Origin of the sequence: Mycobacterium florentinum (genome assembly GCF_010730355.1) — a bacterium.
Lineage (GTDB): Bacteria > Actinomycetota > Actinomycetes > Mycobacteriales > Mycobacteriaceae > Mycobacterium > Mycobacterium florentinum.
Genome location: NZ_AP022576.1, coordinates 3,937,439 through 4,049,867 on the forward strand (window position 1 = coordinate 3,937,439; position 112,429 = coordinate 4,049,867).

Below are 112,429 nucleotides of genomic sequence, written 5' to 3' on the forward strand. Positions count from 1 at the left end.
AGCACGGAATCCTTGAGGTCAGGGTGCACACCGGGGACAAGAGCCTGGTGTGGACCGCAGCGGCACACGACGAACTGGCGTACTGCTTCAACGACATCGCTTGCGACCGAGACAATTCCGTGATGATCCTCACGGGCACCGGCGAATCGTTTTGCAATGAGATCGACTTCAGCAGCTTCAAGCTGCGTACACCCCGCCAGTGGGATCAGATCATCTTCGAGGGCCAGCGACTTCTCACCAATTTGTTGGACATCCCGATACCGGTGATCGCCGCGGTCAACGGGCCGGTCACCAACCATCCCGAAATCCCGGTGATGTGTGACGTCGTGTTGGCCGCCGACACCGCGTTCTTCCAGGACGGCCCCCACTTCCCGTCGGGCATTGTCCCTGGCGACGGCGCTCATGTGGTCTGGCCCCAGGTGCTCGGTCTCAACCGTGCTCGCTACTTTCTGCTCACCGGCCAACACCTCGACGCCACCACCGCCCAGCAGTACGGCGTCGTCAACGAAGTGCTGCCCGGTGCCGACCTGATAGCCCGCGCCCGGGAATTGGCAAGAGACATCGTTGCCAAACCTCTGCTGGCCCGTCGCTACGCGCGCACCGTGCTGACCCGCGAGTTCAAACGCCGCTTAGAGGCCGATCTGGGCTTCGGCTTGGCCTATGAAGCTCTCGCCGCAATCGATTTGGGAATTGAAGACGATCAATGACCGCACTCACCCCGGCTCACACCGATTCCGCGACACGCCCGCAGCACCCACTTTTTGAGGACTTCCCAGTGGGCACAGTGTGCGTCACCGGTGGGCGCACCATCGACATCGGCGACATCTCACTGTTCGCCGGGTTGACCGGCGACCACTACCCGTTGCACACCGACGAACAGTACGCAGCGGCAACACAATTCGGGGGTCGCATCGCCCACGGCCCGTTAACCTTTTCTATCGCCGTGGGACTCGTCGCGCTTTCTGGGTTCCTCGGCGAGGCCATCGTGGCACTGCGCGAGGTTGCCTCAATTCGGGCCCTCAAGCCCGTCCGGCCGGGCGACACCGTGCACGTGCGCGCCGAGGTCGCTGCCGCCGAGCCGGCACGCCGTTCGGACCAGGGCATCCTGTCGTTCGACTACCAAGTGATCAACCAGCATGACGAGACCGTGATGACCGTTCGCATGGTGATGCTCGCCAAGCGGCGTACAGAGGTGAAAGGCCCGCAATGACAAATCCAATGGACGGTGACGAGCGCGAAGCCGCGTTCGTCGGCATCGCCGAAATCCCTTCCGGTCGTTACCCAGACCGTCCATTTATGGGATCACTCGTCGAAGTTGCCGTAGCTGCGGTCCGTGATGCCGCCTTGGAAGTCAGCGATATCGACACGGTGCTACTGATCCCATGCTTGCACTCCGCCGACGACCAGGCCGACCTGATCTTTTCCAGGGTGATCGAAGAGCTCGGGTTGCACGGGCGCGCCAAGGCCAGCGCGATGCTGCACTCCGGCGGATCCTCCAGCGACAACATCACGCGTGCAGCGGCCGGCCTCATCGCCAGCGGGCAGGCGCGCAACGTCCTTGTCGTGCAGGCAGAAAAGTGGGGTTCCGCGCCGGTCGCGGAGATGGTCGACATGCTCAGCGGCTACGGCATTCCCCGCGAATGGGAGCGGCCCACCGGGCTCACGTTTAACGCAGTCGGTGGCCTCATCACGAGACGCTACATGGCGGCATCGGGTTCCACTGCCGAGGAAATGGCGGCGGTATGCGTGGCGCTTCGCCAATGGGCGCAGCTGAATCCCAACGCGATGTACAAGGACAAGGAGTTGACCGTCGAGAAGGTGCTCGGCTCCAAGGTGGTCTCAGATCCGTTGCACGCCATGGAATGCCCCATGCTCGCTGATGGCGCAACCGCCTACGTAATGACAAGTGCGGACAACGCGCGCACCAAACACGACCGCTGGGTGCGTATCGCGGGGTCGGGGGGCTGCGTGTCGCACTACAGCATCGGCCAGGAACAGGATCTTGCCGTGCTGGGCTGGAAAGTGGCGGGCGAACGCGCTTATGACCAAGCCGGTTGGGGGCCCGAAGACGCCGACATCGCCGAAGTGTATGACTCTTACGCCGCGGTGTTGACGATCGGGCTTGAGGGGCTGGGACTGTGCAAACCTCACGAGGGTGCACGGCTTTTCGCCGCGGGAGAGTTCTCACCCGGGGGCCGGCTCCCAGTCTGTACCAACGGCGGGCTGCTGTCGGCGGGCCACACCGGCGTCGGCGGCGGGACGGCTCTGCTGGTCGAAGGTGTGCGCCAGCTGCTGGGCCGGGCTGGCAAGGAACGCCAAGTGCCCGACTGTCGGCGCGCGGTGTGTGGTGGAACCGGGGGAACTTACATGGATAGCCAAGTGCTGCTGCTCGAGCGCGTCGAGCGCGGCTGACAGAAAGACGACGTCATGACCCAATCGTTGACCGATGAGTACTACGCGGGCCTCGGCCGCGGCGAGCTGTTGATCCAGCATTGCAACGCGTGCGGCACCAACATCATGTACCCCAAATACGTGTGCCCGCCTTGCGGCAGCCGCGATCTGGGATGGGCCCGCTCGTCCGGGCACGGCACCTTGCACAGCTTTACCGTCCAACGTGTCGGTGCGCCAGGCGGTTTCGAAGACGAGTTGCCGTATGCGCTGGGGGTGGTCAAGCTCGACGACGGCGTGCAGTTGCTGGGCCGACTGCGCCCCGACAGCAGTGGTGGCTGGGACAGCTACTCCTGCGACGTGCCGGTGCGTTTTGATCCCACACCGGACCAGGGGCGTCACATCGCCTGGTTCACAGCGGCGTGACGCCTGCTATGACGGCCACACCGGAGATGAATGCCGCGCGCTTTTTGCAGAAATCGGCGACCCGTTTCCCGGAGCGTCCAGCCATCAGCTACGGCACCGCCAGCTATAACTACCGCGAGTTTTACCGACGCGCCCGCAGTCTGGGCGGCGAGTTGCGTGCCCGCGGTCTCCGCCACGGTGACCGGGTCGCGTTCGCGTTGTACAACAGCCCCGCAGTGCTGGAAACCATATTCGGCTGCTTTGCAGCCGGATTGGTAGTCGTCCCGATGAACGCGCGCCTGCATGCCAAGGAGATGGGTTACATCGTCCGGACATCCGGGGCGCGGGTGCTCATCCACGGTGCAGAGTTCAGCGCCGAGATCGACCGCAACATCGACGACTTCGGATCACTGGATGGACGTTTCGAAGTTGGCGAGGCGGCCGCGGTGGAGCAGTCTGATGGCGCGATGGTGGAACCCTATGGCGCACTGCTGGATTCCCGGCATCCCTTAGATGAGCCTGTCGAGATCACCGGTGATGACGCCGCCTGGCTGTTCTACACCTCGGGCACCACCGGCCGGCCCAAGGGCGCGATATGGACCCACCGCACCATCCGGGTCGTCGTGATGAACTACCTCGCTGATGTGTACAACACCACCGAAGACGACGTGGTATTGCATGCCGCGCCGTTGTCGCACGGTAGCGGGATCGTCGCCTTGCCTGCGGTGGCGCGCGGGGCAACCAATGTCATCCTCGAAGCCACCAGCTTCTCACCCGAGAATCTCTTCGAAACCGTAGAACGGCAGCGTGTTTCGCAGATTGCGTTCTTGGCGCCGACCCAAATCGTGGCCCTCCTCGACAAGTACGAACCAGACCGCTTCGACCTGACCAGCCTACGTATGGTGTGCTACGGCGGCGCACCGATCTATGTGGAGCAGCTCAAGGCTGCGATATCGGCCTTCGGGCCGGTGTTTGCGCAAATCTACGGCCAAGGCGAAGCGCCGATCACCATCTCCGGCATGACCCGTGAGATGCATGCCCATTTCGCCGACACCGATGATCCGCGGCTGGGTTCGGCGGGGCCGGTCCGCACCGACGTCGAGGTTCGTATCGTCGACGCCGACGGAAACGCGCTGGCACCAGGCCAACTCGGCGAAATCGCGGCACGCGGTGATGTGGTGATGCGCGGATATTGGGCGGATCACGAGGCGACCGAGGCGACAATCCGCGACGGCTGGCTGCACACCGGCGACATCGGCACGTTGGACGAGCGCGGCTATCTCTACCTGCTGGACCGCACCAAGGACACCATCATCACGGGAGGCAACAACGTCTACCCGCGGGAGGTCGAAGAGATCTTGATCGCCCACCCCGGCGTCGCCCAGGTTGTGGTGTTCGGGATACCCGACGCCTATTGGGGTGAGGCGGTCCACGCCGTGGTGGTTCGTCACCCCGACAGCGAGGTGTCCGAACGCGAACTCATCGATTACTGTGCCAAGAGCTTGGCGGGCTACAAAAAGCCCAAAGCCGTTGAATTCGTTCACGCATTGCCGGTCAGCGGCTATGGCAAGGTGCTACGCCGACAGGTGCGGGAACGGTACTGGTCGGACCGCGACCGCAAAATCGGCGGAGGTTCCCGCCCCGAGCACGTATCGGTGACCTGACAATGAGCCGTGTCTACATCGCGGGCGCCGGCATGACGCCGTTTGTCAGCCGCGCGGAAACCGCAGTGCGGCAGCTGGCCCAGTCGGCGGCCTCGGCGGCGCTCGCTGACGCCGGTGTCACGGCGGCCGAGGTGCAGCGTGTCTATTTTGGCAACGCGGCCGACGGCCTGCTCACCGGCCAGGAGATGATCAGGGGACAGGTCGCGCTGCGCACGTCCACGCTGGCCGGCACCGCAGTGATCAATGTCGAAAACGCCTGTGCCTCGGGCAGCAGCGCTGTGCTTGCGGCCTTCGATGCCGTCAAGGCCGGTCGCTGCGATGTGGCGTTGGCGCTGGGTGTCGAGAAGCTGTCGAATGAGAACCGCCACCGCACTTTCGCAGCGATCCGTGGGGCCACCGACATCGGCGCACTGGATCCCGCCGATTCCCAGGCGGTGCTGACCAGCTCGGCGTTGCTCGATGTCTACGCTGAAGAGGCCCGCGATTACCTGCAGAACCACGACGCCACGGTGGCGGACTTCGCAGCCGTGGCAGTGAAGAACCGACAACACGCCGCTCTTAACCCGTTGGCCCAGTACCAAAAGCCGCAAAGTGTTGAGGACGTGCTCAACTCACGCATGATTGCGGACCCGTTGACGCTGCCGATGTGCTCACCCACCACCGACGGGGCTGCTGCGGTGGTGGTGGTGTCCGAGTCATTCCGCCACCGCGCGGGAGGACCGGCCTGTGAGATCAAGGCCATCGAGCTGACCGCGGGAACCGGCGCCGGCTCAGCACCGGTGGCCCGTGCCGCCCATGCCGCGTATAACTCGGCGGGACTCGGGCCCACCGATCTGGACGTCATTGAACTCCACGAGGCCGCAGCGCCCTCAGAGGTGCTGCAGTACGCCGAAATCGGGCTCTGCGCCGAAGGCGACGGTCACTATCTGATCCGTTGCGGCGCAACAGCACTCGGGGGAACTATCCCTGTCAATGTCAGCGGGGGACTACTTTCGCGCGGACACCCGTTGGCCGCTACCGGGTGCGCGCAGCTCGTCGAACTGTTCGACCAGCTCACCGGGCGTGCCGGTGACCGTCAGGTCAGCGGCGCCGCGATCGGTCTCGCGATCAATGCCGGCGGCTGGCTGGGCGGTACCTACGCGACCGCTGTCGCCACGATCTTGGCCACTGCCTGAAGGAGTTGATGGGGGACCCCATGGTCGAGCACTTGGAAACACTGTTCTACGAGCGCCTCGAAGGTGCGGTGGTAGTTGTCACCCTCAACCGGCCCGATCGAGGCAACGGTGTGGTTCCCGAGTTGGCGCGCGACCTGCTCGCCGTCTTGACTTTGCTTGAGGGCGACACGAGTGTCCGCGCAGTCGTCCTGACGGGGGCAGGTCGGCAGTTTTCAGCCGGCGCCGATCTGAAAGCGATGAAGGGCTATCTGGAGCAGCATCACAAGGTTGAGCACGAGCCCTACAACGCGCGTGTGTTGTTTCCCGTGACTCAACGTGTGGTGGCATCGCGGTTGCCGATCATCGCAGCGATCAACGGCGGGGCCACTGCGGGCGGTTTGGACCTGGCGCTGGCCTGCGACTTGAGAGTCTGTTCGACAGTGGCCAAGCTCGGTGAGACCTACATCAACCTCGGGCTTCCACCCGGCAACGGCGGCTCCTATTTTCTGCCGCGGCTGATCGGCTCGGGAATGGCCGCCGAACTTGCGCTGACCGGTGAAGTGATCGGGGCTACGAAAGCGTTGCAGATCGGGCTGGTGAACAAAGTCGTCGAGCCCGACGAGCTACTGCCCACCGCGGTCGGTCTGGCACGCACAATCGCCGCAAAATCCCGGCGCGCCGTCGAAGCGACAAAGCAAGCTTTGCGGTCATCGTGGCAAGTCGACCTGGCCACCTCGATGGTCCAATCCTTTTGGGCGGTAGCGGCGTTGCACTATGGACCAGACCTGGCCGAGGGGGTCGATGCATTCCTGGAAAAGCGTGATGCGCGGTTCAACGGGGATGCGCCGCCCACCGGTATGCCATGATGACGAGTGGTCGCCATGAATAAGCTCGAACTGACACCGGAAGTCGCCGCCACCCGGCAGGCAATCCTTGAGGCAGCCACCACATTGCTGGGGGAGCGCGACTACCCGGCGACCTCGATCCGCGATATTGCCCGCGCGGTTGACCTGCTGCCGGGCCGGATGTACGACTTCATTGAGAACAAAGAAGCCATCCTCTATGAGATAGTCGCGACCGGGATCAACCGCTTCGTCTCGATGGTCGACGCCATCGCCGATGATCGTCAGCCTCCGGACGCACAGTTGCGCCGCGCAATCATCGACCACGTGAAATTGGTATCTGAGAACCCGCGGGCGGTGCTCGTGGTCTTTCACCAATGGCGATATTTGGGTACCGAGAACCGGCGCCGCGTCATCGCGCTGCGCCACCGCTACGAACAGTTCTTTCGTGACACGGTGGAAGCCGGCATCGCAGACGGGTTGTTGCGCCAGGATCTCGATGTGCAGTACGCGGTCTTTTCCATCCTCGGTGCGCTCAACTGGGTCCCTGAATGGCTGACGCAACACGATCCACAGACGCAGAACTATGCTGAAAAACTTGCTGACGTGCTGCTGTCCGGCGTGCTAGTGCGTTAGGTATCGCAGATCAGACCGCGGTGTAGCCGCCATCAACCGCAATGGCCTGCCCGGTGATGAACGATGATTCGTCGGATGCCAAAAACAATGCCACTGTTGCGATCTCGTCAGCACCGGCGATCCGGCCCTGCGGGGTCGCACTTTTCACGCCCTGAATAAGGGCCTCCGGAAGGCTTTTCGACATACCGGTGTCGATCACGCCGGGCAGGATCACGTTGGCCCGAATACCTTGGGTGGCGTACTCCACTGCGGCGTTCTTGGTCAACATCACTACCCCGCCCTTGCTGGCACAGTACGCAGACATTTTTGGGAACGCGACATTGGCCGCGATGGAGGCGGTGCTGATGATCGATCCGCCACCACCTTTCAGCATGACCGGGATGCCGTACCGCATGCCCAGAAACGGCCCGGTAAGGTTCACCGCGAGGACTTGGTCCCAGTCCTCGAGCGCGTAATCTCCGGTTAGCGCCAGCTTGCCGTCGATGCCGGCATTGTTGAACAGGACGTCAAGCTTGCCGAACGTTGTCACGGCCGTCTCGACCATCGTCTCTACATCGGCAGCTTTCGAAACGTCGGTCTGTACGCTGATAGCGTTGTCGCCCAGGTATTTCGCGAGTCTGTCCTGTTCGCCGGAGATGTCCGCGAGCACGACCTTGGCGCCCTCGCGGTAGAACAGCTCCGCAGTGGCGGCACCCATTCCCGACCCAGCGCCGGTGATGATCGCGACCTTGCCATCCAATCTTCCAGGCATTCCCGCACTCCCTTGTCCAAGAACAATCGTTTGTTATATAGGACGCTAGTCGGACCCGGAAAGCATGTCAACGAGTCGCGCAACTGCAATCGTGGCCCCGCGTCCAGCCCACTCAGACGCACGGCATGTTCAGGTGAGGTGTGGCACTGGGGCAGGCGCGCAAGCGATTTCATCGAACTTCGGCGAATGTCTTACTCATCATGGGCGCGGTACGGTACGATTCCAAAAACAGATGATTGTTTTTCAAGCGAGTGAATCGCGAAGCTCAGAGAGGAGCGCCGGATGACCCAGCCGGATATCCAACCCAATGACCACGTCGCCGCGGGTGAGGCACTCAAGGGCCGGTACGGGCGCGACATGTTCAACGATTTCGACATCGACGACCCGATGTTCAATGAGCACTTCTTCGACATTCTCGATGAGATGGTGACCAAATGCCCGGTCGTGCGTAGCAACGTCGGGGCGGGATATTGGATGGTCACCCGACAGGAGGATGTCCGCCGCGTCGGTCAGGATTGGCGCACGTTCTCCAGTGCGAAGGGCTACCAGCCGAACAGGCCGGAGGGCTTGCCGTACCTGATGCCCGAGGAGTCTGACCCGCCCAAGCACACTCGTTGGCGCACCACACTGAACCCGTATATGAGCCCCAAGGCCGTGGCCAAGTATGAGGACCAAATCCGTAGTGACGCCAACATTTTGATCGACCGCTTCATCGACAACGGCGAATGTGAATTCGTCGGTGACTTCGGGTCGAAGCTGCCCGGTTGGGCCTTCTTCAAAAACGTGTTGGGTGTGCCCATCGACGACCTCGATATGCTGGTGACCGGCGTGGAAAACGGGACATTCGCCCCACCGGAGGAGCGCGCGGGCCATTTCGCGGAGGTCTTTGACTACCTCGGAAAGTATCTGGCGTTGCGCAAGGATGAGCCGCCGCGCGGCGATCTGGTCGATGTCATCGCCGCGGGGGTCGAATACGAAGACGGCCAACTTGCGCCCTGGGACGACCGCGTCAGCATCTTGGTTGACCTGACCTTTGGTGGCATCGCGACCACCACCTATGTGATGGCTGGTGCAATCCTCCACCTTGCAACCCATCAGTCCGATCGCGAGGCGCTCGTTGACAATCCGGAGCTGATCGCCGGCGCCGTCGAGGAGTTCGTCCGGGTGTTTCCGCCGGTGGTCGCGCTCGGGCGCACCTGCACCAAGGATGTCGAGGTAGCCGGAACCCAGATGAAAGAGGGCGACTTCGTTCTGCTCGGTTACGGTTCGGCCTCACGCGATCCACGTGTGGTTGACGACCCCACCACAATCAATATCATGCGGGATACTGTGCTGCACAGCGCTTTTGGGGTGGGCCAGCACCGGTGCATCGGCTCTAACCTGGCCCGGCTTGAACTACGGGCCACATTTGAAGAATGGCTGCGACGAATCCCTGACTTCGGCGTCAAGCCCGGCACCGCGCCAACCTACGAAACCGGCATTTTGCGCACGATGAAAGACCTACACCTGGTTTTCTGAAGCGCCTCAGAGAGATTGGTGAATCGGCATGAAGGTAGAGGTCAACGAACAGTGCTCGGGACATGGGCGCTGCTACATCCTGGCCCCCGAGGTCTATCGATTAGACGACGACGGCTACAACGCCGACCGCGGTCAGATCATCGACGTCACCCCCGGTCACGAGGATGCAGCTGAGCTCGGCATCCACAATTGCCCCGAGGCGGCAATCAAAGCCGTTGATTGATGCGCGCATGTCGCCGGTTCGCACTCAGAACGGCTGCAACGCATTCCAAGGGGATCTGGTCAGCAAACAAAAAGCCGTGCGGGTGACGTCATTTCACGCCCGTCGGGTCGGGGCCGTCGTGCATCCGGACCACAAACATCGTCCAGTTCGACTTCAAGACGAAGATCGCGCTGAACTCCCAGCGGCCCTTTGAAGACACTTTCACGGCAACGCTGAACTAGGGCGCACCTCGGACGTTAGCGAGCGGTGCGTCGTCGCGGCTGCGTCGACAGGGGTATCACCACACGCCACCAACCCCTCTCGGGGCATGGCCACACTGCCTGATATGGCGTCCCGGCGCGTCGGATGCGAATTGAGCAGAGCAACGACGCATGCCGTACGGGAATCGGCGATGGCCAGCGAAGCCTGGCGGACGGGCGCCGCAAAACGCCTCGCGTGACCTGAACCACAGCCGCCCCTTGACGGGCCCTCAGTCACACGTTAATGTCGTGGAAACAAGTGATTGTTTTTCGAGAGGCAGCGCTCCCGGGCGTACTCAACGCGTCGTCCAAGTAGTCAGCGCACGTCCGATCGGATTGTCATCCGTCGACAGACGGGCTGTTTTCGAACAAAAGGAGCACAGCGTGAATGCCGTTGCGGCCACCGCGCCTGTTAGGTCTGATGCCGACTACGCCGAAGAGACCAGTATGAGCCGAATTGCTCAACTGGCTGTCGCATGGTCGGGACCTACGATGATCGTTCTATTCATTATCGGCAGCACGATTCTGGCGGGATATCTTCCACCGCAATGGCATCCAGGCGATGGAGCGGCCAAGGTGGCCGAGATCTACAGCACTCACTTGACCCGGATCCGGATCGGACTGGTGTTCACCGTGATCGCTTACTCACTAATGATGGTGTGGGGGGTAAGCAACGCAGCGCAGACCCGCAGGCTCGAGGGTAAGTTCCCTGCGCTGACCTACCTGCAGCTCGTGTGCATGGCCGCCGGTACCGCACAAATCGTCGTAAACACCGGCATGTGGGCGACTGCGGCCTTCCGGCCCGGTGAGGTCTCTCCAGAGATTACTCAGCTCGCCAACGACATGGGATTTATCATCCTGCTGGGCACCTGGCCACCCTTCACCATCTGGTCAATCGCGTTGGGAGCACAGATCCTACTGAACAAGAGTTCTCTCGAGGTCTACCCGCGCTGGGCCGGCTATGTCAGCATCTGGTGTGGCCTGCTCTACATCCCCGGCGGGACAGTCTGGTTCTTCAAAAGCGGCCCGTTCGGCTGGACCGGCGCGATTTGCATGTATGTGCCGTTCGTCTTCTTCGGCATCTGGATCCTTACCTTCACGGTATTGACGATCAAAAACGTCCGGCGCGGGGACGTGGACCGGCAAGAGCTGGCACCTGCGGCGTGACCGCCACACGTCCTGCGAACGCATCAAGTCCTTCGGTGGCCCCGGGCGCGTCATTGCCGCACGCCCGGGGCCGCGTTCCAGGCGAAGTCGGTGTCTGGATCCTCATCCTGGGCGACATGCTCGTGTTCGCCTGGTTCTTCATCGTTTTCATGCACCAACGTGCACGACACGCCGAGGCGTTCAACGCGGCCCACAAGAGCCTGAACCTGACCTTCGGCGTGCTCAACACAATGCTGCTATTGACCGGATCGTGGTTTGTCGTGATGGCCGTCCATGCGTTGCGGGTGAACAATCAGCGACTTGGTAAGGGGCTCATAAAGATTGCGATTGCCTGCGGCTTGGGCTTTGTAGTCAACAAGGTCTTGGAGTACCACGATAGGATCGCCGCCGGGCACCCCCACGAGCAGGCTGACTTCTTCATGTACTACTTCGTGCTGACCGGAATTCACCTGGTGCATCTGTTGATCGGCTTGGCGGTTTTGACTCTCATGCTGCGAGTGGCCGGCAAGCCGGTGTTGGGCCCACGGCAATTCAGAACATTGGAGTCCGGCGCAAGCTTCTGGCATCTGGTCGACCTGCTGTGGCTTGTGCTGTTCGCGTTGTTCTACCTGGTATCCGGTTGAGGGGATTAAGGTGACGGCTAACAACACTGGTGCGTTGACCCGCCTTGTCCGCTTGCCGGCGTTCCTGCCGTGGGCGCTGTTGGTAGTGCTGACGGGGGTTTCCTGGTGGCTGGGGGACGGACACGGCCCCGCTCGATTCGCCACCGTTGCAGTGCTTCTCGTCGCGTTCTTCAAAGTCGGCACCGTAGGTGCCCACTTCATGGAGCTACGCAAAGCGCCGCTGGCACTCGAGTTGATCTTCAACGCCTGGTGTGTACTTGTATGCGCCGTGCTGATCGTCTTATATCTCGGTTCGTAACCCGAGCGAGGTGAGAGATAGTCCGCACCATAAGCGAGCAGCGAATCTGGAGTGTTGGTCCACGGTTTGACAGTCGAGTACACAGTGACCGAAAGGATCACGATGACGCACGAAGAGATCGAAGCTGCGGTCCAACAGCTGCTAGACCGCCAGGCCATCCACGACTGCCTGATGAACTACTCGCGTGGCGTTGACCGCCTCGACCGCGAGTTGCTGCTCTCGACCTATCACGAGGACGCCATCGACGACCACGGAATGTTTGTGGGCACCCGGGAGGAGTTCGCCGACTGGGTGATCACGATGCACAGGGACACCCACCTCATGCACCAGCACGCGCTGTTCAACCACAGCTGTGACCTCGACGGCGACGTGGCTCACACCGAGACGTATTACATGTTCGCCGCGATGAATCGGGTTGGCCCGCCATTCGTTATGAGCGGAGGCCGATATCTGGATCGCTTCGAGAAGCGATCGGGTCACTGGGCCATCGCGGCCCGATTATGTGTGCGGGACTGGGCACCCCTAGCCGATCGACCCGACATCAACGATCCGTCAACGATGACCGCGATCCGTGACACGCTGCCGACGGCCGTGCGCCAGTTTATGGCCAGCCAGCTGCCGACCGCCCGCGACCGCAACGACCCGTCCTATATCCGTCCACTCATGATCGATTCAAAGCGGATCGCCCAAGGCAAGGAGCTGCGACTAAACGCAGATCGTCGTTGACCCCCGTCCGCCACGCTCGGGAGGAGTTGTCGAGCCTTCCCCGCCCCGGCGCCAGCGAAACGCCACGGCAGGCTGGCGACACGGTGTCCCGACGAGCGACGTAGCCAGAAGCTGGTCGCAACTTCGCTGCCATCGCGGCTCGCCGACGTCCTGAACAGTCAAGAGTTCTAGCAGGTCAAGGCCGGTCTTCGCCCTCGCCAGGAAGCTTCGCCCGCTGCCGCGGCCATTTGCCGCGCTGTCGACGGCCATTCGCCCCGACTTTCTTGGCGATTCGGGATTTTTGCGACTCGCGATCCTATTTACTGTGACCCAACTCACTTGGAGGGCCGCCGGCAACGCGGTTGGTGGGCCCAGACCGGTGGACGGGGGTGGGGTATGAAGTGGCTGGCGGCATGGTGGCGGCAGGCCGACCATTTCGACTGGCTGACAGGGTACTTGCAAGCACACGGGTTGGGGGTAAACACCCGCAGGCTCATGGCCGGCGTGGCTGCTTCGTTGGTCCTGGTGCCGGCCAACGTGTGGTTCGGTCCGGAATTTGTGTATCGGCCTGTGGCGCTGACGTATTCCGTGTTGGCCGCCGTGATCGGCGTGTGCATGGCGATGCTCTGGTTGCGCAGGTGGCCGACACGGCGCCAGTCCCTTTTCTTCATCCTGACGGGCAGCGTGATTATCGCCATCGGGTGCTTGTGGCAACCCGAGCCGCTGGTCGCGCTGATGGCATGCTCGGCCCTGGCGGTTCCCGGCGGCTACATCGCTTTTTTCCACACCGCCAATTACATGACCCTCAACTTTTGGCTGGCCAGCACAATTGCGGTCTGGCAAGCAGCTCGTCTGGCCGCTGCGGGGCAAGTAGTCCTAGCGCTTTCCGGGTCCTTCCTGGTCCTCGAACTCAACCTTGTAGTCCCGTTGGCCATCCAGATCGTCGTGCGCGCACTGGGGCTGGATTTGCTGCGCGCCAACTGCGACCCGTTGACCGGCCTGCTGAATCGGCGCGCTTGCGATCGGGCCATCGTCGGCCGGATGCTCGTCGGCTCCAACAGGATGTTCTTGGTGGTGGCCATCCTCGATCTGGACAGCTTTAAAAAGCTCAACGACACCCACGGACATGCCGCCGGCGATCAAGCGCTCGTCGCGGTAGCGGGTGCCTTGAACGTTGCCTGCGGCGACACCGCTGTCGTCGGTCGCGTCGGCGGCGAGGAATTCTTGGTCGCAGACATCGTGACCGCCGAACAGAAGTCCGGGTGGGGTCGGCACCTCTGCGATGCGGTAGCCGCGACGAGCGCGCCGGTCACCGCGAGCGTCGGAATCGCCACCCTGGCGTTGCGCAATGTCGGCTCCGAACATGCCCACCCCGCGTATCGCCGGTTGGTCGCCGACGCGGACAAAGCGATGTATGAAGCTAAACGGTGCGGGGGCAACCAGACTCGCCACCGCGAGGTCGCGGTCTGAGCAGAGGGTTTCCCGCTCAGTTTTCGGGGGACGGTTGGAAATCCCAACCCGGCGAGGCATTCCAGCCGGGATCCGATTGCGAGCTCCACCCCGGATTCGTTGGGGGCTGTACACCCGGATCAGGTACGGGATTCCAGCCCGGATCCGAGGGGTCGTCCGCGGCGAATTGACCGGCGCCGAATTGGGCAGCGGCCGGCTCCGACGGGCCAGCGTTGAGAAGCGCGAGCGTGGCAACGGTTGCGGCGCCGGCGAATAGCACTTGCATCGCGAGGATTTGTCGACGATGACGGACGGTCGATGATTGCATTCATTAATTTGGCGCTGCGCCGCTAGTCGCAGGCTGGGCCATTGCTATCGATCAGGTGTGAGTGCGCAACCCGGATCAACGACGAAATCGCCGGGCGACCAGCTTGGTGAATTCGACCGTCGACCGGCGCACGGATTCGAACTCCAGTGACACCAACAACGTGTCCACCATCGCGAACGGCAGTGTGGTCGCCACGGCCCCGCGGCCGTACTCGATGTGCCATGAGCCGGGGTGAATGGTCAGGCCCCGGGCGCGGCCCCGCTCGAGGCAGGTGTGTTCACCGGGCATCAGCGTCATGGCTGTCGTATCGTCGCTCTCGAGATCGTAGGAGTCGATGCGCCCGGCCAACAGGAACTTGTGGATGTCCACATGCTTGTAGCGGCCCGAAAAGCCTTGAGTGCCAGTGGGAGAACCGAAGATCACGATGTACTCGCGGGGGCTGAAGTAGAGAAAGCGGACCTTGCCGAGGATCCCGCCGGCCTTACTGCCCACCCATCGGCCCGGCGTCGGATCGACCAGGCCGGGGTATTCGTCGGCGAGCAATTCGACGGCCCGCGTGATCAATTCGCCATCCTCGAGCGGCAGGCCGACGACTTGTTTGGCGATGTTGTGCAGCGCATCCGGATCGATTTTGTACGGCATCAGCACGTCCCTTCACACACCGAGCACCCGCCGCGAAACTAGCAGCGCTCGGCCGCCACGACCAGAGCTGACTGGGTATGGTTCGACGATGACGCCGGGCCGCGCAGCACAAGAGCGCCCGGACGCGTCCGACGCGAAAGCCGATGACGCCGCCCGGGGCCGTCCGCGCGACATGCAGCGTCGCGCGGCCGTCATCGCCGCCACCCGGGAACTGTTGATCGCCAGCGGCTACGAGGAGATCACGCTGGCCGGCGTCGCCCGCCATGCCGGGGTGTCGCGCCCCTTCGTCTACGAACACTGGGGCAGCAAGTTCGCGCTGGTCGAGGACGCCATCTTTTCCGTCCCCGGTGAATACCCCGCGATCGACGAACTTCCCTTCGCCGACGCGCTGACCAGCCTGATCACCGGCATGGTCCGAGTCCAATCGGATCCCGCCTACCTGGCCGGCATGCCGGGAGTCGCGACCGTGCTCTACAGCCGGCCCGACCTGGTCGAACAGGTCGAAGCGCGGTACATGGCCCCGATCCGGGCGCTGTGGGTCCGACTGATCGAACGCGGAAAAACCGAGGGCCTGGTGCGGTCCGAGGTCGACGGGAGCGCGCTGATGGACACCGTGCGTGGCGCGGTCACGCTGCACACCTCGGTGAACAAGGCGCTCGGCGAGGCCGAACTGATCGCGCATCTGAGGTCGTTGATCATCCACGGGATCACGGTCGGAACGACCATCGAGGATTTTCCTTACATTGTGTAAGGTGATGGCGCCAATGACTTCGCTGCACGCGCAATTCGACCTCACCGGGCGCACCGCCGTCGTCACCGGCGGCACGCGCGGCATCGGGCTGGCCATTGCCGAGGGGTTGGTCGAGTGCGGGGCCAATGTGGTTGTCGCCAGCCGAAAGGCCGATGCGTGTGCCGCGGCGGCCGACAAGCTGCAGGCGCTGGGCGGCGGTCGGGCCGTCGGCGTCCCCACGCACCTGGGGGACCTGGAGGCCATCGATCGTCTCGTCGACGCGACCGTCGCGGAGTTCGGCGGGATCGACATGGTGGTCAACAACGCCGCCAATGCCTTGTCGCTGCCGCTGGGCGAGTTCACCGCCGAAGCGTGGTCGAAGTCGTTCTCGGTCAACCTCCAAGGTCCCGTCTTCCTGATCCAGTCGGCGTTGCCGCACCTGCGCAAGAGTGAGCACGCGTCGATCCTCAACGTCGTCTCCGCCGGCGCCTTCATTTATTCACCGGCGGTGTCGATGTACTCCGCGGCCAAGGCCGCGATGGTCTCGTTCACCCGCTCCATGGCCGCGGCGTTCGCAGCGCAAGGCATTCGCGTCAATGCCCTGGCGCCCGGCTCGGTCGACACCGACATGGCGCGGGCCAACCCGCCGGAGTTCATCGAGGTGATGAAGGCAGCCGCGCTGCTCAAGCGGATCGCCGACCCTGCCGAAATGGTGCCTCCCGCGCTGTTGTTGCTTTCTGACGCAGGCAGTTTCATCACGGGGCAGACCATCATCGCCGACGGTGGAATGGTCGCCAGGTAGGAATGGCAATCATGACCGGCGCAGACGGCGCAACGCGCGAAGCCAACAAGCAAACACTCCGGCGGGCGATGGACGGCATCGGCGCGCTCGACCTCGACGCCGTCGTCGCCGAGCTCCATGACGGTGTTCGGTTCGAATTACCTTACGAGGAAGCGGTTCCCGACTCCGGCATGGACGGCATCCGCACCCTGCTCGGTTCGATGTTCGGCATGTTCGGAAAATTCACGATCACACTCACCGACATCTACGACCTGCTCGACCCGAACATGTTGGTGGCGCGCTACCGCGGCGACGCGCTGGGTCGTGACAAGCCCGTCGTGTACCGAAACGACTACATCGGCGTGTTCGAGTTCCGCGACGGCAAGATCACGCTGTGGCGGGAGTTCGACAACCCCATGGTGTCGGCCGCAATGGTCGCCGGGTTCGCCGCGGACGGGGCAAGCGCGTGAGCACCGATACGGCGATCACCGTCGAGCGGTTAGACGACGGTGCGATCGCGATCCTGACGATCAATCGTCCGCAGCGCCGAAATGCCTTGGACTCACAGACTCTCGTCGAACTGCATCGCCTGCTGGACACGTTGAACGGTGATCCCGCGCTGCGCGCGATCGTGGTGACGGGCCAAGGCGTCTCGTTCTGCGCGGGCGCCGACCTGAGGTCGCAGCCGGACGATCTCTGCGACAGCGCGGGTGTCCCGTACGCCGAGCTGCGCTCCGCGGCCACCTCGACCGTCGCTGTCACGATGGCCGCGCAGGAGCTCATGGCGTCGGCCTTCGAGAAGATCCACCGGCTGCGGGTCCCGGTGATCGCCGCGGTCAACGGATTCGCGTTGGGCGGTGGCTTCGCGCTGGCGTTGGCCTGTGACATCCGGTACGCGGTCGAATCGGCAACGTTCGGTGCGGTTTTCATCCGGCACGGGGTGTCGGCGTGCGACATGGGCACCAGCTACTTTCTGCCGCGTCTGGTCGGAGCGTCGCGGGCCGCCGAGCTGATGCTCACCGGACGGGTTTTCGGCGCGGCCGAAGCGGTCGCCATCGGATTGGTCCTCGAGGTCCTCGACGCGGCGAGCCTGCTCGACACCGCGGTCGCGAAAGCCCGTGAGATAGCCCAGAACTCGCCCTTGGCGGTCTGGATGACCAAGGAAACGATGTGGCAGACCGTCGACTCGCCGAGTCTGCGTCACGCGCTCGACATCGAAAACCGGACACAGGTGATGTGTACGGGCACGGGGGATCTGGCCAACTCGTTCGCCGCCTTTCGCGACGAAGGGTCCGCTCGATGGAACCCACTGTGACTCGGAAAGGTAACTGAGTATGGCGAATGCCCTGTGTGAGCGCCTCGGTATCGAGTTCCCGCTGTTCGCGTTCTCGCACTGTCGCGACGTCGTCGCCGAGGTCAGCAAGGCCGGGGGATACGGCGTGCTGGGGGCGCTGGCCTACAACGCCGAGCGCCTCGAGGTCGAGCTGTCCTGGATCGACGAGCACGTCGGTGGCAAGCCCTACGGCGTGGATTTCGCAATGCCGGAGAAGTTCGTCGGCAAGGGTGAGCCCTACAGCCTCGATGCGCTGCGTGAGCTCATCCCGGCCAGTCACACCGAACACATGGAGGAAGTGCTCGCTAACCACGGTGTGCCGCCGCTGCCGGAGGACGCCGAGCGGCGGGTGATCGCGGCCGGTCTCGGCGTCGAGGCGGAAGGGCCCGGCCAGGTGGAGGTCGCGCTTCGTCACCCGGTGTCGATGGTCGTCAACGCGCTGGGCCCGCCACCGGCGTACGCCGTCGAGGCCGCACACGAAAAGGGCGTCCTGGTAGGTGCATTGAGTGGCTCGCCGCGCCATGCCCGGCGCAACGTCGACGCCGGCGTGGACGTGATCATCGCCCAGGGCGGCGAGGCCGGCGGACACACCGGCGAGATCTCCACGATGGTGCTGGTGCCCGCGGTCGTCGACGAGGTCGGACCCGACATCCCCGTGCTGGCTGCGGGGGGCATCGGGAACGGTCGACAGATGGCGGCCGCGATGGCTCTGGGGGCGCAGGGCGCTTGGACTGGATCGCTGTGGCTGACGGTCGCCGAGGCGTCGACCGAACCGTGGGTCGTCGAGAACCTCTTGAAGGCCGGGTACTCCGACACGGTGCGGTCGCGCGCGATGACCGGCAAGCCGGCCAGGCAGATCCGCACCGAATGGACCGAGGCCTGGGACGGCCCCGACAACCCGGAACCTTTGCCAATGCCGTTGCAAGGCATCATCTATGCCGATGCTTCCGCACGGTTCATGCGGGCGCGGTCGAGCGCGTTGTCGGGCTCTCCGGCGGGGCAGATCGTCGGGTCGATCAACAAGGTGCGGCGCTCGCGGGAGGTCGTTCTCGACATCGTCGAGGAATGGCTGACCACCGTGCGGCGACTGGCGGAAGACGACTGAGGAGGAAACGCTGTGGTCACCACCAACAACGACGTACGGGACATCGACACCGGCGTACCCATGACGCGCTTTGCCCGCGGCTGGCACTGCATCGGCCTGGCCGAAGACTTCCGCGACGGAAAGCCGCACGCCATCAACGCATTCGGCACGCGCCTGGTGGCTTTCGCCGACTCGGAGGGCGAGGTGCACGTCCTCGACGCGTACTGCCGGCACATGGGGGGTGACCTGTCCCAGGGGACTGTCAAGGGTGATTCGGTGGCATGCCCGTTTCACGACTGGCGCTGGCAGGGGTCGACCGGGCGCTGCTCGCTGGTGCCCTATGCCAAGCGCACTCCCCGACTGGCGCGGACGCGGCGCTGGCCCACCGGAGAGGTCAACGGCCAACTGCTCGTCTGGCACGATCCCGAGGGATCGACGCCCGCCCCCGAGCTCTTCCCGCCGACGATCGACGGTTACGCCGAAGGACAGTGGTCGCCGTGGTCGTGGAACTCCATCCTGATCGAGGGGTCACACTGCCGCGAGATCGTCGACAACAACGTCGATATGGCGCACTTCTTCTACATCCACCACGCGTACCCGACGTTCTTCAAGAACATCATCGAAGGCCACACCGCGACGCAGATCATGGAGTCAAAGGCCCGCCCCGATACCACGAAGAATTACGACAAGCTCTGGGAAGGAACGAAGCTTCGTTCCGAGGCAACGTATTTCGGCCCCGCCTACATGATCAACTGGCTGCATAACGACGTGGCACCGGACTTCACGATCGAAGTGGCGCTGATCAACTGCCACTATCCGGTCACCCACGACTCGTTCGTGCTGCAGTGGGGCGTGGCGGTCCAGGAACTGGCCGGCCTGCCGGCGGACAAGGCGGCCAAGCTCGCCGCCGCGATGAGCCGATCGTTCGGCGAGGGCTTCCTCGAAGACGTCGAGATCTGGAAGCACAAGACACGCATCGAAAACCCGTTGCTCACCGAGGAGGACGGCGCGGTGTATCAGCACCGGCGCTGGTACGAACAGTTCTACGTCGACGCCGCCGACGTCACCGCGGAGATGACCGACCGCTTCGAAATCGAGATAGACACCAACCACGCCAACAGGTTTTGGCAACACGAGGTCGCCGAGAACCTCGCCGCGGCCGCCCAGTAGTAGCCCTGCGCTCCGATGCGGGAGGAAAGTTCTCCTGGCCATGTGCCGCGGTTCGCCGCATGCTGGATGGGGTGCATTCGAAGGGTGTCGCGGGGGTCGCAATCACGGGAGGAACTCGCGGCATCGGTCTCGCCGACGGCACTCAAAGTGCAGCGGTGGCATACCAATTAGGCGATCTCGAGGTATGGGACGCCGGACGGTTCGACGCGTTCCTGGTGCGCCCCGCCTGACGTCCGGAACGTTGAGGTCAAGCCATGCGGATACTGTTCAGCTGCGTACCCGGACACGGGCACCTCATACCGCTGTTACCTCTAGCCCGGGCCTTCAGGACGCGGGGACACCGCGTCGCAGTCATGGTTCCCCCTGCCTACGTTCCGGTTGTGTCGGCCGAAGATCTGGAAGTGTTGGTCGCGGGCGCGGACAATCCGTCCGTGATCGCGGAGGTCATCCGGCGCACCGGTGAAGATGTCAGGGGTGAGTGCACTCGTGAAGCGATACTCGAAGCGTTTACCACCGCCCGAATCGATATGTCGATCGACGACGCGCTGCCCGCGGCGCAAGCCTGGCGCCCGGACCTGGTAGTCCATGACCTGACGGACTACGTTGGGCCGTTTCTTGCCGCGGCCTGCGACGTTGAAAGGGTCTCCCACACCTTCGGCGCCGACGTATCCGCGGATATGGTCCAGGACGCCGAGGTACGCGCTGCCGCCGATTACCTGGCGCGCGGTGTGCGATGGCGACCGTCCCGGTGGGTCGTCGATATCTGCCCGGCTGATCTGCAGGTGCATGGATGGCGGGCGCCGCCGGGATGGCTACCCATGCGGCCCGAGGCGCATCGGTCGCCCAGCACCTCGCAACCCGGGAATCCAAAGCCCTTGGCGCGCAGGCCCGGGGTCCTGGTGACGTTCGGCACCGTGTACAGCGATCCCGGCGTGCTCAGTCCCATTATCCGGGCATTGTCACAGCACGACCTTTCGTTGCGAGTCACGCTCGGCCTGAACGCATCACCGTGCGAATTCGCGGTCGACAGTGAATTCGTCAGCTTCGAAGAGTTCCTCCCATACCGTGAACTCCTTGAGGGCGTGGACGTCGTGGTGTCGCATGGCGGCGCCGGCACTAATCTTGGTGCGCTTACCCGCGGTCTTCCGCTGGTGCTCGCGCCCCGGGGCGCCGATCAGGCTGGTCAAGCCGAGCGAGTCGCGGCGGCGGGCGCCGGGATCTGCATTCCGCACGACGCGTTCAGTCCAGATCGAATTGTCCTGGCGGTCAACGAAATTATGCGAAATTCGAGCTATCGGGCGGCTGCCCGCAGGATTGCCAGGCAAATCGGCGACATGCCCTCAGCAGACGATGTCGCAGCATTGCTGGTCAACTAAAGGCTAAAGCCGCCAACGATATTGACCAGCTGCCGATCGTGGCTTATCGGGCTAGCCGAGCCCGGCGATCAGTCCCCGAGCCGCCTGCAATTCGGTGGGCCGATAGGGCCGACCATCGGGCAAAAGCAGGTCGTGGAACCACAGTTTCGGCGGCGCCGAGTACGGGTGATTCCAGGAGTCCCACGGATAGTAAGTCTGGGTCTTCCCGGCGACCAGACCCCAGTTGAACGCACCCACGTTGTGCCGCTTGGCAATCGGCAGGATCGTTTCGATGGTGCTGCCTTGAGACCGGGCCATGTACTCGGTGCACAGGATCGGCCGCCCCATCGGCGCCAGTTCGTTGATCTTCGATTCGAACTCGGCCGGTTTGCCGTAGTTGTGGAAGGTGATCACGTCGGCGTTGTCGAGTTGGATGGCGTTGATGGCGCTGCGGCTTCCCGGATCTCCCCAGGATCCTTGCCACACACCGCTTGTCAATGGCTGCGCGGGATCGACCGCACGTGCCCATCGGAACACCTGGGGAAGCAGGTCGGCGACTCGCTGCAGCTTGTCTGCGCGCTCGACTTTGCGGTACTCCTTGGCGGGATTGTCGGGTTCGTTCCATAGGTCCCAACCCAAAACCCGGTCGTCATTGCGGAATTGACTCAACACGCCGGTGACGTAGTCCTGCATGACCGGGACGTAGCGGGGGTCGCCGAGGCGTTCGGCACCCGGACTCTGCACCCAGCCGGAGTTGTGCACCCCCGGTACCGGCGCGTGCTGCGGGCCGGCCTTGGGGAGGGGGTCCCAGCAGGAGTCGAACAACACGAACAGCGGCTTAATGCCATGGCGCGAGGCGATTCCGACGAACTGGCCCAAACGGCTTTGGAAGCCCTGGCGGTCGGTGGCCCACAACTGATCGTGGAGGAAGACCCGCATTGTGTTGAACCCCAGTGTGCGGGCCAAGCCCAACTCGCCGTCGATGCGTTGGGCGTCAAACGTTCCCGGCTGAAACATCTCCAGCTGATTGATGGCGGTCGACGGGATGTAGTTCGCGCCGACAAGCCAGCCCTGCGCGCGATACCAGGCGTTGGCGCGTTCGATCGACCACCGGGTCGCTTCAGCAGAAGCCCGCGGCATATGGGTCAATGCCGCGCCAGCTGCCAGCACGAGTGGCAACTTCATGGCCGTTCGGCGGTTCACGAAGTGACACTAGATTTCCCTTGTCGCGCAGGAGGTTCGACGCGCCGATCGCAATGATTTGTGGTTAGGAATTGTGACCTGATCGTGATCTGGTGCTAGCGAAGCTTGCGGCCGTGGTCGTCCTTCACGCTGCCGGTGAACATCATGATCGCGTCGACGATGGCCCAGATGGCGCTGCCGATCAAGAGCGGCGATGCGATGAAGCAGAAGAGGGTCAAGACGAGTCCCACGAGGCCGAGTATCAGCTGCGCGACCGCGATCTGCGTCGAGTCGATGTAGAAGCGGCCGACGCCGAACACGCCAAAGAAAAGCTGCAACAGCCCCGCGGTGGTGCCGGACTTGTCCGACAGCGGAACACCCGTGGCGGGATCGCGCCCGAACGGTGCTTGGGGATCAACCGGCGTCCCCGGATACCCGGCATAGCCGGGATATGGCTGCGCGGGCGAATAGCCGGGAGGCGGGTAGCCGGATTGCGGTGGGGGATAGCCGGGGGGCGGGTAGCCGGGCAGCGGAGGGGGGTAGCCGGGTTGCGGAGGGTATGCCGGATACCCCGACGGCGGCGGCATCGGCGGCCCCGGGGGCGGCACGTAGCCGGGTGGCTGCCAACCCTCGGGCGGCGGCCCGGCGGGGAATCCGGGTGGGTTCGGCGTCGACATTGCCCCGAGTTAACCCTGCCGGGGGGCGGTGCGTCCATTCGCCGTGGACATTGCGCGGCCGCACGCGGGCGACCACCTCGGATCACCCTACTCGTGTAGACACAAACAATTGCCTATTGCTACTATCGCATCCGATATTGTTTTGCTGACCCGGGAGTGCGCCGATGCGCTGGTCGACATCGCCCGCATCTACGCCGAAACCGACGGAGCCGCGGCCCGCCGCTTGAATGAGTTCCGCCCTCCGGGCGGTTACCGGCTCGCCGGATAGGCGCATCAGCGCGGCAAATTCGCTGGGCATAGTCGGTGATGTCTCTTCTAACTTTGGCCCCGACGGCGCGATACTTACCAGATGTCCGATCGCAACGTGCTCGGCGGCCCACTGCAGCCGTGCGGCAACGAGCCCCTCACCGGTTACTACCGCGACGGCTGTTGCTCGAGCGGACCCGAGGACACCGGCCGCCACACGATCTGCGCGGTGATGACCGCGGATTTTCTCGAGCATCAACGATCCATTGGCAATGACTTGCTGACGCCGGTGCCCGAGTACCGATTTCCAGGCCTGCTCCCCGGTGACCGCTGGTGTGTGACTGCCCTGAATTGGCTTCGGGCTCATCGCGATGGCTGCGCCGCGCCGGTGGTGTTGGCCTGCACCCACGAACGCACGCTCGAGGTCGTGCCTCTCGAGGCGCTCAGGGAACACCAAGTCGACGTTCCCGACGATCTGGCTAACTTGTAGGGATCTCGATCCGTCGCGCCGCGGCGCAGACCTGCTCACCCAGGCGCGTCACATCGGCCGCGGTCAGGTCGGTGAACGGCGCGGCGCTGATGGACATCGCGACCACGCCGTCGTCGTCGAAGATCGGGGCGGAAATGGTGGCGATGCTGTGCGTGTCGCTGTCGGTGAGTTCGGCGTCCAGCACGTCGATCACCGTGAGGTCGGCGAACGCCCGCGCGAGGCGCGCGGTGATCGCGTCGGGTTCGCCGTCTCCGCGCAGCGCCCGCAGTGCGGTATACACCTGCAGGTATTCGCGGCCGAGTCGTTCGACGGTGTATCCACGTTCCCGAATCTCGCTGAGCACCGCGGTGATTCGCCGTGACAGCGCGCCGGACGGCTTGCCGATGCCTCCCAGCCAGGCGCGCTGCGCGCCGGCCGGACTCCAGGCGATGTAGTCGCGGCCGAACGGTGCGACCAGGGGCATGCGTAGTCCGCGATCGATGCGCATGCCGGAGGCGGATTCACCGGCGCTGTCCAGCACGACGATCGCATTACCCTCGCGGCGCGCCAGAAACGCTTGTGCCGCTGTCGATTCCGCGAGCTGCTGCAAAATTCCATGAAAGACCCGGTCACCCGCCGGGTTCGCCAGCGACGCAATGCCCGGTCCCCAGGAGTAGGCGGCCGTCGTGATGTCACGCACCACCCAGTGGTGGGCGGCCAGCGTCGTCAGGATCGCGTGCCCGGTGGCGCGGCTGATCCCCAGTTCGCGGTTGATCTCCGCGAGGGAGAACGCTCGGGTGGGTTGGGACCCGAGCAGCCGCATGACCGCGACCACGCGTTCGGTCGGCGGGGAAGTGGGTTGACGACGCGTCTGTCGCGCGTCTACCGTCCGTATCATATTTCGAATCATACGTCGAATATTCGACACTCGGTCAGGGAGGCGGTCGCATGGGCTCTGCGGGCCCCGACATCACCGACATCGATTTCGACGACCTGACCTCGCCGCAGCTGACCGATGTTCAGCGCCAGATTCTGGAATTCACCGAGGCCAAACAGATCGCCTTCGACATCGACGGGATGCTCGCGGAGGCCGTCGAGCAAGCGGGCGCCGATGATCTGGACGACACCGACGGATTCGGTGACCGGCTCACCGCGCACGTCGCCGCGATCGAAGCCGACGACGGTCTGCGCCAGCTCAGCCGCTCGACCTTGCGGCAGCGAGTGGTTCGCCTGCTGCGAAACCGGTTGTCGCTCACCGAACTCGTCAAGCGCTATCCCGAGATCGAGTCGATTCCAATCGAGAAGCCGTTCATCGTTGTCGGCATGCCGCGATCCGGCACCACCCATCTGGTCAATCTCATCGCCGCGGACACCCGCCGGCGCGCATTGCCGTATTGGGAGAGCCAGGAGCCGATCCCCGCGCGTGGCGAGGGCCCCGACATCTTCGGGGTCGACCCGCGTTACGCGCGCGCCAAGGCCGAACACGACGCCCTGATGGTCAGTGCTCCCGTGGTGGCGGCCATGCATGACCGGTTCCCCGAGGCGATCGAGGAGGAGGTCGAACTCCTCGACCTCGACCTCGCCGGCTATGTGCTGGAATGGCATGCCCGCGTGCCGGATTGGCGCGACTATTACCTCGCGCTCGACCAGACGCGGCACTATGGCTATCTGAAGAAGGTCTTGCAGGCGCTGACCTTCCTGCGCGGGCCGCGGACCTGGATCCTGAAGAGTCCCCAGCATTGCGAGCAGCTCGGCCCGCTGATGGCGACCTTCCCCGACGCGACCGTCGCGTTCACGCACCGCGACCCCGTCGCGGTGGTGCAGTCGGCGATCACGATGATGGCCTACTCCGACCGGCTGCGCCGCACGAGTATCGACCCGGCCTGGCTGCTGGACTACTGGACCGATCGGGTGCACCGACTACTCAGCGCATGTGTCCGCGATCGCGACCTGGTGCCCTCCGAGCGCAGCATCGACGTCAACTTCCACCAGCTCAACGGCAACGAGTTGCCGGTGCTCGACGAGCTGTACCGGCGCGGTGGAGTCGAACTGACGCCGAAGGTGCGTAACCGATTCCAGCACTACCTCGACGGCAACCCGCGCGGCAAGCACGGCCGCATCCGCTACGACCTGCAACGCCACTTCGGCGTCACGGCCGAGGAACTGCGTGGGCGGTTCGACTTCTACTTCGACCGGTTCGACGTCCGCCCCGAATGAGGAGCCTCGATGAGCGCCCACGACTTTGAGCCGGTTTACCGCAGCAGGCCGGGCGCCGATGACCTTCGGCCGGCGGCCGCCGAACGCGCCGAACAGATCGCGCCGGGGCTGTGGTGCTCGCCGGGCCTGTCCAACGCGTACCTGCTCACCACGGGCGACGGCCGGGTGATCGTGAACACCGGCATGGGTTTCGAGGGGCCGGTGCATCGGGCCAACTTCGATGCCGTCGACTCCTCGCCGGTGCGCTACATCATCTTCACCCAAGGCCACGTCGACCATGTCGGCGGCCTGGACAGCGTTCGCGATCCCGACACAACCGTTGTCGCCCAGTCGAACTGGACCCAGTGGCGAGACGACAACGAACGCCTCATCCCGTACCGCGCCAGCCGCAGCGCCTTCGCCTTCTCCGACACCTTGGCGACCGGGATTCAGGCCATTCAACGCCGGCTAGGAACGAAGCGACTGCCCGCCCAGAGCGTCCCCACCGTCGACCTGGACTTCGACGACACGCTCACCCTCGAGGTCGGCGGGCGGCGACTGGAGCTGATCTCGGTCCCCGGCGGCGAAACCACGGACTCGTTGGTGATCTGGCTGCCCGAGGAGCGGATATGCCTGTGCGGAAACACCTTTGGCCCGATCTTCGGGCACATTCCCAACCTGGTGACGATGCGCGGCGACCGCTACCGCGACGCCCTGACCACGATCGCCTCGGTCGAGCGGGTACGCGAGCTGCAGCCCGAGCTGCTGGTGACCGGACACTTCGAACCCATCGCGGGCGCCGAGCGGATCCACCACGAACTCACCCGGCTGCGTGACGCCATCGAGTACATCCACGATCAGACGGTGGCCGGGATGAACGCCGGAAAAGATGTCCAGACCCTGATGCGCGAGATCACCCTGCCGCCGGAATACGAAGTGGGCCAGGGATATGGAAAGGTCTCCTGGGATGTGCGGGCGGTCTGGGAGAACTACTCGGGCTGGTTCCACCACCGGTCGACCACCGAGCTGTATCCCGTCGGGTTCGACACCGTCGGTACCGATGTGGTGGAACTGGCCGGAGCCGATGCGCTTGTGGGCCGAGCGAGGGCACACCTCGCCGAGAGTCGTCCCTTGCACGCCATTCATTTGGCCGAACTCGTCGCCACCGTGCGGCCCGATCACCCGGGGGCGCGCGAAGTGCTGCGGGAAGCGCATGAAAGTCTGCTGGACGGCACTACGAACTTCTGGGAAAGAGCGTGGCTCTCGCGGCAGATAGCGAGTTACTCGTGACGGAAGGGACATCACCATGACGTTTGTGTTGCAGCCCGAGGACTTCTATCACACCGGGATCGTGGTGCCAGACCTCGACGCCGCGATGGCCCGCCTCACCGCCCTGGCCGGCTACCGGTGGATCACTCCGCTGCGCTATACGTTGCCGTTCCGGACCACGGCCGGAGTTCGCGACCTGACCTCGACGATCGTCTACTCGGTGCAAAGCCCGCACCTCGAACTGGTGCAGGAGGTTCCGGGCACGCCGTGGACCGCCGCACCGGGTAACTCCGTGCACCACGTCGGCTATTTCACCGATAACCTCGCCGAGACCGCGCGTGCGTTGGAGGCCAATGGCTTCACCTTCGAAATGACCGGGGAAATACCGGATTCGGAGTTTGGGATGTTCGCCTACTACGTCGACCCGTTCGGCACCCGCGTCGAAATCGTCGACCGCGCACTGTTCCCCGATTTCGCCGCGTTCGTGGAGTCCATCGCCGCCCCGGACCCCGACGGAGCCTGACATGGTATTGACGGTGCTGCGCTTCAACTTCGCGTCGCCGCACGGGGAACCGCGCACCCAGAGCAAGCTCTTGTCCGCCGCGCTCGAATTGGCGCAATGGGGTGAGTCCCATGGCATCATGACGGTCAGCGTCGATGAGCACCACGCCACCGGCCACGGCTGGAGCTGCAACCCGATCATGGCCGCGGCGATGTTCCTGGCCCGCACCTCGACGATGATTGCCAGCGTGGACTGCGCGCTGGGGCCGTTGTGGAATCCGGTCCGGCTCGCCGAAGACATTGCGCTCGTGGACAACATGAGCCGCGGCCGGCTGCACACGACGGTGGGCCTGGGCTACCGCTCCGTCGAGTATGACTCGCTCGGAATGGATTTCAGCCAGCGGGGCGCATTGATGGACGATCTGGTTGCGCAGCTGCTGGCGGTCTGGTCCGGCGCCGGGGCGGGAATCTGTACCGGTACCTGGACCCGGCCGCATCCGCCGCTGTACGTCGGTGGCGGTGCACGCGCCACGGCGCGGCGCGCGGCGCGATTCGGCCTGCCGCTGAGCCTGGCCGACCATCTGCCCGACATCGCCGCCTACTACCGCGAGCTTTGCGCGCAGGAGGGCATCAAGCCGTTCATCCTGATGCCCGGGCCGATCAATCGCGGAATGATCTACTTGCACGAGGATCCCGAGCGGGCCTGGGCCGAACTCGGCGAGCATATCCTTTGGGAGGCGGTCACTTACGGCGAGTGGTCGACCGACCAACGATCCCTGATGCACCTGCCCGGCATCCGGACGCTGGACGAGGTCAGAGCGTCCGGACGATACCGGTTCCTGACCCCCGACGAGCTGATCGCCGAGATCTCAGACAGCGACGACTACGGACCGCTGGTGCTACACCCGCTGGTCGGCGGCATGCCCGTCGACGAGGCGTGGAAATCGGTCCAGCTGCTGACCGACACCGTGCTGCCCGTGCTCAGCTGACCGGCACCGCCGTCGAGTACAGCCACGCTTCCCACAGCGGGCGCAGCGACTCGTCCGAGTAGTTGGCCGCCAGGCCGGTGAAGTCGGCGGTCACAGCGGTGCCGTGGCGATGGCGCGACGTCCAATCCTTCAGCAGTGCAAAGAAATTGTCGCTGCCCACCCGTCCGCGCAGCGCGTGCAGGGTCAACGCGCCGCGCTTGTATACGCGGTCGTCGAACATGTCGCGTGCTCCGGGATCGGTCAGTAACAGGTCTTGCGGCTTGGCCCGCAGCTGCGTGTGGTGCAACCGCGCGAGGTCGTCGGCGCTGGGACCGCCGCTGCTCTCCGACCACAACCATTCCGCGTAACACGCGAATCCTTCGTGCAGCCAGATATCGCGCCACTGGCCCGCGGTCACCGAGTTACCGAACCACTGATGTGCCAGTTCGTGGGCGATCAGCCGTTCACTGGACCGGGTGCCGTCGCAATGGTTGGCGCCGAAGATCGAAATACCCTGGGCCTCAAGGGGTATCTCCAACTGATCGTCGGTGACGACGACGGTGTACCCGGTGGCCAGCGGGTAGGGTCCGAACAGTTCGACGAACAACTTCATCATCTCGGGTTGGCGGGCGAAGTCGTGATCGAAGTCGCTGCGCAACCGCGCGGGCAGCGCGGCCTGTATCGGCACCGGAGTACGGGCCAGCCGCCGCATCTCGTAGCTGCCGATCTGCAGCGTGATCAGGTATGTCGACGTCGGCTCGCGCTGTTCATAGGTCCACACGGTGCGTGAGGCGCGGGCCCGGCGCGAGAGCAGCTGCCCGTTGGCGATCACCCGGTACCGGCTTTCGGTGCTGACCTGTAGGTGAAACGCCGCCTTGGCACTGGGATGGTCGTTGCAGGGGAACCACGACGCGGCGCCGTTGGGTTGCCCCGCGACCAGCACGCCGTCGGTCAGTTCTTCGAAACCGACATCGCCCCACAGCGTACGAAGCGGGCGCGGCGAGCCGCCGTATCGCACGACGATCGACAACGCGGCCCCGGTCGGGAGCTTGGTGCCCAATCGGATGCGCAATTTGCCGCCACGACAAGAGAACTGGTCAACCCGCTTTCCGTTGACCGAGACCTTCGACACCGTCAACGCCGCCGCCAGGTCGAGGGTGAATTGCTGCAATTCGGTCAGCGTGACGGCGGTGATCGTGGCCGAGCCGGACAGCCGGTTCAACGAGACCTTATAGTCCAGATCCAACTCATACCGGGAGACTTGGTAACCGGCGTTGCCGTTTTTCGGCAGGTACTCGTCGATCACATCCGCCGGCGGCGCCTTCTTGGCGGAATCCTTCACGCCGCGGTGTCCTCGACGCCACGCCCGGACGCATCCTTGCGCGATTTCTTGCGCCGGGGATTCCACGGCTTGATCGGATTGCCTTGCCAACGTGTCGATCCCGGCACCTCGTCGCCGCGCACCACCAGCGACGCGGGTCCAACAGTCGCGCCGGCGCCGAGCCGGGCGGCGGGCAGCGCGACGCAATGCGGACCCAGCGTCGCACCGGGTTCCAGCACGACACTGTCCATGCGCATGATCCGGTCGTGGAAGAGGTGAGTCTGCACCACACAGCCGCGGTTGACGGTTGCCCCGTCGCCCAGCGTGACGAGATCTGCCTCAGGGAGCCAATAGGTTTCGCACCAGACGCCGCGCCCGATCCGGGCGCCCAGCATACGCAGCCACATGTTCAGGGCCGGTGTGCCGCTGGCCGCTCGGGCGAACCACGGTGCGGCCAGGGTCTCGACGAACGTATCGGCGACTTCGTTGCGCCAGACGAACGACGACCAGAGCGGAAATTCGCCGGCCCGGATCCGGCCGACCAGAAGCCATTTCGCGATGATCGTGATTACAGCGGCGATCGCACCCGCCGCCAGCAGCACCAGACCGCCGCCCAACGCCGCCCACCAGATGCCGAATATCTGTGCCAGCGCCTGCAATCCGCCCAGCACGGCCAGCCCGATCGCGACCGATACGATCACCGGCAGCAACCGGAACGTCTCGACCAACGCTCGCATCACCTTCAGTCGTTGCGGCGGGTCGTAGGTGGTTGCCGCGTCGGCCTCGGCCGGGCGACGTCGCAGCCGCATCGGCGGGCTGCCCAGCCAGGACGAGCCGCGCTTGGCCTTGGGCGGCGCGGCCGACAGCACCGCCACCAGTCCGTCGTCGGGCACCCGGCGGCCGGGCTGGGTGATGCCGGAATTGCCGAGGAACGCGCGCCTGCCGACGGTCGTCGTCGCCGCGTAGATCCACCCACCGCCCAGCTCGTAGGACGCGACCATCGTGTCGTCGGCCAGGAACGCGCCGTCCTCGATCACGGCGAACTTCGGCGTCAGCAACACCGTCGAGATCTCGGTGCCCTGGCCGACTTTCGCGCCCAGCAGCCGCAGCCACGTCGGCGTCAGCAGGCCGGCATAGAGCGGGAACAGATAGTTACGCGCGGCGTCCATCAGGCGCTCGGTGGCCCACAGCTGCCACCCGGCGCGACTGCGCACCGGGTGATAGCCCTCGCGCAACCCGAGCGACAACACCCGCACCGCGAGCACCGTCAGCAGGGCGTACATCGCGAGCGCGGCCAGCGTCGCCACCGGGGTCCACAGCAGCGCCGGGACCACGGCCTGCGACAGCCGGTGGGTGTGCCGCACGGCAAGCCCGATGACCGCGAGGCCGCTCGCCACCGCGATCAGCGGCAGCGCCCCCAGCAGTGCCGACGTCAGCCCGTACATGGCGACCCAATGCGTTCGGCGCGGTGGCCGCTCGTCCGGCCACGGGTGGTTGACCCGGCCGGACTTCACCGCCGGCGAGCCCTTCCAGTACTGGCCGTTCTTGATCTTGTCGAGCACACCCGCGCCCGGTGCCACGTCGGCGTTCTTGCCGACGACCGCGCCGGGCAGCAACGTGCTGCGGGCACCGACCGTCGCATCGTTGCCGATCGTGATCTCGCCGACGTGGAACGCGTCCCCGTCGACCCAGTGACCACACAGGTCGACTTCGGGTTCGACCGCGCAGCGGTGGCCGAGGGTGAGCAATCCGGTGACCGGCGGCAGCGAATGCAGGTCGACACCCTTGCCGATGTTGGATCCGAGCGCGCGGGCGTAGTACACCAGCCACGGCGCCCCGGACAGGTTGTGCGCGCCGCTGGCCTCGGCGAGCCGCTCGGTGAACCAGATCCGCAGGTGTACCGACCCGCCGCGGCGATAGGTTCCCGGTCGCACGTTCCACAGCAGAATCCGCGCGCACAGCACCGCGATTCCCATCCGGCCCAACGGCGTGACAAACAGAAGGAATGCCACCGCGATCAGCCACCAGTTCACCGCCACGGTCCACGGCACCACGTGCAGGGCGCGGGCGACCTTGTTGCCCAGCGCCAGCCACGTCAACCACGGCAGCGCCGCCAGCGACGCCAACGGCACGGCCAGCAGGGTCTGCGCGAACCGCGTCAGCCACGGCGTCGGGGAGACCGTCCGCTCGGCGACCTCCGGCGGCGCCTCGAGTTCGTCGAGGAATCCGGCGAGCGAGCCTAGCCGGGGGTGGTCGTACAGATCGGCGACCGTGACTTGGGGGTACTGCCGGCGCAGCGCGGCGACAAGTTGCGCGGCGGCCAGCGAGCCGCCGCCGAGGGCGAAGAAGTCCGCCTCGACGGTATCGACCGCCGCGCCGAGCAAATCCCGCCACAACCCGGCCAGCCAGCCGGTCGTGCCGCCCAGGTCGACGGCTTGGTCCGACTCGCCACCCGGCGGCGGCCAGGGCAGCGCGTCGCGGTCCACCTTGCCCGACGTGCGGGTGGGCAGCTCCTCGACCCGGACCAGCCGCGGCACCAGCGAGGCCGGCAGCTGCGCGGCGAGCCGGGTGCGCGCCTCGCCGAGATCGAACTCCGGATCCGCGCTGACGAGGTAGCCGACCAATACCGGTGTGCCGGTGGCGGTGTGGCGCACCGCGGCCGCTCCGCCGCTGACCCCGGGCAGGTGCACCAGCGCCGAGTCGACCTCGCCCAGCTCGATCCGCCGGCCCCCGACCTTGACCTGGTCGTCGCTGCGTCCGCAGAAATACAGCCCGTCCTGTTCGAGCCGGACCAGATCGCCGCTGCGATACGCGCGCGCCCAGCCCAGCGACGGCATCGCGGCGTACTTCTCGGCGTCCTTTTCCTTGTCCAGATAGCGGGCCAGCCCGACGCCGCCGATCACCAGTTCACCGACATCGCCGTAGGCGACCGGCAGACAGTCGCCGTCGACGACGGCCAGGTCCCAACCGGGCAGCGGCAGCCCGATGCTGATCGGCCCGCTGCCGCCGAGTCTCGCCGCGCACGCGACCACCGTGGCCTCGGTCGGGCCGTAGGTGTTCCAGACTTCCCGGCCGTCGACGGCGAGCCGCTCGACCAGCTCCGGCGGGCAGGCCTCGCCGCCAAAGATCAACAGCCGCACCGCTTCCAGCGCCTCGCTGGGCCACAGCGCGGCCAGTGCCGGCACCGTCGAAACCACGGTGACGTCGCGGGTGACCAGCCAGGGACCCAGGTCCATGCCGCTGCGCACCAGCGAGCGCGGTGCGGGAACCAGACAGGCACCGTGGCGCCAGGCCAGCCACATTTCCTCGCACGACGCGTCGAAAGCCACTGACAGCCCGGCCAGTACCCGATCACCGGGCCCAATCGGGTTGTCCTGCAAGAACATCTGCGCCTCGGCGTCGACGAACGCGGCGGCGCTGCGGTGAGTCACCGCGACACCCTTTGGCGTGCCGGTCGATCCGGACGTGAAGATGATCCAGGCGTCGTCGCGGCCCAACGGCGCCGTGGCCCGCCAGCCCCGCGACAAGCCGACGCCCCGGAGCAGGCCCGCCTCGGTGATGACGCCCACGACGCCGGCCTCACCGAACACCAACTCGGCGCGTTCGTCGGGATCGTCGGCGTCCACGGGCACGTACGCCGCGCCGGTGGCCAGCGTCGACAGGATCGCGACGTACAGCGCGTAGCTGCCCGACGGCATCCGGATCCCGATCCGGTCGCCGCGCCCGATGCCCCGGGCGGCCAGCCACTCCACGCTGGCCTCGATGTCGCCGATCAGTTCGTTGTAGGTGAGCTGCACGGTGCCGTCGTCGATGGCCGTCGCGTCCGGGTAGCGCGCGGCGGTCTCATAGAGGATGTCGATCAGCGTGCGCGGGCTTGGTGCGGCGGGCGACAGCGTGTACTGCGCAGGGACTCGTGCTGGGACAGGGGCTATCGCCACCCCACGAAAATACTGGAGTCTCGGCGCCGCGCCGGCAAGCGCTTGCGGCGTGTGGGGACTGGGTGCGTCTCAGGCGGTGCGGCGTTGCTCGAGCCAGTCGGCCAGCGAGCGCCCCGCGTCCAGGACATGGCGTTCGGCAATCGTGCGGGACCGCTCGACGTCCTTGTCGCCCAGCGCGTCGAGCAGCTCCCGGTGCTCGTCGAGCGAATGTTTCTCGTGGTCGGGAAACAGCGTGAGGAAGTTGCTCGGCACCACCCGCGCGGCCTGCTTGATCTGCGTCATCAGCCGCGGGGAGTGGGCGGCGCGGTGGATCTTCTGGTGAAAGTGCCAGTTGGCCTCACCGATGCTGTCGTCACCGGAGCGCGCCGCCACGTCCGCGGCGAGCTCGCGCAGCATGTCGAGCTCGCCCGGTTCGATGCGTTGGGCCGCCCAGGCCGCGGCTTGTCCGGTGAGAACGCCGAGGATCGTGAAGCTGTCCATCACATCGGTGGGGCTGATGCCGATCACGGTGACGCCGCTACGGGGCGCGACCTGCACCAAACCTTCGTAGGAGAGTTCCAGCAGCGCCTCGCGGACCGGCGTCCGGCTGGTGGCGAACTCGGCGGTGATGGCGTCGAGGTCGACCCGCGCGCCGGCGGGCAGGGTGCCGGTCAGGATCCGGTCCCGCAGCTCGCGGGCGGCCCGTTCGCGCACGGTGCCGGAGATGTCGATCCCAGGGGTCGAAGCCATCCGGGAATGCTATCAAACGGCACACCTCACATTTGATATCTGAAATATCAGATGTTAGGTTTCGAACATGGCTGATCCACGACACGACAAGATGGCCCTCGTTGCTTTCATGCAGGCGGGCAGCACCTCGGTGTACGCGGGCTCATGGCGGCACCCCGCGACCGAACACGGCTACCTGGACGCCTCCTACTACGCCAAGATCGGCCGCCAGCTCGAAGAAGGCCGCTTCGACCTGATGTTCTTCGACGATCGCCTGGCAATGCCGGGCGTCTACGGCGGGTCGGTGGACGACGCGGTGTCCTACGGCGCACGGCCGGTCAAGCTGGACCTCGGCGTCGTGCTCGGCGTGCTGGCCGAGGCCACGTCGCGCATCGGACTCGGGGCCACCTACTCGACCACGTATTACCAACCGTTCCACGTCGCCCGGACCTTCGCGACACTCGATCACCTGTCGGCCGGGCGGGCCGCCTGGAACGTGGTCACGTCGGTCAACGACAGCGAGGCACAGAACTTCGGGGTCAACGCGCACCTGGGCCACGACGAGCGATACGACCGCGCTGACGAATTCATGGACGTGGTGACGGGCCTCTGGGACACCTGGGAGGACGACGCGATCCTGCACGACCGGGCGAGCGGACACTATGCGGACCCGGGCAAGGTGCACGAGCTGGGCCATGTGGGGCAGTACTTCTCCGTTCGTGGACCGCTGACCGTGCCCCGCACCCCGCAGGGCCGGCCGGTCATCATCCAGGCCGGCTCTTCGGGCCGTGGTCGTGAATTCGCCTCGCGCTGGGCGGAATTGATCTTCACCGGGGATCCGGGCATCGAGGTGGCGCGCAGTCACTATGCGGATCAGAAAGAACGCATTGCCGAGGCCGGGCGTGATCCTGCCTCGGTACGGATCTGCCCGATGGCCTACGCTGTGGTAGGCGAGTCCGAGGCCCACGCCAAGGAGCGCGAAGCCCTGTTCCTCAACGATCTGGTTCACCCCATGGCATCGCTGACATTGTTGTCGGAGTTGATGAATTACGACTTCGCGCAACACGATCTGGACGATCCCGTCACCGACGAGCTGATCGCTTCGTCCTCCGGGATCCGGGGACTGGTGCACAACCTCCGCAACCACATATCTTCTGGGGGCGGCGGACGCCCTGTGACCGTCCGTGATCTGGCGGGTCATCGCGCGACGCTGCTGCAGGGTCCCCGCTTCGTCGGCACCGGCGAGCAGGTCGCCGATCAGATGGCGGAGTGGTTCGAAAGCCGCGCCTGCGACGGTTTTGTCCTGGCGGCAACGCATCTGCCCGGCGCATTCGAAGACGTCGTGCGGATGGTGGTTCCGCAGCTACAACGACGGGGGCTGTTCCGCACCGAGTACGAGTCCTCGACATTGCGGGGACACCTTGGGCTGCAACGGCCCTCGAACGCACACGTGGTTGCCGATGCAAATGCTTGACGGTGTGCGAGTCCTCGACCTCGCGACCTTGGCCGCCGCCCCGCTGGTCGCGACCTACCTGGGTGAGTTCGGCGCCGACGTGATCAAGGTCGAAGACCCACGGCATGGCGATCCGATCCGAGGGTGGGGCAATCAGCGCGAAGACGTCGGGCTGATGTGGAAGTCCTTGTCGCGCAACAAGCGAGCGATCACGCTGGACCTGCGCTGCGCCGAAGGACAGGCGATGGTGCGTCGGCTGGTCGAGCATGCCGATGTCGCCATTTTCAACACCCGGCCGCAGACGTTGCGCAAATGGGGCCTGGACTACGAGAACCTGCGCGCGGTCAACGACCGGATCGTGATGCTGCACATCACGGGATACGGGTTGACCGGGCCGAAGAGCGAACGCCCGGGCTTCGGCACGCTCGGCGAGGCGATGAGCGGGTTCGCGCACATCACCGGCCAGGCCGGCGGCCCGCCCACGCTGCCGCCCTTCATGCTGGCCGACGGCGTCGCCTCACTGAACGCCACCTACGCGGTGATGATGGCGCTGTACCACCGCGACGTGCATGGTGCGCCGGGCCAGCTGATCGACGTCAACCTGATCGACCCGCTGGCCCGCCTGCTCGAGCAGACGCTGCTGGGCTATGACCAATTGGGCTTGGTCCCCGAGCGGGCCGGAAACCGTTGGGACATTTCGGCGCCGCGCAACACCTACCGCACCGCGGACGGGCGGTGGCTCGCCATGTCCGGCAGCTCACCCGCGCTGGCGTTGCGGGTGTTTCGCGCGATCGGCCGAGACGACCTGCTGTCGGACCCCGACTTCTCCGACCCGCAGCGGCGGCTGGCCCGGGCCCGTGAGGTCGACTCCGTGGTCGCGGATTGGGTTGCCACCAAGACTCTTTCGGAGGCGATGCAGACGTTCGAAGCCCACGAGGTCGCCGCGGCCCCCGTCTACGACATCCGCGATCTGGTCGCCGACGAACAACTGGCCCATCGGGAGGTGTTCATCTCGGTCTCCGATGACCAGCTCGGGGCGATGACGGTGCAGGCCCCGGTCCCGCGTTTCTCGTCGGCGTCCGGGACGGTCGGCCATCTCGGCCCCGGCCTCGGTGAACACAACGCCGAAGTCTACAGCGAGCTACTCGGATTGACCCCCAACGAGATTGACGACCTGCACGCCCGTGGCGTGTTGTGACAGAAGGAAACTTGTGACTGGTCTGCTCCGTCGTTCCGAACTCGCGGTGCCCGCGTGCAACGACAACATGTTCGAGAAAGGCGCCAAGTGCGGCGCGGATTTGGTGTTCCTCGACCTCGAGGATGCGACCCCGGCCGGCGCTAAAGTGGAATCACGCGCCAAGGTCATCGCTGCACTCAACGACATCGACTGGGGCCGAACCGCACGCGCCATCCGAATCAACGGCCTGGACACCCAGTGGTGTCACGACGACGTCATCGACGTCGTCAGCAAGGCCGGTGAGAACCTCGACACCATCATCGTCCCGAAGGCGCGCAAGGCGCGTGATGTCTGGTGGGTAGACGTGCTACTGACTCAGCTCGAGTCGAAACTTGGTCTTAGTAACCAGATTCGGCTCGAGGTTCTGATCGAGGAAGTGGAAGGCCTCGCCAATGCGGAGGAGATCGCTGCGGCCAGCCCTCGCCTGGATGCGTTGATCTTCGGGGTCGGCGACTTCTCGTTGTCGCAGGGCGCGCGGGTGGACACCAACTTCGTCCCGCTCGGCGAATACCCTGGCGAGTTCTGGGCTTACGCGCGCAACAAGGTGATCGTCGCGGCGCGCATCGCCGGCATCGACGCGATCGACGCGCCCTATCCCGACTACCGCGACCTGTCGGGTTACGAGCGTGACGCGCGGCGCGCGTCGCTGCTCGGCTACACCGGCAAGTGGGCCATCCATCCCGACCAGGTGCCCGTCGCCAACGGTGTCTTCGCCCCGACCGCCGACGAGATCGCCCGGGCTGAAGCCAATATCGCCGCCTACCGGGAGGCCGAGGCCAAGGGCCGCGGCGCGGTCGGAGTCAACGGTGTGCTGGTCGACGCCGCCCACGTGAAACAGGCCGAGCAGACGCTGGCACGCGCCGCTCTGATCAAGGGAAACTAGCGTTACCTGATTGGGGGCGTTCAGAAGGGGTAACCCGATGATTACCAATTCTACTGACGCCCAATAGAAGGGGGCTCGACGTGATTGTCTTAGGCATCATCCTGGTGGTCATCGGTTATTTCGCCGTCATCCCGATTCTGGAAACGATAGGTGGCATCCTGGTGCTTATCGGCGTGGTCTTGTGGATCCTCGGGGCCGTCGGGCGTCCGGTGGGTGGCCGCAAGGTGTGGTTTTAGCGCTTAGCGCACAAGCTGTTTCGATGCGTTGCCGGTGTTGCGGTGCCGACTCCGGCCGGCTGCTTGTCGCGGCCCTGGCGTCGGGTAAACCCGTTCGCGGGCTACCGCGTCACCGCCTTCACCAACGACGAAGAGGACGGCGTCGGACTCCGCGAGAAGGCGCCCTGGACGGTCGAGGACGAACTGGTCAAGTTGGGCATCGACTTCGTTCGCGGCGACATGTGAAACCGTTCACGGTCGTGGACCGCAATCTCTACACGGGACAGAACCCCGCCTCGGCCGGACCGCTGGCGGAGAAGGTACTCGGAGTACTGCCGCGCTGATCGACCGCCGCCTCGACCAATAGGGGACTTCGAATCCGATATCACCGGCGATATCCCGTTCGAAAACGACGTGGCGATTGGGACTGTAGGTCGAGTGCGGCCGGTCAGTATCAACTACTTGCGATTAGCGGTTCGAGGATATACCGTCGGCCCGACGGAGTCCTACGGACAGGAGTGCGGTCATGCCTCGATTTCCCAAGCCGTCGGAGGGAAGCTGGACGCAGCATTACCCCGAATTGGGCACCGCTCCGGTGTCCTACGAAGACTCCATCAGCCCGCGGATCCATGAACTGGAACGGGCTGCGATCTTCAAACGCGCCTGGTTGAATGTTGGCCGCGTCGAACAGATTCCACGCAAGGGTAGCTACTTCACCAAGGAGCTCAAGGTCGTCAACACCTCAATCATTGTGGTGCGCACGGGATCCGGCGAGGTCAAGGCGTATCACAACATCTGCCGCCATCGCGGCAACAAGTTGGTGTGGAACGACATGCCGCTCGAGGAGACCAGCGGGGTGTGCCGGCAGTTCACCTGCAAGTACCACGCCTGGCGGTACGACCTGGACGGCAACCTGACGTTCGTCCAGCAGGAGGAGGAGTTCTTCGACCTGGACAAGAGCCGCTATGGTCTGGTGGCGGTGCATTGTGAGATGTGGGAAGGCTTTATCTTCGTCAACTTTGCCAAGCAGCCCGAGCAATCGCTGCGCGAATTCCTGGGGCCGATGGTGACGGCGCTCGAGGGCTACCCGTTCGACAAGCTGACGTCGCGTTTCTATTACCGCTCGGAGGTCAAGGCGAACTGGAAGCTGTATATGGACGCGTTCCAGGAGTTCTATCACGCGCCGGTGCTACACGCGAACCAGTCGCCGACCGCATATTCAAAGGCCGCTGCCGAGGCGGGTTTTGAGGCGCCGCACTACCGCCTGGACGGTCCGCACCGGTTGGTCAGTACCTCCGGGGTGCGGGCCTGGGAGATGCCAGACGAGATGCGCAAGCCGATCGATGACATCTGCCGGAGCGGACTGTTCGGGCCTTGGGATAAGCCGGATCTGGGCGAGATGCCGGCGGGCCTGAATCCGGCGAAATGCGATCCGTGGGGCCTGGATTCGTTCCAGCTCTTCCCCAACTTCGTGATCCTGTTTTGGGGCCAGGGGTGGTATCTGACCTATCACTACTGGCCGACCTCGTACAACAGCCACCTCTTCGAGGGGACGCTGTATTTCCCGCAGCCGCGCACGCCGCGCGACCGCGTTGCCCAGGAACTGGCGGCGGTGACGTTCAAGGAATTCGGCCTGCAGGATGCCAATACGCTCGAGGCCACCCAGTCGATGATCGAATCCCAAGTGCTCGACGGGTTCCTGCTCTGCGACCAGGAGATCCTGATCCGCCATCTCCACAAAGAGACCGCGGCCTGGATCGATGAGTACCAGCGCGGCAGCGCGGCTAGCGTGTGACGACGATGTCCCCAATGCTGCCAACCGAATTCGCTGACCTGGAGCCCTTCGCGCAGTGGTGCCTGCCCACCGAACCGGAGCGCTATGCCAAGCGGCTGTCGAGTTCGATGACCGAGATGAAGGCCTTCTACGACGCGATCACGCCGCGCGCCGAGGAAGCCCTGACCTATTGCGACAAGTTCCCCCTCGACGAATTGCCGGACGACGTCCTCAATCTCATGCATCTGCTGTATTCGATGATCATGGTGTCGTTTCCGGTGGAGTGTTGGAAGCAGCCCCGCGTGCCCGACTCCGGTGCGTCCACGCTGGACTGCGTGTCCGAGCCGGTTCCGTGACCACCGTCCTGCGCGCCGCCCGCTGGGCTGACGTGGACACCGGACAAATTCACTCGCCGGCGGTCGTGCTGATCGACGGCAACCGCATCACCACGATCAATCCCGAAGGGCCGGAACCGGATTCGGCGACGGTGATCGACCTCGGGGACGTCACGCTGTTGCCGGGCCTGATGGACATGGAACTCAACCTGCTCATCGGCGGCCCCGGTGGACCCGAGGGCCTGCCCTCCCCGATGCACGGCGTTCAAGATGATCCCGCCTACCGGACTTTGCGTGGCGCCGTGAACGCGCGCACCACGCTGGAGGCCGGGTTCACCACGGTGCGCAACCTCGGGCTGATGGTCAAGACCGGCGGCTATCTGCTCGACGTCGCGCTGCAGCGTGCCATCGACCAGGGCTGGCACGCCGGTCCTCGCATCTATCCCGCCGGGCACGCCGTGACACCCTACGGCGGGCATCTCGATCCCACGGTGTTCCAGCGGCTGGCGCCGGGCGTCATGCCGCTGTCGGTCGCCGAGGGCATCGCCAACGGGGTGCCCGACGTAATCGCGTGTGTTCGCTACCAGATTCGCCACGGCGCCAAGCTGATCAAGGTGTCGGCGTCGGGCGGTGTCATGTCGCACAGCACCGCCCCGGGCGCCCAGCAGTATTCCGATGCGGAATTCGCCGCCATCGCCGACGAAGCCCATCGCGCCGGGGTGCGAGTGGCCGCACACGCCGTCGGCGACTCGGCGATCCGAGCGTGTATCCGCGCCGGGATCGACTGCATCGAACACGGATTTCTGGCCACCGACGAGACGATTCAGATGATGGTCGACCACGGCACCTTCCTCGTCTCCACGACCTATCTGACCGAAGCGATGGCAATCGACCGCATTGCACCGGAGCTGCGCAAAAAGGCCGAGGAGGTATTCCCGCGAGCAAAAGCGATGCTGCCCAAGGCGATTGCCGCCGGCGTCCGCATCGCCTGCGGCTCCGACGCACCGGCGATTCCACACGGCCAGAACGCCAAGGAGATCCGCGCCCTGGTGGACCGCGGCATGACGCCCATGCAAGCCATCAGGGCCGCCACGGTCGTCGCGGCCGAACTCATCGAGGCCGACCACGAGCTGGGCCGCCTCGCCCCCGGGTACCTCGCCGACATCATCGCGGTGCCCGGTGATCCGTCGCGCGACATCGCCAGCACACTTGAGGTCTCCTTTGTGATGAAGGACGGCCAGATCCACAAGACGCCGACGACCTGACAGCGAGCGGAGACCGGTATGGAACTCACCGAAAACATCCTGTGGCTACTCAAGCAGGCCTTCTACTTCTCGCTGACCACCGTGAACGACGCGATCAGTACGCACGGGGTGAGCACGGCGCAGATCGGTGTGCTGCGTCAGCTCTCCAACGAACCCGGACTGTCCGGTGCCGACCTGGCCCGGCGCCTGCTGATCAGTCCGCAAGGCGTGCAGTTGGCTCTGACGGCGCTCGAGCGGCGCGGTCTGGTCGAACGCAAGCAGGACCCGCAGCACAAACGCGTTTTGAAGGCATACCTGACCGATCAGGGACGACAGGTGGTGGCCGAGGTGCTCAGTGACGCCGTGGCCGCGCACGACAGGGTGTTCGGCGTGCTCAGCACCGAGGAGCAGGAGACGCTGCGCGAATTGCTGGGCCGGGTGGTGGAAAAGGGCACCGGGCACGAGCTCACCGAGCGCAATATATCCAGTACTTGAGATGAATAGCAAGTACTTGATACTCTGCCTTCATGCAGGTCTCCCGCGCGCCCTCGTATGCCGGACCTGCCGACGCCGGTGTCGCCACCGAGAAAGTGACCATCGAGCTGGATCGGTCGACCACCACGGTGGCCTACTCGGCGGGGGACACCTTGCTGCAGACCGCGCGGATGGCGGGCTTGTCTCCGCCGTCGTCCTGCGAAGTCGGTTCGTGCGGAACATGTATGGCCCGGTTGACCGAGGGATGCGCCCGGATGCTCAACAACGATGCGCTTGAAGACGACGAGGTGGCGCAGGGCTGGGTGCTGACCTGTCAGGCCATGCCGACGAGCCCGACGGTGCGGGTGGTTTACGAATGAGCAGGGTTGCGGTGGTGACCGGCGGCGCCTCGGGTATGGGTGAGGCGACCTGTCACGAGCTGGGCCGGCGCGGCCTGAGCGTCGCCGTCCTCGATATCAATGAGCAAGCGGCGCAACGTGTTACCGAAGATCTGCGCGCGGACGGGACCGCGGCAATCGGTGTCGGCGCCGACGTCACCGACCGGGCGGCCGTCGAGCAGGCGTTCGCCAAGGTCCGCAGTGAGTTGGGTCCGGTGTCGGTCCTGGTGACCAGCGCGGGCATGTTCGGGTTCTCCCCGTTCGCCGAGATCACGCCGGAGTCGTGGTCGAAGATCATCGACGTCAACCTGACCGGTACTTTTCACTGCTGCCAGGTCGCGCTGCCGGACATGGTCGCCGCGAAATGGGGCAGGATCGTGATGATTTCGTCGTCCAGCGCCCAGCGGGGCTCGCCGTTTGCCGCGCACTACGCGGCGTCCAAGGGCGCGGTCATCACCCTGACCAAGTCGTTGGCCCGCGAGTACGCACCACACGGGATCACCGTGAACAACATTCCGCCCTCGGGCATCGAAACCCCGATGCAGCACCAGGCGCAGGCCGCGGGATACCTGAAATCCAACGAGGAGATCGCCGGCAACATCCCGCTGGGGCATTTGGGTACCGGAGCCGACATCGCCGCGGCGGTCGGGTTCCTGGTCTCCGAGGAGGCCGGTTTCATCACCGGCCAGGTGTTGGGTGTGAACGGCGGAGCGGTGATGTGACTGCCACACGAGGAGGTTCGGATGACGCGCGAGGGTAGGCCCCCGGAAGGCTCCTGGACCGAGCATTACCCCGAATTGGGCACCGGCGACATCTCTTTCGCCGACTCCACCTCGAAGGAGTTCTTCGAGGCCGAACGCGAAGCGGTATTCAAACGGGCTTGGCTCAACGTGGCCCGGGTCGAAGAGCTACCGCGTATCGGCAGCTACGTCACCAAGGAGATCGAGGTTGCCCGGGTTTCGGTCATCCTGGTCAAGGGGCGCGACGAACGAATTCGCGCCTTCTACAACGTCTGCCGGCACCGCGGAAACAAGTTGGTGTGGAACGACTTTCCCAACGAGCCGACTCACGGTACGTGTCGCCAGTTCACCTGCAAGTACCACGGCTGGCGCTACGATCTGGACGGCACGCTGAAATTCGTGCAGCAGGAATCGGAGTTCTTCGACCTCGACACCGCCGACTACGGCCTGAGTCCGGTGCACTGTGACATCTGGAACGGCTTCATTTTCATCAACTTTGATGCCGAGCCCCGGCAGAGCCTGCGCGAGTTCCTGGGCCCGATGGTCACCGGCCTGGACGGCTACCCCTTCGACAAATTGACCGAGCGATACGAGTGGGTCGCGCATAACAACAGCAACTGGAAGATTTTCGCCGACGCGTTTCAGGAGTACTACCACGTGCCGTCGCTGCACCCACAACAGGTGCCGCCGGAGGTGCGTGACCCCAAAGCCGGATTCACTTGCGGCCATTTCCAACTCGACGGTCCGCACCGGTTGGTGTCGACGGCGGGGCGACGGCGCTGGCTGCTGCCGCAGGAGTACATGTATCCGATCGAGCGGGCCACCCAGAGTGGGCTCGTCGGCCCGTGGCGCACCCCGGACATCGGCGAACTGCCCGCCGGGCTCAACCCGGGCGGCATCGAGCCCTGGGGGATCAGTAATTTCCAGATCTTCCCCAACACCGAAATATTGATCTACGGCGGCTGGTATCTGCTGTACCGGTACTGGCCCACCTCCCACAACACCCACCGGTTCGAGGCCTACACGTACTTCCACCCGGCGCGCAGCGTGCGGGAGCGCATCGAACACGAAGTCGCCGCGGTGGTGCTCAAGGAGTTCGCGCTGCAAGACGCGGGCATGCTCGGCGGCACGCAGGCCGCGCTCGAATACGGCATCGTCGACGAGTTTCCGCTCAACGACCAGGAGATCCTGGTCCGCCATCTGCACAAGACGGTGGTGGACTGGGTCGAGGCCTACCGCCGCGAAAATAGCCCAGCGCGGGCGGGAGTGTGACCATGTCGGATCCTTTGCTGCCCAACGGATTCGCCGAGCTGGAAAGCTACGCGCCAACCTGGTGCCTGGCCACCGAAACCGACCGCTGGAACGCGCGGATGGCCAGCACCATGGCCCAAATGCACGACTTCTATGACGCGTTCTTCCCGCGGCTCGAAGAGGCCATCGACTACTGCGACAAGTTCACGCTCGAGGACCTGCCCGACGACGCACTCAACCTTCTTCACATGATCTATTCACTGATCATGGTCGCGATGGCCGTCGAGGTCATGCACCAGCCCGTCCCGACGGATGCGGCCGACGCGGTCATGATCCGCACCGTCGAGCCCATGCCCTGATCCCCACCAAGGCCACCCAAGAAAGGACTCTCGATGAGTCTGCTCACCATCACCAAGCTCAGCGACTCCGTCGGCGCCGAAGTCACCGGCCTGGATCCCGCCCACCTGGCCGCCGACGACCCGGTCGGTGAAACCATCCTGGATGCGTTGGAGGACAACGGTGTTCTGGTCTTCCGTGGGCTGCATCTCGACCCCGAGGCCCAGGTCGCGTTCTGTCACCGCCTCGGCGCCATCGATTACTCCTCGGACGGTCATCATCCCGTCGCCGGCATCTACCCGGTCACGCTGGACAAATCGAAGAACTCCTCGGCGGCCTATCTGAAGGCGACGTTCGACTGGCATATCGACGGCTGCACGCCCACCGGCGACGACTACCCGCAAAAGGCCACCGTCCTGTCCGCCAAACAGGTGGCCGAGCGGGGCGGCGAAACCGAATTCGCGTCTTCCTACGCCGCCTACGACGCGCTGACCGGCGACGAAAAAGACCGGTACGGCGCGTTGCGTGTGGTGCACTCGCTGGAGGCCTCCCAGCGGCGGATCACCCCCAACCCCACTCCGAAGCAGTTGGCACAGTGGCGGTCCCGTCGCACCCACGAACACCCCCTGGTGTGGACGCACCGCAGCGGCCGTAAGTCGTTGGTGCTGGGGGCATCTGCCGACTACGTGGTGGGCATGGACCTCGACGAAGGCCGCGCATTGCTCACCGACCTGCTCGATCGGGCCACGGTGCCCGACAGGGTCTATAGCCACAACTGGTCGGTCGGTGACACCGTCATCTGGGATAACCGCGGTGTGCTGCACCGCGCGGCTCCCTACGACCCGGACTCACAGCGTGAAATGCTGCGCACGACCGTGCTGGGTGATGAGCCGATCCAGTAGATGGCCGACAGACACCCGGTGCGGCTGACGCCACTGCCGGCCGGCGAATGGGACGATCGCAGCCGCCGCGCAATTGCCTCCCTGATCCCCGCCGAGCGGGCCAACCCCACGGGAGCCGGCAATATCCTGTCCACCCTGGTGCGCCATCCCGATCTGACGCGGGCGTATCTGCCGTTCAATACCTACCTGCTCAACGGCTCCACGCTGTCGCCGCGGGTACGTGAGGTGGCCCTCTTGCGGGTGGTGCACCGGCGCAACTGCGACTACCTGTGGTCGCATCACCTCCCGATCGCCCACCGGGCGGGCTTGAGCGCCGAGGAGACCGACGGCATTCGCGACGGGCATCTTGCCGCCCACGCCGACCAGTCGGTGCTGGCCGCGGTGGACGACCTGGTGGACACCGGCACCGTCTCGACACCGGTGTGGGACGAGTTGGGCTGCCACTTCACCGACCCCCAACGGATGGACCTGGTGTTCACCATCGGGGGCTATTGCCTGCTGGCCATGGCGGTCAACGCCTTTGGCGTAGAAGATGAGGAACTGTGACACCGTCGTCGTCAGAGACCGAGCTGTTCCTTGCCACCGCCCGTGCGTTTCTGGATCAGCACGCGACGCTCGCCCAGCAGCGAGCGCTGCACGCCGAAGACCGGCCCGTCGACCCCAAGTGGTGGAAGCAGGCAGCAGAATTGGGCTGGGCCGGCTTGCTGGTGCCCGAGGATCTCGGCGGCGGAAACGTATCCGGCAGTGGGCTGCACGACCTGGCGGCCATCGCCGAACTGACCGGGCACACAGTCGCGCCGGGACCGCTGCATCCGGTGAGCACCGTGCTGGCCGGGCTCGTCGATGCCGACAACCACGCCGATCACGCCGAAACCATCCAGGCACTGGCCTCGGGCGAGTCGGTGGCGACCTGGGCGGTCGACGAACCCGGCCGCTCGTTCGACCCGTCGACGCCCACGCTCACCGCGACCGCCACCGCGCGGGGCTGTCGCCTCGACGGCGTCAAGGACCGGGTTGAGGCGGGCGCGCAAGCCGACCTGCTCCTGGTCACCGCCCGAGCCGAAGACGGCGTGCGCCAGTTCCTGATCCCCACCGGCGCTACCGGTGTGACGGTGCGCCCCCAGCGCTGCGTCGATCTGGTAAAGCGGTATGCCCGAATCGAATTCGACGGTGTTGTCGTCGACGACTCGGCCCGGGTGGGCTCGGTCGCCCAGACCCAAGCCCTGATCGACCGGCAGAGCCAGGTGGCCATGCTGCTGCAGTGCGCCGAGACCGTCGGAATCCTCGACACCGTGCTCGCGCTGACGATCGACTGGTCTCGCGACCGTTACAGCTTCGGCCGGCCCTTGGGGTCCTATCAGGCGATCAAGCATCGGCTGGCGGACATGACGATGTGGCTGCACGCGAGCCGCGGCATCACCGCCCGCGCGGTCGACCGGGCGGCCGCTCGCGCCGGTGATGCCGCGCTCTGGGTCAGCGCGGCCAAGTCCTACCTCGGCGAGCATGCCGGGCCGCTGGTGCAGGATTGCGTGCAGCTGCACGGGGGCATCGGCGTCACCTGGGAACACGATCTGCACTTGTTCCTGCGGCGAATCACGCTGTACCGCTGTCTATTCGGCACACCGAGCGAGCATCATCAGGCCATCTACCGGCACGTCAGGAACGAGGGGCCGGCCGCATGACCGAGACGGTAGCCGAATTCGCCGCCCGGGCGCGGGACTGGTTGGCCGACAGCATGCCCCGGCTGGACCCGGACAACCCGCCCCCGGGTGCCCGTGATGATGAACATGCGTGGCAGCGCGCCCGCGAACTGCAACAGCTGCTCTATGCCGGTGGATTCGCCGGGATCTGCTTTCCCCGCGAATACGGCGGACTCGGCCTCGACGTCGCCTACCAGACGGCCTTCGATGCCGAAACCGACGGCTACGAGATGCCACTGATTCTCAACGTTCCCACCTTCACGATCTGCTGTGCGACCCTGCTGGACGTCGGCACCGAAGACCAGAAGCGCCAACACATTTCCGCGGCGCTGCGAGGTGAGGAGGTGTTGGTGCAGCTGCTTTCCGAGCCGGGTGGTGGCTCGGATCTGGCCGGACTGATCACCCGCGCCGATCACGACGGTCAGTGCTGGATCATCAACGGCGCCAAGACCTGGAGCACCAGCGCCTTCGCCGCGGACTACGGGCTGCTGCTGGCCCGCACCGACCCGACGGTACCCAAGCACGACGGGCTGACCATGTTCCTGATGCCGATTCACGCGCCCGGCGTGACGCTGCGGCGCATCGAGCAGATCGACGGCTCCAACGAGTTCTGCGAGGAGTTCTTCGACGGGCTGCGCCTGGACGATTCCGCGGTCGTCGGTGAGGTCAACAAGGGCTGGGAAGCTGCGGGGCGCTTACTGTTTCACGAACGCCGCGCCGTCGGGCAGGGCTCGGAATTCGCCAGCGGCCGCGGCCGCGAGCGGTCGGAAGATTCCTACTCCGACTACTTCGCCCTGGCCGAGGCGGCCGGCAAGGCCGACGATCCGTTGACACAGGACAAGATTGGCCGGGTGCTGGCCCGCCGGATGGTGCGCGACGGCCTCGTCGAACACGTGGCCGCTGCGATGCGCGACGGCACGCTACCGCCCGCGGCGGGCTCGATCATCCGGCTCTTCCACTCCGATGTGACCTTCCTGCAGGTCGACACCGCGGTGGACATCGTCGGTGCCCTCGGCGTCGTCGACGACGAGCACGCGCTGCTGAAGGTCGGGGAGCGCTACCTGTCCCGCCAAACCGTCGCGCTGGGCGGCGGCAGTGATGAGATGGCCCGCAACGTGATTGGGGAACGCGTGCTCGGCCTGCCCCGCGAATACGCCGCGGACCGTGGCGTGCCGTTCAATCAAGTGCGGCACAACAAGGCCCGCTAGAAGGCGTTTAGGCCGTGCAACAGGCTTGGTCGGGTTCGTCGGTGCCGGGCCCAAAGGTGTCCGAGTCGGCCAGCACGGTGTAGACCTCCCAGCGTTCACCACTGGCTCCGGTGACCCAAACTTTGTCCTGTGCCGCAAAGCAGCAGGTGGTGTTGAGTTCTTCCTCGGTGAAGAGACCTTCGTCGGTGAGCCGGTTGATCTCGGCGTGCACTGTGTCGCTGTCCGGCACTTCGACGCCGAGGTGGTTGAGAGTGCCGCCGTGGCCGGGGTTCTCGATCAGCACGAGCTTGAGCGGGGGTTGGGTGATCGCGAAATTGGCGTAGCCCGGTTTGACCTTGCCGGGCTCGGCGTCGAAAAGCTTGGAGTAGAAGGCAATTGCCTCGTCCAGATCGTCGACGTTAAGGGCTAGCTGCACACGCGACATGGTGGTTCCTTTCTTCGGGGGCAGTTATGCGGTTGTGAAGGTTGGCAAGAGTTCGGTGATCAGCGCCTCGACACGGCGGGCTACGTCGTCGCGGACGGCCCGCACGGTTTCCAGGGATTGGCCGGCGGGATCAGGCAGCTTCCAGTCGCGGTAGGACACTCCACGAAAGTACGGGCAGGTGTCACCGCAGCCCATGGTGATCACGACGTCGCTGGACTGCACTGCGTCGCCGGTCAGGAGCTTGGGAGTCTCGGCGGTGATGTCGATGCCGAGTTCGGACATCGCCGTGATGACCGCGGGGTTCAGGCGATCGGCGGGTTCGGTTCCCGCGGAACGCACTTCGATCCGGTCCCCGGCCAGTTGCAGCAGCAGCGCCGCGGCCATTTGGGAGCGGCCGGCATTGTGCACACACACGAATAGGACACTGGGGCGCTCAGCCATCGCCGGTGCTCCCGCTCGAATCTGCGGTGTCCCGAAAGCCGAAGAGCCGGTGCCGAAATGCCAGCGAGAGGTAGACAAGTCCAACGAGAACGGGGACCTCGATCAAAGGGCCGACCACGCCGGCCAGCGCCTGCCCGGACGCGACGCCGTAGGTGCCGATCGCCACCGCGATGGCCAGCTCGAAGTTGTTACCGGCCGCAGTGAGCGCCAACGTGGTGGTGCGCGCATAGCCCAGCCGCAGTGCCACTCCGAGGGCATACCCGCCGGCCCACATGATCGCGAAGTACGCCAACAGTGGGATCGCAATCCGGGCGACATCCCATGGGCGGGAGGTGATCTGGTGACCCTGCAGGGCGAACAGGATAACGATGGTGAACAACAACCCGTACAGGGCCCACGGTCCGATGCGCGGAAGGAATCGGGTCTCGTACCACGGGCGGCCCTTGACGCGTTCGCCCACTCGGCGGGACAGGTACCCGGCCAGTAGCGGAATCCCGAGAAAGATCAGCACGGATTTGGCGATTTCCCAGGGGGAGACGGCGATGCCGGTTCGCGGCAGCCCCAGCCAGCCGGGCAGTACGGACAGATAGAACCAGCCCAGCGCGGCGAACATCAGCACTTGGAAGATCGAGTTCAGCGCGACCAGGACAGCCGCGGCTCCGCGGTCCCCGCACGCCAAGTCGTTCCAGATGATGACCATGGCGATGCAGCGGGCCAGTCCGACGATGATCAGACCGGTGCGGTATTCGGGGAGGTCGGCGAGTAGCAGCCATGCCAGGGTGAACATCACTGCCGGGCCGATCAGCCAATTGAGCAGCAGCGAGGACGCCATGAGTTTGCGGTCGCCGGTGATCTCGCCGAGCTGGTCGTAGCGCACCTTCGCCAGCACCGGGTACATCATCACCAACAGGCCCAGCGCGATCGGCAGTGAAATGCCCTCGACCTCAACGGCGCTCAGCGCCGATCCCAAGCCGGGCACCATCCGGCCGAGCAGCAGACCGGCGCCCATGGCCACCCCGATCCATAGCGGAAGCATCCGGTCCAGGGTCGAAAGCCGGGCGACAGGCTGTGCGGCCGGCTCTGATCGAGTCTGGGTCACGGTCAGCGCCCCGGTGTCGCCATGGCCATGTCATCGACCTTCAATGCTGACGAAAGTTGCTGCAATGCAGAGGGAATCACCCAGTAGTACACCCAGGTGCCCCGCCGCTCGCAGTCGATCAAGCCGGCCGCACGCAACAGCTTCAGGTGGTGGGAAATCGTCGGCTGGGAAACATCGAACGTCGACGAGATTTCACAGACACAAGCCTCACCGCCGGGATGGCTCGCGATCAGGCTCAACAACCGCAGCCGCACCGGGTCGCCGAGTGCTTTGAACATCGTCGCCAAGGTTGCCGCCTGCGCATCGTCCAGCGCGGTCGCACCCAGACTTGGGCAACACCCCGGCCGAGATTGATTCGACATTCTTCTATATAAACACATATCGAATCAGCCCGCCAGTCGTGAGCGGCGATCGAAACCGGCTGACTATTCCGTCGAGCGCTTCTTTCGCCAATAAGGGCTCTTGACCCCCTCCAGCGCTTCGATCACATAGCGATCCAGCGGCTGTCGGTTGGTCGACCGCAGTACCCACTGCTGGAAGGCGAAATCGGCTGCGGCAAAAGCAAGTTGGATCAGCAATCCGGGCCGCATATCGGTTTCCGGGTTGGCACCCATGCGTTGAGCGACGAGCTTGACCGCCCGGTCCTTGTCGGCGGGCGTGTGGATCGTCGCCTTGTCCAACAAGCCCGGCGCAACCAGCAGGGCTGCCCGCCACTCCTCGCAGTCGGCGCGGTCGAACGACTGGGTCCGCGTGACGATGGCATTGATCAGCGCGATATCGGGGGCCTCGGTGGCGGGCCGCTCTTCCAGGTGATTGACGATCGCCGCACCACCGTAGCGCACCGGCGCCAGCAGCAGCTCCTCCTTGGTCGGCACGTGGCGGAAGAAGGTGCGCGGTGACACGCCCGCGGCAGTGGCGATCTCCTCGGTGGTCACCGCGTCATAGCCGCGTTCGACAAACAACCGGAACGCCGCTCGGCGAATATCGGCGCGGATCTGTGCGCGCTGGCGATCACGGAGCGACTCGCCGGTCATCGGAAGCAGCCGATCCCACCGTCGACGTGAATGGTCTGACCGGTGATGAACGTGGCGTCACTGCCGAGCAGGAACGCCACCAGCGCGCCCACATCGGTGCGGACGTCGCCGATGCGCTTCATCGGAACCCGCCCCACCGCCTTGTCGTACTCCTTGGGCGCGAACGACTTCCAGAACTTCACGCCGTCGGATTCGGCGAACGGGCAGATGACATTGACGCGGATGTTGTCGCGTCCCCATTCCAGGGCGGCGACCTTGGAGAGGCCACGGATGCCTTCCTTGGCGGTCGCATAACCGCCCCACTTTGGTTCGCCCCCGGTGCCCGTCCCCGAGCCGAGGTTGACGATCGAGCCGCCGCCGGCCTTGACCATCAAGGGGTACACCGCCTGCATGAGCAGAAACGTCGCACGAGGGCCGACGTCGTGGCCGAGCGCAAAGTCCTCGAGGGTGATGTCGACGAACTTCTTGGGCTCGTTGGTGGCGATGGCATTGTTGACCAGTCCGTGCACCGTGCCGAAGGCCTCGACCGCGACGGCGGCGATCCGCTGCGCGCTGTCCGGGTCGCGCAGATCGGCGACCAGGCTTTCGACCGGGCCCAGCTCCTTGAGCTCGGTGGTGGTCGTTTGCAGGACGTCGGCCTGGATGTCGACCAGCAATACCGAAGCGCCGCGTTCGAGCAGCGCCGTCGCGGTGCCCTTGCCGACACCTTGAGCGGCGCCGGTGATGATTGCGACGTGGCCGCGCATCGAATCGGGATGGCTGTAACTCATGCGACGGGCCCCATCTGCAGCCGCACGCCGCGGTGCATTTCGTAGGTGCTACGTACCCCGTCGGGCAGTTCGATGAACTCCACCGGCGTCCCGTCCGGGTCCTTCACGAAAAACATTCGGACACCGCCGATCTCGAACGGCTCCTGGTCGGGCGTGTACCCGGCGTCGATGACGCGGCGATGCGTGTCGTCGAGATCGGTCACCGACAACGACACATTGTGGATACCGGTGATGCCCCGGCGTGCGGGTTTGCGCTCCGGCGGGTTCGTGCCGAGCGACAGCAGCTCGATCATCAGCCCGCCCAGCAAGCCACCGACCACCCGGCCCTCCTGTTTGCGGGTAGCGTGCAGCACCGCGTCGAAAGGTTCGCCGGAGATCAGGGATTCGAAGACGACGTCCATACCGAGCACGTCCCGGTAGAACGCCAGCGCGCGGTCCATGTCGGTGACGCCCACCACGAGGTGGCAGAACGACACATCGGCGACGACGCTCTCGCCGGTCACGACGGCCGCGCGAGATTGGGCGCCGGGCGCCCGGCGAACAGGGGCAGATCAAGGTAGGTCTTGATCCCCGGGTCCGCCGCGCACACATCGGGAATCGCGTTGATGCAGTGGTTGGCGGTGACCACGACGCCCGGGTTCTTGATCAGACCTTCGGCGATCGTCTCCGGCTGTAGCCCCTTGAAGGTCAGCTTCACCGGCGGGTCGCCGGTGATCTCCACCTCGAATCGTTCGCCGATCCCACCGAAATTCCAGGCCGGGTCCAGGTTTTCCTCACCCATCAGCCAGTTGACCGCCGCCTCGATCACCGGCTCGCCGTCGACAAGTGCCTGCCAGCGGAACCGGCGCGCGGCCACCTGTCCGGCCGTGATCGGGAACGGGTCGTAGTCGATGGTGGCGGTCGCGACCGCGATCTCCTGAATGGTCCTGATGTTCGGTTCGATGCGAAATCCCATGTGGTCGGCGATCATTCGCACCGACTGCTTGAAGCCCGCCTCCAGCAGGCTGGCCATGGGCCCGTTCACGGCTTCCTCCGGCGCGCCGCCGAAGCCCATGATGTGGCGGACCACGTCCGGGGCGTTGTAGGTGCGGATGTCGGAGAATTCCTCGGCACGCACATGCGTGACCGCCGCCGACAGCGAGGAGATCATCAGCGGGAATCGCTCAGTGATGCCTCCGGGGTGGATCCCCGAACCGTGAAGCGTCACACCGCTTTCCACTGCAGCATCGGCGACGGCTTGGTGCCGCTTGTTGCCCGGATCGGGGTAGACCCAGCCGACCGGAGTCACCACGTTCTTGCCGGACCGCAGGATCGCGATGACCTCGTCGTCGCTGGGCACCAACGGGCTGTACATGACGCAGTCGGCGTCGAGCGCGAGGATCTCGTCGATGCTCGACGTGGCCGTGACGCCCAGGTCCTCGGTCCCGATGATCCGGCCGACATCGACGCCGTTCTTGTTGGCGCTGTGCACCCAGCAGCCGGCCAGTTCGAGCTGCGGGTGGTTGAGCACGCAGGAGATGGCGGCCTTGCCGACGCCCCCGGTCGCCCACTGAATGACACGAAGCTTGGCCGAACTGCTCATCGGTGTCCTTTCGATTGCACGTCTTTACATGCCAACGACCGAAATGGCACAGTATGACCCGCTGGCAGTCACTGTCAACAACGGAAGGTCTGTTCATGAGCGTGCTCGAGGGCAAGGTCGCGATCGTCACCGGAACCAGCCGCGGCGTGGGGGTCGGTATCGCCCATGAACTGCTGCGCGCCGGCGCCACCGTCATCGGCTGTTCGCGCGGGCCGCTGGACACCATCCCCGGTGTCGACGCCGAATCCGAGTGGGCGCCCCGCGCCTCGCAACGGGTCTGCGATCAGGGCGACTGCGGCTCGATCGACGCCTTCGTCGCCGACGTGGTCGCCACGCACGGCCGGATCGACATCCTTGTCAACAACGCCGGCGGCACCGTCCCGGCGCCGCACGTGGAGAGCATTCCCGAACTCGTGCAACGCATTCAGGGCGCCCCGCCCAGCGACGACGACTACCAACGCACCGCGCTGTTCCACGCGTTCGCGGTGCAGATGAACCTGATCAGCCCGCTCTGGTTCGCGATCCGCGCCTATCGGCAGATGGCGACCCAGGACGGCGTCGGCTGCATCATCAATATCTCGAGCGGCGCCGGGCATCCGGCGGGTTCGCCGACCTTGGTCTCCTACGGTGCGGCCAAGAGCGGCCTCAACCACCTCACCCGGTCACTGGCCGAGGAGTGGGGACCGAAGGTGCGCGTCAACTGTGTGGCCCTGGGCCCGACGATGACCGAAAACTTCCGGTCGTTCGTGTTGCCCAAGGACGATCCGACCGGCGAGAAGTACTTCGCCGCCGTTCCGATGCGCCGCGCCGGCGAGCCCGCCGAGGTCGGACGCGTCTGCGTCTTCCTGGCCGGCGGGGAAGCCGACTTCGTCAACGGCACCACCATCGAATGCGACGGCGGCATGATGCCCGGCGTGCTCTACGACGCGGGCCTGAAGACGATCACCGATCTGCTGTAAGCCCTGTGCACCAACGGCTTTCACTGTGCGTCCAGGGCGGCGACACGCCGACTGAGGGCGCCCCTACCGCACACTCAAAGCCCTCAGCGCACAGTCAAGCAGAGGCCTGGATGCCGGTGAGCAGCATGTCGAGGGCGCGGTCGAAGTCGTCGGCCATCGTCGAACGTCGGCTGGTCTCGGACAGTGCTGCCAAGTGCGGGTGCTCGGCGCCGGCAAGGTCGCCGATCCGCTTGGCGGCGGCCGCATTGGATTGTTCTCGGTCGTCCCCCGCAAGCGGGTGGGCCAATTCGACTTGGGCGGCACCCATTACGAGACTGAGCACTCCGCGGAACGCGGCGAGCACGTCGAGGTCGCTCAGTCCCGCGCGCCGCAGCGCCTCGATGAGGCGTTCGGCCGGCAGGTAGCCGACCGACGACACCGTGCGGCGCGTCAACACCAACGGCGCGGCGTTGGGGTGTTGTCGCATGCCAAGCCACCAGGCGGTCGCGATGGCCTTGACGTCGGCTCGCCAATCGTCGGACCGCCGTGGCAGACGGATATCGGCGAGCACCGCTTCTGCGACGAGACCTTCGAGTTCCTCGCGGTCTTTGACGTAGTTGTACAGCGTCATCGGTCCGGTACCCAAAGCGGCCGCCAGGGATCGCATGCTCAGGCTCGCCAGCCCGTCCTTGTCGACGATCCGGATCGCCTGCGCCCGTACTTCGGCGAGAGTGAATCTTGCCCGCATGGAACGGCCGTCCTCCTCATTGTCCGCATCCCATTGACACGTACGATGTACGTAAGTTAAAACGTACGGTGTACGTATCTAGGGAAGGATCTCACATGACCGCTACCTACGACACCGTCAGGGTGTCCTTCATGTCGCGCGGTACCCGCTGCGCGGGTTGGCTGACTCTTCCCGGCGGGCCAGGCCCGCATCCGGGCCTGGTGCTGGCTCATGGATTGGGCGCCACGCATGGCATGTCGCTGTCCCAGTACGAACAGCATTTCGCCAAATCCGGGATCGCGACGCTGGCGTTCGACTATCGATACACCGGCGAATCCGACGGGGAGCCGCGCCAGCAGTTCAGCATGCGTGCGCACCGCCACGACGTCGAGGCGGCGCTGGACTACCTGCGCCAGCACGGCAGTATCGACGCCGCCCGGCTGGGCCTATGGGGGACCAGTCTGGGCGCGCTGCATGTGCTGCAAGCGGCGGCACACGGGGTCGACGTCGCGGCGGTGGCGGTGCAATGCCCGATCGTGCACGGGCCGACAACGATGCTGCGAGGCGGCATTTCGCCCGCCCTGCGGCTCACGCCGGCGATCGTCGCCGACGCCATCGGCCGGCTGCGTCGGGCAGGCCGAACCTACATCCCCATCGTCGGTCGGCCCGGCGAATTGGCCGCGGTCACCGGCGTGGGCGCGTTGGACGGCTGGTATTCCACCGTTTCGCCGGGGTGCACCTTCGACAACCGCATGGCGGCGATGGACATACTCGGTATCGTTGCGAGCAGTGCGAAGCGTGGCGCCGCGAAAATCGAAGCACCGCTGCTCGTTTGCGTATCGGAAAAGGAAAACTTGATGGACCCGCGGCATGCCGAAGACGTCGCTGCCGCCGCGCCGCGCGGTCTGGCGAGGCACTACGACGGGGATCACTTCCAGATCTATCACCCGCCGCTGCTGAGCACGCTGCTCGACGATCAAACCGCCTTCCTGCAGGAGCATCTCGGTGTCCGGGTCGGCTAATGCATTGCGCGACAACGACACCAGGCTGATCGCGTTGGGCCGGGATATCAGCGCCGCACAGTGGGCCCAACCGAGCCTGTGCACGGAGTGGACCAATCACGAGGTACTGGCCCATCTCGTCATCGGCTATGGGGTCGCGTTCTCCGCGGTTGCCACCAGCATGCTGCGACACCGCGGCCGGTTCGATGCCGCAAACACCGAACTGGCCCGGGACCTTGCGGTCCGGCGCGGTCCGGGGCAGTTGCTCGACGAACTGGTGGCGCTGGCTCGTCGCCCCCGAGGCATCGGGCGCCTCTTCCCGAAGCGGCTGCTGCTGGGCGACCACGTCATCCACGAACTCGACATCACGTATGCGCTGGGCAACGAGTCGGCGGTGCCGGTGTCGACCGTCGTCGCCGTGCTGAACACCCAGGTGCGGGTGCCCAACCCGTTCGTCCCCGCGGCCGCGCGCGCCCGTGGCCTCAATCTGCTTGCCACCGATACGAACTGGGCTCGTAAGGCCGACGGACCCGCGGTTGCCGGGCAGGCCGCTCACCTGGCATCCGTGCTCGCGGGAAGACCCTGGGCGCTGCGACACTTGAGCGGCGACGGCGTGGCGGTACTTTCTACCCGGATGTGATCGCACAACGGCAGGAAGACTCACATGAGCGGACTGGAACCCACTCCCGAGCAATTCGCGGCGCTGGCCGCGCGCCCCGCGGACGCACCGGTGGTGATGGTCAACCTGCTGAAGTTCAAATCCGAGGGCGGCGTGGAGCGCTACCTGCAGTACGGCGCGGGAGTTGTTCGGCATCTCGAACGCGCCGGTGCCACCGTCCGCTATACGGGAGGAGCGCCGTCGGTGGTGATCGGCGACGGTGAAAAGCCTTGGTGGGACGCGATTATCATCGTCGAGTACCCGTCGCCGCAGGCCTTTGTCGACATGGTGACCGACTCGGAGTACCTCAAGGTGCACGAGCATCGCGCCGCCGCGCTGGAGCGCGGAGATCTGATCGCGACGTCGATGTGGTCGATCGCGGCAGATTGATACAGCTCAATTCGAGCTGATGGGCTCGGGGATGTCCCGCAGGTACCACGGTCCTTCGCCGAGCAGCGTCAATTCCTGATGGTGATGCTGCTCGATGGTGCTGCGGTGGCTGACGCTGACCACGATGCAGTCCGGCAACTCGGTCCGTAGCAGGTTGTACAGCAAGAACTCCAGAGCTTCGTCGACCGCGGAGGTGGCCTCGTCGAGGAAGACGGCCTTGGGTTTGATCGCCAACAGCCGGGCGAACGCGATGCGTTGCTGCTCTCCGGGCGAGAGGACCTTGGCCCAGTCCCGTTCCTCGTCGAGTCGGGTGGTCAGGTTGGGCAGCGCGGCCCTGATCAGCGCCTGCTGCAATGTGGCGTCGTCGATCTCGCCGGCCACGGCGGGGTAGGACACCACGGCGCGCAGGTTGCCGAGCGGGACGTAGGGCAGCTGGGACAGGAACATCACCTGGTTGGGGCCGTCCGGGCGGCGCAGCGTTCCCGAGGCATACGGCCACAACTGCGCCAGGGTGCGCAACAGGGTGGTTTTCCCGCTGCCCGACCTCCCGGTGACGACCAGCGCGTCGCCGGGCCTCAACCGCAGATCGAGCGGTTCGATCAGTCGCGTCCCGGACGGGGTACGGACCTCGACATCGGCCAGCTCGACCGAGCCGTCCGAGCTGGCCACGGCCGACAGCTCCGGGAGCGTCCGTGCCGCGGCGTTGGCCTCGACCAGTCCATTGAGGCGCAGTATCGCGGCCCGGTAGCTGGCGAAGCGGTCGTACGCGTTGCGGAAGAACGACAGCGAATCCTCGATATGGCTGAAGGCGCTGGCCGACTGCGTCACCCCGCCGAACTTGACGCTGCCGGCGAACAGCCGCGGCGCCTGCACGATGAAGGGCAACGGGGTGATCGCCTGACTCACCGTGAGGTTCCAGCCGATGAACCCGATCGTGCGCCGCACATAGCTTCGGTAGTTGGCGATCGTCGTATCGAACCGGCTGGCCAGCTGTGCGTGCTCGGCCCGCTCACCGCGATAGAGGCCGACCGCCTCGGCGGCGTCGCGCAGCCGCACCAGCGCATACCGGAATGCGGCGTTGAACTGTTCGTTGCGAAAGCTGAGGCGGATCAACGGGCGGCCTATCCAGAACGCGACCACCGTGGCGACCAGAACGTGGACGAATACGACCCAGAACAGCGCCCTTGGGATGGCCAGCCCGAGGACGTGCAGCGTGCCGGAAAGCCGCCACAGAATCACGCTGAATGACACGACCGAGACGATCGAATGAACCGCGCCGAAAAGCAAATTGCTCGACGTGCCGGCGTTTGGGTGGTTGGCCGAACCGCCCATTCCGGCGGTGAAAATGTCGATGTCGAGCTGGATGCGTTGGTCGGGGTTGTCGATCGTGGCGTCGCTAAAACGGGCGCGGTAGTACGCGCGTCGATCGAGCCAGTCCATCGTCAAACGATCGGTGAGCCACACCCGCCAGCGGATGAGGAACTGCTGCGTCAAGTACAAATCCGCCATCGCCCGCAACACGTGCAACGTCGCGAGGACGCAGAACGTGCGGATGGCCACCCAAAAGCCGTGGATGCCGGAGTCGCGCACGGCATCGTTGCCCGCGCCGGCTCCCTGAAATGCGGTCTGCAGAGACGAGTACAGGTCGTTGCTGTAGTAGCTGAGCAAGATGTTGATCCGCACCGCCAGCATGACCGACAGCAGCAGCACAGCAAACTGGCCCCACACCGCGACGCTCTGCCGCCCGGTGAAGTAACCGCCTGTGATCCGCCAGAACTCGCTGCCCCACCCGGTGTACCGGACCGCCGCGATGCCGAAGACAAGCAAACAGACCGCGCTGATCGCCCAGGCCTCGAGAATCCAGCGCGACGATGCGACCAGTTCGTGGTTCCAGTCGATCGACGGTGTGAATTTGTCCATCGCAGGCTCGTCTCTTTCGGGGGCTTCTCGGTCAATCCGATAGTGAAGTAATCACGATCATTCCCGGTCTGTCCGTCGGCGGTCCGGGGAAGGCCGATCTTGTTGCCGCACAACCCTTCCTAGAAATTGCTGGCGGGTGCTTGCCAGTAGGCGTCTAATTGGCAAATGGAACTGATGAGCCCCACCGACTCGGTCTTTCTGCTGGGTGAATCCCGTGAGCATCCCATGCACGTCGGGGGCCTGTCGTTGTACGAGCCTCCAGAGGGTGCCGGTCTGGGGTTCGTGCGGGAGTTCTACGACAGCCTGGTCGTCCAGCAGGATTTCCAGCCGACCTTTCTCAAGCGCCCGGCGACCTTCTTGGGCGGGATCGCCAACCTCGGCTGGTCCTACGACAAGGACCTGGACATCGACTATCACGTCCGGCGCTCCGCACTGCCCTCGCCGGGGCGGGTCCGCGATCTGCTCGAGCTGACCTCGCTGCTGCACAGCGCCCTGCTCGATCGCCACCGTCCGCTGTGGGAGGCGTACGTGATCGAGGGACTCAAGGACGGCCGCTTCGCGATCTACACCAAGATGCACCACTCGCTGATCGACGGCGTCTCGGCCCTGAAGCTGATGCAGCGCGCCCTGTCGAACGACCCTGAGGACACCGAGATCCGGGCACCCTGGAACCTGCGCAAACCGAAACGTAAGCCGGCGCCGTCGTCGCGGCTGAGCTCGCTGATGCATACGGCGGGATCCCTTGCGGCACTTGCCCCGTCGACGGTCATGCTGGCTCGCGCCGCGCTGTTCGAACAGCAACTTACGCTGCCGTTCGGCGCCCCGCGCACCATGCTCAACGTCAAGATCGGCGGGGCCCGGCGCTGCGCCGCGCAGTCATGGTCGGTGGACCGGATCAAGAACGTCAAGAACGCGGCGGGGGCCACGCTCAACGATGTCGTGCTGGCGATGTGTTCGGGTGCCCTGCGTTATTACCTGCTGGAGCAGGACGCCCTGCCGGAGGCGCCGCTGCTGGCGATGGTCCCGGTCAGCCTGCGCCGGGAGGACGAGGCCGACGCCGGCGGAAACCTGGTCGGGGCGATCCTGTGCAACCTGGCCACCGACATCGAGGACCCGGCGAAGCGGCTGGAGACCGTGAGCGAGTCCATGCACAAGAACAAGACGGTGTTCTCCCAGTTGCCGCGAGCTCAAGCGTTGGCGTTGTCCGCGGTGAACATGAGTGCGCTGGCGATGTCGGCGGTTCCCGGATGGGTGACGTCGACGGCGCCGCCCTTCAACATCATCATCTCCAACGTTCCGGGACCCCGCGAGCAGATGTACTACGGCGGCGCACGACTGGACGGAAGCTATCCGCTGTCCGCCATCCTCGACGGCCAGGCACTGAACATCACGCTGGTCAGTAATGCCGACAAGCTCGATTTCGGTCTGGTCGGATGCCGGCGCAGCGTGCCGCACCTACAGCGCCTGCTCGCGCATTTGGAGTCGTCGCTCAAAGACCTGGAACGCGCCGTCGGGGTCTGAGCCGGGTGGCCAAACTCAGCGCGGGGGTGCTGTTGTATCGCATCCGCGACGGTGTCGTCGAAGTCTTGCTCGCGCATCCGGGCGGCCCGTTCTGGGCTCGCAAGGATGACGGCGCGTGGTCGATTCCCAAGGGGGAGTACGCCGACGATGAGGATCCCTGGGCTGCGGCGCGGCGTGAGTTTTCCGAGGAGCTGGGGCTACCGGTCCCGGCCGGACCGCGCCTCGACCTCGGTGCCTTGAAACAACCCGGCGGCAAAGTGGTCACCGCCTTCGCCGTCCGGGGCGACCTCGACGTTGGCGACGCGCGCAGCAACACCTTCGAATTGGAGTGGCCGAAAGGCTCGGGCAAGGTGCGCGAGTTTCCCGAAGTCGATCGGGTGGAATGGTTCCCGGTGGCACAGGCACACGCCAAATTGCTTAAGGGACAACGACCTTACCTCGATTTGTTGATGGCGCACCCGGAGCTGACGGGCCTCACCGAAGGGTGTTAGCACGCTGCCCGCGCCTGCGCATCGCGAAGATGACGACCGGCACCGCCACCGCGATCACGACGAACAGGAATCCGGCGAACACGATCAGCTCGATCGGGATGACGGCGTTGTGGTCGACGTATAGCACCTGCCGGTACGCGTCATCGTTGGCCGCGTTGGCGAAGCTGAAATCCGACGAGATCTGCGCCGGCTTGGGGATATTCACCTGGAGCTTGGTCAGGTAGCCGCCGTGGTCGGCGGACAATTCGCGCAGCAGCGTGTCCCGCACGTCGGCGGAGACGTTGCCGGCGAACTGGACTTGGACGGACTGGCCGGCCTGCGCCGCGGCGTCGGCGTCGGTGCGCTGCTGTCGATGATCGGACAGGGTAAAGATCGTGACTTGCTGCGGACTCGCGGCCGCGACCGAGAGTCGCATGGGATAGATCAGTTGCTTCGACGGGAAGGCCATCCGCACCGGGTTGAGGCCGCCCACGATGGGGTCGGAACTCGTCAGCCGGATCGCGACGAACGACCACCCGTCGCGCACGTACGGGCCCAGCGCGTCCGACACCGCCGGGCGGATGGCATAACCGTTGTCGTCCAACCACTTCTGCAATCCGCTCAGGTCACCGCCGGCCAACGTGGTGGCCTCCAGCGGCCCGAGGTGGACCTGGTTGACCACCGTGGGGCCCCGGGGAGCCGCGGCCTCGAGAGGCGCGGAGGCGCTGGAGCCCACCTGCCCCAGCACCCAGTGCCGGCGCTGCTGGACCCTGGGGGCGGTGAGGGTCTCCAGCTCGGCGAATGTCGCCTTGTCACCCTCGGTGACGGTCGCCGGGGTCGGGGTGGGCACCACCAGGGCGACGTTGTTCGTGTCGGCATTCAGGGCGAGTTGCATGACGATGGTTTCGCTGGATCCATCCCAATGCAGCAGCGCCACTTCGTGGTTCATGGCGGCCTGGCCGCCGACGGGAGGGACGATCGCACCGCACGCGCATGCGTAGCCCGGAGCGGCCATGGCCACATTGGCCAGGGTAGCCAGAACGACGGCGACCAGACCCAACCCGCATGTGCGGGGTATCTTCATGGCGCAATGCTAGTTGCTGAAGAGCGCCTGGTCACCCTGTTCTCGCTGCGGCTTAAGGTGCGACATGCACAATGTGTCCATGACGACTGCGCCGATTCAGCCCGCCGGGCCCGCCGACCAAGCCGAATCGCAAAAGTTGCTATTCGGATTTCTCGACCCGGCGAATCGCGCCGATCCGTATCGGCTGTGCGCACAGATTCGCGACGGTGGACCGATCCTGCTGCCCGAGGCGCATCTCGCAGTCTTCTCGACCTACCGGGACTGCGACGACGCCCTGCGGCACCCGGCGTCGAGCAGCGACCGGATGAAATCGGCGCGCGCTCAGGAGCAGGTTGAAGCACAGATCCGGGAACTCATCGAATCCGGTGCGCCGCCACCCGCGCAACCGCCGCCGGGTTTTCTGTTCCTCGATCCCCCCGATCACACACGGTTGCGCAAGCTGGTCAGCAAGGCGTTCGCGCCGAAGGTGGTCAATGCGCTGCGGCCCGACATCAGTGTCCTGGTGGGCGGATTGCTCGACGCGATCGCCGAGAAGGGCAGCTTCGACGTCATCGAAGATTTCGCGTACCCGCTGCCGGTGGCCGTCATCTGCCGGCTGCTCGGTGTGCCACTGGAAGACGAGCCGCAATTCAGCCATGCCTCGGGATTGCTTGCGCAAGCACTGGATCCGTTCGTCACGTTCACCGGCTCGGCCTCGGATGGTCTGCAGGAGCGCCTCGACGCCGGAACGTGGCTGCGGGAGTATCTGCACGGCCTGATCGACCGCCGTCGCTCGCGGCCCGGCGAGGATTTGATGTCGGGTCTGATCGCGGTGGAGGAGTCCGGTGACCAGCTGACCGAAGAGGAGATCGTCTCGACCTGCCTGCTGTTGCTGGTTGCCGGTCATGAGACCACGGTCAACCTGATCGGCAACGCGGTCCTGGCGATGCTGCGCGAGCCGTCGCAATGGGCGGCGTTGCGCGCGGACGGGACCCGTGTCTCGGCGGTCATCGAGGAGACCCTGCGATACGACCCGCCGGTTCAGATGGTGGGCCGAATTGCCCTCGAAGACATGAAGATTGGACAAGTCGAGGTGCCCGAGGGCGACGTGATGATGTTATTGCTCGCCGCAGCACACCGGGACCCGGCCGAGTTCGACCGGCCGGATACCTTCGATCCCGATCGGGGAACATTGCGGCACTTGGGTTTTGGACGTGGCCTGCATTACTGTCTGGGCGCGCCGCTGGCACGGATGGAAGCCAGCATTGCCCTGTCGGAGGCGGCGGCGCGCTTTCCGGACGCCCGGCTGGGCAGCGAACCGCAATACAAGGCGAACGTCACCCTGCGGGGGCTATCGGAGCTGACCGTCGCTGTCTAGCTCCGTCCCGCAACCGAGGTGTCAGCTGCTCGGCAAGCCCATTCGGGGCGCGTACTGCGGGCAGAAGTTTGTGACCGATGCGGTGATGAACAGCGCGGATTGATTCCTGTCGAGACCGGAATGCTGATTGAGGTATTGGTACGCCGCCTCTTGGTAGTCGAGCATCGCGCACACTTCATTGGCGTCCTCGATCAGGGCGCCATCCGGTGCGCCGACCCCGATCCCGGCAGCCCGTACCTGGTTGAGGAAGTCGGCCGTCGTTGCATGTGCCTCCGGCATCGCACCCCCGAAAAGCGCGATAGCCGCCAGGATTCCTATGGCCAGGGGCTTCTTCACGGCCGCCGCAGCGTTCATCGTTGACTTCCTTCCGACCAATTCATTTAAGGATCTGCTTCCGCCCGTCGCTCAGTACGGAGGGAGACCATAACTGGCTTCGGTGCACGTGGACCAAACAAGCGGTAATGAATTATGACCCACCGTGACGGCGTTTGCCTGTATGTCGACAGGCAAGGCTCGGCCGGGCTATCGGCTTTTCCGATCTGGCCGTTTCTCCAAGGTTCGGCCCGATATCGCTCGGGGCGAAGGTGACTGGTAGCCCGTTGCTTATCCGGGGGTCAGCTGCGGGCAGAAGTACTTGACCGAGACGTCAACGAACATAGCGGCCTTCTGTGCATTTAGACCGGAGTTCTGGACAAGGTATTGGTAGGGCGACTCCTGATAGTCGAGCATGGCGCACACTTCCTGCGCGTCCTCAATCAGGGCCGCATCCGATTTATGCAGTCCGACCCCATTTGCGCGCACCAGGCTAAGGAAGTCATCGGGTTTGGTCGCATGTGCGACCGGCGTTCCCGACGAAAGTGCGATGGCCGCCAAGATCGCCATGGCAGAAGGCGTCAAGAATGCCGTCGAGTTCATCTGTTGACTTCTCTCCGTTAACCATCTAGACACCTACGATCCGCGCAGGTAGCCGGCGCCGCAACGGGTTTTCGCTTCTAGATCGCTGTGCAGATGCTGTACGCACCACGGCGAGCAGCCGCTCGCGCAGCTGCCGAGCGCGTACTAAATCGGGTATTGGACGCCGTCCGAGCCGCGCTTTCAGCCGAGACCGGGGACGATATCGCTCAGGCTGAAAGTAACTGGCTGTTCGAGTTGTTCGTAGGTGCACGAGCGTGGATCGCGGTCGGCGCGCCAGCGGCTGAACTGCGCGGTGTGGCGGAACCGTCGGCCTTCCATGTGGTCGTAGCGGACCTCGACCACCTGCTCGGGGCGCAGCGGGACGAACGAGAGGTCCTTGCCGGCGTTCCACCGCGACGTCTCGTTCTTGCGCGGGGTGCGCTCGCCGGCTTCGTGGGCGGCCCAGTTCCACGGATGATCATCGAAAGTGGTTACCAGCGATTGCAATTCGGTAAAGAGTCGCCGCCGCTCGGCCATCGGAAACGCGCCGATCACGCCGACCGACGCCAGCTGGCCATCATCTTGATAGAGCCCCAGCAACAGCGACCCGATCGCGTCGCCGCCGGACTTGTGCACTCGATACCCGGCGACCACGCAGTCGGCAGTGCGCTCGTGCTTGATCTTGAACATGACGCGCTTGTCCGGCTGGTAGGTGATGGTCAGTGGCTTCGCGATGACGCCGTCGAGACCGGCCCCCTCGAACTCGTCGAACCAGAGATGCGCCGTCTCGACATCCGTGGTTGCCGGTGTGACATGAAACGCCCCGGCCGATCCGGCCGCGGAAACAGGCACAGCGTCGACGAGGGCGACACGCCGCTCGCTGAACGGACGCGAGGTGAAATCCTCGTCGCCGAGCGCCAGCAGGTCGAAGGCGATGAACGACGCGGGGGTGTGCTCGGCGAGCATCCGCACCCGCGAATCGGCCGGGTGAATGCGCTGTTGCAGTGCCTCGAAGTCCAAACCGTGGTCGGTGGCGATCACGATCTCGCCGTCGATCACGCACCGCGGCGGCAGCTCGGCCTGGGCCGCGGCGATCAGCTCGGGGAAATACCGGGTCATCGGGCGCTCGTTGCGGCTACCCAGTTCCACCTGATCGCCGTCCCGGAAGCAGATGGAGCGGAAGCCGTCCCATTTGGGCTCATACGAGGCGTCCGGGGGGATCGCTTTGACCGACTTGGCCAGCATCGGCGAAACCGGCGGCATCACGGGCAAGTCCATTGGTTCATTCTGACCCGCGGCGTGCTGGAATCGAGACATGGCTGCGGCACCCGAAGAGCTCGACGTCGACGGCGTCTCGGTGCGACTCTCCAACCCGGACAAGGTGTACTTCCCGAAGCTCGGGTTTAAGGGCACCAAGCGGCGGCTTGTCGAGTACTACCTCGCCGTGGCGGGCGGCCCGATGCTGGATGCCCTGCGTAACCGGCCCACCCACCTGCAGCGTTTTCCGGACGGCATTGACGGCGAGGAGATCTACCAGAAGCGGATTCCTGCGCATCATCCCGATTATCTGGAGACCTGCCGGGTCACCTTCCCGTCGGGACGGACCGCCGACGCGCTGATGGTGACGCATCCGGCGGCGATCGTCTGGGCGGCGCAGATGGGCACGGTCACGCTGCATCCGTGGCAGGTGCGCTGCCCCGACACCGAGCACCCCGACGAGCTGCGCATCGACCTTGACCCCCAGCCCGGCGTCGGTTTCGAGCAGGCGCGTTCGGTCGCGGTGGACGTGCTGCGGCCGTTGCTCGACGAGCTCGGCCTCGTCGGCTATCCCAAGACGTCCGGGGGCCGCGGGATCCACGTGTTTCTGCGGATCGCCACCGACTGGGACTTCATCGCGGTGCGCCGGGCGGGCATCGCGCTGGCGCGTGAGGTGGAACGCCGCGCGCCGGACGCGGTGACCACGTCGTGGTGGAAGGAGGAGCGCGGCGAGCGGATATTCGTCGACTTCAACCAAAACGCCCGGGACCGCACGATGGCCTCGCCGTACTCGGTGCGACGGACGCCGATCGCGACCGTGTCGATGCCGCTGACCTGGGATGAGTTAGCCGGCGCGGAGCCGGACGACTACACGATGGCAACCGTGCCGGACCTCGTGCAGGGGCGCGACGACCCGTGGGCCGGCATGGACGGGAAGGCCCAATCGCTTACTCCATTGCTCGAGATGGTCGAGGCGGACGAAGAGCGCGGCCTGGGCGATATGCCCTACCCGCCGAATTACCCCAAAATGCCCGGCGAGCCGAAACGAGTACAACCGAGTCGCGATACCGATCTGACCAGGAAAAACAAGTCGAATTGAATGAAGGCGTTCGTCGGCGCGCACTGCGGGGTCGTGATTATTTTCTGCAATTACCGACGACGTGGATGGCCTATTCTGGCAGTCTGATATCAAATTATCGCGGCGTTGCTTTGGGGGAGTTACGGCGGTCGAGCCGGGGGCGGCCAGGAAGGAACGAAGTAGTAGTCATGTCCGGTCTGAAGAGCAAGCTCCTGATCGTGGCGATCCTCGCCGCGACCGCCACCGCGACCGCGGGATGCGACATCCCCCTGACGATCGACTGCACCCCCTACGTCTGCACGGGCTAGTCCCTGACGGGTGAGGCACCCGCCGGCAGGATCATCATCGTCACCGGGAACTTCAGCGTTGCGCCGCCGCCGGCGAACGCGCAGTAGACGATCTCCATTTCCAGCGGGGTGTGGCCGATAGGCCGGGTTTCCATCTCCAGATGAGGCTCGAGGTAGTGCGGGGTCGCCAGCCAGTTGAGGCCGCGGTGGATCGACTCGACCAAGTTCATCCGTTCGATTCTACGCGTGCGGTGAAAAATGTTGTTGCACAGTGTGTTTCGATCATATATCCCGGCTGAGGATGCGTCCGGTTGTGGGCTCCCGCGGTGATCGGGAAAACGCCAACGGAATGGCGGCACCGAATTCGCGGGAATCCCCTATGAGTTCGCCCGCCGATTCAGAAAGGGCGACGCCGCGAATTAACTCGCGCTCGATTACGACTGTGCGGGCTGCGGCACAAATCCCGGCTGGCCCGTCAATGTTTCGGGCGCGCCGTCGCGTGAGCGCAATATCCAGGCCGCGACGACTGCGATCAGCGCACCTGCCGCGCCGGCTGTCGGGGCCGGGCCGGCCGGCCCGCACAGCACCATGTACCCGAAGGCGGAGCCGACCACGAGCAGGGCAGAGTGGAGCAGCGTCCATTGCGAGATCGAGCGCAGCCGGAAGGACAGGGCGATACCGAGCAGCAGCGCGATCACGTGCCCAACCGCGGTGAAGTCCGCGCTCAACGCCGCGGCGACGGCGTTGCCGAGCCACCAACCGATCCAGACCGGCCGCCAGCGCGACGGTATCGACGCCGTGAGCGCCCCCAGCACACACACCGCGCCGTAACTCATCCCCACATCGGTGGCGCGCGCCAGGGACATCGGTAGCCACCCCGCCTTCAGGGCGGTGGTCAGCCAGGCGGCGACGACCAACGTGGCACCGATATGACCGAGTGCGAACGCGACGACCAAACCCCTACTGCGCCAGATCAGTTCGCCCAGCGCCAGCAAGCACACCAGCCCCGGCAGCCAGAACAGGACGTGGCCGCCGTCGCTGAGGAACGCGCTGCCGACCAGCGTGACGATGTGGCCGTGGGCCAGATTGTGCAAATTGGTGCTCATCTCGCGCACCGCGACGTCGTGGGTGTGCGGACCGAGCACCGTCAGCAGGAAGGACACCCCGAGCAACATGACGGCGTACACGATGGTGGCCGGCAACCACGCCGCGACAGACAGCACCCGTGAGCTCAGCGTCGTCCGGCGGTTCTCGATGCGCAGCGCCGCAGCTGCACCTTCCCGGGCGGCCCGGGTCGCGATTGGTGGCCAATGATCGGCGTGCGGGTTCATAGCCATGTCAGCCACGCCTATTTCCCCCTCGCCTCGTTGACAACCATTGTGACGGAACCCGGTCGGTGCTTCTGGTGAGACCAATCACAGTCACGCGCCAGCAGGTCAGCGACGGTTTCCCGGCGTACGAGTGGGCGAGTCCGACCGCCGGCGACGGCGATCAGCGGCGGACGGCCGACCAGGTTGCAGGCCGACCCCATCGAATAGTGGTAGGCGCCAGTGCAAGCCAGCGCCAGCAGATCGCCGGGGTGGATGTCGGTGGCCAGCTCGACGTCGCGCGCGATCTCTTCGCCGGATTCGCATTGCCGGCCCACAATCGTCACGGGCGCAGTCGTAGTGGGCAAGTGCCGGTTGGCCAGCGCCGCTGTGTATTTCACGCCGCGCAGCCCCTCATGCGGATTGTCGACCATGCCGCCGTCGACGACGGCGAAGGTGCGCCCGCCGGGCCGATGTCTGACGTCGATCACCCGGTACAGCGTTATTCCGGCACGCGCGGCGATCGCCCGGCCCGGCTCCATCACGATCTGCGGGCGGGGATAGCCGTAGTCGGCACACGCGGACCGAAGCGTGGAATCGACGACCTCGGCGAGTGCGTGCGGGCTCAGTTCGGGATCGCCATACACATAGGGGACGCCGTGGCCGCCGCCCAGATCGAGCTGGCTCAGCACGACGCCATGGCGATCGCGCGCTTCGGCCATCAGGGCCACCAACTGCCGGATCGCCGGGCCGTAGCGCCGCGGGTCGGTAATCCGCGACCCGAGGTGGCAGTGCAGCCCGACCAGGTTCAGCCAGGGCTGATCCAGAATGCGCCGGACGGCACCGGCGGCCCGGCCATCCGCCACGGTAAAGCCGAGCCCGGCCCCGCCGTGGGCTTCGATGCCGGGGATCACCCGAATCAGCACGTTCTGGCGGTGACGCACCTGCGCGGCCAGCAGCGCGATCGTGTTCGGGGAGTCGATGACGATGCGGCCCACCTCGGCGTCGACCGCGTCGTGCAGTTCGGCGCCGGTCATGGCATTGCCGTGCAGCACGATCTGCGACGGCGCCACCCCGGCGGTCAACACGGTGGCCAGTTCGCCGGGCGAGCAGACGTTGAGGCCGGCACCCTCGGAGGCCGCCCACTGCGCCACCGCGGTGCTCAGCAGTGCCTTGGCGGCGTAGACCAGCTCAACTTCGGGAAGCGCCGCGCGATAGCCCCGGATCCGGGCCCGAAAATCCAGCTCATCCACCACGTAGGCGGGCGTGCCGTAGTCGGCGGCGATCTCGGTGACGGGCACCGCGCCGACGCACAGCCGGCCCAGGTCGTCGACGGAGGCGCTCAACGGCCAGATGGCGCGATCGAGGTGCGGGCTCAATCCGTGCGAAAGCGACGGAAGCAGCTCGAACTGCGTCATGCTTCCAAATTGAGGTGTGCGGCGCCGTCTCGCCACGTTCTTAACGGATTTTTCACAACCGGGTGATCAATCTTCACGGTTCGCGACGAGTGAGCCGCCCCCGCACGCCTAGCTGGCGGCCTTCGCCGTCCCGAACGGCACGTCGTCGGGTGCTGCCTTGCGCGCGGCCATCAGCGCTCGCGCGGCATCGCCAATGGGAATGCGCAGGGGCAGTCGGGGCTGTTCGGCGGCGTCGGCCACCTCGGTGGCGACCTGCTCGGGAGTGATCATCCCGGCCCGCGGACCGCCGCCGGTCAGAATCGCCGCGTAGGGATCGTCGGGCAGCGTGTAGGTGGTCACGTTGTCGAGGGCGCCGGAGCTGACCGCGCCGGGTTCCAGTAGCGCGGCCTGGACGCCGAACGGCTCGACCTCGATGGCCAGCGCCTCGACGAGCGCTTCCAGTGCCCACTTCGTCGCGGCGTAGGCCGCACCCGGTGGCCGCACGATCCGACCCATGACGCTGGACATGAACAGCAGCTTGCCGTCGCCGCGGGCGCGCATCTGCGGCACCACCGCCTGCGCCACCCGGACGGCGCCAATGGTGTTGAGGCTCAACATGCGATTGAGCTCCGGCAGCGGAATCGCCTCGACGGCGGCGTAGAAGATGACCCCGGCATTGGCGATCACGATGTCGACATCGCCCGCGGCGGCGAAGGCTGCCCGCACGCTGGCGTCGTCGGTGACGTCGAGGGCCAGTCGCTCGTCGACGTCGAGGCCGCCCAGCGTGCCCGGATCGCGCGCGGTCGCCACCACCCGATACCCGCGCTGGACGAACTCGGCGGCGATGGCGCGGCCGATGCCGCGGCTGGCACCGGTGATCAGAACAGAAGACATGTCGTTGTGCTCCTTGTGGATTCGGCTGGTGTCACGCCCGAGTGGCCGCGGGCGCTGCGACAAAGTGGTGCAGATTGCGACGGATGAACTCGACAAGGCGCGTCGGCGGGCGGCTAAGCATCGCGGCCAACGCGTCGGGGTCCGCCGCAATGAGCGGTTCGGTTCGTTGGGACAGGAGACCGCCAACGGTCGAGATATGTTGTGCCATCGCGGCATTGATGAGGGAGGTGGGCTCTGCCTGTGCGGCGGACTCCAATTCGCTGCGCCATGCGGCCGCGGAGATGGGCTGGAAGCGAACGGACCGACCGGTCTCGGCCGAGACGATGCGGGCCACCTCCACGTGGCTGATCATCTCGGCCGGAGGCGGATAGCTGATCCGGGCAGACTCCGGCGCCGGCGACAAGAGCTCAGCAACGGCGATCTCCGCCGCGTCGTCACCGCCGATCCAGGGTGCCGGGCCTTCGCCGAAGCTGTTGGCAATCAGGCCGTCCTCGCGAATCATGTTGCCGTGCAACAGCAAGACGTTCTCGTGGAACAGCCCGCCGAACCGCAGCACGGTGGGGTTCAGGCCCGCCCAGGTGAAGACCTCCTCGGCGACCGCCTGCCCCTGACCCAGCCTGCTGGGGCTGTCCACCGAAGACACCGCCATCGACATCACCACCAGGTGCGGCCTCGGGCTGACATCGACCAGAACCGACGCGAGATTCGCCGCAGCCGAAACAACACCTGCCGCAACGGGATAGGTGAAGTACACCGCACCGACATCGTGTGCGGCCGAGACCAGCGACGCCCGATCGTGCAGATCGCCGACCACGGTCGTGGCCCCGCGGCGCCGCAGGGCTTCGGCGCGCTCGTCGTCGGTGCGCACCAGCGCGCGCACCGGGTGTCCGCGGCTCAGCAGGCGTTCTGCCACGATCCGTCCGGTGCCGCCGTGCCGGCCCGTCGCGCCGATTACCAGGATCGGGGCGTTCATCGGCGCAGCTCGAAGATCAGCAGGGTGGTGCTGGCGGTCGCGACGACATTGCCATTGGCGTCGGTGAGCTCGCCTTCGGCGAAGCCGATCCGGGAGCCCGCTTTGACGACGGAGCCCACCGCGGTCAGTGGCCCGCTGTCCAGCGTCACCGCCTTGAGGTAGTTGACCTTGATCTCGACCGAGGTGTACCCGACTCCCTGCGGCAGCGTGGTGTGCAGCGCACAGGCGGCAACGGTGTCGAGCAGTGTGCACACCGCGCCGCCGTGCACCAGTCCCAGCGGGTTGTACATCGACTCGTCCGGCGTCCAGGAGAAAGTGATGGCACCGTTTTCCACCGCGACGATGCCCATCTGCATCAGCTCGCCGATCGGCGGCGGGGGCAGGTGCCCGTCGGCGACGGCCTGCCAGTAGGAAAGGCCGCTCATCGACGCGACCGTGGCCTGCGTCGTCATCGGGTCGCGCCAGGTGATGGTGCGCGACTGCTCGGCACCCCACGGCGGCGAGCTTGGGATGTCGGTGCGCGAAGAAGTCGTCATGCAATCCCCTCGAAAACTGATCGGTTTACTTGATAGGACGAAACTAATAGCAATTTCGGCGTTTGTAAACCGATCGGTGTATCTTTAAGAGATGGCCGAACCGACGACGCGTCCGGCCCGCGGACGCGGGGCGCGCGAGCGCATCGAGCGTGCGGCGGCCGAGCTCTTCTACCGCCACGGAATCCACGCGACCGGCGTCGAGCTCATCGCCCAACAGGCCAACGTGTCCAAGCGCACCCTCTACCAACACTTCCCGAGCAAGAACGACCTGGTGGACAACTATTTACGCGGCATGGACGAGCGCGGTGGTCTGCCCGGCGAGCGGCTGCTGGACGACCCGACCCGGTCCGCCCGGGACCGGCTGTTGGGGGTCTTCGAGATGTCGCGCCGAGATGTCATGCGGGGCTGCCCTTTCCACAATGCGGCAGTGGAATCCGCCGGATCGCTGCGCAGCACCGACGAAATCGTGCGGGCGCACAAGCAACGATTCATCCACCGCCTCATCGCCGTTGCGCAGGAGACCGGAGCCGCCGACCCGCACTCGCTGGGACAGCAACTGGCGGTGTTGTTCGAAGGCGCGACCGCAATGGCGACCTCGCTCAACGACACCGCGCCCGTCGTGCATGCCCGGGCTGCCGCCGCCACGCTGATCGACGCCTCGCTGAACTCTTGACGACCTCGTCCCGGGGCTGTTAAACATGGCCTGCGCCACAAATTTGGGCGATCGCTCAAAAAGGACTCGGTGGAGGTTGCCATGGGCCGGATGGACGGCAAGGTCGCATTCGTGACCGGCGCGGCGCGCGGGCAGGGCAGAAGCCACGCCGTCCGGCTCGCGCAGGAGGGTGCCGACATCATTGCCGTCGACATCTGCCGGAACTTCGAGAATTCCCCGGCCGAGGGCGCGACGCCCGAAGACCTGGATATGACCGCGGGGATGGTCAAGGACGCCGGGGGTCGTGTCGTGACCGCCGAGGTCGACGTGCGTGATTTCGATGCCTTGAAGGCCGCTGTCGACAGCGGCGTCGAGCAGCTCGGGCGCCTTGACGTCATAGTCGCGAACGCGGGCATCGGCACCACCGCGGGTAAGTTGCACAAGACCAAAGACGCGCTGTGGCAAGAGATGATCGACGTCAACCTCAGCGGGGTGTGGAAGTCGGTGAAAGCCGGGATTCCACACGTGTTGGCTGGGGAGCGTGGCGGTTCGGTCATCCTGACGTCGTCAGTCGCCGGTAACAAGGCCTATCCGCATGTGGGTCACTACGTGGCCGCCAAGCACGGTGTCATCGGCCTGATGCGCGCGTTCGCGGTCGAACTGGGGCAGCAGATGATCCGGGTCAACGCCGTCCTACCGACACACGTGGGTTCGCCGCTGCTGTTGAACGACGCCACCTACCGAGCCTTTCGGCCGGAACTGGAAAACCCTGGACCCGAGGACCTCAAGCCGGTGTGTCAGAGCTTTCACTTTCTGCCGATCCCCTGGGTGGAACCCGAAGACATCAGCAACGCCGTGCTGTTCTTGGCATCCGACGAAGCGCGCTACATCACCGGGGTGGCGCTGCCGGTGGATGCCGGCAGCTGCCTGAAGTAAGGGAACGCATCGATGACCGTCACGAACGACACCGAGGTTTACTACGACCCCTACGACGTCGGCATCAATGCCGACCCGTATCCGACCTACGCGCGGCTGCGTGAAGAGGCCCCGCTGTATTACAACGAAAAGTACGACTTCTGGGCGATATCAAGGCATTCCGACGTCGAGCGCGGGCTGGCCAACTGGGAGGCGTTCTCGAACCGCCGCAGCGACATCCTCGAGCTGGTGCAGTCGAAATTCGACATGCCCCGCGGCGTGATGATGTTCCAGGATCCGCCCGAACACACGATGCTGCGCGGGCTGATGTCGCGGGTGTTCACGCCGCGCCGGATGGCCGAAATCGAAGACCAGATCCGGCGGTATTGCGTGCGCTGCCTGGATCCGCTGGTCGGGTCGTCGGGATTCGACATCATCGCCGAGCTCGCGTCGATGATGCCGATGCGGGTGATCGGCATGCTCTTGGGAATACCCGAGTCCGAACAGATTTCGGTCCGCGATGCCAACGACGCCAACCTGCGCACCAAACCGGGAGCGCCGCTCAAGGTTGCCAACGCCGACTCCATCGCCGACGGCCGCATCTACGCCGACTACGTCGAATGGCGATCGAAGAACCCGTCCGACGACCTGATGACCACGCTGCTCAACGTCGAGTTCGACGACGAGGAAGGCGTGCACCGCAAGCTGACCCGCAAAGAGGTGCTGCACTACACCCAGGTGGTCGCCGGGGCGGGCAACGAGACGACCGGACGTCTGATCGGGTGGCTGGCCAAGGTGCTCGCCGAACATCCCGACCAGCGCCGGGAAATCCACCAGGATCGCTCTCTGCTGAACCGCACCGTCGACGAGACATTGCGGTTCGAGCCGACGGGCCCGCACGTGGCTCGTTGGATGGCAAAGGATTTCGAGTGCTACGGGACAACCGTTCCGGCCGGCAGTGCGATGCTGCTGTTGTTCGGTGCCGCCAACCGCGACCCGCGCCGATACACCGACCCGGACACCTTCAACATCCACCGCGACAACATCTCGCACATCACCTTCGGCAAGGGCGTGCACTACTGCCTCGGTGCAAACCTGGCGCGACTGGAGGGGCGGGTGGCGCTGGACGAGATCCTCAACCGATGGCCGGAGTGGGATATCGACTACGACACAGCACAACTGAGCCCGACGTCGACGGTGCGCGGGTGGGAGAGACTGCGGGTCGTCTTGCCCTAAGCGGTCAGCGGTCCCGTCGGGCCTTCGGTTCCGGCATCTCGTACCGGTCCAGGAGTCGGTTGACCAGCGCGATGGCGGCGTCGTGCCCGCCGGAGGAACCCAGCCCCTCTTCCAGGATCAGGGTGCGCCCGATCGAGGCGATGAAGACCGCGATGGCCGCGGGCGGGAACTCGTCGGTGTCGATGTCGTGTTGGCGGATGATGAAGTTCAGCGCGGTGATCTGCTGCTCACGCCAGCGGTCCGACCACGCGGCAATCTCCGCGCGAATCTCCTTGCGGTGGTTGGCAAGTCCCATGAACTCCAGCAGCAGCCGGGTGTCCTTGGGGGCGATCAGCGTGTCCCAGAAGGCGTGCAACGGGCGGTCGGAGGCCAGCGCCTCTTGCTGGCGCTCCAGGTAGATGGCGGCGCCGATGCGGAAGACGGCCAGATACAGGTCGTCCATCGTGGGGAAGTAGTAGTGCACCAACGCCGGTTTGACTCCGGCTTTGGCGGCCACCCGCCGCGACGTGGCGGCGGCATAACCCTCCTCGACCATGATCTGACTCGTCGCGGCCACCAGCATGTCGCGCGTCGTGGAGTCGCGCGCCTTCGGTCGCTCGGATGCAGTCACAGTCTGGTCATATCACACGGCCGGTTCGGCAACCATGTCGAAGAACGCCGCACCGGAGTCGGGGATGCGGTTCTGCTTGAACACGTTGACGGCGTAAGAGACCAGGATCATCGAATACAGCAGGTGTAGCAGCCGCTCGGCGTCCTCGGGTAATTCGTTGATGTCGAGGCCGTTCAGGTAGGCGATCGCTTCCTCGGCTCTCGGGGCTATGGCGTCGTAGAACCTGACGAGGTCGTCGTAGGGCTTCGACAGCCGCGCGTCGTAGCGTTGCGCGCGGGTCGGCAGTGCCCAATCGGCGACAAACGGTTCGAGATCGGCGAAGCCGTTGGGCAGTGTCATGACGACTCCCCGGATCGGTAGGCGTCGACCGTGTCACGGATGACCGTGTGAAACTGGCGGATGAGCAGCTCCTGGTCGGACAAGTGAAAGGTGTTCTGCGCCCGCGTCTTCAGCGCGGAGTGCGTCGCTTCGATGGTGTTCACATCCTGCATCGCGAACTCGATCGTGCTGTCGACCACCAATTCCTGGGCCAGCCGGTCCCGCGCGTTTTCCGGTGGGACGAAATACATGTCGATCTCGTAGATGTGCGAATCGACCGTCTCCGGCCAGTACGTGTAGGTGATGTAGTAGCCGCGCGCCCAGATCTGGATCGAAATGTTCGGAAAGACCCAGAATTGGTCGTTACCCCAGGACGCGATGTTGCCGCGGTTGAGGAAATCGGCACCGTCGTTATCCAGCCCGATGTCGGGAAAATCGTCGGGACCGAAAAGCCCGGCGCGAAACAGCTTGTAAACCCAACGCTGGTCTTGGCGGGCCGGTCCCGCGGTGCCTGGGTCGCGCGGTGGCAGCGGCGGCGGCCCGGGCACCGAGGTCAGCATGTGCGGCCGGAACAGTTCGTAGTGGTAGGAGTCGACGGGCGGCACCATCTTCTCGGCTTTGGAAACGTCGGGATCGATGAAGCGGCCATGCACGTACGGCGGGTGATACCACTCGCACACCGAGTCGACGGCCAACTTCCAGTTGCCCTTGATCCGGGTAGCGAACCCGTAACGCTGCGTCATCTTCTCGAACGGATACGACTCGATGCTCAACAGGCCGTCGCCCAGGAAACTGCGCAGCGGCAACGGATCCTGCGCGAGGTTGACGAAGATGAAACCCGCCCACACCTCGCAGTGCACCGGCGGCATGCCCAGGCTGCTCTTGTCGAGGTCGAAGAATTCCTCCTCGTTGGTGATGTGGTTGACCTTGCCGTCCAGGCCGTAGCGCCATCCGTGGTACTTGCAGGAGAACGCGCGACAGGTGCCGGACGATTCCTTGCCGGGGTGTTCCTGCCAGACGACCTTGTTGCCGCGGTGGGCGCACACGTTGTGGAACGCATGCACGGTGTCGTTCAGGTCGCGCGCGATCACGATCGAGGCGAGGCGGCCGGGCAGGTCGCGAGTGAAATACGAGCCCTTGCGAGGCAGGCGTTCAATGCGGCCGACGCACAACCAGTTTCGCTCGAAGACGGCCTTGCGTTCGGCGGTGAAGAACTCTTCGGAGATCGAGTCCTCGTAGTTGACCGGGCCGGTTCCCAATTCGGGGTAGTCGGTGGTGAACTTGCCACGCCCGGTGGAGAGTCGTTGTTGGATGCTGGTCACAAGGGGACTCCTTCGCTGTGCTGACCGCCGTTTGCCGTTGTGGACCAAGGCTCTTGGTCCCATGGCCGGTCCAGCGGCGCCATCTCGCCGCCGAAGGGGAAGAACACGCGCTGGGCGTAGGTCTCGCGGCCCAAGCCGTGGCCGAGTTCGTTGACGAAGGCTCGCTTGAGCGGGTTGGTGAACAGCTGTCGCGTGTACCGCAGGGTCAGCGGCGGTCGCTTGATCAGTTCACGGGCATGCTCCCAGGCTCGGTCGAGCAGCTTGTCCTTGGGCAGCACCTCGTTGACGACGCCCCACTCCTTGGCCTCCTGCGCGCTGAGCTTCTGACCCGTGAGCAGGAAGTAGCGCGCGCGGTTGTGCCCGGCGAGCACACTCCAGATCACGTGCTGACCGTCGCCGGGCACCTGGCCGCGCGGGAAGTGGGAGGCGTCCTGGAAGTAGGCGTCCTCGGAGGCCAGCACGATGTCGCCCATGATCGGCACCTCGGAGTGCATGTTGCACGGACCATTGACCGCGCTGATCATCGGAACGTCGACGTCGAGCACATTGAAGATGAGATGCCTGGCATACCAAGCTTTCTCGTCGAGCTTATGCGTCCCGCGGTCGTTGGGCATGGCCTGATAAATGGGCTGCTCGGGCGGTTCGCCGTTGGGCAGGCGACCCCAGTTGGCGTTGTAGTTCTCGCCGGTGCCGGTGTGGATGAGCACCTTGATCTCACGATCGCCCGCGATGTCGGCGAACGCGTCCGACATCTCGTCGTGTGCCTTCCAGCTCCACACCAGGCTGTCACCGTCGGTGTGGCACTGCATGAACAGGATTCCGTCGTCGGTGAGTTCGAACCGGTAGTTGGCATAGCTGTTCTGGTACTCGGCAAATCGCGTCCGCTTGGCCATTGAGTTGTCTCATCTCGGCGGTGGTGAAGTGGGGCTACCCCGTTTGAGCGATCGCCCAAACGGGGTAGCTGCCATGCTTGCACCTCGCCCAGCAGTGGTCAAGGCTCAGCGGCCGTGCAGCAAGGCCACCACCGGTGCGAAGGATTCGATCTGCGACTGCTGGACCGTGACGTAGTTGACGCCCAGGCTTTCGCGGCGTGAACGGAGCAATTCCCCGACGCTTTCCGGCGTGCCGATCAGAACGTTGGGATGGTCGCGCAGCAACTCGGCCGAGATGCTCGTCGTTTTCGCGATGTCGGCCAACGCCGTCTCGGGGTCGCCCGTGATTTCGGTGAAGTACGGGGAACTTTCGACGTCGAGTTTCCGATAGCGGTCACCGGCCGCCTCTTGTACGAAGCCGATTCGGCGCTCGGCGACCTGCTGCGGATCCAGGCCGTCGGCATCGCGCGCCACGAACGGCACGCTCGAGATGCTGACGATGTCGGCCTCGCGGCCGGCGAGCGAGAGCACGCGCTGTCCACCGCCGCCGATCATGATCGGCGGATGCGGCCGTTGCACCGGCCGCGGCCGTCCCGCGTACCCGCGCACGTGAACGAACTCGCCCGAGCAGTCCAGTTCTTCACCGAGCCAGTGCGCCTTGATGAGCGCGATGACCTCGGCCAGCTTGGCGATTCGGCGCCCCGGGCGGTCGAATTCGAGCCCCATCGCGGCGTATTCGACGTCGCTCCAGCCGGCTCCGATGCCCAGCTCCAGGCGACCGTCGGAGAGCAGGTCGAGTGTCGCGGCTTCCTTGGCCAGCACCGCCGGCACGTGATAGTCGATGCAGAAAACCCGGCAGCCGATGCGCAACGTCTCGGTGTGGGCGGCCGCCGCCGCCATCGCCGCGATCGGCGCAAGATCTTGGCGAGGAGTGCGGGCGGCGCGCTGCGCGGGGCCCGGGCCGAGATAGTGATCGGCGAGGAAAAGCGTTGAATAGCCGAGATCTTCGACTTTTCGCACGGTGTCGCGCCACTCGCGCCCGCCGGAGGCGTTGGTCGCTTGTACCCCGAAGCGAAACGGAGGCCGGTCCATAGCTTGACCGTAAACGATGATGGGTGATAGGCATGTGAAGCCAACCGTTTGAGCGATCGCTCAGGAAAGGTGGATGACGGCTTGAGCGCGAAGACAGCGGTTGTGACGGGTGGTGCCTCGGGAATCGGCCGTGCCGTCGCCGAGAGGTTGCGCAAGGACGGATTTCAGGCGGCCGTCCTCGATCTCACGCCCACCGACGACGGGTTCGGCCACATCGCCGACGTCACCGATCGTGCGCAAGTCGACGCCGCGATGTCGGCGATCCGCGACGCGCTCGGCCCGATCCTGGTGCTGGTCAACGCCGCCGGAGTGGAGGGCTTCAAGAAGTTCTTGAGCATGTCCTTCGAGGAATGGTCGAAGGTGATCGACGTGAACCTGAACGGGGTGTTCAACACCATCCAGGCCGCGCTGCCCGACATGGTCGAGGCGGGCTGGGGACGCATCGTCAACATCTCGTCGTCCAGCACGCATTCCGGCCAACCGTTCATGGCCCACTACGTGGCGGCGAAGTCGGCGGTCAACGGACTGACCAAGTCGCTCGCCCTCGAATACGGCCCGAGCGGGATCACCGTCAACGCGGTGCCGCCGGGATTCGTCGACACTCCGATGCTGCGCAGCGCCGAGAGTCGGCACTTGCTCGGCGGAACCGTGGAGGACCACATCGCTCGCACGCCGGTTCGCCGGGTGGGCAGGCCCGAGGACATCGCCGCCGCGTGTGCGTTCTTCGTCTCCGAGGAGGCCGGCTACATCACCGGACAGATTCTCGGCGTGAACGGCGGCCGCAACACTTGACTTCGATTGCGAGGCAATGATGTACGACAGGGACCAACTCTTCATCGACGGGAAGTGGGCGGCCCCTGCTTCGGGCCAGGATTCCATCTCGGTGGTCTCCCCGCACAGTGAGGCCGTCATCGGCCACGCGGTAAGTGCCGGCCCCGCGGACGTCGACCGCGCGGTCGAGGCCGCCCGGGCCGCTTTCGACACCGGCCCGTGGCCACGCATGCAACCGGCGGAGCGCATCGAGGCCATCACCCGGCTGGCCGGGATCTACAACGAGCGGCGAGCCGATATGGCCACGTTGATCTCGGCCGAAATCGGGGCTCCGATCAGCTTCGCCAAAAGGGCACAGGTCCGGCTACCGCTGACCATGATGTCGGCGTTCTGCACCTTCGCCGCCGACTACGAATGGTGCCAGGAACGTTCCGGCCTCTACGGCAAGAACATCCGGATCCGGAAGGCTCCGGTCGGCGTCGTCGCCGCGGTGGTGCCGTGGAACATGCCGCAATTCCTCACCGTCACCAAGGTGGCGCCGGCGCTGCTGGCCGGTTGTTCGGTGGTGCTCAAGCCCGCGCCCGAGTCGGCGCTCGACGCGCAGCTGCTCGCGGATCTGGTTGCGGCAGCCGATCTTCCGCCCGGTGTGTTCAACGTGCTGCCCGGGGGGCGTGAGGTCGGCGAGCTGCTGGTGCGGCATCCCGGCGTCGACAAGGTCTCGTTCACCGGTTCCACGGCGGCCGGCCGGCAGGTGGCCCTTGCCTGCGCCGACGGGCTCAAGCAGGTGAGCCTGGAACTGGGCGGCAAGTCGGCGGCCATCGTGCTCGACGACGCCGACGCCGCGGCCGCGGCGACCGGTATTCAGATGGCCAGCCTGGCCAACAGCGGACAGGTCTGCAATGCGCTGAGCCGGATCCTGGTGCCCGAGAAGCGCACGGACGAGTTCGTCGACGCGCTGGCCGCCGGGATGGCGTCGATGACCGTCGGCGACCCGGCCGATCCCAATACCCAGATCGGTCCGCTCGTGGCCCAGCGCCAGCAAGAGCGGGTTCGTGGGTACATCGAATCGGGCAAAAGCGAAGGGGCGCAGCTGGTTACCGGCGGCGCCGACATGCCCGACGGCCTCGACACCGGTTGGTATGTGCGCCCGACGCTGTTCAGCGACGCGACCAACGACATGCGCATCGCGCGCGAGGAGATCTTCGGCCCGGTGCTGACGGTCATTTCCTACCGCGACGAGGACGACGCGATCCGCATCGCCAACGACTCCGAGTACGGGCTGGCGGGATCGGTGTTCACCGCCGACGTCGAACGAGGCCACGGCGTCGCGGCCCGGGTCCGGTCGGGAACCTTCGGCGTCAACGAGGGCTACATCATGGATCCGGCAGCCCCGTTCGGCGGGGTCAAGAACAGCGGCTACGGGCGCGAGCTCGGAACCGAGGGAATCGACAGTTACACTGTGAGCCAATCGATTTCGACGGCGGCGAGCAGCTAGCGATCGTCGAGTGTGACGCTAGCCGCACGCTCGACGCCCAACGTGAAGCTGGCTTCACGCTCGGCCCGATCCGGGCGAACCGCGCGCATACCGTTATCCCCGCCCATATCTAGGTGCGACGTGTACTTGTACCTGGCGAAAGAAGCGGTACTTCGGAACCTCACCCTTGCCTTTACCGCCGGCTCCGCCCGAGACTGGACTGTGGGCGGTGTTGCATGAGATCCGCTCGGAGTATCACAACTGATGAGCGTTACCTTCTTACTCATCGCCGGGCCGGGCCCACGGTCGATCGATGCGCCGCTGGCGCGAAAGTGACGAGGGGTCGCGAGCGCGCGTTTCTAGATCGGAGATTGGGTGAGCGATCAGACCGGCATCGACACCACCGTCGCGCCCAGCGGGGCAGGCGGTGTGGAGTGCGAGCATCCGGTTGACCAATCGGTGCCAGGACCCGCCCGGGGAATGGTCCTGGGAACCATTCATAGATAGGGAAAACGCGTGGCTTTGAGTTTCCAGGACGTTATCCAGTCCAAGTACCTGCTGCTGACCACCTTCACCAAGGACGGCCGCCCGAAGCGCACGCCGATCTGGGGCGTGCCCGACGGGGACAAGCTGCTCGTCATCACCGACGACGGGTCGTGGAAGACCAAGCGGATCAACAACACGCCCCGCGTGACGATCGGCAAAAGCGGCGTGTTGGGCAAGCCGCTGAGCGAAGAGGTCGAGGGCGTCGCCCGGGTGCTGCCGAAGTCCGAGACACGGCGGGTCTACAACGCCGTGCTCAAGCGGTACTGGTATCACGCCCCGTGGTTCTACGTGCACTCGATCGTGCGCGGCGGTATCGACAAGGTGCATGTCGGCCTGGAGATCAAACCCGCCTCTTAGCAACGCTTCCCGGCGCATATCGCCGCGGTTAGTGTTGAGCCGTGGCACAGGAACCCAACCGGACATCATCGTCGATCTTGGCGTTGGTCGCCGCGGCGCGCGTCGGCGTCGGAGCCGCGATGCTGCTGGCGCCCGATCGCTTCTTCAAACCAGACTCGGGAACCGAGACGCTGCTGATGCAGACGATCGGTATCCGGGACCTGGTCATCGGGTCGGGTGCCTGCGCAGCGTTGTTGCGCGGCGGCGACGGCGAGTTTCGGCGCTGGGCCGCCATGGGTTTGGTCAGCGACAGCGCCGACCTGCTACTCGGGTTGCGCGGCCGGCCGCTGGTGGGGACCAAGAGCGCGCTGATCGCCACGCTGGCTCCCGTGCCGTTCGTCGGCGCGGGCGTGCGCGGGTTCGTCCGCGGCTTCGGAAAGGGCAGGCAGCCTTAGCCCTGGGCGGCGCGCAGCGCATCGATGGTGTCGGTCACCGTTTCGCGCGGATCCCGGTAGGTGATGCCCAGCTCCTTCTCGCTTGGCGAATCGTCCGACGCCGGCATCTGCGTGTAGTACTGCATCCCCGCCGCGGTGAACGGCGTGTTGAACGGCAGATACGGCGTCGCGACGTCGAGAATCGCTCCCGCGGCGCGGATTATCGTGTCGGGAACCGGCACGGCGACCATCGTGGTGTCGGCCACCTCGCCGAACATGCTCGCCAGCTCGCTGACGGAGACGCGGTGGCCGCCGGCCATGTAGCGTCGCGGTCCGCGCCCGGGTTCCAGCAGCGCAGCATGCAGCGCGGCCACGTCGCGGGCATCGACGATCAACCAGGCCGCTCCTCGCCCGGGTACAAAATGCAGGTCCAGCAGCGACTTCACCCCCTGGCCGGCTTCACCGTATTGATTGCCGACCGGCGGGCCGAGGACCATGCCGGGGTAAGTGATGTTGACCGGCGCGCCGGCGTCCTGCAGACCGCGGGCGTAGATCTCGACCTGGGCCTTCGACGTTCCGTAGCCGTCGGCCCCGCCGACCACCGGCAAGTCCGCCGACAGCGTCTCCAGGTTGGGATGAAACAGCGCGGTGAAGCTCGATACGTGCACGATCGGGTCGAGGCCGAGTTCGACGGCTTGACCGAGCACGTTCTGTGCGCCCTGCATATTCGTGCTCAGCATCTCGTTGGTCTGCCGCGGATCGGTGGCCACCAGCGCAGCGCTGTGCACGACGGCGTCGCAGCCCTGCAAGGCTTCGCGCACCGAGACGCGATCAACGATGTCCCCGACGGCAAAATCCGACACGTCGACGCCGAGCTTCGCGACGGAGGTGTGCAGCCGATCGGGATTGCGCACCAGGAATCGAACCGAGTGCCCCGCGTCGGCGATGGCCTTGGCGGTCCACCCACCCACAAATCCAGTACCACCCGTTATCAGAATTCGCACGGAGCGATTGTCCAAGGCTGGTCGCCGGTGGGGCAACCGGGGTTGCGTTAACTAAAGGTGGCTGGCCACGTAGCTCGCGGCTTGGCCCGTCATCCCGTTCACGACATACGACGCGTGTGCCGCGCCGTCGTTGCCACCGCCGCAGATCGGATCGCCGGCGGCGCACAGCTGCAGCGTCTTGGGCTGATACAGCGGGCCGATGGCAATGTCCGGCGCGCCGTAATGCTCGAGGAATTGATTCGACGGCGTGCCGAAGAGCGTGACGGCGGCGACGTGGTTGGCGATGTCCGGTGGCATCGGCGCCGGGACGGAAGCGGCGGGTACGCCCTTCGGCACGGCCGACGAGGTGACGAAACCGGCGACCGCCGCACCCTGCGAGAAGCCGCCCAGCACTTCCCGGGTCTTGGGGCAGCTGGCCGCCATCGACTCGATGTGCGAGCTGGCGTCGCGAATCCCGTCGATGAACGTTGCCGGGAAGTCGGGGCTGCCGAAGTCGCTGCTGGCCGGGTAGTTCACCGGGTACACCGTCAGGCTCCGCCCGCCGAGCTGACCGCGCAGCGCGTCGACGAAGCCGGAACCGATGCCGCCGACTCCGGGCGGCTCGCTGGTGCCGCGGGCGAAGACCAAATCGACGTCGGGACAGTCGGCGTTTGCCGCCGGGGCGTGGCCGCCGACCAGCACGGCAGCCGCCATCAGTGCGGCCGTTGCGCCGGCCGACGCGAGCCTGTGTATCCGGCTATTGATCAACTTCACGACATTCATTTCCTGTCCCAATTTCCCTTTATCTGCATCCGATGCGGGTGGCCGTAAGGATTTCCCAAAGCGTCATTTCTCAATCGCAGCGGGGAGCCAGGCGCAATACCGGGATGTGCCGGCCGACCGCCGCCGTCGCCGCACGGTAGTCGGCGTAGCCGGGGTACAACCGTTCGGCGAGGCCGTAGAGCCGCTCGTACTCGGCGGGCTCGGTGACCTCGGTGGCCACGAAGCTGTCCCCGCCCAATTCGCACTCGGGATGCGCTTTGAGGTTGTAATACCAATTCGGGTGCGTGCTGCCGCCGAAGTTGGAGGCGACGGCGATGACGTTGCGACCGTCGTGGAAATAGGAGATTTGGGCCTGACGCGGCTGCCCGGTTTTGGCACCCGTCATGTGCAGCGTCGCGGACGGCACAGCAAACATTCCCCAGGACACTTTCTGGTGGGATACCCGCATCAGCCACGGATCGGTCTTCGCCGCGATGTGTTGTGCGAGAAACTTTCCCGGCCCGCTGCGAGCGAACTTCGTCATGGTGCGCGTGAGCGCCGTGCGCGGGCGTTGCGGGTCGACAATCGGTAGCGGCATGAAACGACGATAATCCGATCTCCCGGCGGGCGGGAGTCTTCGGCGCGGCCCAACGGCTGCCCGGAAGGCGCGATGCGGGTCCGTTCTACCGCCGCAAAAAAACGACCAGCAGGTTTACCGGCGTCTTGAGTAAACCTGCTGGTCGAGACTGTTGGCTACTTCTTGAAGGCGTCCTTCACCTTCTCGCCGGCGTCCTTCAGGCTGGACTTGGCCTGATCCACGCGGCCCTCGTTCTTGGTGTCGTCGTCCCCGGTGACCTTGCCGACGGCTTCCTTGGCCTGGCCGCCGAGATCCTCGATTTTGTTCTTGATCTTGTCTTCGGTGCTCATGCGTTTCGCTCCCTATTGACTCGATGTTGTTCTTCGTCCGGCTACCCCGGTGCGGGATTCCGAAACCCCGGACCGCGATCCGCCCCCGGCCGAGCGGGAGCGATTGCCCGGTCTAGCTGGCAAACAACCGGATCTTTCGGCCGCCATGGAATGGATCACAATGGACGAATGGGGATCCCATGAGCACCGCAACCGTGGTGGCGATAGTCGTCGTGCTGATGCTGCTGGGCCTGGGCATCGTGATCAATCAGCTGCTTCGGCTGCGGAAGTTTCTGGGGGATTCACCCCCCGAGCATTTGCCCGGCGCGGATGCCGCGGAGCCCCCGGAGCACGATCCGCCCAAGTGACTTTCAGGTCTCCGCTCGACTGATAGCTTCGATCTCGTAATCGCACCTCATCGGGGAGGGGCCGCCGCGGCGGTAGCTGCCCGATGCGCACAATGCCCGGGGGCACCATGACACTGCTGGTAACGGATGACGGGTTGCCCCGTGGTGTGTCGGGGGCCGCCGATCCGCATTTCGCGAACGTCGTCAAGAAATTTGCCCAGCAGTTTCCGGGCCGGCGGCTCGGCGGGGGAGCGCTGAGCGTCTACGTCGACGGCATTCCCGTCGTCGACGTCTGGACCGGGTGGTCGGACCGGGCCGGCGCGCAACCCTGGACCGCCGACACCGGCGCAATGGTGTTCTCGGCGACCAAGGGTGTGGCCTCGACGGTGATACATCGGCTGGCCGATCGGGGCCTGTTGTCCTACGACGACCCGGTCGCCGAGTACTGGCCCGACTTCGCGTCGAATGGCAAGGCAGAGATCACGGTGCGCGATGTGCTGCGGCATCGAGCCGGGCTTTCCCATCTGCGCGGCGTCACCAAGACGGCTCTGATGGATCACCTGGAGATGGAGGAACGGCTGGCCGCCGCGCCGGTCGATCACCTGCGCGGCGTGCAGGCCTATCACGCGCTGACCTACGGCTGGCTGCTGTCCGGGCTGGCCAGGGCGATCACGGGCAAAGGCATGCGGGAGCTGATCCGCCAGGAGGTCGCTCGCCCGCTCAACACCGACGGCCTGCATCTGGGCCGCCCGCCGCAGGGCTCGCCGACGCTGCCCGCGCAGATCCTGATGCCGCAGAAACGAATCATGCCGACCCCGGTGCTCAACTTCATCGCGCCGCGGGTGGCCAACATGCGGTACTCGGGAGCGCTGGGCGCGATGTATTTCCCCGGCATCATGTCCCTGATGCAGGGCGACACCCCGTTCCTGGACGGCGAGATCCCGGCGGCCAATGGCGTGGTGACCGGCCGGGCGCTGGCCAAGATGTATGCCGTGCTGGCCAACGACGGCCGCATCGACGGCAAGAAGTATCTGTCCAAGGAGTTGGCACGCGGGCTCAGCGGGCAAGCGCGGATCAAGTGGCCCGACGCGAACATGGTGGTGCCCATGCCATTTCACCTCGGCTACCACGAGTCTCCGGTGCCCGGCCTGTTGCGCGGGTTCGGGCACGTGGGTCTGGGCGGCACGCTCGGCTGGGCCGATCCCGAGGTCGGCGGCTCGTTCGGATACGTGCACAACCGGCTGCTGACGTCGCGGGTGTTCGACATGGGGTCGTTCGCCGGGCTGGCCGGCCCGCTGCGCTCCGCGATGGAGGCCGCGCGGCACCAGGGGCCGATCGAGGTGCCGCAGCTCGGCGCGACCTACCCCAAGCCCGGCCGGCGGCGGGCGGCCGCGCCGGCCCGGGCTGCGTCGGGGGACTAGATCTTCGCGAAGCCGCGCGGCAGGGTCAGCGGAAGATCGCCGTAGGTGGCGATCCCGGGTGCCGCGGCGACCACGGCGGGAATCGCGTTGATGGCGGGCACCGCGGTCATGATGTGGCCGAGGTCCATGAACTCCTCGAGCGTCGTCGCCTCGAAATACGGCGGCGGCAGGAAGCCGACCTTGGTCGTCACCGTCGGCTGACCGTCGATCTGGATGACCCAGCCGTCCTGCTCGATCTTCCAGTCGGGTTCCAGCGTCTGCCCCTTGCGCCACCGGACGTTCAGGTCGATCAGGGTCTTGCCGTTCACGATGCCCTGCCAGCTGATGTAGGTGCCCGCGACGTGTCCCGCGGGGATGGTCCAGGACGCCATTTCCAGGTCCGCGGTGGTCTGGGCGAACTCCGCGACGCACTTGACCTCGTCGAGCTCGACGCCGAGCGCGTCGGCCACCAGCCGCACAGCCTCGCCGAAGATCGCGGTGCCCTTGGCGGCCATCGCCGGCAGGTCCGGGTGGTCGATCGGCTGCCCGAAGCCCACCGGCCTCTCGGTTTCGGGGGAGTCGTAGAACGTGGTGTCGGCGGCCTCGTTGACGGTGACCTTGTCGACGCGGTTGCACACCATCGCCGAGACGATGGCCAGCAGCTCGGCGAAGCCCGGGCTCACCCCGGACCCGAAGATCGTCGAACCGCCCAACTCGGCGGCCTCGAGCAGCCGGTCGCGGCCGTCGCCCAGGTTGTGTCCGGTGATGAAGGACGCCGTGGTCACCACGTTGACACCCGCGGACAGAATCTGGACCAGCTCGTCGACGTTGATCCACATCGGGTTGTAGACCACGCAGTCCGGTTTCAGGGCGAGCAGCGCGTCGATGTCATTGGTCGCCGCGACCCCGAGCGGGGAGATGCCGACCAATTCGCCGGCGTCACGTCCGACCTTGTCCGGCGACCAGGCGAAGCACCCGACCAGTTCCAGGATGGGGTTGTCCGCGATCGACTTCAGCGAGCTCTTGCCCACGTTTCCGGTGTTCCACTGAACGACTCGATAGTTGTTTGGCACTCGCTCAGCATAGGGAATTGTTCGCGCGCTTAATAGGCGGACTCGGAAGCCAAAATCTCGGCCAGAAACGCGTCCGCCGGCGGCCGCTCCAGCCGGCTGTGCGCCCACCGGCGGATCCGTTCCCGGGTCTCGCGGCTCTCGGTCGTATCGGCTCCGACGATCACCGCGGTCGCCGTCCAGTCGTGATCCCAGGCGGCGGATTCGCTCACCGGCTGCTGCTCGGCGTCGACCAGGGGAAGGACCGCGCGGCCCCCGCTGTCCAGCGCACCGGCGCCGCCGAACGCTCCGGACCGCAATCGCACCGCGATCCCCGACGGCAGGTCCGGTCCGATGATCGCCGCGCGTACCACCGCTCCGGACGCCTCGATGCTCCAGTCGACGGTGTTCTCGGCCGCATCGAAGATGGCCGCGGGTACCGCGGTCCAGTTGATGGACGCGACGCCCCTGGCGATCGACGAGACCCGCGGGCCCGCGTCGGCACCCGCGGCCAGGGCGTAGTCGTCGCGGCGCCCGCTCGGTATCGCCAACACCGCGCCCGAATCATCAAGAGCAGCAATGAGTTCCGCCCACGCGTCGTCGTCCACACCGACCTCGTCGGCCAGCTCGGCACTCGCGCGGACCAGCTTCGCGATGCGCGCATCGTCGCTGCGGACATAGGTGAACAAAGCCGTGGCGTGCGGCGCCAGCAGCCCGGTCACGTCGGAATCCAGCGTGTCGTCGGCGAAGAAGTCCTGCGCTTTAGCCGTCAGCAGGGCGACCTCGACGTCGAGCAGCGCGCGGTCCAGGCCGGCAATGCCGTCGCGCTGACTCGCCGGCCACCAGCGCCGCAGCCAATGCCCGACGGCCAGCCGGCGCAGCGGGCCGACCGAACCGGGCACGATGTCGACGCCGGTCAGGTCGATACTGGCCGCGCCGTCCGCCGCGTCCGCGGCGCCGGCCAGCGCAACGTGCCCGGCTTCACCGAACACGCGCCACAGCCAGTCAGCGCGCGACAGATCGGTGAAGGTGATGTGGGCTCGCTCTTCGTCGGGGGGATCGTCGATCGTCCAGGACAGCACGGCGCCACTGACTTCCAGCACGGCGGCCAACGGAGTGTGGGCGCTGGCGGGGCCGACGGTCCAAAGGCCGGAATCGGCAACCAATTTCATCCGGCCACCTGCAATTCCAGCATGGACTTTATGCGCTGGCGGTGGTCGAGGCTCACCGATCGCGCGACCCCCTCCAGCAGCGACCGCATCTCGTCGACGTCTTCGCAGGGCTCCTGCCAGACGTCGCGCCCATGCAGCCGGGCCCACAGGCGGCTCAGGTACGGCGGTGCATACGCGGCGAGATCGTCGACCACTTGGCGTTGTCGTGGATGCATCGGGCCGCCCTCGGCGATGTAGCGCCGGGCGTGCAGGACGTATGCCTCCTTGCGCAGCCGTGCCTGGATCTGCCCCGCCAGCGCGTAGCGGCTCGTGACGGATCGGTCCAGCGGCGCCAGCTCGACCGCGACCTCGATGCCCGCCACCAGGGTGGCCTGCTTGTCCTCGGACAGCAGACCCCAGGGTGCACACGCGCGGTCGACTTCCTCCTCGCAGAGCAACGGGATATCGGGCAGGGCGTCGCGGTCCAGGGCGCGGCGCAGCGTCGCGCGCACCCGGTCCACCACGCTGCGATCCAGCGGGCGATCGCCGTCGGCTCCGCCGGCGATGCGCGGGGGTCGTTGCGGCACGACCGAACTCAAACCAAGCTCGATGATCGACCAGGGCAGCTCGGCTGATTCGACCCGCACCAGGGCGCCCAGGTTATACGGGGTGGTGTCGCCGATCATCGCCGACCAGACCCGCTGGCGGGCCGTCGCGGCGCGGTCGCCGTGGGCGGGCCCGAGCACCGTGGCGAGCTCGGCCAGAAACGGTCCCGTCACGGTCTGGCCCGGCCGCACGTCACGCCAACTGCGTTCGAGCTGAGCGGTCAGCCTGGCCACGACGTCGTGGCCGGCCACGTACTGGTGCAGGACTTCGATGGCGGTGCGGTCGCGGCCCCGGTGAATTTCGCCGAGCACGCTGGCCGCGGTCTCGCGATCTTCCGGTGCCGGTGCGCCTTTGGTGACCGCCAGCTCGTAGCACACCGGGAAGTAAAGCTCCTGGGCGTTTCCGGACCGGATCCGCTGCCTGCGGCGCTCGAGCTTGAGGACCTCGAACCATGCTGCAGCGGCGCGCAATTCGGCTGCACTGCCCACGATCAGTTCGTGCATTGCCGCGGCGGTGTCGGGGCTGACCACCGGGGCCGAAAACTGCGGGTTGGACCGCAGCCGCAGCACCAACGGGTCGATAATGCGTTTGACGGTCCGGGTCAACGGTCCGCCGTCGTCGCTGCTGAGCACTTCGACGCCGAGCCCGATTGCCCGCCACGCCGCCTCGATCACCGACCGGCGTGGATGGCCTGCGGCCACGGTGGTGGCCAGCTGCGAGTCCGCGCTCATCAGCACAGGATAGGGGCATTCGGAAAATACCGGCAGCCAAAAAGTTGGGTTCGGTAGCCGCCCGGCACGCAGACCCTGGATGCATGAAGAAGCTCATGACATTCCTACCCGGCGCCGGGCGTTTGGCGTTCTGGCGGCGTGACGACACCGCCGGTCGTACCGTCGGCGTGGGCACCGTGCGCAAGGTCGCCGACGAGCGCCAGGTGTTCATCGAAGTGGTCGCCGTGTCCGGCGAGACGTTCATCGGCAGATTGGCGCGCGGCGAGGACGATCTGGATGTGTCGGTGCTGCGGCCCGGCCTCGTCGTTCTGGTCGCGTTCGATCCCGCTGCCCGCGAACAGCTTTCGCTGCCTGACGACGTGCTGGCTGTCCATGCATCGTGGCTGGCGGCGGTCTGAGCGCTACCGTGCGCCGTCGACGGCGAACGTGACCAGCGCGGCCCAATACAGCGGGTTGGCGGTGCGGTCTCCGTCGCGCCAGCGCCGCATCTGTTCGCGTTGCCATCGATTCACCGCGCACCCCGCGTCCTCGGCTTCGTGCGCGCGGTCGACGGCGACCACCACCTCGGCCATCGGATCGGCCGCGTCGCCGTCCCTGGCCGCGAACTGTCGGTACGCGGCGGTGGTGGGCAGCGACCACAGCGTGGCGGTCACCAGCTGTGCGCCACCCAGAATCATCGCGGCGACCAGACCTGTCGCCTCGTCGAATCGATAGTCGCCGCCCGATCCGCAGGCCAGCAGGGCCACCCGCGGCGGCATCGGCAGCCGCAGCGACATCAGGTCGGACGCGGTGAGCGGGCGGTGATCGCCGATGGTGTCGGCGTCACCCGGGGCCGCGGCCGTACAGGCCAGGTGCAGGGCCGCGCGGTCGGCCTGGGCGGCGTGATGGTGCTGTGCATCAGCAGAACTTGCGTGGCCGACATAGAGCAGTCTGCTGGGAGTCTGCGCCAGCATTGCGGCCAGCCAGCGGCGGTCGGCGTCCTGACGGCGGAACAGCTCGACCGCGCCGTCGACTCCGGGGAGCACCGCGCGGTGGCCCATCAATTCGGCAAAGTGTTGTGCCAATTTCGTTTCCGCCGACGGCCTGCCCAGTACCGAGCCGAGTGCGGAGTCGGGGCGTTGTCCGGGCACCCGCGGATCGAGGACCAGGACGGGTGGGCCATCCTGGCGGGCACCCCATCGCGCCGGTGTGCGCGGTGCGTGCACGATGTTGGCCGGCACCGCCATCAGCACGTCGACCAATTCCATCAGCCGATGGCCGTCGGTGTGGTCGCCAATATTGGTGAGCTGCCATGGGATCCGGGCGGCCACCCGGCCACTGGCCGTAATCGCGTCCTGGCGGGCGCGCACCAATTCCTCTTTGCTCGGCCCCGATTTCGGCACCGCCAGCAACCCCCACGGGACACGGGCCAGCCGTGCGCTTGGCGCCACGAACAGCGCGGCGCGCGGCGAGGCCACGCACTCCGTCAACAGCTGCCAGCCCTGCGCCGAGATCAGCAGCACGCCCAGGATGTAGGCGACGGTGAGCTCGGTGTCCGGATTCGCGAAAGGGCCGGTGGCCAAGGCCCGTTCGATGGCGTCGCGGCGGCTCTCGCTGCCATGCGGCTCGGGGATGGCGTCGGTCAGTTCTTCGGTGGCGGCCAGCAGCAAGGGCTCCTCCACCACCCAGGTCACGGTGCGCGACGGTTGGCCGACGACCCGCAGGCTGCCGTAGGTGGCGATACCGAGGTCGGCGTAGCGCAGGACGAGGGTGAGCCGGTCGGCCTCGCTCATGGCCAAGTCGACCAGGCGGGTTCGTCGGCGGTGACGTCGCGGCCGTAGCGCTGCAGCGCCAGCGCGCGATAGTGACTCATGATCGGCGGGCTGTCGGGCTGCATCTGTAGCGGCGGCAACGGGCCGAGCCGGTGCAGCGAACGGCCGGCGCCCGCGGGAGGGCCGGCGGCGGCCAACGCCGGTTCCAGGTCGGTGTCCACGAGCACCGTGGCGGTGGCCGCCGATGCCCATTCACCGATTGCGGGCCGCTGCGGATCGGTGTCGAAAGTTCCTCGTGCGCTGTGGTATTCGACGAGTTCGCTGATCAACTGGGTATTCTCCCACTCGTATGCGACGGCGAACGCTCCGGCCAGGATGGGCGCCGAAATGCTGGTTGCCCACCGCGCTCTGGCGTCGGCGTCGGCGATCGAAAATCGCACCGAGTCGACGGCCAGGGCGGCGGGTACCTTGAGTTCCGCGGCCTGTTCGAGTTTGGTCATGGCGCGCCAGTATTCGGGTGTGCCGACCTCGCCGCGCAGGACGCCGAGCCCCTCGGCCTGCCGGGCCTCGGTTTCCTCCAGCGGTTCGTCGGGATCGCCCGAGCTGTCGAACCCGAGGTCCGCCAACGCATCCGCACGCCACACCGTGCCGAGGTGGTTGTCGAGTTGGGCGTACTGCAACCAGCTGCTGCGTGGCGACGAGTCGAGCAGTTCCCGAGCCTGGGCGATCAGCTCGACCGCTTCGCCGAACTTGCTCCAGAAGATCGCGATCCAGCTGCGCTGCAACAAGATACGGTGCAGATACAATGGCTTTCCCAGCTCACGCCAGTGCCGTTCGGCATGCTCCCAGGATTCGTCTGCGGCTTTGAGTTCGCCGACCGCCAGCCGGGTCAGTCCCAGGTACAGCCAACACCGGGCGACGTCGTGGGCCCGCTCGTATCGCGCGATGACGGGGTAGGCCTCGGAGACCAGCTGCTCGGTACCCGCGTGATCGCTGACCAGCCACCGGGCGGCAGCGCGCTCCAATTGTGTTCTGGCGTCGGCTAATTCCCACCCTCGTGCCCGCGCTCTGGCCCCGGCGCGACGCAGCCAGGGTTCGGCCTCGGTCAGCCGCCCCGTCTCGACGCAAAACCTGCCGTACCCGGTGGCCGCGGTCACCCGCAATTGGTCGTCGAATTCGTTGTCGCCCAGCCGGTCGATCGAAACGAGCACCTGCTCCCACAACGGAACCGACCGCACGTGCAGGTCGTCGTCGCACAGCGCGGTCGCGCACAGCACTTGTGCGTGGACGATCAGATGGGCGTGCTCGTCGGCCAGCTCGGGAAAAGCGTCGCCGGCCCGGCTCAACTCGGCCAGCGCCGTCTCGGCGCCTTCGTGATCGCCCTGCGCGGCGGCCACGCCGGTCTGCAGGAACTGCGCTCGTCGCGAATAGCGCAGGATCAGGTGGGCCATGTCGGCTGCCGGCATCGACACCTGGCTGGCGGCTTCCGGCATGGTGCCGGCCATGATCCCCGAGTAGATCTCCAGGCAGTCGCGGATGCGCCGGATGCACTCGTGCACCCCGTCATTCGCGCCGCGCGCCAGGTAGATATCGCCCAGCTGGGCGAAGACCTCCAGGATCAGGTCGTCGCGGTCTTCGGCCTCGATCGCCGGTACCAGGGACAGCAGAAGGTCCCGGGCGCCGGTCTCGTCGGCGACCAGTGCCAGGCGGCGGGCTCGCTCTAATTCGCCGGAGATCGACACGGCTGCATCATAAGTCCGGACAGGCCGGTGCGGCGGACGTGTGAGTGAGCCACGTCCGCCGCCCGGAGTGAAACCGATTAACCGCACGTCACCTTGATGCTGAAGTCCTTGGTGATCATGCCGGCCATCGGGTTTTTCAGATCGGCGCCCTGCGCCTGACCGGTGATCGTGTAGGTCTTGCCGTCCACCGCCACGTTGGCCGACCCGACCTTGCTGCCCATGCTGTTGGCGACCGACAGGGCGTTCCCGTCCACGACCAGGGCCAGCGACTCGACCGTCGGAGGGCTCGCGTCGGTCATCACGACGGCCAGCGCCTGCTGGGCGCCACCGGTGGACCCGCTACCGATGTCGATCTTGCCGCCCTGCTTCACACACGTCACCGACGCCGGGTTGACGCCGGCCAAGTCGGCGCCGCCGACCTTGACCTGAGCGCCGGTGTTGCCGGAGGCGACGCTGGGGGCGGTGCTCGACACCGGGCTGGCTGTGTGGCCGCCGCTCGAGCAGCCCACGACGGTCGCTGCCACGCCAAGGGTTCCGATTGCGCCCACGAGAAGACGTTTCACTGCAGTTCCTTCCTTCATGCGTCGCCCCGTTGGCGTCGCCATGGGAGCAAGTACAGAACGCCGGTGTTGCTACCGATCCCAATATTTGGGTGCAGCCGGTAGGCTCCGTCGGCGGGGACCCGACGAAGGGAGAGATCCGATGGCCAGCGTGAAATGGCTGGAAACGCCTGAGGCACATGACTTTCCGGCAGCATCCGATTACCTGGATCTTCTCGCCGACCCGCCCACGGTCAAGAAGCTCGCGAAACGGCTGCGGACCGGAACCGTCACGCACAAGAAGGCCAAGGACATCCTGCGGGCCGCGCAGCTGAGCCTGTTACCCGCTGACAACCCCCACGTCGCCGCCGATCTCACCAAGATTGAGCAAGGCGTTGCGTTGTCGCCCATCCTGCTGGTGCGTGGTGACATCGTGACGGGTGTTCCGTTGCAGATCGCCGACGGCTACCACCGCGTCTGCGCGAGCTATCACACCGACGAGAACACCGACATTCCGGTGGTCCTCGCCAGACTGACCCACCAGCAGTAGCGCAGCCGGCGAGTGCTTGAGTGTCCCTTGTGATGGAGATCCAGACTGTTGGTCCGGTGCGGGTGTTGACCCTTTCCGCGGGACGCGTCAACGCGCTCGACGTGGAAGTGCTTGACGAGCTGACCCGAACCTTTCGGGAACTGCAGGACTCGGGCAACGGTCCGCTGGTCATCACCGGTGCGGGCCGGGTGTTTTCGGCCGGGGTCGACCTCAACCGCGTCGTCGACGGCGGTAGCGACTACACCGATCGGCTGGTTCCGGCGCTGTCCAACACGTTCGACGCGTTGTTCGGCTTCCCATGGCCGACCGTGGCCGCCATCAACGGTGCCGCGATCGCGGGCGGGTGCGTGCTGGCGTGCGCCTGCGATCGCCGCCTGATCGGTCCGGAAGCCGGGATCGGCGCGGCCGAGGTTCGCGTCGGCGTCTCCTTCCCGGTCGCGGCGCTGGAAGTGATGCGTTATGCCTGCGGGGATCGCGCCGAGGAAGTACTGCTCGGCGCCCGCACCTATCAGGGGGCCGACGCCATCACCCGCGGGCTTGCCCACCGCGTCGTCGCCGACGATGTGGTCGAGGCGGCGGTCGCCGAGGCCTCAGAGCTCGCCGAGCTTCCGATCGAGGCCTATCGCGATACCAAGGCTCAGCTGCGCGCCCCGGCCGTGGCGCGGATCCGGCAGGGTGGCGCTACCGATGCCGACGTGCGCCAGTTGTGGGGATCGGACGAGACGCAGCAGCGCCTTGCCGCCTACGTGGAGAGTCTTCGACGCCGCGACTGATCACTCGTCGAGCGCGACGCCGCCGCGGGTGCGCCTGCGCCGCATGCGGTGCGTGCCCTTGCCCTCCGGGCGGCGGTTTTGCAGTCCGCTACGGGGTTCGTCGGTGTCATCGGTGGCCTCGTCGGCGTCCTCGGTCGAAGGCTTCTCGGCCTTGACGGCTTCGACGGCTTTCGCGGTGGGCTCGACAGCCTCTTCGGCTTCTTCTGGCTCCGCATCTTCGGCCGTGACGGTCTCGGCCTCTTCGGCTTCTTCGGTGTCCTCGGCGTCGTCGTCCGAGTCCGAGTCCGCGTCGTCGGTGTCGGTGTCGGTGGCTTCCTCGGTGTCCGCCTCGCCGCCCTTCTTACGGCGCAGACGGCGCTGCTTGGGCTTCTTCGCCTTGATCGGCTTGGGCGGGGGCGGCGGCAGCTCGGCGGCAAACGACAGGTAGAACGCGAAAAATCCGAGCAGACCGATCGCCGCGGCGGCGCCGTAAATCCCGAATAGATACTGTCCGGCGTCGTCCAGGCTGAGCCAGATCTCGCTGATCGCGGTGCCGATGATCAGCACCCCGGCCAGCACGTGGCCGATGATCGACCAGACCCGCAGCGTCAGCGCCATTTGTGGCGTGCCCAGCTCCGGCTTGCGGGTTCGCAGATGGGTGAACACCACGGGCAGTGCGGCCAGGGCGAATAGCGCGCCCGCGCCGATCCGGCCCGCCATCCCCAGTCCGCGCGATGTGTCGCCCATCAATTCGGACCAGCGGGGCAACACGCAGAGGAAATAGAGGACGCCGGCACCGATCGAAAACAACAAGTGCCACGGTATGGCGACCTTGCGCCCCATACGCCTCCCTCTTACTGGTGAGCCCACGTCAGCCTAAAGGCAGCCAAACCGATTCCAAACAACCGTTTGGCCGCGTCTGGAAACCGAGTGGACCCGATTTGCGGAGGATGCGGGATTTGAACCCGCGAGGGCTGTTAACCCAACCCGCGTTCCAGGCGAGCGCCATAGGCCACTAGGCGAATCCTCCGTGGCAATGGTAGCGGCTGGGTCAACGTGGAATGTCCCGCGGCCGTCATCGGCCGACCCGAGCCAGGTATTACACTCGCCATGGACCCCGCGCGGCGTCTATCCTGTGAACTCCCCCAGGGCCGGAAGGCAGCAAGGGTCAATGGGCTCTGTCGGGTGCGCGGGGTCCCCTATGTGCGGGGCGGTGCGACCAGCGCTTACGCCGCGAGCCGGCCCGTCACCCTCCGGCGTTCGACAGCGAAAGGGCCCCTGGTGGCGTTCGATTCCCTCAGCCCCGAAGAGCTCACCGCATTGCACTCCCGCAACCAGCAGGACTATGCGGAGCTGCAGGCCAAGAAGCTGCACTTGGATCTGACCCGCGGCAAACCCGCCCCGGAGCAGCTCGACCTGTCCAATCAGCTGCTGAGCCTGCCCGGTGACGACTTCCGCGACGCCGAGGGGACCGACACCCGCAACTACGGCGGCCTGCACGGCCTGCCCGGACTGCGGGCCATCTTCGGGGAGTTGCTGGGCATCGCAGTGCCCAACCTGATCGCCGGCAACAACTCCAGCCTCGAGCTGATGCACGACCTGGTTGCCTTTTCGATGCTGTACGGCGGCGTGGACTCGCAGCGGCCCTGGAAGGACGAGCCGAGCATCAAGTTCCTGTGCCCGGCTCCCGGCTACGACCGGCACTTCGCCATCACCGAGACCATGGGCATCGAGATGATCCTGGTCCCGATGCGCGACGACGGCCCGGACGTCGACATGATCGAGGAACTGGTCGCCGTCGACCCGGCGATCAAGGGGATGTGGACGGTGCCGGTGTTCGGCAACCCCACCGGTGTGACGTACTCGTGGGAGACCGTGCGCCGGCTGGTGCAGATGCGGACGGCCGCCCCCGACTTCCGGCTGTTCTGGGACAACGCCTACGCGGTGCACACCCTGACGCACGACTTCCTGAGTCAGATCGACATCCTCGGGCTGGCCGCCGCGGCCGGCAACCCGAACCGGCCGTACGTCTTTGCGTCCACCTCGAAGATCACCTTCGCCGGCGCGGGCGTCAGCTTCCTGGGCGGGTCGCTCGGCAACATCGCCTGGTACCTGCAGTACGCCGGGAAGAAGTCGATCGGCCCCGACAAGATCAACCAGCTGCGGCACCTGCGCTTCTTCGGCGACGCCGACGGGGTCCGCCTGCACATGCTGCGACACCAGCAGATCCTGGCCCCGAAGTTCGCCCTCACACTGGAGATTCTCGAGCAGCGGCTGGGCGACTCGAAGATCGCGTCCTGGACCGAGCCCAAGGGCGGCTACTTCATCAGCCTCGACGTGTGGCCGGGCACCGCGCGCCGGACCGTCGCGCTGGCCAAGGACGCGGGTATCGCCGTCACCGAGGCGGGTGCGACGTTCCCGTACCGCAAGGATCCGGAAGACAAGAACATCCGGATCGCGCCTACCTTCCCGTCGCTGCCGGACCTGCGCGACGCGGTCGACGGGCTGGCGACCTGCGCGCTGCTCGCGGCCTCCGAGGCCCGGCTGGGTGCTGCGGCTCCGAGTGTGAACTGACGGCGTTCGGGGCGGTGACGACGTTCGGTGCGCGCTGAGGGCGGGAGATCCGCCGAAATCCCGCCGTGGACGCACACTCAAAGCTGTGGACGCGCACTCGACGGCGCCGTGCGGGCACACTCGTCGGCGTTGACGCCCGGCCCGGGCCGTAGTCACCGCGCGCCGGTAGCCTGCTGACCGTGGCTCTCTACCGCAAGTACCGACCGGCAACCTTCGCCGAAGTGGTGGGGCAGCAGCACGTCACCGAGCCGCTGTCCATCGCCCTGGAAGCCGGCCGGATCAACCACGCGTACCTGTTCTCCGGGCCGCGTGGCTGCGGAAAGACCTCGTCGGCGCGCATCCTGGCCCGGTCGCTGAACTGCGCGCAGGGGCCGACGGCCACCCCGTGCGGAGTGTGCGACTCGTGTCAGGCGTTGGCGCCCAACGCGCCCGGCAGCATCGACGTGGTGGAGCTCGACGCCGCCAGCCACGGCGGCGTGGACGACACCCGCGAGCTGCGCGACCGCGCGTTCTACGCGCCCGCGCAGTCGCGCTACCGGGTGTTCATCGTCGACGAGGCGCACATGGTGACCACCGCCGGGTTCAACGCGCTACTCAAGATCGTCGAGGAACCGCCCGAACACCTCATCTTCATCTTCGCCACCACCGAACCCGAGAAGGTGCTGCCGACGATCCGGTCGCGCACCCATCACTACCCGTTCCGGTTGCTGCCACCGAAGACCATGCGCTCGCTGATCGGGCGGATCTGCGAACAAGAAGGCGTGGTCGTCGACGACGCGGTGTACCCGCTGGTGATCCGCGCCGGCGGTGGTTCGCCCCGCGACACGCTGTCGGTGCTCGACCAGTTGGTCGCCGGCGCCGACGGCAACCACGTCACCTACCCGCGCGCGCTGGGGCTGCTGGGTGCCACCGACGTCGCTCTGATCGACGACGCCGTCGACGCGCTGGCCGCCGGGGATGCCGCAGCACTGTTCGGCGCGGTCGAATCGGTGATCGACGCGGGTCACGACCCACGCCGCTTCGCCACCGACCTGCTGGAGCGATTCCGCGATCTCATTGTGCTGCAATCGGTTCCGGATGCGATAAGCCGTGGCGTCGTGGATGCGCCCGAAGACGTGCTGGACCGCATGCGCGACCAAGCGGCCCGGATCGGCGCGGCGACGCTGACCCGATACGCCGAAGTGGTGCAGGCCGGGCTGGGGGAGATGCGCGGTGCGACCGCGCCCCGGCTGCTGCTCGAAGTGGTCTGCGCGCGGCTGCTGCTGCCCTCGGCCAGCGACGCTGAATCGGCTCTGCTGCAACGGATCGAGCGCATCGAGACCCGGCTGACCATGTCCATTCCCGCGGCCGAGGCCGCAGCGGCGCCCGCGCCGGCCGAACCCGCCCAGTTCACCAGGCCATCGGCCAAGCCGGCCGCCAAGCCCGATCCCGTCGAGGCCAGGCCCGCCGAGCCGCAACCTGAGCCGGTCGAACCGGAGCGTGAGCCGATCCCCGAGACGGTGGTGGCGCCGCCCCCCGATCCGGTGCCGAACCCGGAACAAGCTCCGGCGCCGGAGCCCGAACCAGCTTCTGCCCCAGGAGAACCCAATGCCACTGCGGTGCGCAGCATGTGGTCGGAAGTGCGCAACAAGGTTCGCGAGCGCAGCCGCACCACCGAGGTGATGCTCGCCGGCGCCACCGTGCGCGCCGTGGAGGGCGACACCCTGGTGCTCACGCACGAGTCGGCGCCGTTGGCCAAGCGACTCTCCGAACAGCGCAACGCCGACGTCATCGCCGATGCGCTCAAGGACGCGCTGGGCGTGAACTGGCGGGTCCGTTGCGAGACCGGCGCCCCGACAGCCGCACCGGCCGCCGCGCCGCCCCCCAGCAAGGCAGCCCCGCCGTCGCCTCCCAGCAGGAGAGTTGTGCCACCGCCGCCCCCCGCGGAGGAACCTCCCGTAATCGATGCTGCCGCTGCGGAATCCGCGCACCGCGACGAAGAGGAGCGCATGCTCGCCGAGGCCGGTACCGCGGACCCGTCGGCGCCGCGCCGCGACCCCGAAGAGGCCGCACTGGAGCTGCTCCAGAACGAGCTGGGCGCGCGCCGGATCGACGGCGGCTAGGGCTGCCACCACGGGCGCAGCGGCAGGCTGTCGGCGCCGCGTCGCTCGACATTGGCGGCCAGCACGTGATGGAGCTGAAGGTTGTTCTCGTCGAACGCAACTCGCGAAGCCGCCATGTACAGTCCCCACACCTTGGCGACGGCAAGCCCGACCTCGGCGACCGCCTCGTCCCAGTGGTCGACGAGGTTGCGGCACCAATCGCGCAGTGTCATCGCGTAGTGGTGGCGGAAGTTCTCGGTGTGCAATACCTCGAAACCGGTGTCCTGGACGTCGATCAGGATGCGTCCCGAACCGGTCAGCTCCCCGTCGGGAAACACGTAACGGTCGGTGAAGCCACCGGCAAACGTATGGTGCTCGTTGTCGTGGCGGGTGATGCAGTGATTGAGCAGCAGACCGCCGGTGCGCAACTTCGACTTGAGGAAAGCGAAGTAGGCGGGGTAGTTCTTCACCCCGATGTGCTCGGTCAGCCCGATCGACGAGACGGCGTCAAAGCCTTCCTCGGGCACGTCGCGGTAGTCGGAGTGGCGCACCTCGGCGAGGCCGGACAGACCCTGGTCCTCGATCGCCCGTTGCGCCCACTTCGCTTGTTCGGCCGACAGGGTGGCGCCGATCGCGCGGACCCCGTGCCGGGCGGCGTAGCGCACCATGCCGCCCCAGCCGCATCCCACGTCGAGCAGCCGGTCACCCGGTTGCAGGTTGAGCTTGTCGAAAACCAGCCGGTACTTATTGTCTTGTGCCTCTTCGAGAGTCGCGTCGGCGTCCGGGTACACCGCGCAGGTGTAGGTCATCGACGGCCCCAGCACCCATTCGTAGAACGTGTTGGAGACGTCGTAGTGGTGGTGGATGGCTCCCGCGTCGCGGGTCTTGCTGTGCAGCAAGCCTTCCGCGAACCGGCGCCATCGCGGCGGCGTTTCCAGCTCGGGCGGTGGAATCGGAACCAAATGCTCGATGCCGATCGAGCGGACCACCTGAGCCAGGGTCCACGCCGACGGTCGCTTGAATTCCACCCGGTCGGCCAGCATCCGCAGCAGCTCGTAGGGATCGCCCGGATGCACGCCGAGCGGCTGCAGGTCGCCCGAGACGTACGCGCGGGCAATGCCGAGTTCGCCGGGAGCTGTGGCCAGGTAGGTCGTGCCACGCGGCGAGCAAAGGTCCAGGCCCAGCTGCGCGTCTTCGCTTCCGGCGGTGCTGCCGTCGTACGCGGTGAACTTGAGCGGGCGCCCGCCGGTCGCGGTGAAGATGGCCAGCACCTCGGCCATGGTGAGCTTCCCCGTAATGGAGTGGACCGGCTCTCTGGTTGTCGTCATCGCCGTTGCACCGCCTTTGCATAGAGATCGAGCAGACGCGAGTCGGGATCGTAGGATTTCTTGACCGTCTTATAGGACTCGCCGCCGTACAGCTGGTCGAATTCCTCTCGGGTGTAGAAGGAGTCGGAGTACAACGACTTGTGCCCGTCGAGCTCGCTGACCTTCGCTTCGATCGCCCGGTTGGTGGTTCCCACGCCGTCACCGGCGGGCACCGACGACCAGAACCCGATGTTGACGTAAGTGTGGTCGGCCGGAATCGGATACAGCGGCCAGCCCTCGTGATCGCGAAGTCGTAACGGGCACAACCAGATCGGCGTGATCGGCACGCTTTGCAGAAACCACTCCAGGAATTCGCAGCACCGTCCGATCGGCACCTCGACGTCCTGGACCACCCGCTCGCGCGCGGGGCGTCCCTGGCGGGCCTCGATCCGGTCGGACACACCGAAGCGGCGGTCGGCTGCCACCAGCTTGGAGTAGACGCTGCTGCGCCGGTAGCGCCGCGGCCACCAGCGGCGCAGCCGCGGGTTCTGCACGCCGAATGCGCGTGAGCACCAAAACCAATCGGTGTCCCAGCGCCAGAAGTAGTCGTGCATCGTCAGCCGGTCGTCCTTGGAGTCGTTCAAGGCGGCGTCGTGCCGCATCGACTGGTAGTAGATCTTTTTGCCGGTGTAATCACTGACCGGTCCCGGCGTGGTGGTGCGCCTGCCCACGCACAGGTAGCTCTCGTCGGGACCGAAGACCACGCCGTCGAGGTAGTCGACCGCGGTGCCGCCCTGGCCGCCGGTGTCGATGATGCGTTCGGCGGCCGCAACCAGCTCCGGCAACGAGCGGAATCGGATGTGGCGCAACGCCACAAACGGCGCGATGGGTTCCAGCTCGATTCGCAACCTGGTTGAATAGCCCAGTGTCCCATAGGAATTCGGAAATGCTCGGAACAGATCGCAGTGCTGAGTACGCGACGCGGTGAGCAATTCGCCGGCGCCGGTGAGGATATCCATTTCCAGCACCGATTCGTGTGGCAGACCGTTGCGGAACGACGCCGACTCGATGCCCAGGCCACTGACCGCGCCACCGAGCGTGATGGTCTTGAGCTGCGGAACTACCAGCGGTGACAGGCCATAGGGCAGGGTCGCCGCCACCAGATCCTGATAGCTGCACATGCCGGCGACATCGGCGGTACGGGTTTCGGGATCGATACTCAGGACGCCGGTCAGTCCCGAGGTGTCCAGGCCGCGCGCATCGCGTTTGGTGCGGGCGCGGAACAGGTTTGACGTGGGTTTGGCGAGCCGGACCGCGGACGTCACGGGGATGGAACGATAACTCGCCATCAACCGATCGACGCCCGCTGTGTGAGCCGAGAGTGCAGATCCAGAACCTGGCACCACATATACCCTAGTCTTCGACCACACCCCGTGCATCCGCGCGCGGGCGGCATTACACCAGAGGAGTCGCGCCTGATGGCACAGGTCAGCGCAGCCAGCACCATCTTGATCAGCGTCGAGCCCGGGGCCACGCTCGCCGCGGTGGCGGATTACCAGAACGTCCGCCCGAAGATCCTGTCCCCGCACTACAGCGAATACCAGGTCGTGGCGGGCGGGCAGGGTCAGGGCACCGTCGTCAAGTGGAAGCTGCAGGCCACCAAGTCACGTAGCCGTAACGTCGAGGCCAGCGTCGACGTGGCCGGGCACAGCGTCATCGAGAAGGACGCGAATTCGTCGATGGTCACCAACTGGACGGTGGCGCCCGCGGGCCCCGGATCCAGCGTCACCGTCAAAACCAGCTGGACGGGCGCGGGCGGTGTCAAGGGCTTTTTCGAAAAGACGTTTGCGCCGTTGGGGCTGAAGAAGATTCAGGGTGAGGTGCTGGCCAACCTGAAGAAGGAACTCGAAGGCTAGGCCTCAGCGCTGCGTCACCCTGGAGTGCAGGTACAGCCTGAGTTGTTCGCCGTACGAGCTGAGCGAATCGGCGGTGAGCATCTCGAGGTGCGTGCTGTCGACCGAGTACGTGGCGATTTCGCCGCCGACATACGGCCGCCAAAGCCGTTGCTGGGACCGAGCCGCCCGGCCGGTTCGCAGTCCGCGCCACCGTGTCCGTCCTCGCTCGTTCTCGTTTCTTCCCCGGGCCGCGGCGAAGATGACCATGTCGCCGTCGAACACCCCGGGCACGTGGTCCAGCAGATGCAGCTGGTTCGTCTTGACGCTGTGCACCATGAGCTCGAGTAGCCGCTGGGGCGGCAGCGGGAAATCGGCCCCGTGCTGTTGCACTAGTTCCTCGGCCCGCAGGTAGTTCAGCGGCTCGGACTGCTCGGGGATGTCGATCCGGTTGGTCCGCAACAGGTGTACCAGGAGGTGGCTTTCGTCCAGCGTCTGATTCTTTGCGGCGGCCCGGTTGGCGCTCAGTTTCGCGATGAACTTGCTGGCGCTGAATACCGGGTCGATCAGTACCAGGCTCTGGACAACCTGCCCGCGTCGCTGCAGCTCGATCGCGAGTTCGTGGGCGACGACGCCGCCGAAGGACCAACCGAGCAGCCGGTAGGGCCCCTCGGGGTAGCGGGCTTGGATGCGGTCCGCGTAGTTTGCCGCCATCCCGCGAATCGACACCGGCTCGGCTTCGCCGTCCTGCGAGATCTGGTTGATCCCGATGATCGGGCAATCGACGTACTCGCCCAGCGCGCGATACGACCAGCTCAGTCCGAGGCCGTCGTGAATGCAGCACAGCGGAGCGCCGGTGCCCTCCTGGAACACCTCGACTCCGACCACCTCCGAGGCGCTGTCCTGCGTGCCGAGCTGTTCGCTGAGATTTCTCACCGACGGGGCGTAGAACATGGTCCGTACCGGAAGGTGAACATTGAGGGCCGCGTTGACCGCGGCGATCACCCGCATCGCCGAGAGCGAATCGCCACCGAGGTCGAAGAAGGAGTCGTCGACCCCGACCCGGTCGATCCCCAGCACCCGCGCGTAGATGCCGGCGATGACCTGCTCGGTATCGGTGCGCGGGGGCTGGAAGGGCGTGGCGGCGAACACCGGTGCCGGCAGCGCCTTGCTGTCGATCTTGCCCGACGAGGTCAACGGGAACTCCTCGAGCACCACGATCTGAGCCGGCAACATGTACTCCGGCAACCGCGCGCTCAACTGCTGGCGCACCGCGCTTACCTCCATGTTCGTGTTCGGGTTGTTGGCGTGGGCGCCGCGCTGGTGCGCGTCGGTGCGGGGCAGATAGAGGTCGGTCAGCGCGGCACCGGCGGAGATGAGGAAGACGGCGTCCAGGGTGCCGGGCTCGGCACCCCAGGTCACCGCGACGTGGTAGCCGGCGTTTTCACCAAGGCGGTGCAGCTGTTCGGGCGTGACGCTGTCGGGGGCCGTCGCGGGCGGGATCAGCGCGTCGGCCAGGGGCAGCCCGTCGGCCAGCGCGTGTTCGATGCGGACGTCGCCGACCAGTCCCGCGCGCGGGATATCGGCGACGCGCACGGTCGGGGGACGTAGCGAGGCCAGCCGGGAGTGCAGGCCGAGCAGGCCCGCGCATTCGGTCCAGGTCCAGGTGGGTGCGGTGGCCATGGACCGTACCGGGGCGGGGGTCTTGCGGATGACGACGTCGTAGCGGTACCGGTTGAGTTCGTTGTCGGCCAGTCCGCGTTTGACTTGGATGTCGAGTCCGGCCGCCGCCGCGTGACGGTCGGCCCAGGTGGTGAAAAAGTCTGGCGCCAAAAGCAATTCGGGCTCGCTGACCACGGCGCGGTGGACCCGTTGGCGGATCTCGGCCGCGTCGGCGGTGGTGGTACGGGCGAGCGCGACCCCGGTTTGGAAGGCGTCCTGCAGGGTGTGGTTACGGATGTCGCCGAGGAACACCGCGCCGCCCGGTGCGAGCAGCTCCATGGCGGTGTCGATCAGGTCGGCCAGGTATGCCGCGTTCGGGAAGTACTGGACGACCGAGTTGACGATGATGGTGTCGAAGTAGCCCTGCGGCAGCCCCTCGGTGACGTGGGCGGGCCGGGCCAGCAGCTCGACCCGATCACGCCACGGGATCCGCAAGTGCTCCAGCGAGCGCGCGAGGTTGTCGATCACCACCGCCGACATGTCGGTGGCGACATAGCGCTCACACTGCGAGGCGATCTGCGACAGCAGCAGCCCGGAACCGGCGCCGATCTCCAAAACTCGCCGGGGCCGCAGGGCCATGATCCGATTCACCGTGGCCGCACGCCACTCGAACATCTCCTCGAGCGGAATCGGCTCCCCGGTGTAGCTGCTGTTCCAGCCGCGGAAGTCCATGCCGAATTGCGGTACTCCGTCGTGTCCGTCGTACAGGTCGTCGTACAGGCCCTGCCACTGGCCGACGATTTCGGCGTCGTGGTCGGCGGTGCTGGTGCGCCGCAAGGTGATGTACGCGACGAGGTTCTCGCCGGCATTGCCGTGATGCACGCTGGTGACGGCCTGGGTGACCTCCGGGCACGCGAGTAGCGCGCTTTCGATTTCGCCGAGTTCGATGCGGTAGCCGCGGATCTTGACCTGCTCGTCGGCGCGCCCGACATAACGCAACTGCCCGTCGGCGCCCCACGACACCAGATCCCCGGTGCGGTACATCCGTGCTCCCGGTCCGCCGAAGGGGCAGGCCAGGAACCGGGACGCGGTCAGGTCCGGCCGGCGCACATATCCGTCCGCCAGCCCGGCGCCGGCCACGTACAACTCACCGACCACCCCGACCGGCACCTGGCGTAACCACTTGTCCAACACGAAGAACGCCAGATGCGCCAGCGGCTCGCCGATGGGGCTGATAGTGCTGTCTACGTCTCCGTCGACGAGTTCCCGGAACGAGGCGTGCACCGTCGTCTCGGTGATGCCGTACATGTTGATCAGTCGCGGCGACCCCGGATGACGTTGCAGCCAGGTCCGAAGGCGTTGCGGCTCAAGGGCTTCACCACCGAACACCACGGTCTGAAGCTGGAGTTGTTTGGCGAGCTCGGGTGAGAGCGCATCGGCCGTTTGCAGCGCGTAGAACGCCGTCGGGGTGCGGCTCAGCACGCCAACGCGCTCGGCCACCAGCAGGGCGTGGAAGTCCTCGGGCGACCGGGCCACCGATTCGGGCACCACCACCAACCGCCCGCCGTGCAACAGCGCGCCCCAGATCTCCCACACCGAGAAGTCGAATGCCAGCGAATGGCATTGCGTCCATACCTGTTCCATCTCCAGCTCGCCCGCCAAGGAGTGCAGCAGCTGGGTGACGTTGCGGTGCGGGACGGCCACACCCTTGGGCGTGCCGGTGGTGCCCGACGTGTAGATCATGTAGGCGATGTCATCGGGGTCCGGCATTGGTAGCGGGTTGCACGGACAAGCGGAGATACGCGGATCGTCGACCGACACCACGGCCAGGTCGTATCCGTCGAGCCGGTCGGACAGCGCGACGGTGGTGATCGCCGCGACCGGTTTGGCGTCGGCAATCATGAATCCGATCCGGGCGTCGGGGTGAGCCGGATCGATCGCCAGGTAGGCCGCTCCGGTCTTCAGCACCGCCAGTATCGCGATGATCGCCTCGGTGGATCGGGTAAACAGCAGTGCCACAGCCTGTCCCGGTCCCGCCCCGTGCGCGGTCAACAGATGCGCCAACCGGTTCGCGTCCTCCTCGAGTTCGCGATACGTCATCGACAGGCCCGCGAAGGTCACCGCCAGCGCGCCCGGCGTGCGCGTCACCTGATCGGCCCACCTCGCCGGGATCGACTCGGCGGGCAACGCGGGCCGGCTCAACACCGCCCGGTTTCCCCAATTGTCCAGGCGCGCATACTCGTCGGCGTCGAGCAGATCCGCCGACGAGAGTCGCCGGCTGGTGTCGGTTGTCATGGCCACCAACACGCGTTGCAGTCGCTCGATCAGCGCGGTGATGGTGGCCGCGTCGAACACGTCGGTGCGATATTCGACCGTCCCGCCGATCCCGGCGGCCGCACCGGCCTCGTCCCAGTGTTCGGCAAGGTGGAACACCAAATCCATTCGGGCGGTTTGGGTGTCCATCGGCAGCTGGGTGACGTGTAGATCATCCAAGACCAATCCGCTGTCGGGACCGACGTGGTGCGCCGGGGCGCTCTGCCAGGCCAGCATCACCTGGATCAGCGGGTGATGAGTCAGGGAGCGGGTGGGATTGATCCGCTCCACCAGGACTTCGAACGGCACGTCTTGGTGTTCGTAGGCGGCCAGGCTGCGGCGACGAACCTGGGCCAGCAGTTCGGCAAAGGTGGGATCGCCGGCCACGTCGACGCGCAGCACCAGGGTATTGACGAAGAAGCCGACCAGCTCGTCGAGTGCGGGGTCGCGCCGTCCGGCGATCGGGAAGCCCACGGCCACATCGGAACTGGTGCCGACCGCCGCGAGCAGCGCCGCCAGGGCGGCCTGGATCACCATGAAGCTGGTCGCGTTGTGCTCACGGGCTATCTCGCGGATGCGCTGTTGCAGCTCGGCCGGCCACTGCAGCGCGACGTTGGAGCCGCGGTAGTCGGCGACCAGCGGGTAGGGCCTATCGGTGGGCAGTTGCAACCGTTCGGGCATTCCGGCCAGCGCGTGTTCCCAGTAGGCCAGCTGGGCGGCAATCGGGCTATTGGCATCGGCCAGATCGCCGAATTGCTTACGCTGCCAAAGTGTGTAGTCGACGTACTGCACCGCCAACGGCGCCTGTTGCGGGTCCCGGCGTTGCCGCCGAGTCCGATAGGCCTCGCCGATATCCCTGGCCATCGGCGCCAGCGACCACCCGTCAAAGGCAATGTGGTGCACCACAATCCCGACGAAGTACTCCTCGGGGCCCACCGAGTAGATCTGTGCGCGAATCGGGATCTCGGCCGACAAATCGAACCGGTATTTCGCCAGTGCCACCATTTCGGAGACCATGTGGTGTCGCGCCAGCGGTACCACCGCGTCGCGGCCGCGCCGCCACAGTCCCGGCTCTGTCGGTAGCACCTCTTGGTATGGCACGCCGTCGATTTCGACGAAGACGGTGCGCAGCGATTCATGGCGGGCGATGACGTCGTCGAGGGCCGCGTCCAGCGCCTCGATATCCAGTGCCCCGCTGATCCGGAACGCCGTCGGCATGTTGTAGGTCGCCACCCCGCCCTCGAACCGGTACAGGAACCACAACCGGGACTGCGCGAACGACAGCGGAACCAGCGCCGGCCGCGGGCCGGCGACCAGCGGCGTACGCCGGCCGGCCCGGTCGGCGCCGATGCGGGGCGCCAGCGCGGCGATGGTGGGTGCGTCGAACAGGGTGTGCACCTCGAGGTCCGCGTCGAGAGCGGAGTTGATGGCGGTGATCAGGCGCATCGCTGACAGAGAATCGCCGCCGAGGTCGAAGAACGACTCGTCGGTGCCGACGCGCTCGAGTGTGAGGACCTGGCTGTAGATGCCGGCCAGGATTTCCTCGACGGCGTTGGTGGGGGCGCGGTAGTTGCCGGCGACCTGGTAGTCCGGGGCAGGCAACGCGCGAACATCGAGTTTGCCGTTTGTCGTCAGCGGCAAGGTCTCGAGCACGATGATGGCGGCCGGGATCATGTAGGCGGGGAGCTTGTCGGCCAACGCGTTTCGTAACGCGGCCGGGTCGGCGGTTCCGGTGACATACCCGGTCACGCGGGTGGTGCCCGTCGCGTCCTCGCTGGTGATCGCGGCGGCTTGGTCGACACCATCCAAACTGGCCAGGGCCGTTTGGATTTCACCGAGCTCGATTCGGTAGCCGCGGATCTTGACCTGCTCGTCGGCGCGCCCGATGTAGTCCAGCTGCCCATCGGGATGCCAGCGCACCAGGTCGCCGGTGCGATACATTCGGGCACCGCGTTCGCCGAATGGGCAGGCCACAAACCTCGATGCGGTCAGCTCCGACCGGCGCAGGTATCCGCATGCCACGCCGTCTCCGGCGACATACAACTCACCGACCACCCCGATGGGGACCGGGCGCAGCCAGTCGTCGAGCACGAAAAGCGCTGCGGTCGAGACCGGCCCGCCGATGGGCGCCGCCCCCGTCCCCGCGGTGAGCGGCGCGCTCATCGAGGCGTAGACGGTGACTTCGGTGGGGCCGTAGGCGTTGATCACCACGCGGCCATCCGCCCACTGATCCACGACATCGGCGGGGCAAACTTCCCCGCCCAGCAGCACTGCCACCGATTCCAACTGGCTGGGCATCAATGCGGCTGCGGCTGAAGGGGTTTGGGTCAGGACAGTGACTCCCTCGTCGACCAGCAGCCTTTGGAAGTCGCCGGGTGAGGTGGTCACCGACTCCGGGACCACGACGAGTCGCCCACCACCGAGCAGGGCGGCCCAGATCTCCCATACCGAGAAGTCGAAGCCGTAGGAGTGACATTGCGTCCACACCTGTGCCAGTGGCAGGTGTGCGGGTGTCGAATTGGCCAGGTGTGCCAGGTTACGATGGCTCACCGCAACACCTTTGGGGACCCCGGTGGTGCCCGAGGTGTAGATCAGGTACGCGATACCGTCGGGCGAGGGGGGCGCTACAGCCGTGTCGGGCTGGGTGCTCACGACAGGGTCATCGACATCGACGATCGGCAGGTCGTATCCGTCCAGTCGTGGACGCAGATCGTCGACGGTCACTGCGGCGATCGGTGCCGCGTCGGCGAGCATGAACCCGATCCGCTCGTCCGGCAGGGCCGGGTCGATCGCCAGATAGGCGGCCCCCGTCTTGAGTACCGCAAGCATCGCGATGACGGCCTCGGGCGAGCGCGAAAACAGCAGCGCCACCGCCTGTCCCGGACCAGCACCCTGGCCGGCGAGCAGGTGTGCCAACCGGTTGGCGGCCTCGTCCAGTTCTCGATAGGTGTGTGAGCTGCCCTGGAAGCTCACCGCCACCGCGCCCGGGTCGCGCTGCACGTGTTCGGCGAACAATTCCGGGATCGACACCGGCGCGGGCGCGCGTCGGGCCAACGTCGTCCGGTTGCCCACCTCATCCATCAGCGCCTGCTCGTCGGAGTCCAACAGCTGAATCGACGACAACCTGCGGGTGGGCGCGGTGACCATGGCCAGCAGCACCTCGTGCAGCTGCAGGATGAGTGTGTCGATGCCGTCCGCGGCGAACACGTCGGTGTTGTATTCGATCCGCAGGCCGAGCTCGTTGCCGGGCATGGCTTGCAGCGTCAGCGGGTAGTGGTTGTATTCGCGCGCCGTCACCTCGGTGATCGCCAGCCCGTCGAGGCCGGCCAGGTTGGCGGCGTCGACGGGGTAGTTCTCGAACACGAACAGCGTGTCGAAGAGTTGGTCGTGGCCCGTGACGCGATGGATCTCGGATAGCGCCAGGTGCTGATGCTCGAGGGTGTGGTTGTTGGCGCGGTGCAGTTGGTCGAGCAGCCCGGCGGTTGTGGTCAGCGGCGTGCAGTTGGCCCGCACCGGAACGGTGTTGATCAGCAGGCCCACCATCGAGTCGGCGCCGGGGAGTTCGCTGGGACGGCCGGAGACCGCGGTGCCGAAGGCGACGTCG

The 112,429-nt window shown here is 65.9% G+C and carries 113 protein-coding genes, 1 tRNA gene, 1 other RNA gene and 2 pseudogenes (2 of these 117 cut by a window edge); 70 read left to right on the forward strand and 47 right to left on the reverse strand.

Annotated elements, in window-relative coordinates:
* The 8 genes from G6N55_RS18640 to G6N55_RS18675 form a co-directional block, all read left to right on the forward strand.
* Positions 1–707: the 3' portion of an enoyl-CoA hydratase/isomerase family protein gene (locus G6N55_RS18640; protein WP_085222130.1), read on the forward strand. It extends 70 nt beyond the left edge of the window; 707 of the gene's 777 nt are visible here — the last part of the coding sequence; its start codon lies beyond the left edge, outside the window; its stop codon occupies positions 705–707.
* Between the two features lie 68 nt (positions 708–775).
* Positions 776–1,210 (forward strand): MaoC family dehydratase, encoded by a 435-nt coding sequence (locus G6N55_RS18645; RefSeq protein ID WP_232078783.1) that lies wholly within the window; start codon positions 776–778, stop codon positions 1,208–1,210.
* An 8-nt stretch (positions 1,211–1,218) separates the two neighbouring features.
* Positions 1,219–2,412: a thiolase family protein gene (locus G6N55_RS18650; RefSeq protein ID WP_232078784.1), complete on the forward strand. Its 1,194-nt coding sequence runs from the start codon at positions 1,219–1,221 to the stop codon at positions 2,410–2,412.
* Between the two features lie 15 nt (positions 2,413–2,427).
* The gene (locus G6N55_RS18655) at positions 2,428–2,814 is read left to right on the forward strand and encodes a Zn-ribbon domain-containing OB-fold protein (protein WP_085222103.1); all 387 of its coding nucleotides are present in this window, start codon (positions 2,428–2,430) and stop codon (positions 2,812–2,814) included.
* Between the two features lie 8 nt (positions 2,815–2,822).
* Positions 2,823–4,457: a class I adenylate-forming enzyme family protein gene (locus G6N55_RS18660; protein ID WP_197747363.1), complete on the forward strand. Its 1,635-nt coding sequence runs from the start codon at positions 2,823–2,825 to the stop codon at positions 4,455–4,457.
* A gap of 2 nt (positions 4,458–4,459) precedes the next feature.
* On the forward strand, positions 4,460–5,632 hold the full coding sequence (locus G6N55_RS18665; protein WP_085222104.1) for a thiolase family protein: 1,173 nt from the start codon (positions 4,460–4,462) through the stop codon (positions 5,630–5,632).
* Positions 5,633–5,652: 20 nt separating this feature from the next.
* The gene (locus G6N55_RS18670) at positions 5,653–6,477 is read left to right on the forward strand and encodes an enoyl-CoA hydratase/isomerase family protein (RefSeq protein WP_085222105.1); all 825 of its coding nucleotides are present in this window, start codon (positions 5,653–5,655) and stop codon (positions 6,475–6,477) included.
* Positions 6,478–6,492: 15 nt separating this feature from the next.
* A complete protein-coding gene (locus tag G6N55_RS18675; RefSeq protein WP_085222106.1) occupies positions 6,493–7,089 on the forward strand; it encodes a TetR/AcrR family transcriptional regulator in 597 nt (198 codons plus the stop codon).
* A 10-nt stretch (positions 7,090–7,099) separates the two neighbouring features.
* Here G6N55_RS18675 and G6N55_RS18680 read toward each other — a convergent pair whose 3' ends face one another.
* A complete protein-coding gene (locus G6N55_RS18680) occupies positions 7,100–7,828 on the reverse strand; it encodes an SDR family NAD(P)-dependent oxidoreductase (RefSeq protein WP_232078785.1) in 729 nt (242 codons plus the stop codon).
* A 294-nt stretch (positions 7,829–8,122) separates the two neighbouring features.
* Between G6N55_RS18680 and G6N55_RS18685 the strand changes: the two genes are divergently transcribed.
* From G6N55_RS18685 to G6N55_RS18715, 7 genes are all read left to right on the forward strand, one after another.
* Complete coding sequence (locus tag G6N55_RS18685) at positions 8,123–9,358, forward strand: cytochrome P450 (protein ID WP_085222108.1); 1,236 nt, start codon at positions 8,123–8,125, stop codon at positions 9,356–9,358.
* Positions 9,359–9,386: 28 nt separating this feature from the next.
* Positions 9,387–9,581 carry a ferredoxin gene (locus G6N55_RS18690; RefSeq protein WP_085222109.1) on the forward strand — a complete coding sequence of 65 codons (195 nt, stop codon included), beginning with the start codon at positions 9,387–9,389 and terminating at the stop codon, positions 9,579–9,581.
* A 623-nt stretch (positions 9,582–10,204) separates the two neighbouring features.
* Positions 10,205–10,987, forward strand: coding sequence for a hypothetical protein (locus G6N55_RS18695; protein WP_139826833.1), 783 nt, complete (start codon positions 10,205–10,207; stop codon positions 10,985–10,987).
* 35 nt (positions 10,988–11,022) lie between these two features.
* Positions 11,023–11,610: a cytochrome c oxidase subunit 3 gene (locus tag G6N55_RS18700; RefSeq protein WP_197747364.1), complete on the forward strand. Its 588-nt coding sequence runs from the start codon at positions 11,023–11,025 to the stop codon at positions 11,608–11,610.
* Between the two features lie 10 nt (positions 11,611–11,620).
* A complete protein-coding gene (locus G6N55_RS18705; protein WP_163667400.1) occupies positions 11,621–11,908 on the forward strand; it encodes a cytochrome C oxidase subunit IV family protein in 288 nt (95 codons plus the stop codon).
* Between the two features lie 102 nt (positions 11,909–12,010).
* A complete protein-coding gene (locus G6N55_RS18710; protein ID WP_085222133.1) occupies positions 12,011–12,634 on the forward strand; it encodes a nuclear transport factor 2 family protein in 624 nt (207 codons plus the stop codon).
* Positions 12,635–13,009: 375 nt separating this feature from the next.
* Positions 13,010–14,083: a GGDEF domain-containing protein gene (locus G6N55_RS18715; protein WP_085222112.1), complete on the forward strand. Its 1,074-nt coding sequence runs from the start codon at positions 13,010–13,012 to the stop codon at positions 14,081–14,083.
* Positions 14,084–14,465: 382 nt separating this feature from the next.
* On the opposite strand, the gene G6N55_RS18720 is transcribed toward G6N55_RS18715, so the two are convergent.
* Positions 14,466–15,032 (reverse strand): isomerase, encoded by a 567-nt coding sequence (locus G6N55_RS18720; protein ID WP_036471893.1) that lies wholly within the window; start codon positions 15,030–15,032, stop codon positions 14,466–14,468.
* Between the two features lie 88 nt (positions 15,033–15,120).
* On the opposite strand from G6N55_RS18720, the gene G6N55_RS18725 reads away from it, so the two are divergent.
* From G6N55_RS18725 to G6N55_RS18760, 8 genes are read left to right on the forward strand one after another with little or no spacing between them, the layout of a single operon-like run.
* A complete protein-coding gene (locus tag G6N55_RS18725) occupies positions 15,121–15,783 on the forward strand; it encodes a TetR/AcrR family transcriptional regulator (RefSeq protein WP_163667404.1) in 663 nt (220 codons plus the stop codon).
* 13 nt (positions 15,784–15,796) lie between these two features.
* Positions 15,797–16,564 carry an SDR family NAD(P)-dependent oxidoreductase gene (locus G6N55_RS18730; protein WP_085222115.1) on the forward strand — a complete coding sequence of 256 codons (768 nt, stop codon included), beginning with the start codon at positions 15,797–15,799 and terminating at the stop codon, positions 16,562–16,564.
* A gap of 11 nt (positions 16,565–16,575) precedes the next feature.
* Positions 16,576–17,013: a nuclear transport factor 2 family protein gene (locus G6N55_RS18735; RefSeq protein WP_163667408.1), complete on the forward strand. Its 438-nt coding sequence runs from the start codon at positions 16,576–16,578 to the stop codon at positions 17,011–17,013.
* Positions 17,010–17,858 (forward strand): enoyl-CoA hydratase/isomerase family protein, encoded by an 849-nt coding sequence (locus G6N55_RS18740; RefSeq protein ID WP_232078786.1) that lies wholly within the window; start codon positions 17,010–17,012, stop codon positions 17,856–17,858. Before G6N55_RS18735 ends, G6N55_RS18740 begins: the two co-directional genes overlap by 4 nt.
* Positions 17,859–17,877: 19 nt before the next feature.
* The gene (locus G6N55_RS18745) at positions 17,878–18,981 is read left to right on the forward strand and encodes a nitronate monooxygenase (RefSeq protein ID WP_085222117.1); all 1,104 of its coding nucleotides are present in this window, start codon (positions 17,878–17,880) and stop codon (positions 18,979–18,981) included.
* 60 nt (positions 18,982–19,041) lie between these two features.
* Positions 19,042–20,130 carry a Rieske 2Fe-2S domain-containing protein gene (locus G6N55_RS18750; protein ID WP_085222135.1) on the forward strand — a complete coding sequence of 363 codons (1,089 nt, stop codon included), beginning with the start codon at positions 19,042–19,044 and terminating at the stop codon, positions 20,128–20,130.
* A 59-nt stretch (positions 20,131–20,189) separates the two neighbouring features.
* Entirely contained in the window at positions 20,190–20,360 is a 171-nt protein-coding gene (locus G6N55_RS18755) for a hypothetical protein (RefSeq protein WP_163667411.1), read from the forward strand.
* Between the two features lie 24 nt (positions 20,361–20,384).
* Positions 20,385–21,506 carry a glycosyltransferase gene (locus G6N55_RS18760; RefSeq protein WP_085222118.1) on the forward strand — a complete coding sequence of 374 codons (1,122 nt, stop codon included), beginning with the start codon at positions 20,385–20,387 and terminating at the stop codon, positions 21,504–21,506.
* A gap of 51 nt (positions 21,507–21,557) precedes the next feature.
* Here G6N55_RS18760 and G6N55_RS18765 read toward each other — a convergent pair whose 3' ends face one another.
* Together G6N55_RS18765 and G6N55_RS18770 are read right to left on the reverse strand one after the other, a co-directional pair.
* A complete protein-coding gene (locus G6N55_RS18765) occupies positions 21,558–22,688 on the reverse strand; it encodes a cellulase family glycosylhydrolase (RefSeq protein WP_085222119.1) in 1,131 nt (376 codons plus the stop codon).
* 95 nt (positions 22,689–22,783) lie between these two features.
* The gene (locus G6N55_RS18770; protein WP_163667417.1) at positions 22,784–23,344 is read right to left on the reverse strand and encodes an NINE protein; all 561 of its coding nucleotides are present in this window, start codon (positions 23,342–23,344) and stop codon (positions 22,784–22,786) included.
* Positions 23,345–23,486: 142 nt separating this feature from the next.
* Between G6N55_RS18770 and G6N55_RS30180 the strand changes: the two genes are divergently transcribed.
* Positions 23,487–23,612, forward strand: a complete 126-nt coding sequence (locus tag G6N55_RS30180) for a hypothetical protein (protein WP_269473988.1) — start codon at positions 23,487–23,489, stop codon at positions 23,610–23,612.
* A gap of 81 nt (positions 23,613–23,693) precedes the next feature.
* Positions 23,694–24,080 (forward strand): DUF2237 family protein, encoded by a 387-nt coding sequence (locus tag G6N55_RS18775; RefSeq protein ID WP_085224811.1) that lies wholly within the window; start codon positions 23,694–23,696, stop codon positions 24,078–24,080.
* Here the strand turns inward: G6N55_RS18775 and G6N55_RS18780 are convergent.
* Positions 24,070–24,957, reverse strand: a complete 888-nt coding sequence (locus G6N55_RS18780) for an IclR family transcriptional regulator (RefSeq protein ID WP_085224813.1) — start codon at positions 24,955–24,957, stop codon at positions 24,070–24,072. The genes G6N55_RS18775 and G6N55_RS18780 overlap by 11 nt on opposite strands.
* Before the next feature lie 50 nt (positions 24,958–25,007).
* On the opposite strand from G6N55_RS18780, the gene G6N55_RS18785 reads away from it, so the two are divergent.
* From G6N55_RS18785 to G6N55_RS18800, 4 genes are read left to right on the forward strand one after another with little or no spacing between them, the layout of a single operon-like run.
* The gene (locus tag G6N55_RS18785) at positions 25,008–26,276 is read left to right on the forward strand and encodes a sulfotransferase family protein (protein WP_085224815.1); all 1,269 of its coding nucleotides are present in this window, start codon (positions 25,008–25,010) and stop codon (positions 26,274–26,276) included.
* A gap of 9 nt (positions 26,277–26,285) precedes the next feature.
* Positions 26,286–27,545, forward strand: coding sequence for an MBL fold metallo-hydrolase (locus tag G6N55_RS18790; protein WP_085224817.1), 1,260 nt, complete (start codon positions 26,286–26,288; stop codon positions 27,543–27,545).
* Positions 27,546–27,561: 16 nt separating this feature from the next.
* Complete coding sequence (locus G6N55_RS18795) at positions 27,562–28,047, forward strand: VOC family protein (RefSeq protein WP_085224819.1); 486 nt, start codon at positions 27,562–27,564, stop codon at positions 28,045–28,047.
* Position 28,048: 1 nt separating this feature from the next.
* On the forward strand, positions 28,049–29,014 hold the full coding sequence (locus tag G6N55_RS18800) for an LLM class flavin-dependent oxidoreductase (RefSeq protein WP_085224821.1): 966 nt from the start codon (positions 28,049–28,051) through the stop codon (positions 29,012–29,014).
* Here the strand turns inward: G6N55_RS18800 and G6N55_RS18805 are convergent.
* The 3 genes from G6N55_RS18805 to G6N55_RS18815 form a co-directional block, all read right to left on the reverse strand.
* The gene (locus tag G6N55_RS18805; RefSeq protein ID WP_085224823.1) at positions 29,007–30,335 is read right to left on the reverse strand and encodes a M1 family metallopeptidase; all 1,329 of its coding nucleotides are present in this window, start codon (positions 30,333–30,335) and stop codon (positions 29,007–29,009) included. The two genes, G6N55_RS18800 and G6N55_RS18805, sit on opposite strands and share 8 nt — an antisense overlap.
* Positions 30,332–34,252 (reverse strand): Pls/PosA family non-ribosomal peptide synthetase, encoded by a 3,921-nt coding sequence (locus G6N55_RS18810; RefSeq protein ID WP_085224824.1) that lies wholly within the window; start codon positions 34,250–34,252, stop codon positions 30,332–30,334. The genes G6N55_RS18805 and G6N55_RS18810 overlap by 4 nt, the downstream gene beginning before the upstream one ends.
* Before the next feature lie 69 nt (positions 34,253–34,321).
* Complete coding sequence (locus G6N55_RS18815) at positions 34,322–34,981, reverse strand: GntR family transcriptional regulator (RefSeq protein ID WP_085224826.1); 660 nt, start codon at positions 34,979–34,981, stop codon at positions 34,322–34,324.
* Positions 34,982–35,048: 67 nt separating this feature from the next.
* On the opposite strand from G6N55_RS18815, the gene G6N55_RS18820 reads away from it, so the two are divergent.
* The 17 genes and pseudogenes from G6N55_RS18820 to G6N55_RS18895 all read left to right on the forward strand — a co-directional run bounded on the left by G6N55_RS18820 (position 35,049) and on the right by G6N55_RS18895 (position 49,110).
* On the forward strand, positions 35,049–36,434 hold the full coding sequence (locus tag G6N55_RS18820; RefSeq protein ID WP_085224828.1) for an LLM class flavin-dependent oxidoreductase: 1,386 nt from the start codon (positions 35,049–35,051) through the stop codon (positions 36,432–36,434).
* A complete protein-coding gene (locus tag G6N55_RS18825; protein WP_085224830.1) occupies positions 36,427–37,611 on the forward strand; it encodes a CaiB/BaiF CoA transferase family protein in 1,185 nt (394 codons plus the stop codon). The genes G6N55_RS18820 and G6N55_RS18825 overlap by 8 nt, the downstream gene beginning before the upstream one ends.
* A 13-nt stretch (positions 37,612–37,624) precedes the next feature.
* Positions 37,625–38,533: an HpcH/HpaI aldolase/citrate lyase family protein gene (locus G6N55_RS18830; protein ID WP_085224832.1), complete on the forward strand. Its 909-nt coding sequence runs from the start codon at positions 37,625–37,627 to the stop codon at positions 38,531–38,533.
* Between the two features lie 80 nt (positions 38,534–38,613).
* Positions 38,614–38,769 (forward strand): hypothetical protein, encoded by a 156-nt coding sequence (locus tag G6N55_RS29420; RefSeq protein WP_139827004.1) that lies wholly within the window; start codon positions 38,614–38,616, stop codon positions 38,767–38,769.
* Between the two features lie 42 nt (positions 38,770–38,811).
* Complete coding sequence (locus G6N55_RS29895; protein WP_232078787.1) at positions 38,812–38,994, forward strand: type 1 glutamine amidotransferase family protein; 183 nt, start codon at positions 38,812–38,814, stop codon at positions 38,992–38,994.
* Between the two features lie 280 nt (positions 38,995–39,274).
* Positions 39,275–40,543, forward strand: coding sequence for an aromatic ring-hydroxylating oxygenase subunit alpha (locus G6N55_RS18840; RefSeq protein WP_085224834.1), 1,269 nt, complete (start codon positions 39,275–39,277; stop codon positions 40,541–40,543).
* On the forward strand, positions 40,540–40,878 hold the full coding sequence (locus G6N55_RS18845) for a hypothetical protein (RefSeq protein WP_179968085.1): 339 nt from the start codon (positions 40,540–40,542) through the stop codon (positions 40,876–40,878). The genes G6N55_RS18840 and G6N55_RS18845 overlap by 4 nt, the downstream gene beginning before the upstream one ends.
* A complete protein-coding gene (locus G6N55_RS18850; RefSeq protein WP_085224836.1) occupies positions 40,875–42,122 on the forward strand; it encodes a metal-dependent hydrolase family protein in 1,248 nt (415 codons plus the stop codon). Before G6N55_RS18845 ends, G6N55_RS18850 begins: the two co-directional genes overlap by 4 nt.
* An 18-nt stretch (positions 42,123–42,140) precedes the next feature.
* Entirely contained in the window at positions 42,141–42,596 is a 456-nt protein-coding gene (locus tag G6N55_RS18855) for a MarR family winged helix-turn-helix transcriptional regulator (RefSeq protein ID WP_085224838.1), read from the forward strand.
* 59 nt (positions 42,597–42,655) lie between these two features.
* A pseudogene (locus G6N55_RS18860) lies at positions 42,656–42,955 on the forward strand (2Fe-2S iron-sulfur cluster-binding protein); the annotation flags it as partial.
* Entirely contained in the window at positions 42,952–43,695 is a 744-nt protein-coding gene (locus G6N55_RS18865) for an SDR family NAD(P)-dependent oxidoreductase (RefSeq protein WP_085224842.1), read from the forward strand. The pseudogene G6N55_RS18860 and the gene G6N55_RS18865, both read left to right, overlap by 4 nt.
* Positions 43,696–43,716: 21 nt before the next feature.
* On the forward strand, positions 43,717–44,985 hold the full coding sequence (locus G6N55_RS18870) for an aromatic ring-hydroxylating oxygenase subunit alpha (protein WP_085224844.1): 1,269 nt from the start codon (positions 43,717–43,719) through the stop codon (positions 44,983–44,985).
* The gene (locus tag G6N55_RS18875; RefSeq protein WP_085224846.1) at positions 44,982–45,323 is read left to right on the forward strand and encodes a hypothetical protein; all 342 of its coding nucleotides are present in this window, start codon (positions 44,982–44,984) and stop codon (positions 45,321–45,323) included. The genes G6N55_RS18870 and G6N55_RS18875 overlap by 4 nt, the downstream gene beginning before the upstream one ends.
* A gap of 33 nt (positions 45,324–45,356) precedes the next feature.
* Complete coding sequence (locus tag G6N55_RS18880) at positions 45,357–46,202, forward strand: TauD/TfdA dioxygenase family protein (protein WP_085224848.1); 846 nt, start codon at positions 45,357–45,359, stop codon at positions 46,200–46,202.
* A complete protein-coding gene (locus G6N55_RS18885) occupies positions 46,203–46,748 on the forward strand; it encodes a carboxymuconolactone decarboxylase family protein (RefSeq protein WP_085224850.1) in 546 nt (181 codons plus the stop codon).
* Positions 46,745–47,884 (forward strand): acyl-CoA dehydrogenase family protein, encoded by a 1,140-nt coding sequence (locus G6N55_RS18890; RefSeq protein ID WP_085224852.1) that lies wholly within the window; start codon positions 46,745–46,747, stop codon positions 47,882–47,884. Before G6N55_RS18885 ends, G6N55_RS18890 begins: the two co-directional genes overlap by 4 nt.
* The gene (locus tag G6N55_RS18895; RefSeq protein WP_085224853.1) at positions 47,881–49,110 is read left to right on the forward strand and encodes an acyl-CoA dehydrogenase family protein; all 1,230 of its coding nucleotides are present in this window, start codon (positions 47,881–47,883) and stop codon (positions 49,108–49,110) included. The genes G6N55_RS18890 and G6N55_RS18895 overlap by 4 nt, the downstream gene beginning before the upstream one ends.
* A 7-nt stretch (positions 49,111–49,117) precedes the next feature.
* On the opposite strand, the gene G6N55_RS18900 is transcribed toward G6N55_RS18895, so the two are convergent.
* The 7 genes and pseudogenes from G6N55_RS18900 to G6N55_RS18935 form a co-directional block, all read right to left on the reverse strand.
* The gene (locus G6N55_RS18900; RefSeq protein WP_085224855.1) at positions 49,118–49,534 is read right to left on the reverse strand and encodes an ArsI/CadI family heavy metal resistance metalloenzyme; all 417 of its coding nucleotides are present in this window, start codon (positions 49,532–49,534) and stop codon (positions 49,118–49,120) included.
* Positions 49,535–49,558: 24 nt separating this feature from the next.
* A pseudogene (arsB, locus tag G6N55_RS18910) lies at positions 49,559–51,080 on the reverse strand (ACR3 family arsenite efflux transporter).
* A complete protein-coding gene (locus G6N55_RS18915) occupies positions 51,077–51,436 on the reverse strand; it encodes an ArsR/SmtB family transcription factor (RefSeq protein ID WP_085224861.1) in 360 nt (119 codons plus the stop codon). Before G6N55_RS18915 ends, arsB begins: the two are co-directional and overlap by 4 nt.
* Positions 51,437–51,499: 63 nt before the next feature.
* Positions 51,500–52,108 (reverse strand): TetR/AcrR family transcriptional regulator, encoded by a 609-nt coding sequence (locus G6N55_RS18920; RefSeq protein WP_085224863.1) that lies wholly within the window; start codon positions 52,106–52,108, stop codon positions 51,500–51,502.
* A complete protein-coding gene (locus tag G6N55_RS18925; RefSeq protein WP_085224865.1) occupies positions 52,105–52,878 on the reverse strand; it encodes an SDR family NAD(P)-dependent oxidoreductase in 774 nt (257 codons plus the stop codon). The genes G6N55_RS18920 and G6N55_RS18925 overlap by 4 nt, the downstream gene beginning before the upstream one ends.
* Positions 52,875–53,381: a VOC family protein gene (locus G6N55_RS18930; RefSeq protein WP_085224868.1), complete on the reverse strand. Its 507-nt coding sequence runs from the start codon at positions 53,379–53,381 to the stop codon at positions 52,875–52,877. Before G6N55_RS18930 ends, G6N55_RS18925 begins: the two co-directional genes overlap by 4 nt.
* Positions 53,378–54,460 carry an NAD(P)H-dependent amine dehydrogenase family protein gene (locus G6N55_RS18935; protein WP_085224869.1) on the reverse strand — a complete coding sequence of 361 codons (1,083 nt, stop codon included), beginning with the start codon at positions 54,458–54,460 and terminating at the stop codon, positions 53,378–53,380. Before G6N55_RS18935 ends, G6N55_RS18930 begins: the two co-directional genes overlap by 4 nt.
* A 95-nt stretch (positions 54,461–54,555) precedes the next feature.
* On the opposite strand from G6N55_RS18935, the gene G6N55_RS18940 reads away from it, so the two are divergent.
* Positions 54,556–55,419, forward strand: a complete 864-nt coding sequence (locus tag G6N55_RS18940; protein ID WP_085225004.1) for an SDR family NAD(P)-dependent oxidoreductase — start codon at positions 54,556–54,558, stop codon at positions 55,417–55,419.
* A 94-nt stretch (positions 55,420–55,513) separates the two neighbouring features.
* Here G6N55_RS18940 and G6N55_RS18945 read toward each other — a convergent pair whose 3' ends face one another.
* Entirely contained in the window at positions 55,514–56,146 is a 633-nt protein-coding gene (locus tag G6N55_RS18945; protein WP_085224871.1) for a TetR/AcrR family transcriptional regulator, read from the reverse strand.
* Positions 56,147–56,241: 95 nt separating this feature from the next.
* On the opposite strand from G6N55_RS18945, the gene G6N55_RS18950 reads away from it, so the two are divergent.
* From G6N55_RS18950 to G6N55_RS18960, 3 genes are read left to right on the forward strand one after another with little or no spacing between them, the layout of a single operon-like run.
* Positions 56,242–57,147, forward strand: coding sequence for an alpha/beta hydrolase (locus G6N55_RS18950; RefSeq protein WP_085224873.1), 906 nt, complete (start codon positions 56,242–56,244; stop codon positions 57,145–57,147).
* Positions 57,131–57,766, forward strand: a complete 636-nt coding sequence (locus tag G6N55_RS18955; protein ID WP_085224875.1) for a maleylpyruvate isomerase family mycothiol-dependent enzyme — start codon at positions 57,131–57,133, stop codon at positions 57,764–57,766. Before G6N55_RS18950 ends, G6N55_RS18955 begins: the two co-directional genes overlap by 17 nt.
* Positions 57,767–57,790: 24 nt before the next feature.
* Positions 57,791–58,174 (forward strand): DUF1330 domain-containing protein, encoded by a 384-nt coding sequence (locus tag G6N55_RS18960; RefSeq protein ID WP_085224877.1) that lies wholly within the window; start codon positions 57,791–57,793, stop codon positions 58,172–58,174.
* Between the two features lie 6 nt (positions 58,175–58,180).
* On the opposite strand, the gene G6N55_RS18965 is transcribed toward G6N55_RS18960, so the two are convergent.
* On the reverse strand, positions 58,181–60,094 hold the full coding sequence (locus tag G6N55_RS18965; protein ID WP_085224879.1) for an ABC transporter ATP-binding protein/permease: 1,914 nt from the start codon (positions 60,092–60,094) through the stop codon (positions 58,181–58,183).
* A gap of 165 nt (positions 60,095–60,259) precedes the next feature.
* Between G6N55_RS18965 and G6N55_RS18970 the strand changes: the two genes are divergently transcribed.
* The gene (locus G6N55_RS18970) at positions 60,260–61,615 is read left to right on the forward strand and encodes a WS/DGAT/MGAT family O-acyltransferase (RefSeq protein ID WP_085224881.1); all 1,356 of its coding nucleotides are present in this window, start codon (positions 60,260–60,262) and stop codon (positions 61,613–61,615) included.
* A gap of 5 nt (positions 61,616–61,620) precedes the next feature.
* Positions 61,621–62,106 (forward strand): NUDIX domain-containing protein, encoded by a 486-nt coding sequence (locus G6N55_RS18975; protein ID WP_085224883.1) that lies wholly within the window; start codon positions 61,621–61,623, stop codon positions 62,104–62,106.
* Here the strand turns inward: G6N55_RS18975 and G6N55_RS18980 are convergent.
* Positions 62,090–63,169: a DUF2330 domain-containing protein gene (locus G6N55_RS18980; protein ID WP_085224885.1), complete on the reverse strand. Its 1,080-nt coding sequence runs from the start codon at positions 63,167–63,169 to the stop codon at positions 62,090–62,092. The genes G6N55_RS18975 and G6N55_RS18980 overlap by 17 nt on opposite strands.
* A gap of 79 nt (positions 63,170–63,248) precedes the next feature.
* On the opposite strand from G6N55_RS18980, the gene G6N55_RS18985 reads away from it, so the two are divergent.
* On the forward strand, positions 63,249–64,526 hold the full coding sequence (locus G6N55_RS18985; RefSeq protein ID WP_085225006.1) for a cytochrome P450: 1,278 nt from the start codon (positions 63,249–63,251) through the stop codon (positions 64,524–64,526).
* A gap of 21 nt (positions 64,527–64,547) precedes the next feature.
* Here G6N55_RS18985 and G6N55_RS18990 read toward each other — a convergent pair whose 3' ends face one another.
* The 3 genes from G6N55_RS18990 to G6N55_RS19000 form a co-directional block, all read right to left on the reverse strand.
* Positions 64,548–64,880 (reverse strand): DUF732 domain-containing protein, encoded by a 333-nt coding sequence (locus G6N55_RS18990; protein WP_085224887.1) that lies wholly within the window; start codon positions 64,878–64,880, stop codon positions 64,548–64,550.
* A 249-nt stretch (positions 64,881–65,129) separates the two neighbouring features.
* Positions 65,130–65,441, reverse strand: a complete 312-nt coding sequence (locus G6N55_RS18995; RefSeq protein WP_085224889.1) for a DUF732 domain-containing protein — start codon at positions 65,439–65,441, stop codon at positions 65,130–65,132.
* Positions 65,442–65,621: 180 nt separating this feature from the next.
* Entirely contained in the window at positions 65,622–66,698 is a 1,077-nt protein-coding gene (locus G6N55_RS19000; RefSeq protein ID WP_085225008.1) for an ATP-dependent DNA ligase, read from the reverse strand.
* Positions 66,699–66,735: 37 nt separating this feature from the next.
* On the opposite strand from G6N55_RS19000, the gene ligD reads away from it, so the two are divergent.
* Positions 66,736–67,776, forward strand: coding sequence for a non-homologous end-joining DNA ligase (gene ligD, locus G6N55_RS19005; RefSeq protein WP_085224891.1), 1,041 nt, complete (start codon positions 66,736–66,738; stop codon positions 67,774–67,776).
* 283 nt (positions 67,777–68,059) lie between these two features.
* Here ligD and G6N55_RS19010 read toward each other — a convergent pair whose 3' ends face one another.
* From G6N55_RS19010 to G6N55_RS19035, 6 genes are all read right to left on the reverse strand, one after another.
* Complete coding sequence (locus G6N55_RS19010; protein WP_085224893.1) at positions 68,060–68,272, reverse strand: hypothetical protein; 213 nt, start codon at positions 68,270–68,272, stop codon at positions 68,060–68,062.
* Between the two features lie 204 nt (positions 68,273–68,476).
* Positions 68,477–69,379, reverse strand: a complete 903-nt coding sequence (locus tag G6N55_RS19015; protein ID WP_085224894.1) for a rhomboid-like protein — start codon at positions 69,377–69,379, stop codon at positions 68,477–68,479.
* Between the two features lie 11 nt (positions 69,380–69,390).
* Complete coding sequence (gene lysA / locus G6N55_RS19020) at positions 69,391–70,767, reverse strand: diaminopimelate decarboxylase (RefSeq protein WP_085224896.1); 1,377 nt, start codon at positions 70,765–70,767, stop codon at positions 69,391–69,393.
* Between the two features lie 108 nt (positions 70,768–70,875).
* Positions 70,876–71,640, reverse strand: a complete 765-nt coding sequence (locus G6N55_RS19025; RefSeq protein WP_085225010.1) for an SDR family NAD(P)-dependent oxidoreductase — start codon at positions 71,638–71,640, stop codon at positions 70,876–70,878.
* A 31-nt stretch (positions 71,641–71,671) separates the two neighbouring features.
* Positions 71,672–72,613, reverse strand: a complete 942-nt coding sequence (locus tag G6N55_RS19030) for an NmrA family NAD(P)-binding protein (protein WP_085224898.1) — start codon at positions 72,611–72,613, stop codon at positions 71,672–71,674.
* Complete coding sequence (locus G6N55_RS19035) at positions 72,610–73,149, reverse strand: PaaI family thioesterase (RefSeq protein WP_085224900.1); 540 nt, start codon at positions 73,147–73,149, stop codon at positions 72,610–72,612. Before G6N55_RS19035 ends, G6N55_RS19030 begins: the two co-directional genes overlap by 4 nt.
* Before the next feature lie 91 nt (positions 73,150–73,240).
* Here G6N55_RS19035 and G6N55_RS19040 point away from each other — a divergent pair, with 91 nt between their 5' ends.
* The 3 genes from G6N55_RS19040 (at position 73,241) to G6N55_RS19050 (ending at position 75,952) form a co-directional block, all read left to right on the forward strand.
* Positions 73,241–73,822, forward strand: coding sequence for a TetR/AcrR family transcriptional regulator (locus G6N55_RS19040; RefSeq protein ID WP_085224902.1), 582 nt, complete (start codon positions 73,241–73,243; stop codon positions 73,820–73,822).
* Between the two features lie 81 nt (positions 73,823–73,903).
* Positions 73,904–74,737, forward strand: coding sequence for a mycofactocin-coupled SDR family oxidoreductase (locus G6N55_RS19045; protein WP_085224904.1), 834 nt, complete (start codon positions 73,904–73,906; stop codon positions 74,735–74,737).
* Between the two features lie 12 nt (positions 74,738–74,749).
* On the forward strand, positions 74,750–75,952 hold the full coding sequence (locus G6N55_RS19050; RefSeq protein WP_085224906.1) for a cytochrome P450: 1,203 nt from the start codon (positions 74,750–74,752) through the stop codon (positions 75,950–75,952).
* 4 nt (positions 75,953–75,956) lie between these two features.
* Here the strand turns inward: G6N55_RS19050 and G6N55_RS19055 are convergent, their stop codons facing one another.
* The 5 genes from G6N55_RS19055 to G6N55_RS19075 form a co-directional block, all read right to left on the reverse strand.
* Entirely contained in the window at positions 75,957–76,514 is a 558-nt protein-coding gene (locus G6N55_RS19055; protein WP_085225012.1) for a TetR/AcrR family transcriptional regulator, read from the reverse strand.
* A 60-nt stretch (positions 76,515–76,574) separates the two neighbouring features.
* Positions 76,575–76,901: a hypothetical protein gene (locus G6N55_RS19060; RefSeq protein WP_085224908.1), complete on the reverse strand. Its 327-nt coding sequence runs from the start codon at positions 76,899–76,901 to the stop codon at positions 76,575–76,577.
* Positions 76,898–78,202, reverse strand: coding sequence for an aromatic ring-hydroxylating oxygenase subunit alpha (locus G6N55_RS19065; protein WP_085224910.1), 1,305 nt, complete (start codon positions 78,200–78,202; stop codon positions 76,898–76,900). Before G6N55_RS19065 ends, G6N55_RS19060 begins: the two co-directional genes overlap by 4 nt.
* On the reverse strand, positions 78,199–79,095 hold the full coding sequence (locus tag G6N55_RS19070; protein WP_085224912.1) for an enoyl-CoA hydratase/isomerase family protein: 897 nt from the start codon (positions 79,093–79,095) through the stop codon (positions 78,199–78,201). The genes G6N55_RS19065 and G6N55_RS19070 overlap by 4 nt, the downstream gene beginning before the upstream one ends.
* Positions 79,096–79,200: 105 nt before the next feature.
* Entirely contained in the window at positions 79,201–80,166 is a 966-nt protein-coding gene (locus G6N55_RS19075) for a TIGR03621 family F420-dependent LLM class oxidoreductase (RefSeq protein WP_085224913.1), read from the reverse strand.
* A gap of 81 nt (positions 80,167–80,247) precedes the next feature.
* Here G6N55_RS19075 and G6N55_RS19080 point away from each other — a divergent pair, with 81 nt between their 5' ends.
* From G6N55_RS19080 to G6N55_RS19095, 4 genes are all read left to right on the forward strand, one after another.
* Positions 80,248–80,958: an SDR family NAD(P)-dependent oxidoreductase gene (locus G6N55_RS19080; protein WP_085225014.1), complete on the forward strand. Its 711-nt coding sequence runs from the start codon at positions 80,248–80,250 to the stop codon at positions 80,956–80,958.
* 19 nt (positions 80,959–80,977) lie between these two features.
* Complete coding sequence (locus G6N55_RS19085; protein ID WP_085225016.1) at positions 80,978–82,432, forward strand: aldehyde dehydrogenase; 1,455 nt, start codon at positions 80,978–80,980, stop codon at positions 82,430–82,432.
* Between the two features lie 495 nt (positions 82,433–82,927).
* Positions 82,928–83,314 (forward strand): PPOX class F420-dependent oxidoreductase, encoded by a 387-nt coding sequence (locus G6N55_RS19090; RefSeq protein ID WP_085224915.1) that lies wholly within the window; start codon positions 82,928–82,930, stop codon positions 83,312–83,314.
* Positions 83,315–83,355: 41 nt separating this feature from the next.
* Positions 83,356–83,748 carry a hypothetical protein gene (locus G6N55_RS19095; protein WP_085224917.1) on the forward strand — a complete coding sequence of 131 codons (393 nt, stop codon included), beginning with the start codon at positions 83,356–83,358 and terminating at the stop codon, positions 83,746–83,748.
* Here the strand turns inward: G6N55_RS19095 and G6N55_RS19100 are convergent.
* From G6N55_RS19100 to G6N55_RS19115, 4 genes are all read right to left on the reverse strand, one after another.
* Positions 83,745–84,731, reverse strand: a complete 987-nt coding sequence (locus G6N55_RS19100; RefSeq protein WP_085224918.1) for an SDR family NAD(P)-dependent oxidoreductase — start codon at positions 84,729–84,731, stop codon at positions 83,745–83,747. The genes G6N55_RS19095 and G6N55_RS19100 overlap by 4 nt on opposite strands.
* A gap of 51 nt (positions 84,732–84,782) precedes the next feature.
* On the reverse strand, positions 84,783–85,424 hold the full coding sequence (locus G6N55_RS19105) for a cutinase family protein (RefSeq protein ID WP_232079079.1): 642 nt from the start codon (positions 85,422–85,424) through the stop codon (positions 84,783–84,785).
* 139 nt (positions 85,425–85,563) lie between these two features.
* A complete protein-coding gene (locus G6N55_RS19110; RefSeq protein WP_085224922.1) occupies positions 85,564–86,070 on the reverse strand; it encodes a nitroreductase family deazaflavin-dependent oxidoreductase in 507 nt (168 codons plus the stop codon).
* A gap of 155 nt (positions 86,071–86,225) precedes the next feature.
* Positions 86,226–86,399, reverse strand: a complete 174-nt coding sequence (locus G6N55_RS19115; RefSeq protein WP_085224923.1) for a CsbD family protein — start codon at positions 86,397–86,399, stop codon at positions 86,226–86,228.
* A 179-nt stretch (positions 86,400–86,578) separates the two neighbouring features.
* Here G6N55_RS19115 and G6N55_RS29425 point away from each other — a divergent pair, with 179 nt between their 5' ends.
* Together G6N55_RS29425 and lipL are read left to right on the forward strand one after the other, a co-directional pair.
* Positions 86,579–86,746: a hypothetical protein gene (locus tag G6N55_RS29425; protein ID WP_169718514.1), complete on the forward strand. Its 168-nt coding sequence runs from the start codon at positions 86,579–86,581 to the stop codon at positions 86,744–86,746.
* A gap of 107 nt (positions 86,747–86,853) precedes the next feature.
* On the forward strand, positions 86,854–88,146 hold the full coding sequence (gene lipL, locus G6N55_RS19120; RefSeq protein WP_085225017.1) for an esterase/beta-lactamase LipL: 1,293 nt from the start codon (positions 86,854–86,856) through the stop codon (positions 88,144–88,146).
* Here the strand turns inward: lipL and G6N55_RS19125 are convergent.
* Genes G6N55_RS19125 through G6N55_RS19135 form a run of 3 tightly spaced genes read right to left on the reverse strand, consistent with a single transcriptional unit; the run spans position 88,143 to position 91,662 of the window.
* Complete coding sequence (locus G6N55_RS19125) at positions 88,143–89,198, reverse strand: NAD(P)H-dependent amine dehydrogenase family protein (protein WP_085224925.1); 1,056 nt, start codon at positions 89,196–89,198, stop codon at positions 88,143–88,145. The genes lipL and G6N55_RS19125 overlap by 4 nt on opposite strands.
* 29 nt (positions 89,199–89,227) lie before the next feature.
* Positions 89,228–90,346 carry a hypothetical protein gene (locus tag G6N55_RS19130; RefSeq protein WP_085224926.1) on the reverse strand — a complete coding sequence of 373 codons (1,119 nt, stop codon included), beginning with the start codon at positions 90,344–90,346 and terminating at the stop codon, positions 89,228–89,230.
* Positions 90,343–91,662 carry a hypothetical protein gene (locus G6N55_RS19135; protein ID WP_085225019.1) on the reverse strand — a complete coding sequence of 440 codons (1,320 nt, stop codon included), beginning with the start codon at positions 91,660–91,662 and terminating at the stop codon, positions 90,343–90,345. The genes G6N55_RS19130 and G6N55_RS19135 overlap by 4 nt, the downstream gene beginning before the upstream one ends.
* 44 nt (positions 91,663–91,706) lie before the next feature.
* Here G6N55_RS19135 and G6N55_RS19140 point away from each other — a divergent pair, with 44 nt between their 5' ends.
* Complete coding sequence (locus G6N55_RS19140) at positions 91,707–92,060, forward strand: hypothetical protein (protein WP_085224928.1); 354 nt, start codon at positions 91,707–91,709, stop codon at positions 92,058–92,060.
* A gap of 3 nt (positions 92,061–92,063) precedes the next feature.
* Here G6N55_RS19140 and G6N55_RS19145 read toward each other — a convergent pair whose 3' ends face one another.
* From G6N55_RS19145 to G6N55_RS19155, 3 genes are all read right to left on the reverse strand, one after another.
* Positions 92,064–93,434 (reverse strand): CHAT domain-containing protein, encoded by a 1,371-nt coding sequence (locus G6N55_RS19145; RefSeq protein WP_085224929.1) that lies wholly within the window; start codon positions 93,432–93,434, stop codon positions 92,064–92,066.
* A complete protein-coding gene (locus G6N55_RS19150; protein ID WP_085224931.1) occupies positions 93,431–95,155 on the reverse strand; it encodes a hypothetical protein in 1,725 nt (574 codons plus the stop codon). Before G6N55_RS19150 ends, G6N55_RS19145 begins: the two co-directional genes overlap by 4 nt.
* A gap of 77 nt (positions 95,156–95,232) precedes the next feature.
* Complete coding sequence (locus tag G6N55_RS19155) at positions 95,233–95,736, reverse strand: lipoprotein LpqH (protein ID WP_179968086.1); 504 nt, start codon at positions 95,734–95,736, stop codon at positions 95,233–95,235.
* A gap of 121 nt (positions 95,737–95,857) precedes the next feature.
* Between G6N55_RS19155 and G6N55_RS19160 the strand changes: the two genes are divergently transcribed.
* Positions 95,858–96,244: a hypothetical protein gene (locus G6N55_RS19160; RefSeq protein WP_085224934.1), complete on the forward strand. Its 387-nt coding sequence runs from the start codon at positions 95,858–95,860 to the stop codon at positions 96,242–96,244.
* Between the two features lie 32 nt (positions 96,245–96,276).
* The gene (locus G6N55_RS19165; RefSeq protein WP_085224936.1) at positions 96,277–97,017 is read left to right on the forward strand and encodes an enoyl-CoA hydratase/isomerase family protein; all 741 of its coding nucleotides are present in this window, start codon (positions 96,277–96,279) and stop codon (positions 97,015–97,017) included.
* On the opposite strand, the gene G6N55_RS19170 is transcribed toward G6N55_RS19165, so the two are convergent.
* Both G6N55_RS19170 and G6N55_RS19175 read right to left on the reverse strand, forming a co-directional pair.
* A complete protein-coding gene (locus G6N55_RS19170; RefSeq protein ID WP_085224938.1) occupies positions 97,018–97,839 on the reverse strand; it encodes a hypothetical protein in 822 nt (273 codons plus the stop codon). It abuts the gene before it with no gap.
* A 101-nt stretch (positions 97,840–97,940) separates the two neighbouring features.
* Positions 97,941–98,026: transfer RNA gene (locus tag G6N55_RS19175), tRNA-Ser, on the reverse strand.
* 79 nt (positions 98,027–98,105) lie between these two features.
* Between G6N55_RS19175 and ffs the strand changes: the two genes are divergently transcribed.
* From ffs to G6N55_RS19190, 3 genes are all read left to right on the forward strand, one after another.
* Positions 98,106–98,200, forward strand: an RNA gene (ffs, locus tag G6N55_RS19180) — signal recognition particle sRNA small type.
* A 77-nt stretch (positions 98,201–98,277) separates the two neighbouring features.
* Positions 98,278–99,570, forward strand: coding sequence for an aminotransferase class I/II-fold pyridoxal phosphate-dependent enzyme (locus tag G6N55_RS19185; protein ID WP_139827008.1), 1,293 nt, complete (start codon positions 98,278–98,280; stop codon positions 99,568–99,570).
* 179 nt (positions 99,571–99,749) lie between these two features.
* On the forward strand, positions 99,750–101,672 hold the full coding sequence (locus G6N55_RS19190) for a DNA polymerase III subunits gamma/tau (protein ID WP_085224940.1): 1,923 nt from the start codon (positions 99,750–99,752) through the stop codon (positions 101,670–101,672).
* Here G6N55_RS19190 and G6N55_RS19200 read toward each other — a convergent pair.
* Together G6N55_RS19200 and G6N55_RS19205 are read right to left on the reverse strand one after the other, a co-directional pair.
* On the reverse strand, positions 101,669–102,979 hold the full coding sequence (locus tag G6N55_RS19200) for a class I SAM-dependent methyltransferase (protein WP_085224942.1): 1,311 nt from the start codon (positions 102,977–102,979) through the stop codon (positions 101,669–101,671). The two genes, G6N55_RS19190 and G6N55_RS19200, sit on opposite strands and share 4 nt — an antisense overlap.
* Positions 102,976–104,397, reverse strand: a complete 1,422-nt coding sequence (locus G6N55_RS19205; RefSeq protein WP_085224944.1) for an FAD-binding oxidoreductase — start codon at positions 104,395–104,397, stop codon at positions 102,976–102,978. The genes G6N55_RS19200 and G6N55_RS19205 overlap by 4 nt, the downstream gene beginning before the upstream one ends.
* A gap of 39 nt (positions 104,398–104,436) precedes the next feature.
* Between G6N55_RS19205 and G6N55_RS19210 the strand changes: the two genes are divergently transcribed.
* The gene (locus G6N55_RS19210) at positions 104,437–104,874 is read left to right on the forward strand and encodes an SRPBCC family protein (RefSeq protein ID WP_085225023.1); all 438 of its coding nucleotides are present in this window, start codon (positions 104,437–104,439) and stop codon (positions 104,872–104,874) included.
* A 3-nt stretch (positions 104,875–104,877) separates the two neighbouring features.
* On the opposite strand, the gene G6N55_RS19215 is transcribed toward G6N55_RS19210, so the two are convergent.
* Positions 104,878–112,429 carry the 3' end of a non-ribosomal peptide synthetase gene (locus G6N55_RS19215; RefSeq protein WP_085224946.1) on the reverse strand. Its footprint extends 23,606 nt past the window's final position, so 7,552 of the gene's 31,158 nt are visible here — the last part of the coding sequence; its start codon lies beyond the right edge, outside the window; the stop codon is at positions 104,878–104,880.

Bases quoted from the DNA above. Each gene is read 5' to 3' on its own strand.
- G6N55_RS18650 (WP_232078784.1), top strand. From the start codon at position 1,219: ATGGACGGTGACGAGCGCGAAGCCGCGTTCGTCGGCATCGCCGAAATC.
- G6N55_RS18655 (WP_085222103.1), top strand. From the start codon at position 2,428: ATGACCCAATCGTTGACCGATGAGTACTACGCGGGCCTCGGCCGCGGC.
- G6N55_RS18660 (WP_197747363.1), top strand. From the start codon at position 2,823: ATGACGGCCACACCGGAGATGAATGCCGCGCGCTTTTTGCAGAAATCG.
- G6N55_RS18665 (WP_085222104.1), top strand. From the start codon at position 4,460: ATGAGCCGTGTCTACATCGCGGGCGCCGGCATGACGCCGTTTGTCAGC.
- G6N55_RS18670 (WP_085222105.1), top strand. From the start codon at position 5,653: ATGGTCGAGCACTTGGAAACACTGTTCTACGAGCGCCTCGAAGGTGCG.
- G6N55_RS18675 (WP_085222106.1), top strand. From the start codon at position 6,493: ATGAATAAGCTCGAACTGACACCGGAAGTCGCCGCCACCCGGCAGGCA.
- G6N55_RS18685 (WP_085222108.1), top strand. From the start codon at position 8,123: ATGACCCAGCCGGATATCCAACCCAATGACCACGTCGCCGCGGGTGAG.
- G6N55_RS18690 (WP_085222109.1), top strand. From the start codon at position 9,387: ATGAAGGTAGAGGTCAACGAACAGTGCTCGGGACATGGGCGCTGCTAC.
- G6N55_RS18710 (WP_085222133.1), top strand. From the start codon at position 12,011: ATGACGCACGAAGAGATCGAAGCTGCGGTCCAACAGCTGCTAGACCGC.
- G6N55_RS18715 (WP_085222112.1), top strand. From the start codon at position 13,010: ATGAAGTGGCTGGCGGCATGGTGGCGGCAGGCCGACCATTTCGACTGG.
- G6N55_RS18720 (WP_036471893.1), bottom strand. From the start codon at position 15,032: ATGCCGTACAAAATCGATCCGGATGCGCTGCACAACATCGCCAAACAA.
- G6N55_RS18725 (WP_163667404.1), top strand. From the start codon at position 15,121: ATGACGCCGGGCCGCGCAGCACAAGAGCGCCCGGACGCGTCCGACGCG.
- G6N55_RS18730 (WP_085222115.1), top strand. From the start codon at position 15,797: ATGACTTCGCTGCACGCGCAATTCGACCTCACCGGGCGCACCGCCGTC.
- G6N55_RS18735 (WP_163667408.1), top strand. From the start codon at position 16,576: ATGACCGGCGCAGACGGCGCAACGCGCGAAGCCAACAAGCAAACACTC.
- G6N55_RS18745 (WP_085222117.1), top strand. From the start codon at position 17,878: ATGGCGAATGCCCTGTGTGAGCGCCTCGGTATCGAGTTCCCGCTGTTC.
- G6N55_RS18750 (WP_085222135.1), top strand. From the start codon at position 19,042: ATGACGCGCTTTGCCCGCGGCTGGCACTGCATCGGCCTGGCCGAAGAC.
- G6N55_RS18755 (WP_163667411.1), top strand. From the start codon at position 20,190: ATGCTGGATGGGGTGCATTCGAAGGGTGTCGCGGGGGTCGCAATCACG.
- G6N55_RS18760 (WP_085222118.1), top strand. From the start codon at position 20,385: ATGCGGATACTGTTCAGCTGCGTACCCGGACACGGGCACCTCATACCG.
- G6N55_RS18770 (WP_163667417.1), bottom strand. From the start codon at position 23,344: ATGTCGACGCCGAACCCACCCGGATTCCCCGCCGGGCCGCCGCCCGAG.
- G6N55_RS18775 (WP_085224811.1), top strand. From the start codon at position 23,694: ATGTCCGATCGCAACGTGCTCGGCGGCCCACTGCAGCCGTGCGGCAAC.
- G6N55_RS18780 (WP_085224813.1), bottom strand. From the start codon at position 24,957: ATGATACGGACGGTAGACGCGCGACAGACGCGTCGTCAACCCACTTCC.
- G6N55_RS18785 (WP_085224815.1), top strand. From the start codon at position 25,008: ATGGGCTCTGCGGGCCCCGACATCACCGACATCGATTTCGACGACCTG.
- G6N55_RS18790 (WP_085224817.1), top strand. From the start codon at position 26,286: ATGAGCGCCCACGACTTTGAGCCGGTTTACCGCAGCAGGCCGGGCGCC.
- G6N55_RS18795 (WP_085224819.1), top strand. From the start codon at position 27,562: ATGACGTTTGTGTTGCAGCCCGAGGACTTCTATCACACCGGGATCGTG.
- G6N55_RS18800 (WP_085224821.1), top strand. From the start codon at position 28,049: ATGGTATTGACGGTGCTGCGCTTCAACTTCGCGTCGCCGCACGGGGAA.
- G6N55_RS18815 (WP_085224826.1), bottom strand. From the start codon at position 34,981: ATGGCTTCGACCCCTGGGATCGACATCTCCGGCACCGTGCGCGAACGG.
- G6N55_RS18820 (WP_085224828.1), top strand. From the start codon at position 35,049: ATGGCTGATCCACGACACGACAAGATGGCCCTCGTTGCTTTCATGCAG.
- G6N55_RS18825 (WP_085224830.1), top strand. From the start codon at position 36,427: ATGCTTGACGGTGTGCGAGTCCTCGACCTCGCGACCTTGGCCGCCGCC.
- G6N55_RS18840 (WP_085224834.1), top strand. From the start codon at position 39,275: ATGCCTCGATTTCCCAAGCCGTCGGAGGGAAGCTGGACGCAGCATTAC.
- G6N55_RS18855 (WP_085224838.1), top strand. From the start codon at position 42,141: ATGGAACTCACCGAAAACATCCTGTGGCTACTCAAGCAGGCCTTCTAC.
- G6N55_RS18865 (WP_085224842.1), top strand. From the start codon at position 42,952: ATGAGCAGGGTTGCGGTGGTGACCGGCGGCGCCTCGGGTATGGGTGAG.
- G6N55_RS18870 (WP_085224844.1), top strand. From the start codon at position 43,717: ATGACGCGCGAGGGTAGGCCCCCGGAAGGCTCCTGGACCGAGCATTAC.
- G6N55_RS18880 (WP_085224848.1), top strand. From the start codon at position 45,357: ATGAGTCTGCTCACCATCACCAAGCTCAGCGACTCCGTCGGCGCCGAA.
- G6N55_RS18885 (WP_085224850.1), top strand. From the start codon at position 46,203: ATGGCCGACAGACACCCGGTGCGGCTGACGCCACTGCCGGCCGGCGAA.
- G6N55_RS18895 (WP_085224853.1), top strand. From the start codon at position 47,881: ATGACCGAGACGGTAGCCGAATTCGCCGCCCGGGCGCGGGACTGGTTG.
- G6N55_RS18900 (WP_085224855.1), bottom strand. From the start codon at position 49,534: ATGTCGCGTGTGCAGCTAGCCCTTAACGTCGACGATCTGGACGAGGCA.
- G6N55_RS18915 (WP_085224861.1), bottom strand. From the start codon at position 51,436: ATGTCGAATCAATCTCGGCCGGGGTGTTGCCCAAGTCTGGGTGCGACC.
- G6N55_RS18920 (WP_085224863.1), bottom strand. From the start codon at position 52,108: ATGACCGGCGAGTCGCTCCGTGATCGCCAGCGCGCACAGATCCGCGCC.
- G6N55_RS18925 (WP_085224865.1), bottom strand. From the start codon at position 52,878: ATGAGTTACAGCCATCCCGATTCGATGCGCGGCCACGTCGCAATCATC.
- G6N55_RS18935 (WP_085224869.1), bottom strand. From the start codon at position 54,460: ATGAGCAGTTCGGCCAAGCTTCGTGTCATTCAGTGGGCGACCGGGGGC.
- G6N55_RS18940 (WP_085225004.1), top strand. From the start codon at position 54,556: ATGAGCGTGCTCGAGGGCAAGGTCGCGATCGTCACCGGAACCAGCCGC.
- G6N55_RS18945 (WP_085224871.1), bottom strand. From the start codon at position 56,146: ATGCGGGCAAGATTCACTCTCGCCGAAGTACGGGCGCAGGCGATCCGG.
- G6N55_RS18950 (WP_085224873.1), top strand. From the start codon at position 56,242: ATGACCGCTACCTACGACACCGTCAGGGTGTCCTTCATGTCGCGCGGT.
- G6N55_RS18960 (WP_085224877.1), top strand. From the start codon at position 57,791: ATGAGCGGACTGGAACCCACTCCCGAGCAATTCGCGGCGCTGGCCGCG.
- G6N55_RS18965 (WP_085224879.1), bottom strand. From the start codon at position 60,094: ATGGACAAATTCACACCGTCGATCGACTGGAACCACGAACTGGTCGCA.
- G6N55_RS18970 (WP_085224881.1), top strand. From the start codon at position 60,260: ATGGAACTGATGAGCCCCACCGACTCGGTCTTTCTGCTGGGTGAATCC.
- G6N55_RS18980 (WP_085224885.1), bottom strand. From the start codon at position 63,169: ATGAAGATACCCCGCACATGCGGGTTGGGTCTGGTCGCCGTCGTTCTG.
- G6N55_RS18985 (WP_085225006.1), top strand. From the start codon at position 63,249: ATGACGACTGCGCCGATTCAGCCCGCCGGGCCCGCCGACCAAGCCGAA.
- G6N55_RS18990 (WP_085224887.1), bottom strand. From the start codon at position 64,880: ATGAACGCTGCGGCGGCCGTGAAGAAGCCCCTGGCCATAGGAATCCTG.
- G6N55_RS18995 (WP_085224889.1), bottom strand. From the start codon at position 65,441: ATGAACTCGACGGCATTCTTGACGCCTTCTGCCATGGCGATCTTGGCG.
- G6N55_RS19000 (WP_085225008.1), bottom strand. From the start codon at position 66,698: ATGGACTTGCCCGTGATGCCGCCGGTTTCGCCGATGCTGGCCAAGTCG.
- ligD (WP_085224891.1), top strand. From the start codon at position 66,736: ATGGCTGCGGCACCCGAAGAGCTCGACGTCGACGGCGTCTCGGTGCGA.
- G6N55_RS19010 (WP_085224893.1), bottom strand. From the start codon at position 68,272: ATGAACTTGGTCGAGTCGATCCACCGCGGCCTCAACTGGCTGGCGACC.
- G6N55_RS19015 (WP_085224894.1), bottom strand. From the start codon at position 69,379: ATGGCTATGAACCCGCACGCCGATCATTGGCCACCAATCGCGACCCGG.
- lysA (WP_085224896.1), bottom strand. From the start codon at position 70,767: ATGACGCAGTTCGAGCTGCTTCCGTCGCTTTCGCACGGATTGAGCCCG.
- G6N55_RS19025 (WP_085225010.1), bottom strand. From the start codon at position 71,640: ATGTCTTCTGTTCTGATCACCGGTGCCAGCCGCGGCATCGGCCGCGCC.
- G6N55_RS19030 (WP_085224898.1), bottom strand. From the start codon at position 72,613: ATGAACGCCCCGATCCTGGTAATCGGCGCGACGGGCCGGCACGGCGGC.
- G6N55_RS19035 (WP_085224900.1), bottom strand. From the start codon at position 73,149: ATGACGACTTCTTCGCGCACCGACATCCCAAGCTCGCCGCCGTGGGGT.
- G6N55_RS19040 (WP_085224902.1), top strand. From the start codon at position 73,241: ATGGCCGAACCGACGACGCGTCCGGCCCGCGGACGCGGGGCGCGCGAG.
- G6N55_RS19045 (WP_085224904.1), top strand. From the start codon at position 73,904: ATGGGCCGGATGGACGGCAAGGTCGCATTCGTGACCGGCGCGGCGCGC.
- G6N55_RS19050 (WP_085224906.1), top strand. From the start codon at position 74,750: ATGACCGTCACGAACGACACCGAGGTTTACTACGACCCCTACGACGTC.
- G6N55_RS19055 (WP_085225012.1), bottom strand. From the start codon at position 76,514: ATGCTGGTGGCCGCGACGAGTCAGATCATGGTCGAGGAGGGTTATGCC.
- G6N55_RS19060 (WP_085224908.1), bottom strand. From the start codon at position 76,901: ATGACACTGCCCAACGGCTTCGCCGATCTCGAACCGTTTGTCGCCGAT.
- G6N55_RS19070 (WP_085224912.1), bottom strand. From the start codon at position 79,095: ATGGCCAAGCGGACGCGATTTGCCGAGTACCAGAACAGCTATGCCAAC.
- G6N55_RS19075 (WP_085224913.1), bottom strand. From the start codon at position 80,166: ATGGACCGGCCTCCGTTTCGCTTCGGGGTACAAGCGACCAACGCCTCC.
- G6N55_RS19085 (WP_085225016.1), top strand. From the start codon at position 80,978: ATGTACGACAGGGACCAACTCTTCATCGACGGGAAGTGGGCGGCCCCT.
- G6N55_RS19105 (WP_232079079.1), bottom strand. From the start codon at position 85,424: ATGGCGGCTGCCGTGCTGGTCGGCGGCCACGCCCCGGCGGCAAACGCC.
- G6N55_RS19110 (WP_085224922.1), bottom strand. From the start codon at position 86,070: ATGCCGCTACCGATTGTCGACCCGCAACGCCCGCGCACGGCGCTCACG.
- G6N55_RS19115 (WP_085224923.1), bottom strand. From the start codon at position 86,399: ATGAGCACCGAAGACAAGATCAAGAACAAAATCGAGGATCTCGGCGGC.
- G6N55_RS29425 (WP_169718514.1), top strand. From the start codon at position 86,579: ATGAGCACCGCAACCGTGGTGGCGATAGTCGTCGTGCTGATGCTGCTG.
- lipL (WP_085225017.1), top strand. From the start codon at position 86,854: ATGACACTGCTGGTAACGGATGACGGGTTGCCCCGTGGTGTGTCGGGG.
- G6N55_RS19130 (WP_085224926.1), bottom strand. From the start codon at position 90,346: ATGAAATTGGTTGCCGATTCCGGCCTTTGGACCGTCGGCCCCGCCAGC.
- G6N55_RS19135 (WP_085225019.1), bottom strand. From the start codon at position 91,662: ATGAGCGCGGACTCGCAGCTGGCCACCACCGTGGCCGCAGGCCATCCA.
- G6N55_RS19145 (WP_085224929.1), bottom strand. From the start codon at position 93,434: ATGAGCGAGGCCGACCGGCTCACCCTCGTCCTGCGCTACGCCGACCTC.
- G6N55_RS19155 (WP_179968086.1), bottom strand. From the start codon at position 95,736: ATGAAGGAAGGAACTGCAGTGAAACGTCTTCTCGTGGGCGCAATCGGA.
- G6N55_RS19160 (WP_085224934.1), top strand. From the start codon at position 95,858: ATGGCCAGCGTGAAATGGCTGGAAACGCCTGAGGCACATGACTTTCCG.
- G6N55_RS19165 (WP_085224936.1), top strand. From the start codon at position 96,277: ATGGAGATCCAGACTGTTGGTCCGGTGCGGGTGTTGACCCTTTCCGCG.
- G6N55_RS19170 (WP_085224938.1), bottom strand. From the start codon at position 97,839: ATGGGGCGCAAGGTCGCCATACCGTGGCACTTGTTGTTTTCGATCGGT.
- G6N55_RS19200 (WP_085224942.1), bottom strand. From the start codon at position 102,979: ATGACGACAACCAGAGAGCCGGTCCACTCCATTACGGGGAAGCTCACC.
- G6N55_RS19205 (WP_085224944.1), bottom strand. From the start codon at position 104,397: ATGCACGGGGTGTGGTCGAAGACTAGGGTATATGTGGTGCCAGGTTCT.
- G6N55_RS19210 (WP_085225023.1), top strand. From the start codon at position 104,437: ATGGCACAGGTCAGCGCAGCCAGCACCATCTTGATCAGCGTCGAGCCC.